The following is a 114,552-nucleotide window of genomic DNA, read 5'->3' on the forward strand; positions in this document are numbered from 1 at the left end:
GGCTCGTTCGGCGCCCCGGGCGCCGCGGCCTCGTGGGCCGTGGTGTCCGTGCCCGGGGGCGACGGCGCCTTGCTCGTCTGCTCGAGCAGCGTGAGCCAGGTGTACGCGGGGAGCGCTCGGCTCACCTCGTCGAGGATGTGCGCCCAGTTGTAGCGGTTGTCATCGATGGTGCGGATGATCTGCAACTGGCGGTACACGGAATCGCGTTCGGCAGTGAGGCGACGGCGCGCCTCGAGCACCTTGGCGTAGCGCGTGGAATCCTTCACGGCGATGTCGAGGCGCGACTCGATCTCGTTCGCGCGCGCACTCTGCGACGTGAAGAGGAGCCCGACGCTCGCGACGGCGATCACGACCGACGCCGCGGCGGCGATGAGCCACGGGTCCTTCGCGCCGCCGAGGGCACTGAACTTGGAGAAATCGACGCCACCCTTCTTGGCCGAACCCTTCCGGCCATTGGGCAGCAGGTTGATCTGCAGCATCATGGGGACGGATTCCTCAGGCCGCGGCGCGGAGTGCGAGGCCGACCGGCAGCATGAGCAGCGGGGCGACTTCGTCGATGGACAGGAATTCCAGCGCGCCGTCCTGCACGGCGAGCTTGGCGAGGGCGTTGGCCGGCTGCACCGTCACGCCGAGTCGCTGGGAGAGCCACGGGAGGAGACCCGGCACGCGCGAGCCGCCGCCGCAGGCGTAGGCCGTGCGGATGGCGCTGAAGCTGCGCGAGGACGTGGCGAGGAAGGTCGCCGCGCGCTCGATCCCGATGGCGAGCTCTTCGCCGCGCATGGCGACGGTGCTGTCGAGCATCGGATGCTCATCGACCGCGCGGATGAGCTCTTCGGCCTCATCGGCGGTGATGCCGTGCTCGCGCTGCAGATCTTCACGGAAGCGGCGGGTGCCCACCGCGAAGTCGCGCGTGAGGATCGGCACGCCGTCGTCGAGGATGTTCAGGTTGGTGGACTCGTTCCCGATGTTGAGGAGCGCCACCGTGCCGCTCATGGCGTCGGGGTAGTTCGCCTCGAACGCGTTGTGGAGGGCGAAGGCGTCGACGTCCATGACCGACGCAGCCGCGCCGGCTTCGGTGAGGAGGCTCTGCTTGGCCTCCACCAGCTCGCGCTTGGCGGCGACGAGCAGAACGTTCATGTCGAGGCCATCAGCGTCGGGGTCGAGCACCTGGAAGTCGATCTCGACCGAGTCGATATCGAAGGGCACGTGCTGCTCCGCTTCCCAGCGCATCAGCTCGCGCGCCTGCTGTTCCTTCACGCGCTCCATGGAGATCTTCTTGACGATGACGTCGCGCCCTCCGACCGCGGAGACGATCTGCTTCGTCTTCGTGCCCGTGGCGGCGACGGTCTGGCGAATGGCGTCGACCACGAGTTCGTGGTCCATCACCTCACCTTCGACAATGGCCGTGTCGTTGAGCGGCGTGATGATGACCTTCGCCAGCGCCGGCGTCTCACCGGAGTGATCGATGACGACGGCCTTCACGAGCCCGGATCCGACATCGAGTCCGACGGTGAATTTCTTTCGGCTGAAGAGCGCCATGGAGGGATTCTCTGCTTGCACGACCTGGCGCCTCAGCAATCACCGGGGGCCAGCCGTGCGACACAATGGATGGACACTCCCTCATGTGAGGGTGTGTCACTGATAGAACGACCTTCGTGCCGGTTGGTAACGCCGTCTCCTCTAACACACCGGGGACCGGGGCCATACTTCGTGACACTCGGGGCCCAGGCCCTGCGGGCCTCATAAAGCCCCGCAGGCGGAACGCTTGGTGCCGGTGGTGTGACGCCGCGGCGCGTGCGCCCGTGAATGCGCGCTAGGGCGTCAGCCCCACCCAGGCGTGAAAGGGCGCCGCGCGGGGCGTCGCGATCGTGGCCAGGGCCATGGCCACATCACAGCGATTCCACTGCACGACGGCCGGCCCGAGTCGCGAGACGCGGGCTGCGGGATCATCCACGAGCGCGGCGCCTGACAGGGTGAGTTGCGCCGCGGTGGCGTCGAGCGTGCCGCGTACGACCAGCAGTCCGCGGCCATCGAATCGCCCGATGAGCCGAAGTGGCCCCTCGTGCAGCAGGAGTCCCTGCCACGTTCGAGGGCCGATCAGCACGGAGTCGCGTGTCGGAATGACGTGCACGCGCCACCGGGCATCGGCGGCCACCGCGGCTGGCCACGGTCTGGCCCGGTCCAGCGCCTGGCTCCAGCTGTTCGCCCACGCCGCGCGCAGGCTGTCGGCCGGCACCGTGCGCACCGCCGGGACGGCCCCGTGCGCCTCGCCCAGGCAGTCGGTGACATCGGGAGCGAGCGCGCCGACGATGGTTGCCGCGGTGGTGTCAACGAGCACGGTCGTGCTGACTGCGGCGCGCACCGGCCAGGATGGCGGTGCCAACCGTTCGGCGCGCGTGCGGACCACGCGGACCGCCGACGGCTCGCCTCCGCCGCCCTCGCTTGCCTCCGCCGACACCCAGAAGACAAACGGTGCCGTCCGCAGCGCCACACGCTGAAGCGTGAACCCCTCGGCGTCGACCTCCCGAGCGCGCAGCGTATCGGCCAGCGGTCGTTCGCGCAGCGAGTCGGCGAGCCACCCACTCACCGCGTCCGCAACTCCGCGTTCGGCGGCCATGTCCGCGCGTGCCGCCAAGGCCGCACGTCGAGCGCCGCGGTAGGCGCGCCAGGTCGTGCTGGCGGAGGCCAGCACCAGCAGCAGTGCGGATGCCGCGACCGCGAGCACCAGGGGCAGCGCGAAGCCGCGCGGCGGCGTGGGCGAGTGGTGCGTCACGGCGCCCCCCGGGACCAGGATTCGCTGCGGAGCGGCAGTTCACTGGTCAGGGAATCGGCGGGGAGCACCAGGCGACGTGGCGACGCCGATGGCGCCGACCGCATCACCGGGAGCGAGCGGAGGGTGATGGCGAGCGCCGCGATCGAGTCGGCGGCGCGCGTCGGGGCATGCGCCGCAGTGAGGCCAACCATGGCGAGGCCGCGGCGCGCTGGCGACTCGAGCGGGCCGGCGATCGGCTGCACGGTTTCCCAGGCGGCGCCGTCGCGGGCGCGACGCCCGAGCCACCATTGGCCATTGCTCCGGTAATGGACGTACTGCACCTCGCGCTGCACCACGAGCGGCGCTCCGCGGGCGAGCGGACGCCCGTTCGCTACCACCCCACCGTGGGTGAGGCGCCATCGCCGAGTGATCGCGCGTCCGCAGGGGCCCACACCGAGTCGGCGGGCCGGCGCCGCGAGCGCGGTCACGATGGGGCGCGGCGGGTCCTCGAGGGCGTCGGAGGACGCGAAGCCGAGCACGGGGTCACCCGCGCGCAGGGCGTCGAGCCACGCCGAGGACGCACCGAGGGCGGGCGCGACGTCCACGGTGAGGGAGTCGCTCGTGCAGACGGTGACGATGCCCTGCTGGCTGAGCACGGCGAGGAGCGTGTCGGTGACCGTGAGCAGTTCGCGCGCGCGCAGCGGTGCGAGCTCCGCCGCGAGCACGGCCCGGGCGTGGCGGAGTTCGCGAACGCCGGTGTGCGCGGCCTGGTGTGCCCGCCGATCGGCGGCGGCCTGCACGAGCAGGAGGAGCGCGCAGCCGGTGGCGACCGCCATGAGCGGCAGGGCGGTCAGCAGTTCGACCAGCGAGGAGCCGCGCCGAGCGTGCGGCGAGCGGAGGCTGGTAAGGTGGCGGCTGCGGGCGCGACGGCTACTCACAGCGCACCCCAATCTGCGCCACCAGGGCAACGGAATCGTGGCGGCCGACGCCGACCGCGTGCCAGAACTCGATGAGGCGCACCGTGGCGACGGCGCCGGCTGCGCGCTGCCGGTCAACGATGTGGCGTGCCGACCAGTGTACGCGCTCGTGGCCGGCGACGAGCCGACATGGCGCACGGAGGGCTTCGGCGGCGCTCTGCTCAGCGCTGCGGGCGGCGAGGTCGAACTGCACCGCCGCATCGCTCATGGCCAGCGCGCTGTTGGTCACGCCGGCGAGGGCACTGAGCACGGCGGCCGACACCACGAGGGCGACGAGCGCTTCAACCAGGAGACGCCCGTGGCGGGCGCGCGAGCACGTGGGGGGATGGCACATGGGCGCACCGTATCACCGGGGCGCCCGTCATGTGTCATCGAATCAACGGGCGTTGGGTTGTTTCAACGCGACCCGTGCCGCCGTGCTACCCGACCGTTGGCGACACGCCTCCCGGGGGCGTGATCGGATGCTCGTACGTCACCGCGCGCATGCCGGTCGTGTGGAGCGGCAGCAGAATCACGAACGCCGCACCGCCTTCGCGCGCGCGCTGCACCCAGATGGTGCCGCCCAGATTCTCGATGGTGCTCGACACGATCGCGAGCCCGAGCCCGGTCCCCTTCCCCGGCTGCTTCGTGGAGAAGAACGGCTCGAAGATCCGCTCTTCGTCTTCCGGGGCGACGCCGGTGCCCGAGTCGGCCAGCACGATCTGCAGGAAGTGCGACGGCGCGTCAGGGCGTGCCAGCCAGGCGAGCGCGCGCTTGCTCGGCCGGTGCGACCAGCGTTGCGGCAGCGGGTCGGTCCGGCGCTTTTCGATGCTCTCGGTAAAGGCGGCGGCGTCATTCACCCGCGACCGGATGACGATGTCGCCCTCGCGGTCCATCGCGTCCACCGCATTCAACAGCAGGTTCACGAACACCTGCTCCAGATCATGCCGTTCGGCGTACACAATCCCGTCCGGGGCCTCGAGCTCCCGCGAGATGGTGAACCGGCGCGTGATCCCCTGATCCTCGAGCAGGCGGAGCACCTCGGTGATGATCTCGTCGACCACGATCGGCTTGGGCGTGAGCCGACGTGGGCGCGCGTAATCGAGCAGCCCCCGCATGATCCGATCGATGCGGGTGATCTCCCGCTCGAGCGCGTCCAGCGGTTCGGTCGTGCCCGGCACCTCGGCGGTGCGCATGCGCAGCAGATGCGCGTAGTTGGCGATGGCGGAGACCGGGTTGCCGATCTCGTGCGAGATGCCCGCGGCGATGCGGCCCATGGTGGCCAGCTTCTCCACCCGCATCCGCGACTGGTTCGCGGCCATCATCTGCTCGGTCATGCGATTGATACTCGACGCGAGCTGATGGAACTCGACCGTGTCGCCCGGGGGCACCAGGCGGGAGTTCTCACCGCCGGCGATCGCTTCGGCCGCTTCGACGCAATCGGCCAGGGGGCGCTCGACGAGCTCCGCGACCTGGCGGCGCAACACGCTGGCGAAGACCAGTGACACCAGGCAGACGAGCAGCGCCACGAGCGGCCAGCGCGTCGCGGGGGGCAGCTGCTCGGTGATCCACATCGTCACGATAATGGCGCCGATGGCAGAGCCACTGGCGACGATCAGGACATTCCGAAGGCGATCATGGATTCGCTGCAGCACGGATTCAGGCACGGGTGGAGGATGCCTGCCGACCACGGAATGAGCAACTCTGGCGCGTCGCTCGGCAAAAAAGAACGGGGGTCAGGCTGGATCCTGACCCCCGTCACTACCCCCGAATTGGTCCAGCTACCTGCGACTTACTTGCAGTTCGCGCCGCCTGGCTGGCCTTCGGCGAGACCGCCCGGGGTCGCCGTGCCGACACCGATGACGCAGGTCGCGCCCGCCGCGTTGGCGTGCGTGGCCGAGGCCGCCCAACCCGCGGCGGTCGACGCCGTGAGGGTCAGCGTGACACCCGACGAACCCGTCGGCGCCACGTAGCCCGCGTACGTGTTGTTGTCCGAGAAGTAGGCCTCAGCGGCCGAGACCATGTTCTTCAGGTCGGACTTCATGGCCGTCACATAGGCCTTCCGCTTCGTGTCGGCGAACTTCGGGATCGCGATCGCGGCCAGGATGCCGATGATGACGACGACGATCAGGAGTTCGATGAGGGTGAAGCCCTTACGAGTACGCGACATTGATGATGCTCCGAGAGAAGAGAAAGTGGAGGGACGCAGCGGGTGAGTGAGTCCCGCCGACGCCATGGCAGAGGGCAATGCGCGTACCACCCCGTCCAACGCTCGTAGTGCACTGAAAACAAAGGACTTCCCATATGCGGCATGTGAAATACCCGACATGGGCGGCTGACTTTCCGCCAAAGCTCTTGCAGAGTGCAAATCGTTCCGATAGCCCGTATCGGGTAAGCAAGATCACAGAAACGGCAAAGGGGCCGAGCTTTCGCCCGACCCCTTCCCCCCAGCGTTGGCCGACCGTCCGAAGACGGTCGGCGTTATGCGAGGAGTGCGATTACTTGCAGTTCGCGCCGCCCGGCTGGCCTTCGGCGAGACCCGCGGGGGTCTGCGCGCCGACGCCGATCACACACGAGGCACCCGCCGCATTCGCATGCGTGGCCGTGGCCGTCCAGCCCGTGGCATCCGCCGCGCCGAGCGTGAGCGTCACACCCGACGAGCCGGCCGGAGCCGCGTAGCCCGCGTACGTGTTGTTGTCCGAGAAGTAGGCCTCAGCGGCCGAGACCATGTTCTTCAGGTCGGACTTCATGGCCGTCACGTAGGCCTTCCGCTTCGTGTCAGCGAACTTCGGGATCGCGATCGCGGCCAGGATGCCGATGATCACGACGACGATGAGCAGTTCGATGAGGGTGAAACCCTTGCGAGTGCGCTTCATTGTAATTCTCCAGTGGGGGTAGATCGACGGGGGGCCGGACTGGCGATCCCCGCGACACCCTGGCAAATGGCAAAGCCTTTGCCACGGCGGAGCGATCAATAAAAGCCATTGCCTTGCAATCACTTACATCATTCTGTCGAGCATTTCATCATTCTGTTTCATGCCGTCTCTTGCAAGGATCCTTGCAGGGTGCAACGGCCGTTTTCCGGAGACTGGCCAGCCATGCAACGGGGCGTCGATTTCTGTGACGGTGCCCGCTGGCACGCCGGTCGGCGCGCATTAAGGCGCCGCGAAGATCAGCGGCAGTCGGGCTCGGAGCTGCTCCCGGCGCCATTCCCCAGCGAGCACGTCATCCCCGGCACGCTGGCATGGGTCGCCGTCGCCGACCATGACGACGCCGTGCCCGTGAAGGTGAGCGTGACACCGTCCGATCCCTGGGGAGCCACCACGTTCGCGTACGAGTTGTCGGACGTGAACTGGGCCTCGGCAATGGACGCCAGATTCCGAAGATCGGTCTTCATGGCGGTGAGGTAGGCACGCCGCTTGGAATCGCCGAACTTCGTGATGGCGATGCTGGCGAGGATGCCGATGATGAGCACCACGCACAACAATTCAATCAACGTAAAGCCGCGACGCCGCATCGCGTCCGGAGCCATTCGGGTCATGATCAGGCCTCGCCGTATCGCGCCAGTTTGCGATACAGGGTGGAAGGGTCAATGCCGAGCATGTCGGCTGCGCGGCTCTTGTTGCCGCCTTCGTTCTGCAGCACCCACTGGATGTAGGCCCGCTCGATCGCTTCGAGCGTGGGCGTCACCGGCGCCCGTTCGCTCACCAGCGGCTCGGCACGCCGGGCCGTCACGCGCTCGGGGAGCGCGTCGGCATGGATCGTGTCGCCGGTGGTGAGGATCACCGCCCGTTCGAGCGCGTTCTCCAGCTCACGCACGTTGCCGGGCCAGCTGTAGGCCATCAACGCGTCGAGAGCGTCTTCGGCCAGCACCTTGGCCTCTTCATTCCGCGCGCTGGCCGATCCGCGCAGGAAACTCTCGGCCAGCACCGGAATGTCGTCCGTGCGCTGCCGCAGGGGCGGCAGATGCAACGCGATGACATTGAGGCGATAGAAGAGGTCGGCGCGGAAGCTGCCGCGCTTGATCTCTTCCTCGAGATCGCGATTGGTAGCCGCCAGCACGCGCGTATCCACCGCCACCGACTCGGTGGCACCCACCGGAATGACTTCGCGCTGCTGCAGCACACGCAGGAGCTTGACCTGCGTGGAGGGCGTCGTCTCGCCGATTTCGTCGAGGAAGAACGTTCCCTTGTTCGCCGCCGTGAAGAGACCGGACTTGTCCTTGACCGCGCCCGTGAACGAGCCCTTCACGTGACCGAACAGTTCGCTCTCCAGGAGCGACTCCGGGAGCGCGCCGCAGTTGATGGAGAGGAAGCTGGCGTCGGAGCGCGCGCTCAGGTCGTGGATGTAGCGCGCAATGACTTCCTTACCGGTGCCGGACTCGCCGGTGATGAGCACGGTCGAATCGGTCGGCGCCACCGTTTCGGCGAGCCGCAGCACCTCGAGCCAGGACTTGCTCCGGCCAATCGGCCGATTCGTCGCCGACGCATCGCGGCGCCGGATTTCCTGCTTGAGAACGTGGTTCTCCACCCGCAGGCGCCGATGCTCGGCGGCGCGACGGAGGATCGCCACCAGCTCGTCGTTTCGGAACGGCTTCTGGATGTAGTAGAACGCCCCTTCGTTGACCGCCTGCATCGCCGACTGCAACGTCGCCTGCGCCGTCATGAGGATCACCGGCATATCCGGGTCCACCTGACGCGCCGAGCTGAGTACCTGCACGCCGCTCACATCGGGCATGCGGACATCCGTGAGCACGATATCCGGGCGCAGATCGGTGAGCTTCTCGATCCCCGCCTTGCCGCCGTGCGCGGTGTGCGGCTCGAACCCTTCCGTCTTGAGCAGAATGCGCAGTGAGTCGAGGATGCCGCTCTCGTCATCAACCACGAGCACGCGCGGGGCATCAGCGGACAGGCCGTACGTCATGAGGCAGCTCCAGTCAGCGTGACCACGTCCGACCCGGACGTGGCGCCAACGGATGGATCGATGGGGGTGAGCATCGGCGACGCCTCGACAGGCGCCGTCACGGTCATGCTGTCCGTGTCGGACGACACCGGCAGCAGAATGCTGAAGCGAGTGCCGCGCGCCAGCGAATCGACGAGAATGGTGCCGCGATGGGCTTCGACGGCGCGGTGGACGACCGGCAACCCAAGGCCACTGCCGCCTGCCTTGCCGGTGACGAACGGTTCGAAGAGCCGCGACCGCAGCTCCTCGGGAATGCCGCCGCCATCGTCGGTGACCGTGATCGCCAGCAGTTCACCCGTAATGGGCGTGGCGGGCGTGGCCCCCGAGGCCGTCTGATGGCGGTGCACGTCCACGAAGACGTGGCCATCCGGGCCCACCGCCTGCAGCGCATTGAGCACGAGGTTGAACACGGCCCGATGCAAGAGGTCTTCATCTCCGAGTACTGGCGGCAGCGCGGCCGCAATGTTGACCTGCACATCCACGCCCGGCTTCCGGTCGGGGTGTGACGCGGCCAGCATGGTGGCGGTGTGCACGAGCGCGCCAAGATCGAGCGACTGCACGCGCGTGAGACGCGCGCGGGCAAAGTCGAGGAAGTCGGCGAGGAGGCGGCTCAGGCGATCCGCCTCGCGCACGACGAGTCCATGCAGCACCCGCTCGTCGTCATCCTGCACCGCTGCGCGGGCGGCGCTGAAGCGCGCGAGCTGCTCGGTCGCACTGCGGATGCTGGCCAGGGGATTCCGAATCTCGTGCGCGAGCGATGCACTCAACTCGGCGACGGCCTGCAGGCGTTCTGCGCGAATGTGCAGCGATTGCAACCGCTTGGTGTCGGAGATGTCCTGGAAGATGGCCGTGGCGGACACCGCCGATTCCGGACGTGTCCCTTCGGCCACCGTCGTGGTCACGCCAATTTCGATATCGCCCTCGGCGCGATGAATCACGCCCTCGGCGCGCGTGGTGCGCACGCGCTCACGCGCCGAACGCTCGAGGAGTTCGGCGAGCTGCGGCGCATTGGCCTGCAACGACGTGAGGACGGGGCGGCCGGTGAAGGCGCGCAGATCCACGCCCAGCAGCTCCGAGGCCGCCGGATTGGCGTAGAGCAGACGTCCGTGCGCATCGACCGTCATGATGCCCGAACGGATGGTCCGGAGGATGTCGGCTGCTTCGAGCTGCACCTTCACCAGCTGCGCGGCCAGCGCGTCGCGCCCCATGCCGGCTTGCCGCAGCCGCGAGGCGATGAAGCCCGAGCCGGTGGCCACCACCGCGAACACCGCGAGCTGCACCCCGACGCCGAGGTACGGCGTGCCCGGGCGCAACCAGAGGACATCCAACGCATAGAGGGCGCAGGCGCCAACCGCCACCGCGAGCCCACCACGGAGGGGCAGCAGCAGCGCACTGCTCGCGATCACCAGGATATAGAGGGCGGCGAAGTTCGAGCTCCAGCCGCCCGTGATGTGCACGATCGCCGTGACCAGCAGCAGATCGATCGCGCACTGAATACCGTAATAAATGGGGCCGAGCGTGCGGCGCTCGATCTCCCCGTACATCGCCGATCCGACCGTGACGAGGATCGTGATGGCGAAGGTGAGCGTGGCCACCAGCGTATCGACCGGCGCGGCGTCGTTCCAGACGAACACCGCCGCCACCAGAATGGCACAGGCCAACACCAAACGGCCGAGCCAGACCCACCGGAGCATTCGCCGGGGGTCGAGCATCTCTTGGATCGGCTCGTGTTGAAGGGCTGGTGTGTAGCGCACGCGGACGACGTGAGGGGCCGGCGAGCACGCGACACGCCGGACGGGGTCCGGCGCCGGACGTGTTCGTGCAGATTGCAAGAGGCGCGGATTGCCATCCGGTCTTGCAGATTGCACTACCCTGACGAATCAGCTCGCAGGTCGTTTCCTTCTCCTCATGTTTGTCGAATCTCCGGTGTCTCCCGAATCCACCCTCTCCGTGGGGTCGGTCTCGGGTCGCTTGCTGCTGGTCCTGCTGCTCGTGCTGCTCAACGCCTTCTTCGTGGCGGCCGAGTTTGCACTGGTGGCTGTCCGCCGGAGCCGCATCGATCAGATGGCTGCCGATGGCGACCGGAGTGCGCAGGTCGTCCAGCGCGCGCTCGGTCAACTTGACCGATATATCTCAGGGACGCAGCTGGGGATCACCCTGGCCTCCCTCGCGCTCGGCTGGATCGGCGAACCCGCCGTGGCCGTGCTGGTGGACCGGGCGCTCGCCGTCGTTGGGATCGCGCCGGCTCCGGGCGCGCTCCACACCGGCGCCGGCATCGCGACCGCATTTCTGGTCATCACCTTCCTGCACATCGTGCTCGGCGAGCTGGCCCCCAAGTCCATTGCCCTCGCCCGGCCGGAAGGGGTGAGCCGGGTGGTGGTCCGGCCGCTAATGCTCTTCTCCCAGAGCATGTCCCCCTTCATCGGGCTCCTGAACGGCACGGCCAACAAGCTCCTCGGCCTGCTGGGCATCGAACCGGCCTCGGAAGAGGGGCACGTGCACACCCCCGAGGAGCTGCGTCTGCTCGTGATGCAGGCGCGCGCCCACGGCGTGCTGGAGGAGTCCGACTCGGCGATGCTGGCCGGCGTCTTTGACTTTCACAACAAGCGGGCGCTCGACGTGATGCGCCCGCGCACCGATATGGTGGCGATTGCCGAAGACGTGGGGCGCGAGGAACTGGTGGAGATCCTGCGCCGCGAGCGGTACTCGCGCTATCCGGTCTATCGCGAAACCCCGGATGACATCGTCGGAGTGTTTCTCGCCAAGGACTTCTGGCTGGCCGACGAGCCCGACGCGTTCGAGCTCACCGCGCACCTGCGGGAACCGCTGTTCGTGCCGGCCACGCGTGCCGCCGAGCGGGTGCTGGACGACCTGCGCCGCACGCGCGCGCACCTTGCCGTGGTCCTCGATGAGTATGGCGGCACGGCCGGCATCGTGACCATGGAAGATCTGGTCGAGGAAGTGATCGGGGACATCGCCGATGAATACGATCCGCTCTCGCGCGATGCGCTGCTGTACGACGGCGTGCTCGAACTGGCGGGATCGATGTCACTCGTGGATGTCCGCTCCGATCACAAACTGGCGATTCCCGAAGGCGACTGGAGTACGCTGGGGGGCTATGCCTTTGCCCGTCTGGGGCGCTTGCCAAAGGTCGGCGATCGCGTGGACTACCCGGATGGCGAACTGGAAGTGGTGGCGATGGACGGTCGGCGCGTGGCAGCGCTGCGCGTGCATCGCCGCGCTGACGTCGTAACCGAGCCGCGCTCATGACCCGTGTGTTTGTGGCCCGCCTGACGGCGGGCGTTCTGGCCGGCGCGAGTCTCGCGCTGGCGTGTGGTGCGCGCGCGGAACGCGTGCGGGTCGCCACTGGCGAAACCGCCGTGGCGGTCGGTCAGGACACCATCGGACCGCTCGCGCCGCCGGGCGCCCCCGCAAAGGCGTTTCCCGCCCCGTCGCGTCCGGTGGCCGATATCGTGGCGCCGCGCTGGACGGCCGAAGATGACCGCGATGGCGTGGGCGAGTTCACGCGCGTGGCGCTGCTCGCCGGCATCGCCTCGGGCCAGCAGGTGGCCGACATCGGTGCCGGTGATGGCTACTACGTGACCCGCCTGTCGCCGCTCGTTGGCCCCAGTGGCGTGGTGTACGGGCAGGACATCATTCCTGACTATCTCGCGCTCCTGCAGCAGCGGGTGCGGCGCGAACAGCTGCGCAACGTGCGTGTGGTGCTGGGCGATCCGCACGACCCGCGGCTGCCGTCGGCGTCGCTCGACGTGGCGATCATGATTCACATGTATCACGAGATCGAACAGCCGTTCGGCGTGCTGTACAATCTCGCCACGGCGTTCAAGCCGGGCGGGCGCCTCGTCATTCTCGATCTCGATCGTCCGACGTTCGGGCACGGCACGCCACCGTCGCTGCTCCGCTGTGAGCTGCGCGCCGTGGGCTACCGCGAGCGACGCTTCACGCGTACGACCGACGAAGAGTATGTCGCGGTGTTCGAGGCGCCGAGCGCCACGCAGCGCCCCACGCCGGAGGCGATCACGGCGGCACTCACGCGCAGCCCCTGCCGCGCGCCATGAGTCCGTCGATGCCGTCCGAATCCGACGCCCTCGAGATCACGCCACAGGTGCGGATCCCGATGACGGAGATCGTCCTGACCGCGATCTCCGGCGGTGGCCCCGGCGGGCAGCATGTGAACAAGAGCGCGACGCGCATCGCGTTGCAGTGGAACGTGCGGACCTCACTCGCCCTGCGCGAGGAGCAGCGGGAACGGCTGCTGCAGCAGCTCGCCTCGCGTCTCGATACCGAGGGGCAGCTGCGGATCGTGGCGGGCGAGTATCGCAGCCAGCAGCAGAACCGCCGGGCCGCGCTGGAGCGTCTGCAGCAACTGGTTGCGCGGGCCCTCGTGGTGCCGCGTGTGCGGCGGGCTACCAAGCCCTCGCGCGGTGCGGTGCAGGAGCGACTCACCGACAAGCGCAAGCGCGCCGAGACCAAGCGCCAGCGCCGGCGGGATCACGATGACTGACGCGCGGGCCGCGCGCCGCGACACGACCTTCGTCCCGAAGCTCTTCAGCACGCTCTCGGGTTACACGCGCGCGCAGCTTGTACACGACCTCACCGCCGGGGTCATCGTGGCGGTCGTGGCCCTGCCCCTCTCGATCGCCTTTGGCATTGCGAGTGGCGTCACCCCTGATCGGGGGCTCGTCACGGCCATCGTGGCCGGCTTCCTGATTTCCGCACTCGGCGGCTCGCGCGTGCAGATTGGCGGGCCCACCGGCGCGTTCGTCGTGATCGTCTCGGGGATCGTTGCCAAGCATGGTGTGGACGGGCTGATCGTGGCCACGATGCTCGCCGGCGCGTTGCTGGTGCTGATGGGCGCGATGAAGCTCGGCGGGGTGATCAAGTTCGTCCCGCAACCGGTGGTGATCGGGTTCACCAGCGGCATCGCGTTGATCATCTTCAGCGGCCAGGTGAAAGACGCGCTGGGCCTCACGATGGCCAGTGTACCGGCGGACTTCGTTCCCAAATGGGAAGCCTATGCGGGCGCCATCGGGAGCGTCTCGCCGACCGCCGTGGCGATCACCGCGAGTACGCTCCTGATCCTGCACTTCTGGCCCCGCATCTCCGTGAAGGTGCCGGCGCCGTTCGTCGCGCTCGTGGCCACAACGGCGGTGGTGAGCGCACTGCAGCTGCCGGTGGAAACGATTGGCTCGCGCTTTGGCGCCGTCGGCGGTGGGCTGCCCGCCCCGCATTGGCCGACCGTCACCTTCGACACGGCGCGTGCGCTTGCCGGCCCGGCGTTCACGATTGCCCTGCTGGCGGCGATCGAGTCGCTGCTGTCGGCGGTGGTGGCCGATGGCATGATCGGCGGGCGGCACCGCTCCAACATGGAGCTGGTGGCACAGGGCGTGGCGAACATCGCCTCGCCGCTCTTCGGGGGCATCCCGGCCACCGGAGCCATCGCGCGCACCGCGACCAACGTGAAGAGTGGCGGACGCACCCCCATTGCCGGCATGACGCACGCGGTGGTGCTGCTCCTCATCACGCTCTTCGTAGGCAAGCTCGCGGCCCGCATTCCGATGGCGACGCTCGCCGGCATCCTGACGATGGTGGCCTACCATATGTCGGAGTGGCGCAACTTCCTGCGCCAGCTCAAGGCGCCGCGGTCCGATGTCGTCGTGCTGCTCACGACGTTCCTGCTCACGGTGGTCGTCGATCTCACCGTGGCGCTGCAGGTGGGCATGGTGCTCGCCGCGTTCCTTTTCATGAAGCGCATGGCGGAAGTCACCAACGTGCAGTCGATCACCAGTCAGATCGACGACGGCACCGAGGAGGATGGCGACGGGTCCATCCGCACGCGCGTCGTCCCGCGTGGCGTCGAAGTCTACGAGATCGACGGGCCGTTCTTCTTTGGCGCGGCGGAGCGCTTCAAGGAGGCGCTGGGCGAAGTGGGCCGGCGCCCGAAGGTGCTGGTGCTGCGCCTGCGCAAAGTGCCGGCGATCGACGCGACCGGGATCTCCCTGTTGCACGAGCTCCTGCACCGGTCGCGTCGCCAGGGAACGCAGCTGGTGCTCTCCGGCGTGCAGGCGCAGCCCCGCGCCGCCCTCGAGCGGGCGGGGCTGCTGGACGACATCGGCGCGAGTCGCGTGGTGGGAGACATCGACGAAGCGCTCGGCGTGGCCGCGATGCTGGCGCACCAGATGCCCACACCAGCGCACGGCTCACCGACTACCACGCGATGAGGTTCGCCCCGAGGTAGTAGGTCACGAAGTCCGCCCGGCCACGCACGGGGATGGGCGTCGCGTTGTTGTTGAAAGCGTCGCGCACCCGCTGGTCATTGAGGTAGCGCACATCGTCATGGCGGAGAAAGCGCGCCCCCAGGTCGAGCCGAACCGGCACACGCCCCTTGGTCAGACGGATGTAGGCGCCGGCCGCGCCCCCGTAGGCCCACACGGCATCGCTCGAGTTGGTCGTGCTCGCGAACGGCGTGTTGTCGTTGTTGGACCCCTCGACGGTGCTGGACGTCCAGAACACCGAGAAGCCGCCCAGTGCCGTCGCGTAGGGCGTGAAGACGCCCGTGGGCCCGAGCAGCTGCGGGCCGACGAGCACCGACGCGATGTTGCTGGTCGTGTTCAGATCGAGCTGGATCAATCCGCCCGTGTTCGACAGCGGGACGCGCCGGCGGCTGGACGCGTAGTTCAGAAACGAGAGATCCGCGCGGAAGTTCAGAATGCTGTTGCGGTCCATCCGGGCCAGCACGTAGCCGCCGGCCCCGAACCCGTTGTCGGTATTCCGGGCGAAGTCGCCCTTGGGTTCAGAGACCTGCAGGTGGAACCCGACCGAGCCGCGGCCGGTGGGGGCGGTCGGCTGGGCCGCCAGCGAGGCCACCGGGAGGCTGAGGGCAAGGCCGAGCGACGCGCGAACGGCGCGGGGGACGGCGAAACGGCGCACAGGGAAGCGCATACGAAAGGATTCGGAGAGAGGAAGACAGACCCGCTCGCTCCTCAGTACGCCCGATCGTCATGAAGGTGTCACGAATCGGCCAAACCGGCCGAATACACCCTGGGTGCCTTGAATCCCGATCTGGTCCCTCGTATTTACCATCTCTCATGATGCGCTCGCTTCGTCCCTGGATCCTCCAATTGCTGGTGGCCAGCCTTGCCCTGCTTGGGGGAAGGCCTGCCGCGGCATTGGTGCAGGCGAGCGAGCCGGTGGCGGGTCTCGTGGCCCACACGCCGGCGGCGACCATCGCCGAGGCGATCGCGCCGGCGCTGGTGTCGGCCGATGCCACGCATCCGAGCAGCGCCCGGGCCAGCCGGCCCGCCCCTGCTCCGCGCCAGCTATGGCACCGCGCGAGCGCGCGGCGCCTGGGCCGCGAGTTCGCGGCCGCGCTCCCCGCGCCGGGTGCGTCGGGAAGCATTTCGGCCGCCTCGGCATTGAAGTGCCAGGCGAGCCGCTGTCAGGGGCGTCTCCTGCCCTGCCAGAGTCTGACGGACCGTCGTCCGTCAGCGCCGCGCGCGCCGCCGTCGCAGGCCTGATTTCGCGCTGATCTCCCGCCTCTGGACCGATTTCACGGCTCCGGAAGCGCCCGGTGTGCCGTATGCTCTGCGCACGCCTTCCCGTGAGTGTTTCTGCGTTTTCCTCTCGCCCGCATAGTGCATGTCGGCTCAGGCGTCCCGCGTCAATCAACTCGTTGCTGACGGACTTGGTCTCGAAGTCGACCAAGCGCGTTGGCGTGCTCTTGCCCGTCAGGTCTCGCCACAGGACCCCCTCGCCGGCCGCCTGCGCTCGGTGGGCGGTGCCGTGGACATCGGCTTCCTCGACCGGCAGCTCTCCGCGGAGGACCTCCGCCGCGCCATTGCCGAACGGCAGGTGCCGCTGGTGCTGCTCGACGAGGCGCGCGATGAAGCCATCGTGCTCACACGCGCCGCGGATGCGCGCGTGCAGGCTCGCCTGATCGCACGCGAAGGCGCCGAGGAAACGCTCGATGGGTCACCGGAGGCGTTGGCCGCGGCCATCGTCCGCCGCGTGGGCACATCGCCCATCCCGGCGATGGCCCCGATGGGGCTGCGCCCGGCGGTCGCCGAGCGCGGCGACCACGCCCCGCATGCCGCCATCGGCGCGGACGGGCATCATGGCGAAACGCATCGCACGCCGCTGCAGCGCACGTTTGCGATGCTCGAGCGTGAACGGCGCGAAGTCCTGACGATCTTCTTCTACGCCACGCTGGCCGGCGCCCTGAGCCTCATTCTGCCGCTCGCGGTCGGTGGCATCGTCCAGCTCGTGCAGGGCCGCCTCTTCCTGCAGCCGGTCGTCGTGCTGATCGCCTTCGTGATCCTGGGGACGATCGTGGCCGGCGTGCTGCAGATCGGCATTCTCAAGGTGGTGGAACGCATTCAGCAGCGCGTCTTCGCCCGCATGGCGCTCGAGTTCGCGTTCCGTGTCCCGCGCCTCAAGTACGCGTCGTCGCTGGAATCGAACCTGCCGGAGCAGATGAACCGGCTGTTCGAAGCGGTGGCGATCCAGAAGGGCGTGCAGAAGCTGCTGGTGGATGTGCCCACGGCGCTGCTGACCGTGGCGTTCAGCCTCATCCTGCTGACGCTGTACAGCCCGTGGTTCTCGATCTTTGCGGTGGTCGTGGTGGCGCTCCTCGTGCTGATCATCCGCGTGACTGGTCCGGAGGGGCTCGAGACGTCCATCGCCGAGTCCAAGTACAAGTACAAAGCCGTGCACTGGCTCGAGGAGCTGGCGCGCGCCTTTCACGCGTTCAAGTTCGCCGGCGATTCCACCCTGCCGGTGGAGCGCATGGACGATGTCATCACCGGCTACCTCAAGTACCGGCGCAAGCACTTCGCGGTCCTCGTCAAGCAGACGATCGCGCTGATCGGCTTCAAGACGTTCATCACCGCCGCCGTGCTCATTCTCGGCGCCACGCTCGTCCAGACCAACCGGTTGCTCCTCGGCCAGTTCGTCGCCGCCGAAGTCGTGATCGTGACCGTGCTGGCCGGCGTGGAAAAGCTGATCAGCAGCCTGGCGACGGTGTATGACGTGCTGACCTCGGTGGACAAGGCTGGCCATGTGGCCGACCTGCCGCTGGAAGCGCGTGGGGGCCTCGCCCCGATCCATGCCGCCGGTGTTGGCATCGCGGTGGAAACGAAGGATCTGCGCTATCGCTATCCGAACGCGCGGCAGGCGTCGGTGGACGGGGTCTCGGTGCGCATCGCGCCGGGCGAGCGCGTCGCCATCATGGGCGTGGACGGCTCCGGGCGCAGCACGCTGCTCAAGCTCCTGGGTGGGCTCATCGACGACTACGACGGCACCATCCGGTTTGATGGCATCACGCTGCGCGATCTCGACCGGCCCGCGCTGCGGGCGCGGATTGGGCAGATGCTGTCCTGGACGGATCTCTTCGACGGTACCGTGGAAGAGAACATCGCCGTGGGGCGCGCGCACATCACGCCACTCGACGTCCGTCAGGCGCTCGACGACCTCCAGCTCACCGACGAGATCCAACAGCTCCCGCAGGGCATCCAGACCGAACTCACGAACGGCGGGCGCACGCTGCCGGCGCATCTGGCCAACAAGCTGCTGGTGGCCCAGGGGATCGTGGGGACGCCGCGGCTCGTGGTGCTCGACGACTTCTTCCAGAATCTCGAGGCGGCGTCGCGCTCCCTGATCATTCGCCTGCTCACCGACCGGGCGCGGCCGTGGACGGTGATTGCGGTGTCGCACGACCCGCAGTTGCTGGCGGCCTTCGACCGCGTCCTGGTGGTCCACGACGGGAAGGTGGTGCGCGATGGCTCGTTCGCCACGCTGCGCACCGATCCCGTGTGCCAGATGTTGCTGCATGACGATCGCGCCGCTCTGGTCGCGTCGTTTGACCGTCCGTCTGCCGGAGCCTGACCCATGGCCACGTCCGATCTCGATATCGAACGCGAGCTGAAGCACCTGCCCCTGGAAACGACCGCGCTGCTCGGCGAGGCCGACACCGGGCGCATCGTATCGCGTTGGCTCCTCGGTATTCTGCTCACGCTCGTCGTCGTCCTCTTCCTGCCCTGGCAGCAGAGCGTGAGTGGCAATGGCCGCGTCACGGCCCTGAGCCCGTCCGACCGCCCGCAGCAGCTGCAGACCCGCATCGACGGGCGCATCGAAGCGTGGTTCGTGCAGGAAGGTCAGTACGTGAAGAAGGGCGACTCCATCGTCCGGATCTCGGAAATCAAGGACGATTACCTGAACCCGAATGTGCTGCCGCTCACGCGGCTGCAGCAGACGGCCAAGGAAGGCGCCATCGCCGAGAAGCTGAACAAGGCCGCCGCGTTGGCGGTGCAGATCACGCAGCTCGAGCAGCAGCGAGACTTCAAGCTGCAGCAGACGGCGGCCAAGGTGCAGCAGTATCGCGCCGAGGTGAGGCAGGCGACGCTCGAGGACTCGGTGGCGCGGGATCAGCTGCGGCGCCGTGAGCGGCTCTTCCGCGACACGCTGGGGCTGGTCTCGGTGAACGACCTGCAGACGTTCCAGATCCGCGTGCAGGCGGCCGCCGCGAAGCTGGTGGAGAAGCAGCAGATGCTCGCCATCACCGAGACCGAGCTCGCGAGTGTGCCGGTGGAGTACGGTGAGAAGATTGCCAAGGCGCGTTCCGACCGGGCGGCCACGCTGGCCGACGTGAACGAAAGCCGGTCCGACGTGGCGAAGCTGCGCGACAAGGTGGGGTCGCTGGCGATGCGCAATGCGTTCTACGTCATCGAAGCGCCCCAGGATGGCTACGTCGTGCGCGCCACGCGGGCGGGTCAGGGTGAAATCGTAAAGGCCGGCGAGCCGATCGCGTCGGTGCAGCCGGCGCATCCGCGCAAGGCGGTGGAGCTGTACGTGAAGCCGATGGATGTGGCGCTGCTCAAGCCGGGGCGCCACGTACGCGTGTTCTTCGACGGTTGGCCGGCGCTGCAGATCTCCGGCTGGCCGCAGGTGGCCGTGGGCACCTTTGGTGCGACCGTCGAAGTCATCGACCAGTTCCCGAGCACGGACGGGCGCTTCCGGGTGTTGCTCGTACAGGACACCACCCGCGACGAACCATGGCCGGCGCAGCTGCGCCTCGGAACGGGCGTGGAAGGCTGGGCCATGCTCGACAACGTGACCGTGGGCTGGGAAATCTGGCGTCAGCTGAATGGCTTCCCGCTCTCCATCAAGGCGAGTGATGCCCTGCCGGGTGACGCGGTGGCCGGTGATGGCGTTGGCAAGGATGGCGCGAAGGGTGGAGGCAAGAAGTGACCGCCTGGCGCAGCCTTGCCGGTGCCATGCTGTTGCTGGCGACGGCACCGTCGCCGGTGGTCGCGCAGGGCGGCGGTGCCACCGGCGCGGGCACGGCGTCGCGCACCAGTGCGCTCGTGGGCGTCACGATCGACACCAGCGGCACGCCGTTCCCCTTCCCGGCGTTCGTGGATGTCGTGCTGGCCAACCATCCCGTCGCCCAGCAGGCGCGGCTGGTGGCGCAGCAGGCGCGTGCCGAATTGCGGCAGGCCTGGGGTGCTTTCGATCCGAAGGTGATGCTGGCGTGGGATCAGAAGCGCTTCGGCGGGTCGGAGTACTACAACTACTTCGATGCCGATGTGAAGATTCCGCTCCCCATTGGCGCCGACGTCACGGTGTCCTACGACCGCTCGCTTGGGCGCTACATCAATCCGGATCGGCGGACGGTTGGCGATGGCACGCTGTCGGCCGGGATTTCCATTCCTCTCGGCCAGCGCATCATCACCGACGAACGGCGCACCGCACTCGCGCAGGCCAAGGCGGCGCGCGACGCCAGCGACGCCGAGCGTAGCGCGCTGCTCAACAAGCTGCTCTTCAGTGCGTCCAAGGACTACGGGGCGTGGTACGAGTCCTGGCGGCGCCGGGCGATCGCACAAGAGGGCGAGGCGCTGGCGGAGTTCCGCCTGCGGGCGGTGCGCGGGCGCGTGGCGAACGGTGAGAGTGCGCCGATCGACACGATCGAAGCATTGCTTGAGTGGCAGCGCCGGCAGGTCACGCGTTACGAAGCCGAGGCGCAGTTCTACGTGGCCACGCTCAACGTGACGGCGTACCTGTGGAACGCGCGGGGTGAAGCGGCGCCATTGCCGACCAACGCGAAGCCTGTGCTCGACGGGCTCAGTGGGGCGGCGATCGATTCCACGCGCTTGGATGGTCTGCTGGCCACGGCTACCCGGCGGCACCCCGATCTGCTCAAGGTGCAGGCCAAGCTGCAGCAGGCGAATGCCGAACGGCTGCTGGCGTTGCAGGGGATCCTGCCGTTCGCGGAAGCGAAGGTGGCCGGACTGGCCCAGCGCGGCGGCGACGACGCGTTCTTCGATCGTGACCGCCTGTCGGACAACTACAAGGCGGCACTCTCGGTCAACACGCCCCTGCTCTTTCTCAAGGAGCGGGGAAAGTTTGGTGCGACCGATGCGAAGCAGGAGTTCCAGCAGTTCGAGCGCGACCGGGTGCGCCGGGATGTCGAGTTCGATGTCCGGGCGGCGATGTTCGAGCTGTCCAATCTGCTGCGCATCCTCGAACGGCAGGTAGCAAGCGTGCGCAACGCGCGGCTGCTGCGCGACGCCGAGCAGGTCCGGTTCGAGAACGGCGAAAGCACCCTGCTGGTGCTGAATATCCGCGAACGGCTGGTCCTCGACGAGGCGGCCAAACTGGCCGCGCTCGAAGGCAAGATCGCCTCGGCCCGAGGCGCGCTGGCCCTGGCCACCGGCGATCGGGAGCTGTTGCTGACTGGCCGCTGAGAGGGCAGGCATGTTGATTACACTCTTTCCTCCCTCCTCCGATGCACGACGACGACTTTCTTGATGACGATGCACTCCTCGACGAGGAGTTTCCGCTGGGCGACGGCACAGCCGACCTGGCCGGTGTCGTGCAGTGCCCGTACTGCGGCGAAGAGGTGGAGATCAGCCCCGACCCGGGCTCCGGGAACGAGCAGCAGTACGTCGAGGACTGCCAGGTGTGCTGCCGCCCGTGGCAGGTGTCGGTGAGCTACGACGAAGACGGCACGGCGCACGTGTTCGTCGATGCCAGCCAGGATTTCGACAGCGACGATGACTGAGCTGTCGGTGCTGCCGGCCGACGAGGTGCGCCGTCTCCTGCCCGACGCCTGTCAGCGTCCGGCGCCGGAGGGCGCCCGGCTGGTGGCCCGTCACTACCTCCAGCAGCTCCTGGAGGCGCGCGCCGGGTGGGCCGCGTCGCTCACCCCGGTCGCCGACGGGCCGAATGGCGATCCCGCCACCGTGGACCGCACCGCCCTGCTGCACGCGGCGCGCGTGGCACTGCGCCGCCTGCGCGCCACGCTCCGTGAGCATGAACGCGTGCTGGACGGCGTCGCCGACCGGCGGACGCTGCGGGCGCTCCGGGCACTGAGTCGTGCCACGAGTGCCCAACGGGATCGGGATGTGCAGCTGGCCTGGCTCGACGCGCAGGGCGATGCCCTGACGCCAGCGGCTCGGGTGGAGGCGCGCACCCTCCGCACCCGGTTGGCGCGCGCGGTGGGCCCCAATGGCCAGCGTGTGGAAGCGGCCTTTGCCCGATCGCTCGACCCGATTGTGGACACGCTCCTGGCGCGGCTGGACCGCTACGACCTGCCCCATCGCGTGGGGCATGATCCGGCGCCGGTGACCTTTGCGCGGCAGCTGTCCACGCGACTCACGCGTGGGGTGAGCCGGTTGCGACGCGATCTGGCCCATGTGCGCTCCGTGGCCGATCAGGACGCCATGCATGCGGTGCGCATTCGCCTCAAGCGCCAACGGGCGCTGCTGGCGCCGTTCGCCAAGACGCGTCCCGCGCTCGGCGCCTGGTTCGACTGCGCCACGCGCGGGCAGGATGTGATCGGGGCCCTGCGCGACGCGCATCTGCTCGCGGAACGCGCGCGCCGCGCCAAGCTCGAGGTGCTGGCGCGCGCACTCGATGATGTGGTGCTGGGTCACTACGTCGCGTTCCGGCACGATTGGATCGACGGCATGGAGACGACGTTCTCGCACGCCGAACGCGCGGCGGCGGTGTTGCGCGCCGAGGGGACGCCGGCGACCGCCGCGGGCGTTCCGATGGAGATCGAGCGGAAGTATCTGCTGCGGAGCTGTCCCGCCGAGGCGCGCGCCGTGGCGCCCGACCGCATCGAGCAGGGGTGGATTCCGGGCACGATGCTGCGCGAACGGCTCCGACGCCGGACGGCTCCCGACGGCACCGTGCAGTGCTGGCGGACGGTGAAGCTGGGCCCGGCCGAAGCGCGCATCGAGGTGGAAGAGACCACGAGCCGCGAGCTCTTTGACGCGATGTGGCCGCTCACCGCCAGCGCCCGTGTGCGCAAAGTGCGCCATGTGGTGCCGTGGGGCGCCCACCACTGGGAGATCGATGTGTTTCTCGATCGCGAACTCGTGCTCGCCGAGGTGGAGCTGGCGTCGCTCGATGAACCGGTCGTGCTCCCGCCCTGGCTGGCGGCGTGTGTCGAGCGGGAGGTCACCGGCGATCCCGCTTATTTCAACGCGGTGCTCGCCCGCCCCGATCCTGCGGCCCATGCGTGAGGACGCGTCGTGCTGATCTCGCTGCTACCGCTGCGTGACCGCCGCGAGCGGGTGGTGGGCTATGCGCTCACGGGCTATCCCGATGATGTGCGACGCCAGGGCACGCCCGATGAAGAAGCGCGCGAACTGCTGGAAGTCGCCCCCGCGATGGCGCGCATGGTGGGGCGTTCACTGGTCGTGCCCATCACGCCGACGCTCGTGCGCGAGGGCGCCATCACGCGCTTTGCGAGCATGGACGCGGTGTGGCTCATTGCCACCGAGGCGCTCGACGATCAGGCGACGCGCCGCGCCGTGGACCGCCTGATCGGCACGGGCTTTCACTTCGCCCTGCAGGGCTTTCCCGAGGGCGGGCCGCTGCTCCCATCGCTCGCGGGCAGTACGATCGTGCTCGACGCCGCGCGGACGCCGCCGGCCACCCTCGAGAGCCGCGTGCGCGTGCTGCTCGAGGCCGGGCTGCGCCCCCTCGTGCGCGGCGTGGACGATCGCGTGACGCGTCAACGAGTGCTGCAGGCGGGCGTGCCCCTCTACACCGGGCGGCAGCTCACGCGGGGCGCCGGCGTGGCGCCGGATCGGGCGGTCGAGGAGAGCCTGGTGCGCGCGATTGCGATTCTGGCGGCGTTTGCCGATGGGCGGCCGCCCGATGCGAACTTCGACAGCTTCCTGCGCGATGATCCGCACGTCGGCGCGGCGCTGCTCAAGTCGGTCACGAACGTACCGCTCGGCGTGCGTCCGCCACGGACGGTGGCCCAGGCGATGCTCCTGCTCGGCCGCGAGACGATCATCGATCGCTTCACCACGGTCGTGGCCCGACTCATTGGTGAGGCGGCGCATGACCCGGAGCTCGGCTTTGCCGCGCTCCGGCGTGCGCGCGTGTGCGAGCGCGTGGGCGCCGCCCTCGACACGGCGCCGCATCCGCGCGCGCGCATCGTGGCCGGCCTGCTGTCCACGTTGGAGTTTGCGCTGGGGATGCCCTCGGTGGAGCTCGCGCAGCGACTCGCGCTGCCGCCCACGCTCCGCGATGTGCTCACCGAGCGCGCCCTGCCGCTCGGACAGCTGCTCGATGTGCTCGACGGGATCGAGTTTGGCTGGTGGGAAGACATGAGTGCGCGGTCGTCGCGCCTGGGCATCCGCCCACGCGTGATCGGCGATGCGTGGCTCGAGGCATGGCGGATCGCGCGGGAAGACTTCGGGGTCCCGCGGAACGAACCGACGTAAGGAGAAGCAGATCGCATGGCACAGACCGCGCGCGAGTATCTCGCCGAACGATTTCAGGCTGACGCCACGGCGCTCCGCGAGCGCGTGGCGGCCATGGCCCGTGGCACGTCGATTCCCGGCCCCGATGCCGCGACGTCGCGGGCGATGGCCGACGCGTGTGAGCAGGTGGCGACCATGGTCTCGGCCGTCGTGCAGTCGCCCGACGCGACCGTCGCGCTTGATGCGCTCGCGGCCTTGATCCCGCTGTTGGAACAGCGCGCGGCCGCACAGAAGCAGCCGGCGGTGCGGGCCGTGTACGCCGGTGCCGCCACGCGCATTCGCGAGATTCAGGACGCGGAAGCGCGCGCCGCGGCGGCGCCGATGAACGCGACGGATGACGACGCCGACGACCACGACGACGCGCCCGATGATGGCGCGCGCTGAGCACGACGACGAGGAAGGCGTCCCCGCGGGCAAGGTGCGCCTCGACAAGTGGCTGTGGGCCGCCCGCTTCTTCAAGACGCGCGCGCTGGCCGCCGAGGCGATCGACGGCGGCAAGGTGGACGTCAACGGGGACCGCGCGAAGCGCTCCAAACTGATTCAGGCCGGTGACCGGGTGAGCCTGCGACAGGGACCGGTGGAGTGGTGCCTGGAGGTCCGCGATGTGATGGCGCGCCGCGGTCCGGCGGAGGTCGCTCGCACGCTCTACGAAGAGACCGCCGACGGACGAGCTCGGCGGGAACGCGTGCAGGAACAGCTCCGCCAGATGCCCACCGCGTTCTCGCACGGTGACAGTAAACCGGGCAAGCGCGATCGCCGGGCGCTTCGGCGTCTCAAAGGGGATGACGCGTAAGGAGTTAGCCCTGGGCAGTGCAGTTCATGAAGTTCACTTCAGTATAGCCCACAAGTCCCGCAGGCGCATTAAACTCTGCCTCGTGCATTCCGGTTGAGTCATGAGGAATGCTGCGACTGTAACGTTCTGTGGCATCGCGGTTGCGATGCCGCCGCCCACCTCTCCACGACGCGCATGCGGATTCTCGTGATCGAAGACGATCGGCTGGTCGCCGATCTGATGCGACAGGTGCTCATGGACGACGGCTATGCCGTCGATATCGCGGCTGAGGGTGCCTCGGGCAAGCAGCTGGCCAGCGAGACGTCGTACGATGCCATCGTGCTCGATCTCGAGCTGCCCGATCGCAACGGCCTGAGTGTCCTGCAAGACCTGCGTCGCGAAGGCTCCACGACGCCCATCGTGGTGGCGACGGCGCACGATACCACGCAGGATGTGGTGCGCGCCCTCGATGCCGGCGCTGACGACTACCTCCAGAAGCCCTTCGCGAACGAAGTGCTCGCGGCGCGTGTGCGCGCGGCCATCCGTCGCGGTGGCGCCCGCTCGATGGAGCGCGTGCAGGTCGGCGACCTGAGCCTGCACCGCGTGAATCACGAAGTGCAGTGCCAGGGAAAGCCGGTGAACCTCACGGCGCGTCAGTACGCGCTGCTCGAATTCCTCGCCATGCGGGCCGGCGAAACGGTGACGCGTCCGATTCTGCTCGAGCACGTGTGGCACCTGCAGTTCGACCCGGGCTCGAACGTCGTGGACGTGCACGTGGCGCAGCTGCGCAAGCGACTGCGTGATGCCGGGAGCTCGGTGGATATCCGGACGGTGCGCGGGGAAGGCTACGCGCTTGAGGTGACCTGAGCTCGGAGAGGCTCGGCCACTTCCCTGTTTGCTCAGCGCTCGCCTTCGGCGAGCGCTTTGCGTAGGTGGGTGAGGAGATCGGCGTGCGGGACGTCATCCGCGAGGGCGAGCGTGGCCACGGTCGCGTTCTGCGCCAGCGCGACGTCGTCGGGGTGATCGCGCTGGATGATCAGCGCGGCGGTGCCATCGGCTTGGGCTTTCGCCACTTCGGCGGGGCGCGTGGCGACGCGCACGCGGTAACCGGCGTGCTGCAGCGCGTCGTGCCACTGCCGGCGCGTGTCGCGATCGCTCACGGCGACGATGACGGTGGCGAGAATGCGCTCCCCCGGCTCCGGCTCAGCCGATGGCGGCAATCGCCGAGATCTCCACCTGAATGCCGCGCAGCTGCGCGCCGACCACGGCCCGCGTGGGATACGGCGGGGAAAAGACCGTGCGATAGAACGCGTCGAACTTTCCCCAGTCGTCTTCATTGGCGAGATAGACGGTCACACTCACCACATCGGCGAGCGTCGCGCCGCCGGCGCGCAGAATCCGCTCGAGGTTCTCCAGGGTGACCTTGGCCTGCTCTTCGAAGGTCTCGCCCACGATCTGCCCGGTGGCCGGATTGCGCGGCGTCTGGCCGGAGACGAAGAGCAGATTTGCGGTGCGTACGCCCGGAGAGTAGGCTCCCGCAGGCGGGGGAAGGTCCGGGAGGACCACCGGGGTCCAATGGCGAGCAGCCGTCGGCGACGCGTCAGACATCGTGCAGGGCGAGGAGGAGTGGCATGCCAACGTATCTCGAACAACTCGAGACACCGGTGCCGATCGTGGATCTCGATCGGCTCGCTCTCAATCTGGACCGGATGGCGGCGTACGCTACCCTCCATGGGCTCCGACTTCGGCCCCACGTCAAGACGCATAAGTCGCCGCGCATCGCCGCCGAGCAGCTGCGACTGGGCGCCGCGGGGCTGACCTGCGCCACGATGCGCGAAGCGGAAGTCATGGCCGAGGTCTGCGACGACCTGCTCGTGGCGTACCCGCCTGTTGGGGCGGCCCGACTGGAGCGGCTGGCGCGCCTGCCGGGCTCGGTGCAGGTCAGTGTCGCCGTCGATGATGGCCACGCCCTCGATGCCCTCGGGCTCGCGGCGCGATTGGGCGGCCGGATCATCAACGTGCTCGTCGAAATCGATCTCGGCATGCACCGCGTCGGCGTGAACACCCCCGAGAAGGCGGTCGCGATCGCGCGACAGATCGACCGACATCCGAACCTCCGCTTCACCGGCCTCCAGTTCTACCCGGGACACATTCGTCAGGCAGTGTCGGAGCAGGACGCCGCGCTCGCGCAGGTCGCGCAGGATCTCGGGCGGTACATCGAGGCGCTCACTGATGCCGGTCTGCCGCCGCGCGTCGTGAGCGGCGGCTCCACGCCGGCCGCGTGGCGGATGCACGAGATTGCCGGCGTGACCGAGGTACGTCCGGGCACCTACGTGTACAACGATCGTACGACCGCACAGATCGGCGCCTGCGATTGGGACGACTGCGCACTCACGGTACTCGCCACGGTGGTGAGTATCGCCGTGCCCGGCCAGGCGGTCATCGATGCCGGCACCAAGGCGCTCGGTCGCGAACCGCTCCGCGCCGATGGTGATGGCTATGGCGCGCTGCTCGATCGCCCCGAGGTGATCGTGTCCCGCATGTCAGAAGAGCACGGCATTCTCGATCTCTCCCGCACCGAGTGGCGGCCGCGCCTCGGCGATCAGGTGCGCATCGTGCCCAATCACGTCTGCATCGTGGTGCATCTCTTCGACGAAATCATCGGCATCCGTGGCACGGCCGTGGAAACGCGATGGCCGGTCGAAGCGCGCGGACGCGCGTCGAATCAGGAGATGGAGTCGGAGCCGAGCCGGCCGCGCGCGGTCTAGCGCCGAGCCGCTAACGCCTAGCGCGCGACCGCGGCAAAAACGCCGTTGGTGAGCGTGCGCAGGTCATCGGGCGCGAGGGCGATCTCGAGCCCGCGGCGACCGGCGCTCACGTGGATGCGATCGTAGAGCTGCGCGGTTTCGTCGATCACCGTGGGGAGTGCCTTCTTCTGCGCGAGGGGGCTGATGCCCCCCACGATGTAGCCCGTCGCGCGCTCGGCGGCGCCCTGGTCGGCCATCTTGGCCTTGCGCCCATGCACGGCGTCGGCGTGCGCCTTGAGATCGAGCAGGTTGGCCACGGGCACGACGGCACAGGTCAGCCCCACGCCCTCCACGTCCACCACCAGCGTCTTGAAGACGCTCCCCGGATCGAGCCCCAGCTTTTCGGCGGCCTCGAGCCCGTACGACTCGGCGGCCTGGTCGTGCGTGTAGCTCAGCACGTCGTGGGGGATGCCCGCCTTGCGGGCCAGCAGAATTGCCGGCGTCATGCGCGAAAGGTGCACAGGCGCCGGGGTTGCGGGGAGGACCCTGCGGAGCCCAGCGTCCAGCATGCTCACGACGGCCGCTCCCTCGCCCACACCGCGCCGCATCCTGCTGGTGGATGCCGACGCGTTCTTCGTGGCCGTGGCCCGGCAGGTGGATCCGGAGGGAGCGGGCAAGGCCACGCTGCTCATCGTGGGTGGGCGCCCGGGCTCTCGCGGCGTGGTGTGCAGCGCATCCTACGAGTGCCGCGCCTACGGGGTGCGATCGGCGATGTCGATCCAGCGCGCCCTCAAGCTCTGCCCCGAGGCGATGTGCGTGCCGGTGCCGCGCCAGGCGTGCAGCAGCCGCAGCAAGGCCATCGCGGCGGTGCTGGCGCGCTTTGCCCCGGTCGTGCAGGCCTCGAGCATCGACGAGTGGTACTGCGATCTGGCGGGCACCGAGGCGCTCTACGGGCACGAGCCGCTCGAGGCGACGGCGCAGCGCATCCGGGAGGCGGTTCGTGAGGCCACCGGGCTCTCGGTGTCCATTGGCGGCGGGACCTCGCGGCTGGTCGCGAAGATGGCCGTCGAGCTGGCCAAGCCCAAACCCGGCACCGGCGCCACCGGGGTCTACTGCGTGGCGCCCGGCCAGGAAGCCGCGTTTCTCGCGCCGCTCAAGCTCGCCGATCTGCCCATGGTGGGGCCGCGTTTTGCTCAGCGCCTCGAACGGATGGGGCTCGAGCGCATCGCCGATGCCCAGGGCTGGACGGAAGCGGCCCTGGTGAGCCGCCTCGGCGACCGCGCGGGGGCGTGGCTCTACCGGCGCATTCGCGGGCTGGATGACAGCATCGTGTCGCCGCGCGACCGGCAGAAGCAGGTGAGCCGCGAGGAGACCTTTGCCCGGGATCTGGACGACGACGACGTGATCGAGCGCGAGCTCCTCCGCCTCGCCGTGCGCGTCAGCACCGACCTGCGGCGTCAGGCCCTCCGGGCCCGCACGGTCACGGTCAAGCTGCGCGATCGCGACTTCACGACCCGCACCGCCCAGCGGACACTCGGCTCGTTCATCGAGTCGGAACGCTCCGTGGCCAAGGCCGCGCGCCAGCTGCTGCGGCAACTCCGGGGCAAGCGTCGCATCGGGGTCCGGCTGCTCGGGATCGCCCTGTCGCATTTCGACGACGAGCCGGCCGCGCACCGGAACCTCGTCGGGACGCAGCTTGGCCTCTTCGCCGCCCCGCCAACCCCGGCGTCGGCGCCCCCGACCGCGGCCGCCGAGGCCGACCCGACCGAGGGCGCGCGCGACCGGGCCCTAACCCGGGCACTGGACCGCATCCGGGATCGTTATGGCTCCGGCGCCATTCTTCCGGCCCGTTTGGTGGACCCTGTCGGGGACACCGGGCCGAGGGTGGAAGAATAGGACCAGTCCCGCTAGCTTCCCGTTCGCTTCGCCCGTTTCCGGGCCTTTGTCCGTGCCGGCCGTGTTCCGGCGCGTTTTCTCTCGGGGTTTTTCATGAGCGCAAACACGCAGTACGATCCGAACAAGCTGGGTTGGGGCGCGGCCCTCGTCACGTGCGTCTTTACGGCCGCACTGGGCTTTGGGGCCTACACGATCCACAAGAACACGTATCGGCATCCGCGCGACCCGATGAACGTGCAGGTGTATCACGCCGAGGACATGGCCAAGCACGAAGGTGGTGAGGCCAAGCACGAGGGCGGCGAGGCGAAGGCCGACGGCGAGCACGCCGCTGGCGCCGAGCAGGCGGCCCCGAAGGCTGAGGGCGCGGCGAAGCACTAAGCGCTGCCGCGCACCGCACGAAAGGCGACCCGCCGCGGTCGCCTTTTTTGCGTTCGTGAGAATCCATTGTTTCTCTGAATGTATTGCGATCAAACATTCAATTTGCCTTAGCAACCGGTCCCGGCTTGTATGCGACACAGCCTCCGCGCCGCGGAGGGAGCCCCTCAGCCCGACCGCCATGTTCGAAACGCTCAAGGCGAATCTGCTCTCGCCCATCCCGCTGGCTTTCGCCCTCGGCATCATCGCGCGCCTGGTGCGCAGCGAGTTGTCGCTGCCCAAGGATCTCTACACCTCGCTGTCGATCTACCTGCTCTTCGCGCTCGGTCTCAAGGGCGGCGTGGAGCTGTCGCACTCCACCTTCAACGCGATCGCCGCGCCGGCGGGGATGACGCTGCTGCTGGGGTGCATCACGCCGCTCTCGACCTATGCGGTGATGCGCTACCTCGGCCGCTTCTCCACCTCCGACGCCGCGGGCATGGCCGCCCACTACGGCTCCGTCAGCGCCGTGACGTTCATCGCGGCGCAGCAGTACATGGAGCGCGTCGGCGCCCCCGCCGAGGGCTTCATGCCGACGCTCCTGACGCTGCTCGAGAGCCCGGGCATTCATATCGCGCTGGCCATCGGCGCCATCGCCCGCGCCAAGCAGGTCGGTGCACAGGGCGGCCAGACGGCGAGCACCAAGGAAGTGCTGCATGAGGTGCTCACCGGTCGCACGATGATTCTGCTGGTCGGTGGCCTGCTGGTGGGCTTCCTGATGGCCGAGCCGGGCTGGAAGGTGGTGAGCCCCTTCTACGACGGCATGTTCCGCGGCGCCCTCATGCTCTTCCTGCTCGAGATGGGCATCCTGGCCGGCTCGCGCTTCGGCGATCTCAAGAAGGTGGGGCCCTTCCTGCTCGCCTTCGGCGTGCTGATGCCCCTCGTGCACGGCGCGCTCGGTGCCGCCCTTGGCACCTGGGCCGGCCTGTCGGTGGGTGGCGCCGCGGTGCTCGGGACCATGGCGGCGAGTGCGAGCTATATCGCCGCCCCGCCCGCCGTGCGCGTCACGCTGCCGGAGGCCAATCCCACCTATTTCCTCACGTCATCGCTCGCGATCACGTTCCCCTTCAACATCCTCGCCGGGATCCCGATCTACTTCCGGATCTCGCAGGCTCTCCACGGCTGATCATGACTGCCATGCTCTCGCACTCGTTCAAGCTCGTGACGATCATCGCCGAGCCCGTTCTCGAAGGAAGGATCACGCAGGAACTCCGGCAGCTGGGCGCCACCGGCTTCACCGTGCTCGAAGGGCGCGGCCAGGGCTCGCGCGCGATTCACGCCGCGGAGATTCCCGGCAACAACGTGCGCATCGAAACGATCGTCAGCGCGGACGTGGCCGACCGCATCATCGAACACGTCGCGGCTGCCTACTTCACCCAGTACGAAGTGATCGCCTACGTCGCCGATGTCCAGGTGATCCGCGGCGACAAGTATCGCTCCACCCCGAACGCCAAGGAGGTCCGCTGATGTGTCAGTCCATCAACTCCGCTGAGGCCACCGCGCTGAGCCGTCGCGGCTTTCTCGGCCACGCCGCCATGGCTGGTGCCGGCCTGATGGCCGCAGGCGCCTTCTCGCCGGCGGTGGCGGCGCCGCGGCCGGTCGTGGACACCCGCCGTCTGACGGAAGACCCGAACGCCGCCCTCGCCTCGCTGTACGAGGGGAACGCGCGCTTCGTGAAGGGGGAGATCATGGCCCCGCATCGCAACATGGCGCGTCTCAAGGAAGTGGCGGCGGGTCAGAAGCCCTTCGCGGCCGTGCTGGGCTGCGCCGACTCGCGTGTGCCGGTGGAGATCGTCTTCGACCAGGGGTTCGGCGACATCTTCGTGACGCGCATCGCCGGCAACGTGGCCGACCCCGCGATCATCGGCTCGCTGGAGTTCGGCACGGAAGTGCTCGGCGCGTCGGTCCTGTACGTCCTGGGCCACACGAAGTGCGGGGCGGTCTCGGCGACGATGACCAGCAGTGAGGTGCCGGGGCAGATCTCGACGCTCTATCAGCACATTCGGCGCGCAGCCAAGGAGTCGAATGGCGACGTGCAGAAGGCGATCGTGCGCAACGTGGAGATCCAGGCCGAGATCCTCAAGGAAGCGTCGCCGGTACTGGCCAAGCGCATCAAGGCCGGCACGCTGATCGTGGCTGGCGGTGTGTATGACCTCGACACCGGCAAGGTGTCGCCGGTCAAGGTCTGAGCGCACGCCGTGTAGTGGGCGGTGGCCAGGCGCGGTAGCTTATGCGCATGGCCACGCCGTCGCTCAACTCGCTCAACTATCAGCATCTGCTGTATTTCTGGGTGGTCGCCCGCGAAGGCAGTATCGCGCAGGCGACCACCGTGTTGCATCTGACGCAGCCCACGATCAGCACGCAGCTCAAGCAGCTCGAGGCGTCGATCGGTACCCCGCTCTTTGTGCGACGCGGGCGTGGCCTCGTGCTCACCGATACGGGCCAGCTGGTCTTTCAGTACGCCGACGAAATGTTCCGCGCGGGCCGCGAACTCACCGAAGCCCTCGCACGCGGCGAAGCGCGCCGCCCGACGCGCCTGGTGGTGGGCCTCTCCGACTCGCTGCCCAAGCTCACGACGGTGCGCCTGCTGCGGCCGGCCCTGGCGGCGGTGCCGGACCTGCAACTCATCCTGCGCATCGACAAGACCGACCGCCTCGTTGCGGAGCTCGCGGTGCACGCCGTGGACGTGGTGCTGACCGACGCGCCGGTGTCGCCGTCGCTGCACGTGACGATGTACACGCAGCTCCTGGGCGAATGCGGCGTGACGGTGTTCGGCACGCAGGCGCTGCAGGAGAAGTACCGGCGCAAGTTTCCGCAGTCGCTCACCGATGCGCCATTCATCATGCCGACCACCAACACGGCGGTGCGGCGCTCACTGGATGCGTGGTGCATTGCGCACGACATTCGCCCGCGCATCGTGTGTGAGTCCGAAGATGTGGCGCTCCTGCAGGTGTTCGGTCAGGATGGCCTGGGGCTCTTCGCCGCACCGACCGTGGTGGAAGCGCAGATCCGCGCCGCCTACAACGTGCGCGTGGTGGGGCGCCTGCCCGACGTACGCGAGCGCTTCTACGCGATGACCGCGGAGCGCAAACTGGCGCACCCGGCGGTGGTGGCGCTCACCACCGCCGCGCAACAGGGGCTCTTCCGATAGCGCGGCGGCCGATCAGGTGGGGATCGTGAACCAGAACTCGCTGCCCTTGCCGAGCTCACTGTCCACGCCGATCTCGCCGCCGTGGGCTTCCACGATGCCCTTCACGATGAAGAGCCCGAGCCCGGACCCGGCACGCAGCAAGCGCGGCGCCTGCCAGTAGCGTTCGAAGAGCCGAGGCACGTCTTCGGGCGCCACGCCGGGGCCGGTGTCATGGACCGCGATGCGGAGCATGGCATTCTCCACGCGCGACGACAGCGTGATCTCGCCGCCGTGCGGGGTGAAACGCACCGCATTCCCCAGCAAGTTGGAGAGCACCTGGAGCAGCCGCTGCTTGTCGGCGAGGATGATCGGTGCCGCATCGCAGTGGCGCACGAAGCGGAGCGCTGCATCGACCATCACCGGCTCGAACATATCCGCCGCTTCCTTGAGCAGCTCCGCCGCCGGGACCCGTCGGCGCTCCACGCGCAGACGGCCCGCCGAGATGCGCGAGACGTCCTGCAGATCCTGAATGAGCCCGTCGGCCTGCCGTGCGGCGGAGCGAATGGCCTCCACTTCGTCGCGGGGCATGAGGGGCGTACTGCCCTCCGACACGTCATCGCGATTGAGCACCGCCCCGGTGAGCATCACGATCGCGTTCACCGGATTGCGCAGGTCATGTGACACGATCGCCAGCATCTCATCGCGCTCGCGCACGGCCCGTCGTGATTCCTGATACAGCCGGGCATTCTCGAGCGCCAGCGCCGCCAGGCCGGCGAACTGATCGGCCACGTGGCCTTCTTCGAGCGAGTGCGAGGCCCCCGGGCGTGTCCGCACGAGATGCAGGGCGCCGATCGCTCGGCCACCGGCGCGCAGCGGGACCACCAACACGGAGCTCGCCCCCAGCGATTCGGCGCGCGCACGCGCGCCCGCGTCGGGGAAGTTGTCGATCAGCCACGCCGAGATGTCGGTGATGCGCTGCGCTTCCGCTTCGTGCGCGATGCGCGCGCCGCTGGTGGCTGCGGGCGAGGCTTCAAGGGCTTCCGCGGTGCGCGACACCAGCGCGGCGGTGTCTTCGTGCCGACGCGGATCCATGTGCGTCGCTGCCGCGCGACGGATATTGCCTTCGGGGGTGAGCAGTTCCAGCAGGCTCCACTCCCCGAGCAGAGGCACGGGGAGTTCGGCGATGGTGGCCATCGTGGACTCCACATCGAGCGATGCGGCGAGCACCCAGCCAGCGGTGGCCAGCAGCCGCTGCCGCTCTTCTGCACGGCGGCGTTCACTCACATCGCGCAGCGTCACCATGAAGGTGCGCTCGCCATCGAGCGTCACGCGCGCAATCGATGCTTCGGCGGGGAAGGTCTCCCCATTCTTGCGCAGCCCGGCAATCTGTCGGCGATCGGCCATCGTGCGGGCATCACTGCCACCTTCGGCGAAGGTGCGCATGTGCCCTCGATGCACCGCGCGCGCGGCCATGGGTAACAGGCGATCGAGCGGTTGCCCGAGCATCTCGCCTTCGGTCCAGCCGAAGATCTGCTCCGCCCCGCGATTGAAGCGGACGATGCGGAACGTGTCATCGAGGGCAATGATCGCGTCAGCCGCGATATCGACGATCGCGGCAAGTGCCGCGTGCGAATGCGTTTCAGCCATACGCGACAATATTGTTCCAGATCACAATTCGGCCAGTGTCCAGAGGAAATTCCCTGATTGCCATGGCTGTGAGATTTCGGCATTGGAGGAGGTCGCCGATGTCGACTGCTCACCATAATGTTTTTCTCATGCGTCGGTCCGAAATTCTGCGTTCGCTGCTCGCCGCGCCACTGCCGCTCCTAGCGCTGACGTTTCTGATGGCCGGTGCCACGGTCGGTTTCGCGGCACCGGTTGACCCGTGGCGAGATCGGGTGTGGCTGATCGGACTCGTCGTGACGGGGCTCCCCGTCGCGTGGAAGACGCTGCGCGGGATGTTGCGTGGCGAGTTTGCCGCCGACGTCGTGGCGATGTTGGCAATTATTGGCAGCTTGTTGCTCCAGCAACCGCTTGCCGGCCTCGTGGTCGTCCTGATGCAAACCGGCGGCGAGGCGCTCGACGCCTACGCGGTCGCGCGGGCGTCGAGTGCGGTGGAGTCGCTCGAAGCGGATGCCCCCCGTACCGCACATCGACTGCACGGCGGCGTGGTGCACGATATCGATGCCGATGCCATCGTGCCCGGTGACGAGTTGCTCGTGCGCCCCGGTGAGCTGGTGCCGTGCGATGGCGTGGTCCTCAGCGGCATGTCCCACATCGACACCTCGCGGCTCACGGGCGAGCCCGTGCCCGTGCGTGCCGCCGCCGGGCTGCGCCTGTCGTCGGGGTCGGTGAATCAGGAAGGCGCGCTCACGATTCGCGCCGAGCGAGCCTCCCGCGATTCGCAGTACGCACGCATCGTGGAGCTGGTGCGCAGCGCGCAGGCCTCCAAGAGCCCATTGCAGCGCACGGCCGATCGCTGGGCGGTGTGGTTCACCCCACTCACGCTCGGCGCGTGCCTCGTGGCGTGGCTGGTGTCGCACGAATGGACGCGCGTGCTCGCCGTGCTCGTGGTGGCGACGCCCTGCCCGCTCATTCTGGCGGCCCCGGTGGCGATCATCGGTGGGATCAATCGCGCGGCGAAGCGGGCGATCATCGTGCGCAATGGCACTGCCCTCGAGGCGCTGTCTCGGGTCACGGTGGCGGTGTTCGACAAGACCGGCACCCTGACGGTGGGCAAGCCACGGGTGCACGAGGTGGTGGTGGACGGTCAGGCGGATGTCACCCGGGTGCTGGCGCGCGCCGCGGCCGTGGAGCAGGGCTCCGGGCATCTGCTGGCGCGCGTGATCGTGGCGGAGGCGGAGGTGCGGCAGGTGCCGGTGGCGATCGCGACGGACCTGCTGGAGGCGCCCGGGCGCGGTGTCAGCGGCCAGGTGGATGGCGCCCGCGTCGCGGTGGGAGCGCACGGCTTCGTGCGCGAGTGGTGCGGTGTGGAGGTGCCGTCGCTGGTGGCGCGGCTGGATGCGCTGGAAGCGGGTGCCACCGGGCTCCGCGCCTATGTGGCGACCTCCGACGGCGAGTTGGGCCGGGTGGTCTTTGCCGACGAGCTGCGCCCCGAGCTGGCGCCGATGTTCCGGTCGCTCGAGGGGCTGGGCATTGTCGAGTCCCACCTGTTCTCGGGCGACAAGTCGGCGAACGTGGCGGCGGTCGCCGCGGCGGTGGGGATTCGCTCGCACGCCGGGGATCTCACCGCCGAGGACAAGGTGCAGCGCGTTGCCGCGCTGGAAGCGGCGGGCAAACGCGTGCTGATGGTCGGTGACGGGACGAACGACGCGCCGTCGCTGTCCACCGCCACCGTGGGCGTGGCGCTGGCCGGCCACGGCGGCGGCGTGGTGGCGGAGGCGGCCGACGTGGTGCTGCTGGTGGACGACCCGGGGCGGATCCCGGAGGCGGTGGAGATCGGCCGCCGTGCGCTGATGATCGCGCGTCAGTCCATCGGCGTGGGGCTCGGGCTCTCGCTGGTGGGGATGGTGTTCGCCGCACTCGGCCTGCTGACGCCGGTGGCGGGAGCGCTGATTCAGGAGGCCATTGATGTGGCGGTCATTCTGAACGCTTTGCGGGCGGCGCGGGGCTGAATCGAGGCCCGGGCGGCGGGAGTGGTGGACCTGCCCTGCGGAGGGGCGGCGGGGCGGCGGGGCGGGGCAACGGAGGTTGGCCATTCTTCTTAGCTCCGCTGCTTTCACACTCCGCCGCTCCGCACGGCAGGTCCAGCGATCCGGCGGAAGCGCCTCGGCGCGTAACGGCCCCTGAACGAAAAACCGCCCCGGCCGAAGCCGGGGCGGTTCGCGATGCAAACCTGCTGAGTCTCAGACCTGCGCGCTGCGGCGACGACGCGCGACGGCGAAGATGCCGAGGAGGCCGGCCGTCATGAGCGCGTAGGTCGACGGCTCGGGAACCGTGCTCGTCGTCGGCACGCACGTGCCGTTGGGGCCCGTGATGCACTGCTCGCCCGGGCCGCTGACACCCGTGTAAATGTTGATGTGCGAGATGTTCTGGGCGATGCCGTTCTGGTTGACGGCGGTACCGATCGTATTCCAGTTGATCGTCGTCGCGCCGCCCGACGGCCGGTTGTACAGATAGAGGCTGTAGTTGTCAGCCGCCTTGATGCCGAGCACGAAGAATCCCGTCAACGAGCTGACATTGACGGTACCCGAGCTGGCGCCATTACCGTTGGAGGTGGAGTTGAAAACCCACGTGCCTCCGAACGTGTTGGCGAGCATGGTGTTGTCGCCCGCGTTGCTCGAGCTGTTGATGTTGCCGTTGATCGCGCCGACGCAACGAACAAAGTACGAAACCGTCGGGCTCGTCATCGACGAGGCGCTGGTGCAGAGTTCGGTAGGCGTCACCGACGGCGGCGTGGCGAATGCCGGCGAGGCCATAAGGACGCTGAGCGACGCGGCGATAGCGAGCTTCTTGAACATAGGGGCTATGAAAGAGAGTCAATGAAGCGATCGACATACAGTAGCATCAATTCACATGCCCTTGGCAGCCATACTTATGTGAAATGTTATTCATGTTTATATGTTCATGCGAAGGAAGACTTTAGCCCTATGCGACAGATCGTTCGCTGACCGTTCGCCAGCCGATATTGCCCCGCGATGAACCGCCGTTGTGGCGCCTGGCCCACAATCACGCGGCGCCCGCTCTACGAACGCAAAACCGCCCCGGCCGAAGCCGGGGCGGTGCGAAGAACGCGGACCGATTGGAAATCAGACCTGGGCGGCGTTGCGACGACGGCGAGCGACGCCGAAGATGCCGAGGAGGCCGGCGGTCATGAGGGCATACGTCGACGGCTCAGGAACCACGTTCGTGATCGTCGGCGTCCCGCCGCACGTTGACTGCGTACCAACGAAGGAGCCACGCGTGGTCTCCGACCCGCCGCGTTCGTACACGGCCTTGTTCGACGAACCGCAATCCGCGTTGCCGTAGGGAGCACCCTGATCGTGGACGGCAATCTGAACACCGGCGAGATCCAGATCAGCCTTGCCCTTGTTCAGAGAGAACGAGAACTGAGCGATGCCATTGGAGGTCAAACCGTTGTTGCCGCCGGCATCGATGCCGAACACCGGCGCGTCGATTCCCGCGCCGCTCAGGCCGTTCGGGCCCGTAACGACAGTGCCGAAAGAATTGCTCGGCGACCCGGTTATGCTGACCGCGATCGGAAGCATCGAGTAGCCCGTCGTCGGATTCAACCCGGCAACGCCGATCTGGGTAAACACGCTGCCCGCGCTGCGGTTCTGAAGCCAAAGCTGGAAAGTCGTTGACGTGGCCGTGAACGACGTGATCTCGAGCTTCGCAGTAAAGCAGGACAGGAAGGTGCCGCCACCGCACACCGGCGACCCGGTCACGTCGATCAGGACCTGCGCCTGCGCTTGCTGTGTGGCCGCGGCCAGCGCGAGTGAACCAGCGAGAGCGAGTTTCTTCAACATTGTCGTGTGGGTCTGAGTTAGTTCGGTCCTTCGTTCCGGCTCCATGCAGTTCAAGTCACGTGCCGTGCGTGACGGGCCACACCAGCAAGATGAAGCTCGCAAAATCTTTCTAAGTCGTTGAAAGTGAATGATTTAGACACACCCATACATGAATACCGCATCATGTAGTTGCATTCATGCAATTGTGTGGTACACGAACCACACCACGTGTAAGCCCCCTGCACCACCCTCGAGCGCGACCCTCGCCCGGCCAAACCGCACAAGATCACAGACTTCCAGTATCCACAAAAGACCGAGGCCGATCGGCATGCGCCGATCGGCCTCGAGTGCATTGCGCCGCCTTCACTTCCACGGCTCAGGCCGGCACCAGCCCTTCCGCCACCACACAGCGGTCACGGCCGTTCTGCTTGGCCTTGTACAGCGCCTTGTCCGCACGGGCGACCCACTCCTCGACTTCCTCGTGGAATTCGAGCTGGGCCACGCCCACCGACGCGCCCACGGAGAACTCCATCGCGGGGTGCGGGGCCGGCAGCTGCGAGAGCTGCTCCTGGAGCCGGCGGCCGAGCGTCTGGGCCATCTTCCAGTCGGTGTTGTGCAGGATCGCCGCGAACTCGTCGCCGCCCAGGCGGCAGAGGACGTCGCTCTGGCGCAGGAACACCTTCGACAGCGCCTTCGACAGGTTGATGATCGCCTGGTCGCCCGCCTGATGCCCGTACATGTCGTTCACGAGCTTCAGTTTGTCGAGGTCGATCATGAGCAGCACCACCGGCTGACGCGACAGCGAGAACATCTGGATCGCGCGCGGGGCGGTCATGTCGAACAGCTTGCGGTTGCCGAGCCCGGTGAGCGGGTCGGTCGTGCTCTCGCGACGCGCTTCCTCGAGCTGCTTGCCGAGCCGATCGAGCTTGGTCGCGAGGCTCACATACTGTTCCTGCTGCTGCTCACGGCGCGTCTGGAGCGCCGACTCGATCGCCAGCACGGCGCCGAGGACTTCCTGCTTGATCGAGCCGGTCTGCATGCGCTTGAGCGCATTCTTCGCCCGCTCCATCTGCGACTCGGCCGTCGAATCCGTGACGTGGTCGACCTTCACGGCATTGTGGACGGTCTCGACGCAGGCCCACAACGCTTCTCGAAGCTCATTGATGGACGATTCGACATACCGGTGCTCGGTCATCCGCTGATCGGTCACCGCGCGGACCACGCCGCTCCAGTCACGCTCAGGGACGGCCAGTGCCTGCCCTTCCGCATGCTCATCGAGCGGAAGGCCCATGGTCGCGTGCCGCTGCCAGCGTCCGAGTTCCTTGCCCACTTCTTCAGCGGGCTTCTCGGGCGTGTCGAGCGGGAAGCGAGAGAGGGCCGTCAGGACGCCACCAAGGGCGTCGAGAACCAGACCGAGGGATTGATCGGCGTTTTGGAGCACAGGAGTGGCCACTGCGGAGGCCGTGCCGGAATTCGCCCGCACTTCTGAGCTGATCGCGCTGTCCGAACCGCTTCGCTCGGACGAGGGGCGAGGCTCTGCATAGAGCTTCTTGAAGAACATCGGTTGGGGTGAAGGTTGCTGTGCTTATCGGCACGTCCCACCCCACACTTAAGTAATGCCCGCTTCATCGTCACACGGCCGGCACAACACTCACGATTTCCGTACTGTGCCGGTGACAATTGTCACGAAGATCCGAAGCACCTTCCATTAGACGGCTGAGGGCCGGAAACGTCATCCATTCCCGGCCCTCCCGCGCCTTCCGACCTGCCGCGCTTAAAACTCGTCGACCGCCATGGCCATGATCGGCGCCGCGCCCGACTGGATGGCCGTGAGCAGTGTGGCCGTTTCCGGGAGCAACCGGCTGAAGTAGAACCGCGCGGTCTTGAGCTTGGCTTCGTGGAACCGCTTGTCTCCCGCGCCGGCCGCCAGCTTCTGTTGCGAGACCGTCGCCATGCGCAGCCACTGCCACCCCACCGCCACGTAGCCCATGAGGTGCAGATACTCCGTGGCCGCCGCGCCCGCTTCATCGGGGTTGGCGAAGCCGCGTTCGGCCAGCAGCATCGTGGCCTTCTGAAGCTGATAGAGGCTGGCGCCCAGCGCCTTGGCAAAATCCTCCAGGCCATCAACCGACGACGCCACCTCCACATCGCCCTTCACGAACTCGAAGAAGCGGCGCACCAGGCGGCCGCCTTCCATGGGCAGCTTGCGCCCCACGAGATCGAGCGCCTGCACGGCGTTCGTCCCCTCATAGATGGGCGCAATGCGCGCATCACGCACGTACTGCTCCATCCCGTATTCCTTGATGTAGCCGTGCCCGCCAAGCGTCTGCAGGGCGATGTTCGTGTTCTCGAACGCCTTGTCGGTGAGGAACGCTTTGATGACCGGCGTCATGAGCGCGACCATGTCCGACGCATCCTGTCGCGTCGCCGCGTCGGGGTGCCGGTGCTCGAGATCGATGCGGATGCCCACCCAGTAGGCGAGCGCGCGCATCCCTTCGTTGAACGCCTTGATGCGCAGCAGCCCCTTCCGCACGTCAGGGTGCACCACGATCGGATCGGCCGGCCCGTCGGGGTTCTTGGGGCCGGTGAGGGCGCGTCCCTGCAGGCGCTCCTTGGCATAGGCCAGTGCGTTCTGATAGGCGACTTCGCTGAGCCCCAGCCCCTGCAGGCCCACCGCCAGACGCGCGCCGTTCATCATGACGAACATCGCGCGCATCCCCTTGTGCGGCTTGCCCACCATCCAGCCGGTGGCGTTGTCGAAGTCGAGCACGCACGTCGCGGAGGCCTTGATGCCCATCTTGTGCTCGATGCTGCCGCACGTCACGCCGTTGCGCGTGCCCAGGCCGCCTTCTTCGGTAGGCAGATACTTGGGGACGAGGAAGAGCGAGATCCCCTTCGTGCCGCTGGGCGCATCGGGGAGCTTGGCCAGCACCAGATGCACGATGTTCTCGGTCAGATCGTGCTCGCCCGCCGAGATGAAGATCTTCTGCCCGGTGATCTTGTAGGCACCGTCGCCCGCCGGCACGGCCTTGGTATTGATGATGCCGAGGTCGGTGCCCGCGTGCGCCTCGGTCAGACACATCGTGCCGCCCCACGTACCGTCGATGAGCTTGGGGAGGAAACGCTGCTTGAGCTCTTCCGACCCGTGGCTCATCAGCGCGCTCACCGCGCCGTGCGACAGGCCGGGATACATGGAGAAGGAGAGATTCGCCGAGCAGAGCATCTCCTCCATGACGAAGCGCACCATCTCGGGGAGTCCCTGCCCGCCGTAGTTCGCGTCGGCACTGACGGCGGTCCAGCCGTCGGCGGCGTAGCGCGTGTACGCCTCCTTGAAGCCGCTGGGCGTCTTCACCTGCCCGTTCTCGAGCTTCACGCCTTCGGCGTCGCCCGTCTGGTTGAGCGGGAAGAGCACGTCCTCACAGAAGGCGGCGCCGCCGGCCAGGATCTCCTCGATCATCTCCGGCGTGGCGTCTTCGAAGCCCGGCAGCTGGCTGAGCTGGCCGATGTCGTGGACGTCGTTGAGGAGATAGCGGATGTCGTCGAGCGGGGCCTTGAAGGCGGGCATGGTGGGGGCGCGGCGGGAGGTGACCGGACGGACCGGGACGGGTAAGGCGCTCCCTTGATCATTGCACCCGGTTCCGGGGGCCGCAAGACCCAATGCGACGGTAGCGTCATGTTTTTAATGCCCGGGGGGATGACCCATCCCGGCCCCTCGCGTGTAGACTCCGGAGGTGCTGTTCGTCCCCTCCTGGAGACCTGGAATGAAGGCGTTTTTCACGGCGCTTGCCGCCAACCTGATCACCATTGCCATCTGTGTCGTGGCCGGTGTGCTGCTCCTCGCCGGCATCATTGCGTCGGCCGGGTCGAGCGCGGCGCCCGACGTGCCCGCCAACGCGGTGCTGGTGATCGATCTCGACCGCCCGCTCTCCGATCGCCCGGCCAAGCCCACCGAGACGGGCTTCCTGGACGACGCCTTTGCCCCCGGCACCCCGGCCATTCCGCTCCGCTCGGCGCTCACGGCCATCAAGAGCGCGGGCGATGATGATCGCATCAGCGGCATCCTGCTGCGGGGTACCGTCGCCAGCGACGGCACGATGTCCGGCTTTGCGGCGCTGCGCGAGCTGCGGGCGGCGCTGACCGCGTTCCGCACGACCAGCAAGAAGCCGGTGCACGCGTACCTCGTCACGCCCGACACGCGCACCTACTACGTGGCCTCGGCGGCCGGCACGATCACGCTCGATCCGTTCGGCTCGCTGCTCCTCCCCGGCCTCGCGTCGGAACAGACGTTTCTGTCCGGGCTCTTCGAACAGCTCGGTGTGGGTGTGCAGGTGAGCCGGGTGGGGCGCTTCAAGGCGGCGGTCGAGCCCTTCATTCGGAAGGACATGAGCCCCGAGAACCGCTTGCAGACGGCGAGCTATCTGGGCGATCTCTGGCACGAAGTGAAGCGCGGCATCGGCGAATCGCGCGGCGTGGATACGGTGGCGCTCCAGTCGCTGGTGGACAGCGCGGGGATCATCGACCCCGCGCTCGCCACGTCGAGCAAGCTGGTGGACCGCGTGGCGTACTTCGATGCGGTGCTGACCGATCTCGAGAAGATGACCGGGAGCAGCGACAGCACGAAGAGCACGAAGCAGAAGTCCGACATGGATGAACTGCTCGGCCGCCCCTCGCTGCCGCAGATCGCCTTGCAGACGTATGCGTCGATCGCCGCCGCGAAGGATCATGACTTCACGGCGAGCCAGGCGGTGGCCGTGGTGTATGCGGAAGGCGATATCGTGGATGGCGAAGGGAGCGACGGCAGCATCGGTGGCGATGCGCTGGCGCGTGAGCTCCGCAAGCTGCGCAAGGATGACAAGGTCAAGGCCGTCGTGCTGCGCGTGAACAGCCCCGGTGGCAGCGCGGTCGCGTCGGAAACGATGCACCGCGAGCTCACGCTACTCGGCGCCAAGAAGCCGCTAGTGGTGAGCATGGGCTCGCTGGCCGCGAGCGGCGGCTATTGGATCAGCACCGCCGGGCAGCGGGTATATGCCGAACCGAACACGATCACCGGGTCGATTGGCGTGTTCTCCATCGTGCCCAACGTGCAGGCGCTGGCGAACAAGCATGGCGTAACGTTCGACACGGTGAAGACCGGGCGCTACGCCGATCTGTTCACGCTCTCCCGCCCACGGACTGCCGATGAAATGGCGGTGCTGCAGCGCGGCACCGACATCGTGTACAAGGCGTTCCTCGAGCGCGTCGCCGCCGCGCGCAAGCTGCCGGTGGATTCGGTGGCGGCGATTGCCGAGGGGCGCGTCTGGTCGGGTGTGCAGGCGCAGCGGATTGGCCTGGTCGATTCGCTCGGCGGGCTCGACGCGGCGGTCAGTGGTGCGGCGAAGCTGGCCAAGATCACGGGGAGCTTTGATGTGCGCGAGTATCCCCGCACGAAGTCGGCGCGTGAGCGGCTGTCGGAATATTTCGAAGACAAGCCGGCGCCGGTGGCCTCACGCGCGGCGCAGGCGGTTGATGCGCTCGGGATGCGCGGCCCGGCGGCGCAGCTCGCGCGGGACATCACGCGCGAGCTGGCGGTCCTGCTGTCATACAACGATCCGCGCGGGACCTATGCGCGACTGCCGTACATCCTGCGGGTGCACTGACCCGTCGGGTGTACGGCAGCAACCGCGTGGCAACCGCGTGGCAACCGCGATGCGATCGCGACCCCCCGCGGGCCGCGATCGCCGGGCACTCAGTCGAGCAGCGAAACGGGTGACGCGCCGGGCGTGACCTTGCGGTAGGCTTCCTGCTGCTGCGTCTTCGCTTCCCACTCGGCATGCTCGGCGCGCGCGCGCGCGACATGCGCCCCCGCCTTGGCGATCGCGGCGTGCAGGCCGCGCTTCTGAACATCGGCCAGCGCCCATTCGGCCGCGGCGACGCGATTACGCGCAATCGCCAACTGCTCCACGCACCGCGTGGCGTGATAGCTGCTCCAGGCGAACACCGACCGATCGTCGTCGAAGCCGGCGAGCGCCCAGATCCCGTCATTCACGGGGATCGAGTCCAACAGAATCGCGTCGATATCGGTCGACGTCGCGAGCGTGATCTCTGCACTGTCCATGATGGCCACCCAGGGAGTGAACGTCTGTCGGGCACGGTCGGCCCGATACCATCTCAACCGCTGACGCCGCCACACGTTCCCACGGCCCCACTACATTGCGCGCATGCGTATGCGATTCTCCCGCCCCCGTGTGAGCGGTTCGGCCGTGTCCCTGCTGTGTGCCATTCCCGCTCTGGTCGGGGCGCAAACGGCCCAGACCAAGCAGCCGTCCCCCACGCCGACGAAGCCGCCGCAGGCGGAGCACGCCTATCCCACTGGCGGGACCTCCGCCGCCGCCCGCGCCCTGGCCGGCCGGCCGGCCCCGACGTGGCCCGTACCGGGGCCGCCACCGCTCCCGGGGAGTATCCTGCCGGCCAAGCGCATCGTGGCCTACTACGGCAATCCGTACTCCAAGCGGATGGGCGTGCTGGGCGAGTACCCCAAGGACGAGATGCTGCGCCGTCTCGATCGCGAAGTGGCGGCGTGGCAAAAGGTCGACCCGGCAACCCCGGTGCAACCGGCGCTGCATCTGATCACGACGGTGGCGCAGGGCGACGCCGGGAAAGATGGTCGCTATCGCATGCGGCACAGCGATGCGCTGACCGAGAAGGTGTACGGCTGGGCGAAGGAGCGTAACGCCCTGCTCTTCCTCGATGTGCAGGTCGGGCTCAGCACCATTCAGGAGGAGTATCCGCGGCTCGAGGCGTTTCTGGCGCGCCCCGATGTGCACCTCGGCATGGATCCCGAGTTCTCCATGAAGGACGGCACGCGCCCGGGCAAGAAGATCGGCACGTACGATGCGGCCGATGTGAACTGGGTCATCGACCGGCTCGCCAAGCTCGTGACCGAGAAGGGGCTGCCGCCCAAGATTCTCGTAGTGCATCGCTTCACCAGACCGATGCTGACGAACGCGTCGAAGATCAAGCGCGACCCGCGGGTGCAGGTCGTGATTCACATGGACGGGTGGGGCCCGCCGTCGCTCAAGAAGGACTCCTACGCGGCGTACGTGTACGCGGATCCCGTGCAGTTCACCGGGTTCAAGCTGTTCTACAAGAACGACACGCGTTACGGCGGCCCGATGATGACGGCGGCGCAGGTGTTCACCCTGACGCCGCGCCCGCTCTACATCCAGTATCAGTAACGCTTATCAGTAACGCTCAGGGCGCCGTAGCGGTGACGGTCACCGCCACCGCGCACTCATGAGGAACACCACGCGTCGCGGCAGTCCGGGCTCGAAGTAGCGATTGCGCGTGGCATTGAGGACGAGCGAACTCGCGTAGCGGCGATCAAAGAGATTCTCCACCGCCAGCGTGGGCTCGAGCGTCACGGCCCCGATTGCGGGCGACGCATAGCCCACGCGCCAATTCCACACGGTGTAGCCGGCGCCAAAGATCGTGGCCGCATCGTTGGCGCTCGCCCGCGCCGACGCGGTGACCTCGGCGGTGCTCCAGAGGCCGGCGCGGCGCACCGTGGTGAACGCCTGCGCATACTGGGCCGGCAGCCCCGGAATCGGCTTGCCGGCGTACGACACCGTACCCACGTCGTAGCGATCAAAGCGGTACGTGGCGTAGCTGTAGGCCACTCCGGTGCTCAGGTGGCTCCACTCGCCGCGCAGGCTGGCTTCCGCGCCACTGCGCGAGGTGCGCCCCGCGTTGCGAAAGGCGCGACGACCGGCCTGCCCGGGCACATCAAAGCCCACGAGTTCGTCGAGGACCTTGGCGCGGAAGAGTGCGAGATCGGCGCGGAGATGACCGGCGACGAGTGCCTGCGCACCGACTTCCACGGTGCGCGTCCGCTGCGGCCCGAGCGTGACATTGAGTCCCGCCGCGCCGTTCTCCTGATTCGTGAGTTCGGTGATGGTGGGCGTTTCGAAGGCCGTGGCGAGATTCGCGTAGGCGCTCCACGTGCGACGCGGCCGCCAGGCGAGCCCCAGCATCGGGCTGGTCGCGCGCAGTGTCCGGTCGCCCGAGTCGTTGAGATTGGTGGCCGTGATGAAGCGATCGGTGACCGTGAACTGCACGGCATCCCCCCGCAGCGCCGCGCTGACGAAGAGATGCGCCGGCGCCTCGACTTCGGCGCGCGCATAGGCGCCGGCGCCGCTCACGACCTCGCGCTGATCCAGGCGCACCGCGCCCCGCTCCCGGCCAGCCGTCGGACAGCGGGTGGTGACCGGAGCGGTGGGGAGTACGTCGGCGCAGTTCTCGTAGTTGGAGCGCTCATCGCGCTGCCGTTGGGCATCGGCGCCGGCACTCAGGCGGAGTGGCCAGGGGAGCGCGGTGACGCGCCACGCGCCATGCACGCCCCCACCCACGACGCGCCGGTCCACCGCCACGATCGCGAACGGCAAGGGGTTGTCGAGCGTGCGCGTCCCCGTGAAGAGCGACCCGCGCACCGTGCCACTGCCGACCGTGCGCTCCGCGAGCAGCGCGACCTGCGACTGCTGCACCGCCTTGCGACTGCGCTTGGTGATGTTGAGCGAATCGGGCAGCGCGGGATCGCGCGCGAGTTCCGCCGCCGTGAGCGCGCCGGGATTCTCGGCGCGCGGCGCGTCGTAGCGGGTGCCCTGGAGTTCGAATCGCGTGCCGGCGATGGTGGCGCTCGTGCGCGCAAAGACGCTCGAGGCATCGAGGCGCGACCAGGCCCGCTGGCCGTCGCCGCGCGTGCGCGTGAAGGACGCCAGCCACTGCGGGGCCTGCAGCACACCGAGCGGCGCGGCGGCAGATCCCGAGGCGGTCACATTGGCGCGCTGCACGCCACCACCGTCCCACACCCGCGTCGCGAGCGACGCCGGCGCCGCGGAGGGCGCGCGCGAGGTCATCGCCACAACGCCGCCGGCCGCGTTGCCGTAGAGCGCCGCCGCCGTGCCGCGCACGACATCGACCTGGCCGATCGTTTCGAGATCCAGCCAGTCGAGTGGGGTCTGCCCGTCGGGCAGCGAGAGGGGCACGCCATCGCGCAGGATGCGCACGCCGCGCACACCGAACGCGCTGCGGGCCCCGAAACCGCGCAGGGTCACGCGCGGGTCCTGCGAGGGATTGGCGCGGTCCTGCACCTGCACCCCAGGCACACCGAGCAACAGATCGCCCACGCCGCTCCGCCGCTGGGCCGGTCGTTCGGTCAGGGCGGTGCTGGTGGTGGCAAAGGGCAACTCGAAGGGCGATCGCGCCTGATCGCGGGTCACCGTAATGCGCACCGCGCCGAGCGCCTGCGCGCTCGAATCGCGACGCGTGGTGGTGTCGCGCCCTTGCGCTGCGAGTGGGTGGGACGCGGCGAGGCCCATGGCCGCGCCGGTCGCGAGGCCCATGGCCGCGCGCCTCGCTGAATTCCGAGAGTTTCTGAGCACCCTCCGATCTATCGCGCCACGGCGTCTGGCGGGAGGGTCCGCGCGGAGAGGTCGCGCCGATGGCCGGCGACGCGTGTTACGGCGTGCTGCAGCTCGGGTTGCGGTTCAGCGGGTTGTCATCGAACAGCTCACCCGTGCGGGAGCAGATGATGCCGGTACCGGTGTCGCGGAGCGACAGGAACCAGTGCGACGATGACGCATTGCTCTTCACGACCCGCTGGTCGGGGCCGAGCCGGGCGCCGCGCCCCTCGAGTTCGCGCCAGGTGGCGAAGCGGCCATTGAGCAGCCGGTAGGTGCCCTGCAGCTCGAAGACCTTCACGAAGGTCGCGCTCATCGCCTGCTTGCTGCGATCGAGCTGCATGCTGCCGCGCATCTGGACGGCGGCAATGGACACCGCGACAAAGACGAAGGCGACGATCAGGCTGGTCACCAGGGTCCGTTCGCGTTCGGCGGCAGCAATGCGGCGCTGTGTTTCGCGGGTTGGTCCCGCCGGCGTTTCGGCCGGCCGTTCGGCGACCGGCTTCGCCGCCCCGCGCACGGTGGTCGCATAGGGCGTGGGCACCGGCGCGACCGGGCGTGTGCGCATGGGCACCGACGGGACCAGGCGCGCCGGGACGGCGGGCGCGTTGGCCACGGAGCTCCGGCCAACGCCCATCATGGGGCCTGCCTCGCGTCGTCCGGCCGGTGGCGCCGCGCCAATCCCCCGCTGGGCCGCCTCGAACTGCCGGGCTGCGAGCGTCGACGGACGACGTGGAGGTGACGTGGACATGGCCGCATGGTATCTCACGGACGATCGGGAGGGCATAGCGGCATCGGCATCCCTATCACAGAAGTGGAACGCGCTGCAACTTTCCTGTGACCAACCGCAGCAACTCCACGAAATTCGTCGTCCATGTTCTTTCGACAGCTCTACGACACGGCCCTGGCGCAAGCGAGCTATGTGATCGGCTGCCAGGCCACCGGCGAGGCGATCGTCATTGATCCCCTGCGGGACCCGGCCCCCTATCTCGCGGTCGCCAAGGCCGAGGGGCTCCGCATCACCCACATCACCGAGACGCACATTCACGCCGACTTCGTCTCGGGGGCGCGCGAACTCCGGGCCGCCTGTGGGGCGCAGCTCTACCTGTCGGCGGAGGGTGGCAGCGACTGGCAGTACGCGTATGCGGCCACCGATGGCGCGACGCTGCTGCATGACGGCGACCGCATCGTCGTGGGCAACATCCATCTCGACGTGATGCACACGCCCGGGCATACGCCGGAGCATCTGAGCTTCATCGTGACCGACACGCCGCGGGCCGCCGGTCCCATGGGCGTGCTGACCGGTGACTTTGTGTTTGTGGGCGATGTCGGGCGGCCGGACCTGCTCGAGCGCGCGGCCAAGATCGCGAACACCATGGAAGCCGGAGCGCGCACCCTCTTTCATTCGCTCGAACGCTTCCGCGCGCTGCCCGATCACCTGCAGGTGTGGCCGGGCCATGGCGCCGGGTCGGCGTGCGGCAAGGCGCTGGGCGCGGTCCCCTCGAGTACCGTGGGCTACGAAAAGATGGCCAACTGGGGCGTGGGCACGACGGACGAGGCCACCTTCGTGCAGATGGTGCTCGACGGGCAGCCGGAACCCCCGCGATACTTCGCCGAGATGAAGCGGCTCAACCGCGACGGCCCGCCGGTACTTGGCGCGCGCGCCCCACTCCCGCGCCTCGAGGCGGCGGACGTGCTCGCACTAGGCGCCGATCACTGGGTGATCGACCTGCGCTCGGCGGCGGCCGCGGCTGACGGATACGTGTCGGGCACGCTCAACGTCCCGCTCTCGAAGTCGTTCAGTACCTATGTCGGGTCATTGCTGCCGATCACGGCCCCGGTGGTGCTGCTGGCGAGTGAATCGCCCAACAGTCCGGAGCGCACAACCGATACGGCGCCCGACTCGGTGACCAGCACGCGCGAGGTCCTGGCCCACGTCGGCTTCGATCAGGTGATTGGCTGGGCGTTCGCGGACCCCGTGCTCGCGCAGGCGACCGCCGCGGGACGCGTGGCCAGCATGCCCCAGGTGGCCCCGGCACAGTTGCAGTCGATGGCGGAGATTCCGGTCATCGATGTGCGCGGGCGCAGCGAATGGGATGGTGGTCATCTCCCCGGCGCGCGGCATCTGCCGCTGGGGAGCCTGCCAGAAGAGGCGGCGGCGTTGGCGTCGGCGCCGCTGGTGGTGCAGTGCCAGTCGGGCGGGCGGTCGGCGATCGCGGCGAGCCTGATCGCCCGGGCGGCGTACTTCGCGGGTCACACGCCCCTGGTGCGCAACCTCGCCGGCGGGTATCTGGCGTGGCGAGGGGCGGGGTTACCCGTGACCAGTGGTGATTGAGCGCCCGTTTCCGTGGGACGAGCCGGGTGACGCTCAAATGACGCGCTGATACTAAAGAGCGGGACCGGGTTTCCGGTCCCGCTCTTTGTGTATGGGCGGACACTGCGCTTACTGCCGTTGTCTGCGGTCCTGTGCTGTCGTCCCTGCTGGCGAGTGAGTGAACGGCAGTAATGCGGGTCAGCTCTTCGCCGTGGCGATCTGCTGCCGGAGCAATTCCGACGCCGCGCTCCGCTGCGCCGGCGTGCCCACACGCAGGGCGTCCACGCAGGCGAGCATCGCGTGCAGCCGCGCGTCCTTCGCGACCACCTTGGTCAGGCCGTTGAACAGCGGCACCAGCGTTTCACCACGCACGGTGCCGGCCTCCGTTGGCCAGATGAGCGGCCGCAGCGGCTCGGCACCGGTCACCGCCGCCGCAACCTCCGGATGCGCCCCGGCCGTCGGCAGCCCGACGCGTTCCGGGCCGTGCACCGGCGGAAAGGCGTAGCGAACGCCGTGCACCAGGAACTCATGGAGCGCCTCCTCCCGCACCGTGCGCGAACCGGGGCCACAGATCCCGGCGTGCTGCAGGCGCGCCACCGAGCGATGCACCGCGCTGGTGCTGGTGGCCAGCGCGCCGGCGAGCGGCTCATACCGATCTTCGGGCACCAGCACGAGCCGAAGCGCGACGGCAATGTCGAACGGGCGAAGCGAAGGCTGAGAGGGCACCGGAGCGGTAGGCAGAGAGTGGAGGGGTGGGGACCAGACGCGGCAGTGTAGTGAAATATTCCGGGAAACGACATACCGAGCCGCGCATACATCGTCCCGGAAATTTCACTTTTTATCACCAATGGAATCGTTTTACAGCGAAAATACACCCCTCGAACCCGTTACATTAAACAGGACTTAATGTACGGTTCGTCCCTCCCGCTGCGCCGCCTAGGGCTGCCGAGTGGGAGAGCCCCACCGGTTGTTCTTGCGATCGACGTCGAGCAGGCGCTGCTCGGGGTCGAGTTCGATCCCCACGAGCTGCTTCCCCACGAAGCGGAACTCGCGCACATAGCGCCGCGTGTTGGTGCTCCACACCTCCGCGGGATAGTGCACGTCCATCGTGCTGCCGTCGCTGAAGGAGAAACGCGCACGAATGGGCAGCACGCCCCGCTCGCGGTTGCCGAACACCACCGCCACCTGATTCGTGTCACCGCGCGTGCGGGTCACGACGGTGTCGACCGCCTGATCGAAGCGCGCGTTTTCGATGAACCACTCCCGCCAGAACCAGTCGAGCCGACGGCCCGCGACGTTCTCCATGGTCCGGAAGAAATCGGCCGGCGTGGGATGCTTGAAGGCCCAGCGCGCGGTGTACGTCTTGAACGCCTCATCGAACGCCTGCGGCCCGAGGATCTCCTGCCGCAACAGCTGGAGCCCCACACTCGGCTTCACGTAGGCGGTCACCCCGAGCATGTCGGGGGCGATGCGGTCGGGGTTGATGTCAATGGGCTTGTCCATGCCCGCCGTCATCACCTGCTCCACCAGGCGACGCTCCTCCGCCGCGCGCGCCATCTGATCGCCCTTCTCCGGATAGCGGCGGCCTTCCGAGAAGGTATTGATGAAGGTGTTGAAGCCTTCGTCCTGCCACATGTAGACGCGTTCGTTGCTCCCGACAATCATCGGGAACCACATATGTCCGATCTCGTGCGTGACGACGTTGTACAGGTCGTACACATCGGCACTTTTGTTCTCCATCGCGATCATGGGGTACTCCATGCCGCTGATGGGGCCTTCGATGGCCGAGATCTGCGGCCAGGGGTACATGAACCAGCGCTCGGAGTACTCCATGATCGACATGCGCGACTGGTCGGCGGCGTCGTGCCAGTTCACCGCGGCGCTGGGGCGGTAGTAGGCGTAGGCCATGATCCCCTTCCAGCTGGTCGCATCCCACTGAAAGTCGGGTGAGGCCGCCCACACCGCGTCGCGCACATTCTTGGCGACGAAGTGCCACGTCATCGTGCCGCTCGTGCGCGGGCGCGCCTTGCCGCTCGCGAGTTCGTCGGCCGTGATGAGGCGCACCACGGTATCGCTCTTGGCCGCGATCGCGTGGCGTGCGAGGGTGGTGGGGGTGAGGACCTGGGCGGCGTTCTGGAGCGCCCCCGTTGCCGCCACGATGTAGCCCGCCGGCACGGTCACGCTCAGATCGTAGTCGCCGTACTCGAGATAGAACTCGCCCTGCCCCAGATACGGTTCGATGTTCCAGCCACGCACATCATCGTACACGGCGACGCGCGGATACCACTGGGCGATCTCGTAGAGCGCGCCCTCGCGCCCCATGCGGTCGGCGCCATGCTCGGGCACGGGGAACGACCACGCCATGTCGATGGTGGCCGTCTTTCCCGGCGCGAGCGGCTCGGCGAGATCCACCTTCATGACGGTTTCTTCCACGCGGCGCGTGAGCTCCACGCTCTTGGTCGCGCCGCCGGCAGGGCCCAGCGTCTGCGCGAGCTTCGTGAACGTGTACCCGCCGTTGAAGCCACGCGAACCAAAGCGCCCGTCTTCCTCGAAGATGTACGAGTTGAGCGACTTGTCCCGGAAGGCGTTCTGCTCCGTCTGCATCCAGAGGAAGCGCAGCGTGTCCGGCGTGCGATTGGTATAGCGCAGCGTCATACTCCCGCTGACGCTCTTCTTGGCCGTATCGAGCGTGGCCTTGAGCACGTAGTCGGCGCGATTCTGCCAGTAGCGGGCGCCGGGGGCTCCGCTGCCGGCGCGCATCTCGTTGGCCGTGGGAAGTACGAGCGGCGCGAAGATGGAAGTATCGGCCACCGATCGCGGCGCGGGGCGTTCGGGGCGCGGCGCCTGAGCCGGCGCGCGCGTGGCCGACGCGGCCGCGAGGGCGAGGGCGGCCACCGCGCGATGGCCGCTGACGCGACCGCGCGGCAGGGAACGAAGGATGTCTGGCAGTGTCAGCATCAGAGCAGGATCCGGTGCGCAGGAATGGGCGGGAGCGTGAGAAAGATACCCCTGAGCGAGCCGAGGGGTCATCGACGCAATGCGGCTGCTTGTGAGGGACCCGCAGGCGGGCGAGTTTAGACGGATGTCCGAGCCCTCCCTCTTTCATGCCACGCCGGTGTTCCCGCGCGGCTTTCATTGCGCCAGCCGCAATGTGGGCCTCAAGCCCAGCGCGCGTGATCTGACGCTCTTCGCGAGCGACGTCGACGCGGCCGCCGCCGCGGTGTTCACGCGCAATCACTTCCCCGGCGCGCCGATCATTCTGGGGCGTGAGACCATCCGGGGCGGCACGTTGCGCGCGATCATCGCCAACAGCAAGGTGAGCAACGTGGCCACCGGCGCGACGGGCGTGGAGAATGCGCGGCGCATGGCGCGCGCGGCGGCCGCCGAACTCGGCACCGACCCGGGGCGGGTGCTGGTGAGCTCCACCGGCGTGATTGGCGTGCAGCTCCCGATCGAGAAGATCGAACGGGGCGTGGTGGGGATGGCTGCCGATCTGCAGGGCGACCCGATGGTCGGCGCGGAAGGAATCATGACCACCGACACGCACCCCAAGGCGCTGTCGGCCAGTGTGGGCAACGCCACGATCACGTGGGTGGCGAAGGGCTCAGGGATGATCGAGCCGAACATGGCCACCATGCTGAGCTACATCTTCACGGATGCGGCGTTCGATGCGCCCACGCTCGACCGCCTGCTGCGCGCGGCGGTGGCGCCGACGTTCAACATGCTCAGCGTGGACACCGATACGAGCACGTCGGACACGTGCGCGATTCTCGCCAACGGACTGGCGGGCGCGGTGGACGAAGCCGAATTCCTGCGCGTCCTGCGCGCGGGGTGCACGCGCATGACGGAGATCCTCGCGCGCGATGGCGAGGGGGCGGAGCATCTGGTCCGCGTGACGGTGCGCGGCGCCCTGAATGCCACCGAAGCGCACGTCGTGGCGAAGAGCATCGTGAACTCGCCGCTCGTGAAGACGATGGTGCACGGCGCCGATCCGAATGTCGGCCGCTTGCTGATGGCGGTGGGCAAGTGCTTCACCTGCACCATTCGGCCAGCCACGACCGATGCCTGGATCAACGGCTATCAGGTCGTGGGCAACGGCGAGCGCCTCGCGTTCGATGATGCCATCGTGCGCGAGACGCTCTCCCGGGAAGTGGTTGACCTCGAGGTGTGCCTCGGGGTGGGCGATGGGGAGGCCACGGCGTACGGCTGTGACCTCACGAAGGGGTACGTGGACGAGAACGCGGCGTACTACAGCTCCTGAGGAACCCACAACCCAGCACCAAAAACCCGAGACCCTAAACCGATCAGTTTAGGGTCTCGGGTTTTTAGTGCTGGGTTGTGGGTGCCTTACTCCCCTGGCACGTCCGGCAGTCCCGCCACCCCCATCGCGTGCACCTGCTCCGCCCACTGGGTGAGCCGTTCGAGGCGCAGCACGGTGCCGGTGATATCGAAGTGCTGCACCAGCGCGCCGCGCGGGCCGGCATTCGAGAGCGGCGTGGCCGACAGCCGGAAGAAGCGCTTCTGCGTGGGGGAGTGGCAGGGGTACTCCACCTCGAAGCGCTCGCGGCGGCCGGCGAGCAGATCCCGCAGCCCACGCCCGACCGTTTGCGCCATCGGATCGTTCGGCGCGGCCATGCACGTCGCGACGTAGTTGAGCCCCACGCCGGAAATGAGCGGCGGCGGCGCCTCGTTCGCCGAGGCAAAGCGCGACCATTCGGCGTTCGTCTGCACGATGGTGCCGTCGGGTCCGAGCACCGCGAGTGACGACGGGATCGAGTCGAGGATGTTCTGCAGGCGCTCCTCGCCCTGCTTCACTTCCGTCACATCGATCACGCTCACGATGACGCCATGCACCCCCACGTCGCCGGTGAGATACGGGAGCACCTTCACATGGAGATGGGTGCCATCGCTGGCGACCAGATCGTGGGACTCCGCGCCCTGCCCCTGCATGACCCGGCGGCACATCCCCACCAGATCCACGCCGGGCACCTTGGCGGCGATATGCTCGAGCGGGCGGCCGATGTCCTGCGGCATGACGTTGAGCAGGCGCAGCGCCGCATCGGTGAACTTGCGGATGCGCAGCCCTTCGTCCACGAACAGGGTGCCGACCCCGGTGGTACGCAGGAGGTTCTCGATGTCGTTGTTGAGCGAAATGAGCTCGGCGATCTTTTCCTGATACTCGGCGTTGACCGTCTGCAGCTCTTCGTTCACCGACTGGAGCTCTTCGTTGGTGCTCTGCAGCTCCTCGTTCGACGCCAGCAGCTCCTCGTTGGTGGCCTGCAGCTCCTCGTTCGAGGTTTCGAGCTCCTCGATCGTGGCCTGCAGGTTTTCCTTCGTGTACTGCAGTTCGTGTTCGAGCTGCGTGAGGCGGAGCGCGGTGCTTTCGTCGGCGGCGAGCGTATCGGCCGTCTTGCCGGTGAGCGGCACGGGGCCGCTCTGGAAGAAGATCACGTAGGCGCGCGTGCGATCGGGGCCCACGTCGAGCGGGCGCACGTGCAGCGTGACCGTGGGCTCGTTCGACTGGAGCTCGATGCCTTCGTAGATGATCTCGCGATGTTCCTTCGCGATGCGCCCCAGGGCGGCGCGCAGGGCCGCGCTCAGCGGGCGCGGCAAGAGCTTGAAGATCTCGAGCGTCGAACGGCCGGCCGGCACCTTGAGCAGCGTGGAGACATCACCGAACGTGTGCAGCAGCTGGAACTCGGCGTCGAGCACGACGCATCGCAGCTTGAGGAGATCGGTGAGCTCCTGGAAGACGTGCTCGAGCAGCCCATCTTCAGCGGCGCTGCGCGTGGCCTGCCCGCGCGTGGACAGCACCGCGGCCTCGGCGCCGGTCGTGACGCCATAGGTCTGCATGAGCGAGCGGCGCGGGCGCGATGGCAGTGCCTCGGCCAGCGTATGCCGCCCGGGCTGCAGCGCCTGATAGAGCTTCCACTTCGCATCGACCACGTCGAACAGCGTGGACAGGGCGCCGACCGTTTCGCTGGACCCCAGCAGCAGATAGCCACGTGCGCGGAGCGCATAGGCGAGCAACGCGATAACGCGACGCTGCAGATCCGCGCCGAGGTAGATCAGCATGTTGCGGCAGGACACCATGTCCATGCGCGTCAACGGCGGATCCTTGAGCAGATTGTGTCGGGCGAAGATCACGCGATCGCGCAGGGCGCGGCTGACGCGATAGCCATCGCCATCGGCCACAAACCAGCGCGCCAGTCGATCCGGGGAGATGTCGGCGGCGATGGAATCGCCGTAGCGACCGGCGGCGGCGAACTCCACGGCATCCTGATCCACGTCGGTAGCAAAGACGCGCACGTTGCGCGTGAGCTTGAGCTCCTCGAGCGTCTCCAGCAGCAGGATGACAATCGAGTAGGCTTCTTCACCGGTGGAGCAGGCGGGCACCCAGACGCGCAGTTCGCCATCGGGGGGCGCATCCTGCACGAGCTGCGGGAGGACGCGCTGCTGCAGAAGGCGGAAGGCCTCCTCGTCACGGAAGAAGCGGGTGACGTTGATGAGCAGATCGCGATGCAGCGCCACCAACTCGGTGCGCGAATCCTCGAGGAGGCGCACATAGTCATCCCAGCCGAGGCCGGGGTGCATGAGCACGCGGCGCTCGATGCGGCGAATGATGGTATTCGGCTTGTAGCCGGCGAAGTCCGTGCCGAGGCGATCGCGCAGCAGACCGAGGACGCGCGTGACCTGCTGCGCGGTGCCGGCGCTCTGCTCGGGGGCGGTCATGGCGCGCACGCCGCCCCGCCGCTGGAAGAACTGCAGGATCGTGGCGGGCATCTCGCCCACCGGCAGGACCTGATCGGCGAGGCCGGTCGCGACGACGCTCCGCGGCATGCCGTCGAACTGCGCCTCGGTCGGTTCCTGCACCAGCACGAGGCCACCCTCGGCCTTCAGTTCACGCGCGCCACGCGTGCCATCGCTGCCGGTGCCCGAGAGCACCACGCCCACGGCGAACTCGCCCTGGGCCTGCGCGAGGGACGCGAAAAAGCTGTCGATCGGCAGGTGCAACCCGGAGCCACTCGGCGCCTCGACGAGATGTAGTTCGCCCTCACTGATCGTGAGGTTCGTCTTGGGCGGATTGAGATACACCGTGTTGGGCATGATGCGCATGCCTTCTTCGGCGCGAACGACCTTGAGCGGTGTGTGACGCCGCAGGAGCTCGACCATGAGCGACTTGTGGTCGGGCGACAGGTGCTGCACGACGACATAGGCGATGCCGGTATTGGCATCGGTGCTGTCGAAGAAGAGCTGCAGCGCCTCGAGCCCGCCGGCGCTGGCGCCGATGGCGCAGATCCCCAACAGGGGCTCCTGCTCGTCGGTGGTGGCCGCGGTCGGCTCGAGACTCTGGGGGGTGGTCATGCGGAGTGGGCGTCGGACTGGTACGAGGGGAGTGGGGTGGGCGGGCCGTCCAGCGCGTCACGCACGCCGGCCAGCAATCCAGCCACGGACCATGGCTTCTGGATTATGGGGGCCGCGCACGGCGCCCGCACCTCTGCGTCGTCGAATTCTGCGCCGGGGTAGCCGGTCATCCAGATCAGGCGGACACCGGCGCCAAAGCGGATCACCCCGTCGAGCACCCGGGCCCCACCGCCCCGGGGCATCACGATATCGGAGAGGACCACGTCGATCGGCCCGTGGAGGGCGTGCGAGCGACTGGCGAGGACATCCCAGGCATGGTCGCCGTGGTGGGCCTCGAGTACCCGATACCCCGCCTTCTCCAACAGGCGAACTGCCAACGCGCGGATCCCGGGGTCGTCCTCGACCACGAGGACGGTCTCGCCATGGACGGCGCGGTGCGCCTTGGCCGGCGTGGGGAGCGCCTGCGCGATCCAGGCGCTGTCGGCCACGGCGAAGTGCAGGGTGACCGTGGTGCCCTGCTGGCGCGCCGACCGCACCTCCACGCGCCCCCGCATCTGCTCCATGAGCCCTTGGACCATCGGCATCCCCAGCCCGGTCCCCTGCCCCGGCGGCTTGGTGGTGAAGAAGGGTTCGAAGAGGTTGGCGAGCGTGCTGCTGTCCATCCCGACCCCGGTATCCTGCACCCGCACCACGACGTGATGGAGCGGCTGCACCAGGGCCCGGGCGGCATCCGCGGCCTGACGGGCGGCCCCCGATTCGGCGCGTACGGTAATGGTGAGGTTCCCACCGTCCGGCATCGCATCGCGGGCATTGGTGGCCAGGTTCAGCAGGATCTCCTGCACGGCGTTCGCATCGGCGCAGGCCAGCGGCAGCTCGCCCTCGATCCGCACCTGGGTGTTGATCGTCTCCGGGAGAATGCGACGCAGAATGGTGGCCGCTTCCTCGATGCCGGCGCCGATGTCGCAGGCGGTGAGGCGCAGCGGTTCCTGACGGCCGAGCGCCATGAGCTTGCGCACCATTTCGGCGCCCCGCCGCGCCGCGGCGAGCACCTCCTGCAGCGACTGCCGATCGGCGTCGCTCACCGCATCCGGATCACCGGCGAGGATCTCGGCGTGCGCGACGATGACCGTGAGCAGGTTATTGAAGTCGTGGGCAATGCCGCCGGTGACCCGGCCGATCGCTTCCATGCGCTGCGCCGTGCGCAGCTGGCGCTCCATGCTGTTCATGGCGGAGCGATCGCGCAGCATCGTCACGTGCCGCCCGGGCACGACGTTCGCGCGACTGGCGAACTCGACGTCCACCAGCTTGCCACCGGCGCCCATGTACTGCGAAAAGCCGCGCCCCTCCCCCATGGCGAGGAGGGCTTCGTGCTGCTCGTAGAGGGTATTCAGCGACTCGGGTGCGACGAACTCGCAGAGGGGACGCCCCTCGAGCGCATCGCGCGAGCGCCCAAGCGTCTGCTCGGCCGCGGCATTCACCGCCAGGACCTGCATGGCATCGTCGAACAGCAGGATGGGATCCAAGGCCATTTCGAAGACGCCACGGAAGTGGGCCGTTGCCGACGCTTCGGCGAGCAGGGCCTCGCGCAAGGCCGTGGTCTCGAGATGCTGCACGACCGCGCCCTCGGTGGCCCCCAGCGCGGACACGGTGACGTGATACCAGACGGGATTCGCCGGATTGCGGCAGTGCACGTCCTCTTCAAACGCGAGGCGCCGCCGATCGAGGACCTGGCGCACGCCATCGGCGAGCCGCTGCATGGCCGGATCACCACGAGCGGCCAGCGCGTCGCACTCGTCGGCATAATTGGCGCCGAGCCGCGACCCGACGGATCCTGCCTCGCCGGTGTTGGCCTGAATGTGCCAGCGCGCATTGGCGGCGATGATGTGGCCGGTGGCATCGAGCAACAGCACCGCCGCAGGCAGCGCGTCGATCACATCCTGCGCCGCATCCGCGAGGTGCCGCTGGGCGAGCGCTTCGTGCCGCTCGCCCGTGATGTCGAGGAGGCGCACCAGTCGGGCGGGGGCGCCCTGCCACTTGCCGTCGGTGGTCGCCACCGAGAACCAGCGTCGCCCGAGGATGGTGTCGGCGACAATCTCGGTGGGGGCCACACGGGCCATCGCCAACTGCCGCAGCACTGGCGCATCGTTGAGAATCGCGGCGTCAACGCGACTATCCGCGCGCACCACGAGGCCGTCCGCATCCAGGATCAGATGCGGATCGCATAGCGCGTCGAGCGGTAGGGTCTCGAGAGCGACCGCGAACATCACGGCTCCAGCAACGTGCAGAGCGCGCGCGACCGTCTTCGGTCGTGTCACCGCCGATCAGGCTGGCGGACTCCGGTGGGTTCCGCTCAGAGTATCGTTCGTCCCACCGGCTAGCTACAGTAAAAACCTGACAGGCGAAATCGGATAACCTGATGGGGTTGTGCGGTATCAGGGCAGGGCCGACGTCAGTCGCGGCGCGCGCCAGATGTGGATGAGCTGTTCGTAATCATACGCGAGCCTGATCAGACGCGGTTCATCAAACGCGCGACCGAAAAACGTCATGCCGGCCGGAAGTCGATGGTCGCGCGTGAAGCCCATCGGCACGGTGATCGCTGGGAAGCCGGTCGACGGAGAGAACAGCTGGCTGTTGTCGCCGTGCGGCGTGTTGAGATCACCAATCAGGCGCGGCGGATTGCTCCACGTGGGATACACGAGGGCATCGAGCTTGAGGGAATCCATAAGCTGCGTCACGGCGACGCGCAGGGCGCTGCGCACCTTCTCACGGGAGACGCACCCCGGCGCCGTTTCGGGGGGCTCGGTGGCGGTGGCGGCGTCGCGCAGCCGTTGCTCGACGGTGGGGTGATACTTCCGGCTGCGCAGCACCTCGTCGATGGTGTGCACCGGCGCGTTCGGCGCACGGGCCGCGAGATACCGCTCGAGATCGGCCTTGAAGCGATTGCACCCGCCTTGCTGGCGGCGCTGAATGACATCGAGTGAATCGACCGTGGCGGGATCGACGATGATCGCCCCGGCGCGACGCAGATCATCCACGGCCTTCTCGAAGACCGCTTTGACTTCCGGATCGAGCGTGGGGCGATCGTAGGCCTGGTGCAGCACGCCGATGCGCGCGCCCTTGAGCCCGCCGCGGACGAGCGCCTCGGTGTAGCGCGCGGCGCGCTTCGCATCGGCTGGCGCGGTGACGGTATCCTCCGGATCACTGTGCGCGATGACGTCGAACACGGTGACGGCGTCGGCCACGCTGCGCGCCATCGGGCCGGCAATATCGGCGACCGCATTGAGGGGCACGACGCCCGCGCGGGAGGTGAGCCCCATGGTGGAGCGGATACCCACGAGCAGCTGATGGGCCGACGGACCACGGATGGAGTTGCCGGTGTCGCTGCCCAGCCGCACGGCGCCGAAGCCGGCCGCGACGGCCGCCGCGGTGCCGCCACTGGAGCCGGCGGTGACGCGATCGAGCGCGTACGGATTGCGGGTGTACCCGGGCAGGATCGAACTCACCGTTTCGTACGGCGTGAAGGCCCACTCGGCGAGGTTGCTCTTGGCGAGCACGATGGCGCCGGCCTGCTTGACGAGGCGGACCATCGTGGCGTCCTGCCGCGGCTGCCACCCTTCGAGGGCGAGCGAGCCGGCGGTGGTCTGCAGCCCCACGGTCTCGAAGTTGTCCTTCACGATCATCGGCACGCAGTGGAGCGGGCCGACTGGTCCGCCCTTCGCGTAGCGCGCGTCAAGCGAGTCGGCCACGGCCCGCGCGGCCGGGTTGGTCAGAATGATCGCATTGATCGCCGGCCCCTTCTTGTCGAGCGAGTCGATGCGCGCCAGGTACGCGTCGACCAGCTGGCGGCAGGTCAGCGTACGGGCCTTGAAGGCGGCGTGGATGGTGGCGATCGACGCCGTGTCGATGGGGAAGCGGCGCGCCGGACGCGCGGCGGGCCGTTGGGCATCGAGGGACGAGGCGGCCACCATCGTGGCGGCCAGCAGGGCGGAGGCGAGGGGTCGGCGCATGCGGTAGAATATGGCGTCGGTCGAGTGACCGCGATGCAATGACCTTTTTGGAGCGATGCCATGCGTGCGAAGACCCTGACACTGACCGTGCTCCTGGCGAGCGGCCTGCCTCACCTGAGCGCCGCGCAGACGGTGACCCCAAAATTCGCCTGGCCCGCGGGGGCGACTGCCACGGTCGTGAACGAGGTGCGCACGACCGTCTCCGGTGCAGCCGCCGGGATGAGCATGAATGACTCGTCGGTCACGCGCACCACCTCCACGTTGGCCGTCCGCGCGCATCCGGAGGGGCTTGAGATCACCCAGAGCCGTGGCGTCGTGGAGAAGCTCGTGGCCAGCCGCCAGCCGCAGGAGACGGACCCGACGGCGATCGCCGCCATGGGGGGACAGTACATCGTGTCCCGCGACGGCCAGTTCGTCCGCCTCAGCAATGTGGCGGAGATGAAGCGCCTGATGGACTCCTTGATGGCGCCCACCATGGACCGGATCCGGCAGATGGCCCCGGGCATGGTGGCGACGCTGGAGCAGATGTCGTCGCCGGCGGCAATCGAACGACTGACCGCCAACGCCCATCGCGACAATTACCTGAGCATGTACGGACGCTCGTGGACGCCGGGCGATTCGGTGATCACCGCCACGTCGATGCCCTCGCCGCTCAATCCGGCGTCGTCGATCTCGATTCCGCGGGTGGTACGGTTTGACGGCGTGGTGCCCTGCGCCGATCCGACCCGCCGCGTCTGCTGGCAGTTCAGCACGCGCACGACGATCTCCCGCGAAACGCTGCGCCCCTCACTGCTCGAGATGCTCAAGCAGATGGGGATGAGCGAATCGATGGTGGATCAGATGCCGATCCCCGAAACGAACTCCGTCGCGCTCTCCCAGGTGGATGCCGCGACGATGCTGCCGCTCCGTCTGGAGTTGCGGACCACCGGTGGCGGCACCGGTGGCCCCGTCTCCGTGTTGACGGCGAGCTCCAACATCACGACGTACACCTGGAAGTAGCGGCAGGCGGCTGGTGGGCGTCGGCGCGTTACGCGGCCTGCGCTGCGCGCCCGATGCGCGCCTCCAGATAATCGACAAACGTCGCGAACGGGTCGAATCCGATGACGTTCACCGCATCGGCCACGAAGTTCGACAGCGCGTTGATGTCGTAGAAGTAGTGCTGCCCGTCGCGGTCGTCCACGAGGTACTCGATGCCGCCCACATCGATCTTCGCCGCCCGGGAGACGGCCTCCACCTGCGCGATAATGTGCGCCGGCGGATCGGCGCGCTCGACCCGCATGCCGCTCTTGGGCGCGTCCACCGCACAGGCGCCGCGCACCAGCTCGGCGCCGCTGGTCGTCTGACAGGCATCGGCCGGGCAGAGGTCGAAGGAGCCCACCGCCGGATAGACGTTGATGGCGTAGAGATACTTGCCGTTCAGCGTTTCCACCCGCGTGATGTGGCCATTGCGGAGCGGCGCGGCTTCCTGCACCAGCGCGGTGTGGTCGACGCCGAGATCCACCGTGCCGGCATCGACCGCGGCGGCCAGGGCCTCGCGGGAGTCGTACTTCACAATGCCGGCACCGCTGCCGCCGACATTGGCTTTCACGAGGACCGGGAACCGAAAACCCGCACTCGCGGCGAGCGCCTGCGAGGGATGGTTGATGGCGCGCGCGCGCGGATACGGCAGGCCGAGGGAGCGCAGCAGGTCCAGCTGATTCGCCTTCGACAGTTCCAGTGCGTAGGCGTCGGCGCCATTCACCACGGGGGTGCCGAGCCGCGCGAGATGGCGCAGCCAGTGGAGCGTGTAGAAGGTCGTCTGCCCGTGGCCCCGGAGGTACGCCGACGGGCTCGCGCGATTCACGACGAGCGACCAGGGCGCCTGAGTCTCCGAGGGATCGAACTGATGCGCGACGGCATCGAGCCGCTCGTAGGGAATCCCGCGACGGTCGAGCTCCGCGAAAAGCGGGCGGAACCAGTCGGGGTGTTCGTGATAGATCGCGATCGGACGGATGGTGGACATGAGCACTCCTCCTCCAGTGACGCCGGCCCACAAACGAAAAGCCCGGGCAGCAGCGCCGCCCGGGCATTCGCGTTTTAGCTCGTTGTTTTACGTGGCGGCAATAGGCGGCAAAGGACCACGAGTCGGTTGTCCCTTGAGCCTATTGAACGCCCCTGATTTAGTCAACTACTGAGAGTCTCAATAATCGATTATCGGAAAATCTACGTCCTGTTCAGGCGGCCTGCCGCCGACGGGCATTCAGCGACAGCCGGTCGGCCGGGCGGTTCTCCCAGTCGCGCGTCTTGAAGCCCTTCACCGCTTCGGCGAGCTGGGTCGCCTGGGCGGTCAGCTCTTCCGACGACGCCGCGGCTTCTTCGGCATTGGCCGCCACCTGCTGCGTGATTTCGCTCATGAGCGCGACGCCGTTGCCGATCTCACGCATGCCGGTGGCCTGATGGCTCGCGGCGGTCACGATCTCGTCGATCGTGATCGCCATCCGCTCGACATACTGACGCGCCGCGGTGAGCTGTTCCCGCACCGCCTCCTCGCGCTTCACGCCGCCGTCCACGTTCTGGATCTCTTCCTCGATCAGCGCCGCCGTCTGCTTGGCGGCTTCCGCCGAGCGAATGGCGAGCGCGCGCACTTCCTCGGCTACCACCGCGAAGCCACGGCCGGCATCACCGGCACGCGCCGCTTCGACGGCCGCATTGAGCGCAAGCAGGTTGGTCTGGAAGGCGATCTCGTCGATCGTCTTCACGATGCGCTGCGTGGCATCGGCCGACTGCTTGATGCGATGCATGTCGGCATTGAGCGCGACCATGGCCTCGCTCCCCTTCTGCACACTCGCCTTCGCGAGCTCCGCACTCGCCTTCACCTCGCTCGCCTGCTCCACCGAGCGCGCGGCAACGCTGGAGAGTTCGGTGAGCGACGCGCTGATCTCCTCGGCGCTCGACGCCTGCTCCGACGCGCCGTTGGCCAGCTGCTGCGAGCCCGACGAGAGCTGCACCGCAGCGTCATCGACCTGGAACGCCGCCTGGCGCACCTGCCCGACCGTCACGCGCAGCTGGTTGACTGCGGTGTTGAGGGCGGTCTGCATGCGAGCGAACTCGCCGCTGAATTCGCCGTCCATCTTCACTTCGAGATTGCGATCGGCCACCTGCTCGAGCGCCCGGCGCGCCTCGAGGAGCGGCGTGTTGACGGCCGAGAGGACGCCTTCCACACCCCGGAGCACGTCGACGTATCGCCCCTGCACCGGCCCCACATCCGCGTGGCCATCGAGGACGCCATCGCGCACCTGGCCTGCCAGCCGCTCGATCTCCTGCACGGTATGCCCCACGGCCGTCTGGGCCTTGAAGCAGGCCTCGATGGACAGATCGCACTGGTCGGCCATCTGATTGACGGCCACGCTGACGGCACCGAGTTCGTCGGTGGACGTATCGTCGGAGCGCGTGAGCGTATGGCGTTCGAGCGCCACGGCCTCGCCGCGCGCGAGGGCGCTGAGCGCCTCGCTCACCCGCTGGACACCATGCTCCTGCAGTTCGCGGATCTGCGCCGCGATGGCGGCCATGCGATCGCCGAGCGACTGCGCGATGACCCAGGCGAAGCCGAGACCGGCCGCGAAGAAGAGGGCGAAGCAGCCCCAGATGATGTACGTCGCGCGGGAGAACTGCTTGGTCGTGGACGCCTGCGTGGTGCGCGCGTCGGCCTGGATCTGATCGCCGAAGCGCTCCATCAGGTCCTCGACCGCCGTGAACTGCGCCGAGAACCGCTCGAAGCGCGTTTGCGCCTCGACCGGATTGGCGAGCACGACGTCCTGAACTGCCTTCGCATCGGCCGCGTACGTCTCGACCTCCTTGCGAAGCGCGGGCATGCCGTTCTTGATCGCCGGGTCCGTCACCATCTGGTCGGCCTTGTTGAGCGACTCGATGAAGCGCGCCGAGTGCTCGCCGAGCGACGCGACGGCCGAGGCGACGCCCGCGCTGTCGTGCCGCTGCGCCGCGAACAGCGACGCGACCACGTCCGCCCGCATGGCGTCGTGCATCATGTCGCTATCCATCTGGTAGCGCTGCGCCTCGTTGACCGAGACGAGTTCGGCGGTGGTACCACGTGCGAGATGCAACGCGGCCTGACCCGCGGTGGCGACCGCGAGAATGCCGACTGCGCCAACCAGTGCAACAGCACGCAACCGCGCGCGCAGGGTGGTGAAGGCAAAGACGGACACGGGACTATTACAGAAGAAAACGGCATTGAGGTGGCCAGCGTCGTCGCCAGCCGTATGCCCGCACGGTTTTCCCGTTAGCGGCACTTCATTGAGATATCGGATTGGGATGAATCCGACTTTAGCGTGAGGTTCGGACCGGCCACGTAACGAACAACCCGGGCGTTTCGGCCCGGGCTGTTCTGTCACACGGCTGGCACACGGCGCTCATCCGCCGGCTATTTGCTCCAGCTGTTGTCCTGCGTGTTCTTGTCCGGGAAGCGGCGATCGGGATCGAGTGTGATCTTCTCGATCGCGCGCCCGCCAAAGACCAGATCCAGCGTGTGCTGGCGGCTCCCGTCGAACCATACGTCCACCGGCACGGTCACGCGGGCGGTGGTCGCGTCCTTCATCACGGCGTTCTTCATGGGGCGAATCGCCGGCCCCTGTTCGGCGAACTTCACCTCGAGCACGATGGGCGCTGGCATGTCGCCATCCTGCGCGACGGTCACGGACGTGCGGATGCCCTGCACCTTCACACTGGCGATGCGCCCGTCCACACTGCCCGTCGTGAACAACCACGCGTTCCAGAACCACCCGAGGTCGCGCCCCAGCGCCTTGTTCATGAAGAACATGTAGTCCCAGGGCGAGGGATGCTTGAACATCCACGCGGTGGCCCACTCCCGGTGCGCGCGCTGTACGGCCGTGTCGCCCACGATGCCGCCGAGCATGGAGAGCATGAGCGGCGTCTTAGAGTAGGTGGTGAAGCCGTAGAAGCCGGGACCCGCGTAATTCGCGTTCCACATCATCGGCGGTTCGGCTTCATTGCCGCTGGTGCGGCCGTAGCTCTGGCCAAGCCCGTCGAAGACCGGCGGCTTCTTCGCGGCGTCGGCGTCGGAGAGAATGTTCATATACTGATTGAAGCCCTCATCCATCCAGCCGTACCACGTTTCGTTGTTGCTCACGACCATGGGCCACCACTGATGCCCGGTTTCGTGGTCGGCCGCGCCCTGGTTGGAGTTGATGACCATCGGATACTCCATACCGGCGCTCGGCCCGTCCTGCAGCGTGAGCTGCGGGAACTGATACGGGAACCAGAGCCCCGAGTAGTACTCGAGGGCGTGGCGGGCGATCTCGCCGGCGCGCGCATACAGATTGGCACGGCCCGGCAGGAAGAGCATATGAATGGGCACCACGCCCTTGCCGGGGATCGTGGCGCGGGTGGCCTGCCAGACATACTTCTTGGCCGTGGCCCACGCGAAGTCGTTCACCGTGTCGGCGTGAAAGCGCCAGGTGAGGCGCCCGGTGCTGCTGGTCGCGGTGGCCTGCCCCGGCCCCACCTCATCCGGGCCGACAATGGTCGTGATGGCGTCGCTCTGGGTTACCTTGGCGAGTTGCTCGCGCGCCTTGGCGGTGAGCACCTCCTGCGGGTTCTGCAGGATGCCGGTGCCGCTCACGATCCAGCCGGCGGGCACATCGATGTTCACATCGAACGTGCCGAAGTTGTTGTAGAACTCCGACGGGCCGAGGTAGAGTTCGCTGTCCCAGCCGCGGAGATCGTCGTAGACCGCGACACGCGGGAACCATTGCGTGGGCTGGAAGAGCGAATCGGCCCACCGCTGCGTCATGCGGTGCCCCGTGCCGGGGCCCCCCGCAAGCTTGTGCGTCCAGTCGATCTCGAGCCGGGCCGTGGCGCCCGCCGCAATCGGGCTCGCGAGACGGACGCGCGCGTTGGTGGACCGACCGGCGAGCAGTGTGTTGCCACCGGCGGCGTTGGCGGCATTCTGCTGCGCCGTCTGAATGGCACGGGCGCCGTCGGGACCGGCGGTCGTGACGGGCGCGTTCGACGCGATGTTCACCGGCTGCCCATCGATGGTCATGCGCGAAATGAGCATGCCGTCGGTCACTTCGGCGATCGTCCACGTCGCGGCGTGCGGCGCGTTGCCCAGAAAGATGTTCGGGTCGAGCCGCAACCCGACCTCGCGCAACGACTCCGGGCTGGTGTTGCGGATCGTGATCCGCGCCTTGCCGGTGAGCTTCTGCGTCGCCGGATCGAGCGACACGTCGATGGCGTAGTCGGTGCGCAGCTGCCAGTACTTGGCGCCCGGGCGACCGGTTGAGTCGCGGGTCCCGGCGGCCATCGCCTTGCGAATCGCGTTGGTGAGCGGGATGTCGCGGCGCACGGCGCGGGGTGGGATGGTGCCCTGCGCGGCGAGCGACGTCGCGGCCACGGCGGCGGCGACGGAGGTGCAAAGAAGAATGCGGAGCATCGGCATCAGGAAAGGGTCGGATAAGCGACCCTTGATGCTAGCCTGATCAGCTCCGCGAGGCGAACTGGGACAGGAGCCCGTGGATTTCCGACGGGAGCACCGGCTTGACCAGATGGTGGTCGAAGCCGGCGGCTTCGGAGCGCTTCCGGTCTTCGGGGTGCCCCCAGCCGGTCAGCGCGATCAGGAGGAGCGGCGCCTCACCCTGCTGGGCGCGCATCTGGCGGGCGGTCTCGTAGCCGTCCATGACGGGGAGCCCGATATCCATGACCACGGCATCGGGACGACGTTCGAGAAAGCGCTCCAAGGCGCTGCGCCCGTCGTAGGCCACCAGCACCTGCACCCCGACGCGCTCGAGGAGGAGGGCGAGGGAATCGGTCGCGTCGACATTGTCATCGACGATCAGGACGGTCGAGATCGCAGGCGGATACCCCACGGCACTGGTCATTGGGAGAGTGTACCGGGGCCATGGCGCGCCGGCAATGCAGCCGTTGGGCGGCAGCGCCCAGCCTGCCTTACGGCGTCAGCGACGCCCCCTGCGCCTGCTGCACCGCCCGTTCCAGCGCCGCGGCAGTAATGCGCCGGTGCGAGGCATGCCAGAGCACGCGGCCGCCACGTACCACCAGCGCCTGCGGCGACTCATGACGGACCTGCGTCACCTGTTCCAAGGCATTGGACAACGGGCGCTCGGTCTGCACCACGACCACGCGGGTGGCCACGTCGGGATTGGCGGCCACGAAGGCATCGTACTGCTGCTTCACGTGGATGGAGATCGAGCACGTCGCGCTGTGCTTGAAGACCACCAGGGGCTCGGCGGCCTGAACCAGTTGCTCGGCCTCGCTCACGGCGGCCGACGGTGCCGGACGGGGCGCGGCCACACGGGCCGCGGTGGGGAGTTCACCGGTCGCGCGCAGCGCGAGCTGCGCCTGCAGCCGCGTGGCCAGGGTGCCGAACGACTGCGCCCCCGAGAAGCGCTCCACCAGGGTGCCACGATCAAAGAGCAGCAGCGTGGGGAGGGCGCGCACGTCGAACCGGGTGACCGTTTCGAGGTTGGCATCGGCGTCGAGCTTGGCGATGCGCGCCTGTCCGTCGAACTGCTCGGCGAGGCGCTGCATCACCGGGTCGAGGGCCTTGCAGGGCGCGCACCACGCGGCCCACACGTCGATCAGCACGGGTTCGGACGCGCGCAGGACGTCGGCGTCGAAGGAGGCGTCGGTGAGTTCCAGAACGGGCATGCTGAAAGCTAACGGGGGCGCGAACCCCCTCCGCCGCACGCCGAACGGTGCCGGGACGCACAGCGCCGCCGCACCGGGACCGAGGCCCCCGCACAGCGGCGCACCAGCGTGTGCGTCCGAGCTATTGTGCCCAGCTGAGCGTCGCGAGCGCGATGCGATACTCCTTCGCCTGCGCATCGTACACAATGCGATAGCGCGCGGGATACCATCCGGCCTTGCCGAAATTGCCGGGCGCCGCCGCATTGGGCACCGGTGGCACGACCTGCTCAAAGGATCCAATCACGGCCGTCTTGAGCGACAGCAGGTACTCGCGGGTGATCATCGGTTCCAGGAACGTCCACCGGCCGTTCCACGACCCGTAAATGAACGTCTTGTCGAACTTGGGGAGGAGCGCCCACGCTGGATTGTTGAAGCGGGCGAGTTCGGGCGCGCAGCCGCAGAGCCAGTGCGTGCCCATCATGGGGACTGGCGGGCCGGAAAAGTACCCGGCGGGGGCGTTCTGCGGCGGAATGAATGCCGCCGCCGGCGGGGGCCCAACCCACGGCGCGATGCTCATCACCTCGGCTTCCGGCACCGTGTAGAAGTGGAAGTCGAAATGCGGCTCGTCGTACACGTGTGGCGGCTCGTGTCCCTGCGGATTCCAATCGAGCATCATGAACGTGTAGGGCGCCGGCGCTTTGCCCGGGAAGGGCAGATGCAACATCTGCATGTCCGTGCCCAGTCCATCCAGGACGGTCTCATCGAACGCGATGCCGATTTCCAACGGCGTTTTCCCATCCTTCGTATCGGTTACGACGTACGCACGCGCCTTGCCCTTCCCCAGCGACAGCGGCGTGCCGTATTGGCGATTCACGCCTGGCGTGTCGTAACCCGCTCGGGCGAAGGCGGCATCGCCGGTCGGCGCGATTGCGCTGGAGTCGGTGCAACTCGCGAGCAGCACCGCGCTGCCGGACATGGCCCCGAGGGCCGCACGTACTCTGGAGCGACGAGACAACATGGCATCCTCATAGTCGACGTGATCGCCAACGCCGATCGGGGTTGGCGCACGGCGACCATAGCCTCGCGAACACCCACGTGCGAGCAAGCACAGCGGTAGCTACAATATTCGGCGACAAGATGTCGGCCTCTTCATCCTTCTGACCCCAGACTCATGCGGCGGTTTGCTTCGATCCTGAGTGCGTGCGTGCTGAGTGCGGCGCCGCTCCTCGCCCAACGCCCGCTGACGATGGCCGGCCGCTCACCGGTGTACGCGCCGCGCGGCATCGTAGCCACCAGCCAGCCGCTCGCGTCGGCGGCGGGGCTCGAGGTGCTGCAGCACGGCGGTAACGCCATCGATGCGGCCGTGACCGCGGCGGCCGTGCTGAGTGTGACCGAACCGATGATGACCGGGATCGGCGGCGATCTGTTCGCGCTGATCTGGATCGCCAAGGAACAGAAGCTCGTGGCGCTCAACGCGAGCGGGCGCGCGGGTGCGCTCATGACGCGCGATGAACTGCTCAAGCGCGGACGGACGCGCAGCATCCCGCGTGGCGTCGAAACGATCACCGTGCCGGGCGCGCTCGCCGGATGGCAGACGCTGCTCACGACGTACGGCTCGAAGAAGCTCGCCGACGTACTGCAGCCGGCCATTCGCTACGCGCAGGATGGCTTTCCGCTCACGCCGGTGATCGCCGAGGATTGGGTCGGCCAGGAGACGTTCCTCAAGCGCGACAGCGGCGCGGTGGCGACGTTCCTGCCGGGCGGGCGCTCACCGAAGGCCGGTGAGTGGTTCCGCAATCCGGACTACGCCAGCACGCTCCGCACGATCGCGCGCGATGGCATCGGCACCTTCTATGGCGGCCCGCTCGGGCAGAAGCTCGTGGCGCGCGTGCAGCAGCTCGGCGGTTTTCTCACGCTCGACGATCTGAAGAAGAACCAGCCGACGTGGGTGACGCCGATGTCGGTGCCATTCAAGGGCTATCGCCTGTGGGAATTGCCGCCCAACAATCAGGGCGTCGCCGCGCTCGAGATGCTCCGCATCCTCGAGCCGTATGATCTCAAGGCGATGGGGCACAACTCGGCGGCGTACCTGCATCATCTCATCGAAGCGAAGAAGCTCGCCTACGCGGACCTCACGCGGTTCGTGGGCGACGCCGATCATCTGGACATGCCGGCCGACCGCATGCTGAGCGAGGCGTTCATCGCCGAACGCCGCAGCCATCTGGATGCGACGAAGGCCATGACGCGGGTCGATCCCGGCCCGCTGCGCACGTCCAGCGAAACGATCTATCTCACCGTGGCCGACAGCGCCGGCAACATGGTGAGCTTCATCAATTCGCTGTACGACGAATTCGGCTCGGGGATCGTGGTGCCCGGGACCGGCTTTGCGTTGCACGATCGCGGCGCAGGGTTCACCCTGGAGCCGAACCTGCCGAATACCGTGGCGCCGGGGAAGCGCCCGTTTCACACGCTCATCCCGGCGTTCCTCACCCGCACCGAAGGTGGCAAGGAACGGCCGTTCATGAGCTTCGGCGTAATGGGTGGCGCCATGCAGGCCCAGGGGCACGTGCAGGTGGTGCTGAACATGCTGGTGTTCGGCATGGACGTGCAGCAGGCGATCGATGCCGCGCGCTTCCGCCATCTCAACGGCATGAACGTGGCGCTCGAGGCGCCCATCACGGACGGCGTGCGCAATGCGCTGCGCGCGATGGGCCATGTCATCACCGACGAGCGCCAGACGCAGTTCGGCGGGGCCCAGGCGATCGTGCGGCTGCCTCGCGGGTGGGTCGGCGGGAGCGATCCGCGCAAGGACGGGATGGCCGTGGGCTACTGAAGCCCGAGCTCGAATACCGGTGGCAGAGGCTTGATCTCGCACGGAGGCACGGCGACGCGCTCCTTACATCACGATACGCACGTCGATCCCGCCGATCGGGAGCGTGCAGTACCACGCCTTCTCAACCGTTACTGACTCGACGGGATAGAGTCGCCCGCCCTGCGCGAGTACGTCAGCGACGGTGATCTCCACTTCAACCCGGGCTTCGGGGTGCGCCCCGGTGATGCCCTTCATCGCGCGGAGCTCCATCGTCTCCTGCCAGTTGGGCGTGGGCGTCTGCGCGAAGGCGAGCCCCTTGCCGAGTGATTCGGCCTGCACGAGATGACCGGCCCCATACACATCGACCACCGATTCCACCGGATGCGGATTGGCGTGCAACCGGAAGGAGTCGGATGTCCCCGCTGGCGCGAGCGACATGAAGACCGCCTCGCGATAGAGCCGGGTCTCGGGGGTGAGGCCGTTCTCGGCGAGGACGCGGAGGACCGCGTCGGGCGTGTGCGCAGCAGACATGCGTCGAGGCTGAAGGACTAGGGGCGCGAGCTGACGGCCACCGGCACATGCGTGAAGCGCTGCGCGATCGGCTGGCTGAGCCCCATGACAAACAGGGTCGCCACCAGCATAGCGGGATAGACGCGATCGCGCACGCCCGCCCGGCGATCAGACCAGATCAGACACCCCAGCCAGACGGCTCCGGCCGCCAAGGCAAAGTACGATCCCGCGATCGGGTCTACCTGAAACAGGCGCATGCACCACCGTCCAAGCCCCGGCGCCAAACCGATCAGCGAGGTGGCGGCCATCGCGCGTGCGTGGATCGCGGGGCGACGGACGTTCGCCACGGCCGTTGCGAATAGGCTGAGGAACAGGAGCAGCAGGCCGCTGTCCATGATCAGGAGGAACCACCCAATCTGACCCCCGCGCGGATCGGCCACGGCGCGCGCACCGGTGACCTGCAGCATGGGGAGGGCTGTGACGGTCATGGCCATCGCGAAGAGCACCCCCCAGAGCGCGAGTTGGCGGTGCGATTCGCGCCGGCGGCGCCGGATCAACTCGGCCTGGACGATGAGCACCACCAGCCAGCCGAGTGAGGCAACGCCGTGCACCGCGTGCGCGACGTCCAGTGTTCCAAGCCGGCTGGTGATGGTGCGCTGGAAGCCGAGGAGCGTGGTCAACAGCACGACCGAGAGCCAGATCGTGGCGCGGTCATGGAGCGTACGCGCCCTGCGCCGGGTCGTGGAGTGTTCGGTGATGAGCGCGGGCGCCACGGCGGGAGCGGTCACGGACGATCCTCGGGACCCATGGGTGGGCCCATGGTGGTCAGGCCAAACTCAGCGTCGAGGCTCAGCAACTGCTCCATCGAGGGCAGCCCACCCGGCGGCGTGACAGCGTCCATCGCTTCGAAGAAGCGGTCGAGTCCGGAGGGCGTCACGGCAATGAGCAGGCGTGCGTCGCGGTCGGTGAAGTTCTGATAGCGATGCGGCAAGCCGCGGCGCAGGTAGACCGAACCGCCGGCGGTGACGACGTGCCTAATACCATCAACCTCGAAGACCAACTCGCCGTCGAGCACATAGAACCATTCGTCTTCGCGACTGTGCACGTGCAGCGGTGGGCCGCTCATGGGCGGTGCATTGAGGTGAAAGACGGCGAGTTGGCTCGCACTGTCGGCACTGTTCACCAGGACGTGGGTGAGTTCGCCGACGATGTTGAGCGGGGCTCTGGTGCGCGTGGCGCCATGGGGGACGATGATGGGGGTGCTGCTGAGATGGTGAGACATGAGGAACCCCTCAGGGGTCAGGGGGAGGGTTACAGGGAGTAGGCGTCAGGACTGCTTGGGGCGTTTGCTCGGCTTCGCCTTCGCGTCGGCCTTGGCGGCCGTGAGCACGGCGGTCATGGCGTGCACGGCGGCTTCGGCGGCGGCGGGGGCGCTGAGCTGGCCGCGATCGCGGAGCATCTGCCAGAAGGGGGCGCTGTAGATGGCGACGCACTGCGCGATGAGCTGATCCTGCTGACCCGGCGTACGGTGCACGAGCAGTGGGGCGAGGGCCTCGCGAAAGGCGGCGCGCCCTTCGGCGGATCCGTGCTGCGAATAGTTCGCGCGGGGCGCGGCGGCGAGCATGGCGCGCGTGAGCGCATTGTTGCGCTCGAACTGCGCGAAGAGCCCGCGCAGCTCCGGGATGATGGTCTCGAGCGTGCGGGGCCAGGTGGTGCCAGTGCGGTCGCGCAGCTGCTGCCATACGCCGCGCACGAGATCGCTCTGCGTGGGAAAGTGGCGATAGACGGTGCGCGCCGACACGCCGGCCCGTTCGGCCACGATTTCGTGGGAGAAGGGCGCCTCCGGCTCATCACGCAGCCGCTCGAAGGCGGCGGCGAGAATGCGCTCGACGGTATCGGCGCGGAGGCGGCTTTGGGGGGTGTCGGCGGCGCTCATGTCAGCAAACTGACATGGTGTCAGTTTACTGTCAATACGCTACCCACCGCACCACCGCGAACGCCGTGGCCCAACCATTGCCCATGTCGGGTTCGACCCTCACGCGGACCCGACCATGACACTGACCACCGACCAGCTCGCGCACCTCGAACGGCGTCTCCGCGAGGAGCGCGAGTTGCTGCTCACGCCGCTGCGCGAGTTTGCCAAGACCGACGCCGCCCGGGATGCCGACGAACCGGCCGGCGACGCCTCCACGATGCCGCAGCACATGGCGGATATCGGGACGGACACGCAGCAGGAGGAATTGGACGCGACCCTCGCCACGCGGCGCTCGGCCGAAATCGGACAGATCGATGACGCGCTCGACCGCCTTGCACGCGCGCCAGAGGCCTTTGGCATCGACGAGCAGACGGGAGCACCGATTCCCTTCGAGCGTCTCGATGTCATCCCCTGGACGCGCGCCAATGTCCCGCCGGCTGCACCGCCGGAATCGATGCGTTGACGCGCGGCAGCGCACCGGCGATGCTTCGAGTGGGGATCCGCGAGTCGCGTGCCCGCTCTCATTACCAGGATGCGCATGTCGCCGGCCCATCTGCCGTCATCGTCGCCCACCGCCAAGCCCGTCTGGCGCGGCCGGCTGCACCAGTGGGCCGCGATCTATGCCCTCGGCGCCGGCACGGCGCTCATCGCGCTGGCCCCGAACGCCACGGCGCGATTGGCCGGCGCGATCTACGCGCTGAGCCTGGCGCTGCTCTTCACGGTGAGCGCCACCTATCATCGCCTCGAGTGGCGCCCGGCGGTGCGGGCGTGGTGGCGACGGGCGGACCACGCCTCGATCTTCGTGCTGATCGGCGGGACCTACACGCCCATCGCGCTGCTCGGTGTTGGCGGCACGACCGGGACGCACCTGCTGGTCGCGGTGTGGATCGGCGTGGCGATCGGCGCGTCGCTCACCCTGTTCGTCCCCGGCGCGCCCAAGTGGCTGCGGGCGTTGGTGGCGCTCGCGGTGGGGTGGATTGCGGTGCCCTATCTGGGCGATGTGTATCGCGCGCTCTCGGCCACGCAGCTGACCCTCATCGTACTGGGCGGCCTCGCGTACTCGGTGGGAGCCATTGTGTACGCCACGCGGCGCCCGAATCCGAATCCGCAGGTGTTCGGGTACCACGAGGTCTTTCACGCGCTGACGCTCGTGGGCGCGGGGCTGCACTTCGTGGCGGTGGCGTTTGTGCTGCGGGTGAGCGGGACGGCCTGAGCGGACGGTGCGCGTTGATCCGGCGTTAGTTGAGTCGGACAGTGCGTTGTACCTGCCTTGCGGAGAGGCGGAGGAGCGGGGCAACGGAGAGGGGCGGCGCCGATGGGGCGCTTGCCCCGTTTCTGTTTGGGGTTCCTCCGTTGCCCCGCTCCCCCGCCCCTCCGCAAGGCAGTCACGCCGATCTCAGCGAACCGCACGGGGCCGTCTGGGCCCGCCCCGTGCCTCAGCGCTTGACCTGCAGCCGTGTGCTGAGCCCCATCATCGCCACCATCACGCCCGCGGCGGCGCCGTAGGCGACCTGCAGCCCGTGCAGCCCACCGCCGGTGCGATCGGCGAGGAAGCTCAACACGGCGACCACCATCAGGTTGCCGATCGCAATGCCGATGTTGACCAGGGCCTGGGCGGCGCTGCGTTCCTTGGCGCTTACCTCGTCGAGTACGACTGTGCGAAGCGTACCGCCCACCACGATGCCGACGCCGGCGCCGATGAACAGCGTGGCGAGCATGAAGATCCAGAACACGTCGGCACCGGCGGCGACCAGGGCGGAGCCGACCAGCAGCGTGCCGAAGCCGCAGAGCATCACGTTGCGCGCGCCGAGCCGGTTCTGAATGCGCCCGAACACGGCACTCGCGGCCGCTGAGCACAACACCAGCGGCAGGAGGAGCAGCCCGGCCTTGCGCGACGGCGTGTTGAACGCGGCCACGGCCACGCTCGAAATGAAGATCACGCTCCCCATGCCGAAGCCGGCGCCCACACAGAGCACCCATGTGGTGCGCAGCTGTCGCGACACGAAGAGCGTCATCGGCACGATGGGCTGGGCGGCGCGGCGTTCGATCAGCATGAGCACCGGCACGCCCACGGCGGCCATGGTGAGCAGGTACGGCCATGCGTGGATATTGAGCGTGATATCCACGGCGCGATTGATGCCCAGCGTGAGGCCGGCGAGGAGCAACGCGAGCACCGTGATCCCCGCGTAGTCGAAGGGCGGATGCTCGATGACCTGCGTGCGCCGCGGCAGCGCGCGCCAGCTCATGGCAAACACAATCGCCGCGACCGGCAGGTTGATCAGGAAGATCCACTGCCAGCTGGCCCAGACGAGCAGGGCCGACGCGACGACCGGGCCCACCAGAAAGGCCATGCCGAAGGTGGCGCCGATGAGCCCGAGCACGCGGCCCCGCTGATCGGGTGGGAAGGTGTCACCGACCACCGAGCTGGCGGTGGGGGTGATGCCACCGGCGCTCAGCCCCTGAATGGCCCGCCCGAGCAGCAGCATGCCGAAGGTGGTGGAGCGCGCGATGAGCAGCGACCCCAGCGCAAAGCCGGCGATGTCCATCAGGTAGATGCTACGACGGCCGAACCGGTCACTCAGGTTCGCCATCAGCGCGGTGCTCGTGAGCGAGCAGAGGCTGAAGACAATGGTCACCAGCCCGATCTGGCGATTGTCCACGCCAAAAGCGGCGCGGAGCGCCGGGATGGCCGGCGCGATGACGGCGGCGTCGAGGGCGGCCATGAACACGCCCACAAACAGCACCGTGAGAATGCGCTTGCGGGCGGCCGCTTCGGCGTCGGTCAGCGGGGGCGCCGCCGGCTGGAGTACGTCGGGTGCGGTCATGCGCCAAACGTAGCCGACCCCGCCGGAGCAATGCAAAAGGGGCCCCGTCCGAAGACGGGGCCCCCAAGTGCTCCAACGTGATCGATTACTTGTGGCGGAAGGTGATCCGGCCGCGGCTCAAATCATACGGTGAGACTTCCACCGTGACCCGGTCGCCGGCCAGGATGCGAATGCGGAATTTCCGCATCTTTCCCGCCATGGTGGCAAGCACGTTGTGGCCGTTCTCGAGGGTGACGCGGAACATCGCACTGGGCAGCACGTCGTTCACTACCCCCTCGAATTCGATCATGTCGTCCTTCATCGGGACTCCGGATCGAAGGACAGCTTAGCGGCCCATCTTGACGACGTTCTCAGCGGCCGGACCCTTCTGGCCCTGCACGATGTCGAATTCCACCTGCTCACCTTCGGCCAGCGACTTGAAGCCGCTGCCCTGGATGGCCGAATGATGCACGAAGCAATCCTTCTGGCCGTTCGACGGCGTGATGAAACCGAAACCCTTCGCGTCGTTGAACCACTTCACAGTGCCGGTCGTACGCATACGATGCTGCTCCTCTTCTGAAAACCTGGTATCAGTCGGAGCACCATTGCGATGCAAAAGCTACCGACTCCACCTGCTCGTGATCGTCCCTCACGATGGGTCGCCATCACCTGATGGCTTGCGTTGCAACAAAAAAGGGCCCGCTCGCTGGCAGGCCCGGTCTGTCGGAACATGTCCACGCCCCTTGGGACGCGCTTCGCTGTAATGAACCCTAGCGGGGTGCCCACCGGGGCACAATGCGCAATCTAAAGTTTCTCGGAAGAACTTTTGGCCCGGAAACTGGCCGCGCTGCCGGGGGCGACCGCCCGGGCCTCCCGCTCGTACCAGCTCTGATACCCCGACCATCGGCGAGCGGTGGCCTGGTCGATCCAGTCCAGCGGCATCAGCCCGTCCAGCACCAGGAATCGCCCCAGGTGCCGGACCGGGCCGCCCCGGGCGGCCAACCAGTCGGACAGCGGCCCCCCGAGCAAGATGAGGTCGCGGGAGCGCTGGGCCAGATGGACCGCCTCATGGGTCAGGGTGGCGTGGCGCTCGGCGGGGCTCCGGCCGGTGGCATAGGCAATCGTCCCGAGATTGGCGTTCCCGGCCCGGAGGCAGGCCACCCCGGGCGGGCAGTTCACCCCGACGCTGAAGCGCGGGCTCCCGGTGCGAAAAACCGGCGCACCCGTGGTCCCACTGGCTGCCCAATCCAGCTGCAGCCCCTCGCGCGACACCCCCCGCTCAACGAGCCCCCAGAGTGCCCCGCCCGACACGCGGACCCGCCACCCGCCGTTTCCTGTCGTGTCGTGCTGGTGTTCCAGCAGCAGCGGGGAGAGCGGCAGCGTGACGTCGCCCAACAGCGGCGTGCCGCGACCGGCGTTGCGGGCCATGCTCGCCCCGATCGCGACCACCTGTGCGGTCGCGAGTCGCGCCGCGTCCGCCGACCAGGTGCTCACCGCGAAGCCACCGGCCATCACCGCGCCACCGAGGGCACCGCGCCACACGGCCGGGCGGATTGGACGGCCGTCGTGCCAGGCGTGCACCCCGGCGACCCCGGCACCCAGCGCGACGTTGAGGCCGACCACGGCGCCCATGGGGAGGCCACTCGTGTTTGCGCCCACGGAGTTGGCGGGAACCAGCGTTGCCTGCGCGCACGCGACGGACGCGTCCCTGATGAGCATCATCAGCGACAGGGCACCGAAGGCGAGACGGATACGGACACGGAGGCGCATTTCCCGGACGACGGCCACGCCGGGCCCGTCGTCACGAGGGTTTTCCTCACACGCGGGCGATGGCCGCGCGTCAGGGGCGCCAGCGCACCACGGTCACGGAGAGTGGCGGCAACTCGATGGACGCCCCGCGTTGCACACGCTGCGCGGGCGGGGTGTTTCGCACCGTCCGCCCGCCCGCCGGCGCGGTCCGCCACGCGTACTGCGCCGGGCCGTACTGCGTGATTGTCGCCTCCCGATCGCCGAGGGCGGGGACGCGCACGGTGAAGGTGCTCGCCGTGTCATGATGCGTGAGGAGCAGCCGCATTTCACCAGAGGATCGCCGCAGGGTATACGCCGCCGCGCGCTCAGGCTCAACTGCGCCCTGCCCCACCGTGGTCGCGAGCAGCACCGCCGAGTCACCCGCCGCCGGCAACCACTCGCGCTGCAGCAGGCGCACCGCCTGTAACATGGCCGTTGAATCGCGCAGCACGAGATCGTCGGTGACGAGGTGCATCGCGTTGATCCCGAGCGTACCGCACCGCGGCGCCGGCTGCAGGCTGGCCGGCTCCCAGCGGTACACGTAGCCGCGCGTGAGTCCATGTTCGAGCCCGCGGCCGATCACATCGGCAAAGAGCACGGCGGCAGCGAGCGTCACTTCGCTCTCGCCGGCGAAGGCGGAGTACCCGATCTCGGTGAGCATCCACGGCAGATCGGTGAGCGGCGGTGTGAGACGCGCCAACGCCCGCTCGTACACGCCGCGGTGCCGCGCGAGTTGCGGACCCGCCGGGTCACAGGTCGCGTCGAACGGATACCACTCGAAGGTGATGGCCTGCAGCAGGTCGGCCGCGCCCTGCTCCACCAGATGCGCCCGAAAACGCTGCAGCCAGGTGGTGGTCATGGCGGTGTCGGGCCAGAAGCGCACGTCGAGCTGCGTGCTCTGCAGCGACGGGCCCACGAGGGTGAGCGCCGGGTCCACGGCGCGCAGCGCGCGGCCGACCTGTCGATAGAGCGCGCCAAAGTCTTCCGCGCGCACGTACTGACCGTCTGGCTCTTCGCCGATCTCCACCTGCGACACGCGATGACCGCGGGCGCGCAGATAGCGCACGAGCGCCGCCGCATTCTCCGGCGTGTCGTATAGCGCGCCCACCGACCACATGATCGCGCTATCGGCGACCAGTCCGCTCTGGAGCACGCGATCGATCCCGGGATGCTCGAGATCGGGCGAGCGATCCCGCGCGCGATGCCAGGGATCGGTGGACGACGTCCACGTGGCGCTCTGGCGCTGCGACGGGCGATGGCGCACCAGATCGGTGAAGTGCCCCGCGGCATCGACGCGGCCGGCGTACAGCTCGCGAATGGCAAAGCCCAGCGAATCGCGGGGATCCCGACTCCCCGGCAGCGCGGTGTGCGAACTGGTCAGGAGCCGGATGCGCAGCCACCGCGTGGTAAGCGGCGACGCGCTCAGGCGATGCTGCACCGTGCCTCCGCGACCGTGCTGCACGGTGCCCTGCGGAAAGGCCGTCCACTGCCCGGCCGGCCGCGCATCGGCGGGGAGCGCGTTGTCGCCGACCCAGCGCTCCACGATATAGGTCGTCGCCCACGGCGCGGCCCAGGCGATCTGCAGCGCGTTGACCGGCTGCGGGCGACCCAGGTCGAGCACCACCAGCTGCTCGTGCTGCGCCTCCGGCTCACCGGTGTAGCGCGCCGCGAGATACGGGTTGCTCTTCCAGAAGGTGGCGGTGCGTCCATCGGTGAGCCGCGACCAATCGTGCTGCCCCGCCTGATCGAAGGTGTTCCCACGACGCGGGAGGTCGTAGCCGGGCGATGCCAGAATGGGCGCGCCCGGCTGGTCGTCGGACACCCAGTACCCCTGCGCCCGCGCCGCGTCGCTCCAGCGGCCGCGCGGATTCCAGTGCCAGGCCGCGACCGACAGCTCGGTGCGTAACCGATACGACAGCTGGGTGAGCCCGACGCTGCGCATGGCGGTGAGCGCCGCCGGATTCCAGAGGGCATCCACGATGCCGGTATCGTGCGCATCGATGGCGCCACCGAGCAGCGGGGCCGGCCCGACCTGCCGCACGATGCGGGTGGTGTCGATCGTGACCGTCGTCTGCGCTGCCGCGCGGACGCCCACGGCGCTCAGCAGCAGCGCGATGGTCAGCAGCGGCCAGCACGTGGGTCTCACCGGGGACGCGGACATGCGGCGCAAGCTAATCGTTCGCCGGGCCTGTCCCCAACGCGACGCGGGGCCCGTCCGGATGGACGGGCCCCGCGGGCGGATCGTGATGCGCCGGGTTGGGTTACGGGTGCGCCTTGAGCCAATCGATGGAGGCCTGCAGGACCTGCAGCGCGTACACGGGGTTGTGCACACCCATCGAGAGTTCGCTGTTGATGTAGCCGTAGTTATACGCGGCGCCCAGTTCGCCCATCTTCCACGGGCGGCCGATGCGGTCGGCCCACGCGGCGTCGGTGCCCATCGTGATCGTGTTGTTGTAGAGCACCAGCCCCGTCGTCGGCGACACCGTGTTCGCTGCGACCAGCGCGGTGCCGTACTTGTTGGTGCTCGCCGTGTTCAGGAACAGGCGGCCGTAGAAGTCGTGCGTTTGGATGGCGGAGTAGCTCGCCACACCGGTCGTGGCGTTCACCGTCTTCTTGAAGACCTTGCGGGCCGCGAGCAGTTCGGCGAGTTCGATGCGCTTCGCATCAATCTTGGCCTGCGTCGGCGCGATCTTGTCGGACGTGTGGCAGCTCTCGCAGATCGCTTCGTTCGGCTTGAGCGTGTGGCCACCGACCTTGTTGACCGGGTCGTACGTGTTCATGTGGCAGGACGTGCAGTTCCAGTCGCTGTGCTTCCAGGTGCGCGTGTAGCTGACGCCCGTGTACTCGTAGGCGTTCCGGCCCGTGAAGAGGTTCGACTGGTTGCCATCGTGCACCGAGAAGCTCTGGCCGACCTGGTAGTTCACATTCGCGTTGTCGTCCTTGGTGGGCGAGAACGGGAAGAACGCGAGCTGCACATAGGTCTTGGTCGCGCCGAGCGAGTCGGTGTAGGTGTTGGACGTGGTGCCACGGATCTGGTGGCAGTTCACGCACATGTTGTTCATCTCCCCGAAGTCGGTCGTCTTCAGGTTCTGGTCATAGTAGAGCGCGACCGGCGCGGTGGTCTGCAGAATGGCCGTGTTGGTATCGACGGCGAAATCGAAGCCCGAGTGCTTGTGGCAGGTGGAGCAGCCGATGCGCGTCGCGTTCGGAATGTCGTTGGCCACGGTGAACTTGTTGGCGCTCAACTTCTCGAGGAAGCCTTCACTGGTGTGGCAGCCGGCGCACCACTTGGTGTTGCGCGCGCTGGTCGTGCCGGTGAAGTGCTTGGACTGGGCATACTGATCCCCCATCGCCGTCATGTTGGCGGTGGAGTGGCAGGAGAGGCAGGCGCTGTTGGCGTCCTTGCCGTTGGTCCCGTTGGTGCCGTTCGTGCCATTCGTGCCGTTCGTTCCCGCAGGGCCGGCGGGCCCCATGGGGCCTTCGCAGGCCACGGCCAGCAGGGCGCTGGCGAGCAGAAGGGCAATGCGATGGGTGTTCATATGTCAGGCCCGCTCCCGGGGCTGTTCTGCGGTGCGTGCGATAACGCGAGGGGGAGTGCACGTGTGATGAAGTTTCGGAAGCGGCCGCACTTCTACGATCAGCGGATCGCGTGATTTACGTAGGAAAACGTGAAGGGCGCCGTCAGCATTCGGCGCCCTCATTTCGCATCACCACGTCACGCTTGCGAGCACGGTGGCCCCGCCGGATGACGCGGGCGGCGGTGGAACCTCGGCGGCATTCAGCAGCAGTACCATGGCCTCGGGCGACTCGCCGCGTTCACGCACATCGGCCTCCAGCTCCGCCGTCAGCTGCGCCATCGCTGCGGCAGATGCCGCTTCGAGCGTCTCGGCCATCACCAGCACACTGCCCTGCACCGGCACCGTGCCGCCTTCGCGCAGAAACGCGACGAGGAACATCGGTCGGGCGGGAGCGGCCGGCGCGGCCGGCGCGAGCGTGGGCACGGGTTGCGCCGCGTCGGGATCGAGCTCGAGGCAGGCCGCGCGGATGGTGTACTCCCGTCCGACGTCGTAGCCACACCCGGCGGGCGCCTGGCGGATCCGGAGCCGATAGGGCAGCCCCTGCGGCATGGCCTGACGCGCCTGCGCATCGAGCCCCACGACCACCGCGCGCACCGGACCCGCCGGCACGTGAAACTGCACGGCGGCGTCGGCCACGAACGTCGGATGCGGCCCCGCCGCACGCAGTGCACGAACCAACTGTATCGCTGCCGAAGGTGCCATCTGGGAAAGCATCGGGCCCACACGGGCAAAAGGAACGGATCGCCGTCACGCCATCGATGACCGCGACCCGTACATCGGGGCGACGACCGTCGAACCGCCGGGGCAACGTTTCGTGTGGGGCGACACGCCACTTCGCGCCCCATCCCGGGGGCATCGGGTCGAATCTCCCCGCGAGATGCGAGTAGCCCGATCGTCAGCGACTGAGGTCGAGGCGCAGCAGGCGGGCGGAGTAGCGCAGGCGCGCGTCAAAGGGCACGATCTCCGGGCGCCCCGACATCCCGGCGTAGACGTGCTCCGCCAACCAGGCGCGCTCGGCCTCGATGTCGTCCTGCAGTACGTCGCGGAACCAGGCTTTCGTGGTGCCGTCTTCACCCGCGCTCCACCGGTACCCGCGGGCCTTCAGGCGGTCCTTGGTGTCGAAGTGGCTGTTCATCGCCCAGACGCGCGCCTCGCGCTTGCGGGCATTGCGCAGCAAGGCCTGGAACGCGAGCTCGCCTGACGGGAGCGCCGTGGTGAGCAGGTGCACCGCAATCCCACAGTCGATGTCGGCGCGGTGGGCCTCGTAAAACAGACCGCAGTGCTTGTAGGCCAGCCACTCGAGTCGCGCGGACTGCAGCCCCTCCTCCACCCACGGCACGTCGCGCTGGCTGCACGCCCAGGCCGCGCTGGCGAACAGCGGCAGGCGCGCTTCCAGGAAGCCCCGGTCGAAGCTCGCATTGTGGGCAATCACCAGGACGCTGTGGGCCAGCAGCGCGGCCACCGCGTCCTCATCGATACGCTGGCCGGCGACATCGGCGTCGGTGATGCCGGTCAGCCGCGTCACCTCGGGCGGGATCGGCACCCCCGGGTCTTCGTACCACGACACGCAGGGGGACACCTCGAAGATGCGCCCGCTCTCGCGATCGAAGGTGAAGGGGACGATCGCGAGCTGAATGATGGCATCGCGACCGGCCACAAGACCCGTCGTTTCGACGTCGAGAAACAACGCCGTGCGCAGGGGCCGCCCGTCGGCGGCATGGTACGCGGCTCGCGGCTCGAAGCGCTCGACCACGCGATACCGCTCACTCGACTCCAGGGCCGCGCGGATGTCTTCCCACCGGTCGGCGTCGATGCCCAGATGGGCAAGCGGATTGTCGGAAGCCATAGGGGGTCGGAACCGGACGGCGAGGAGCAGGCTTAGATTGAAACGCGGTACCTCACCCCTAAGCTAGCACCTTCCTCGGAGGATTCGTGGCATCTCGTATCATTGCCGTCTTTGGCGCCACCGGCGCGCAGGGCGGTGGGCTGGTGCGCGCCATCGCGGCCGATCCGGCCAGCGGCTTTGTCGCTCGCGCCATCACGCGCAACCCGAACTCGGACAAGGCCAAGGCCCTGGCCGCGCTGGGCGTGGAGGTCGTGGCCGCCGATGCGGACCAGCCCGAGACGCTGGCCCCGGCGCTCGCCGGTGCCTATGGCGCCTTCTGCGTCACGAACTTCTGGGAGCACTTCTCGGCACCGCGCGAAGAGGCGCAGGCCGCGGCGATGGCACGCGCGACCAAGGCGGCGGGCATCCAGCACGTCGTGTGGTCCACGCTCGAGGACACGCGGAAGTGGATTCCGCTCAGCGATTCGCGCCTCCCCACGCTCGCCGATCAGTACAAGGTGCCACACTTTGACGGCAAGGGCGCCGTGGATCATGTCTTCGCGAACGAAGGCGCGCCCACGACGTACATGATGGCCGCCTTCTACTGGGATAATCTCATTCACTTCGGCATGGGGCCGCGCGCCAACGAGCAGGGCGACGCCGTCTTTGCGATGCCGCTGGGTGGTGTGAAGCTGCCGGGTATCGCCGCCGGCGACATCGGCGCCTGCGCCTACGGCATCTTCAAGGAGGGCACGGGACTCGTGGGTCAGCGCATCGGCATCGCGGGCGAGTCGCTCACGGGCGAGGAACTGGCCGCGAAGCTCGGTCGGGCGCTCGGTCGCCCCGTGCAGTTCGTGGACGTGCCGTTCGATGTCTATCGCGGGCTGGGGTTCCCGGGCGCTGAAGACCTCGGGAACATGTTCCAGTTTCAGGCGATCCTGGGCGACGAGTTTCAGGGGTACCGGGATGCCGCCCGGTCGCGGGCGCTCTATCCGGCGCTGCTGGACTTTGACGCGTGGCTGGCGAAGAACGCCGGTGCCATTACGGTCGCCTGAGGGCGTCCATGCTTCGTTGAGACGCGGGGCCGGTCAGCTGACCGGCCCCGTTGTCGTTGGGGGCGCGACCGGGCGTGTCATACGGCCGCCACACCCCTGTTAGGGACGTGTAAGGCTGAATTCGCATCTTCCGTGACGAATTCCGCCATTGGCCTGCACGCGAGTAGCTGCGTGCGCGCACGGTTTGCCATCTCACGTCCCGCATCCATGAAGCTTGTGCTGGGCCTTTCCGCCCTGACGGTCCTCCAGGCGTGCAAGAAGCCGCCCCAGGCTGAGGAAGCCGCCGCGAAGTACGTGGCCACCCGGCCGATCGTGATGGATACGTCGTACGAGAAGCAGTACGTCGCTCAGATCCGCTCCTTCCGCAACATCGAGATTCGCGCGCAGGAGAAGGGCTTCCTCGATCAGATGCCGGTGGATGAAGGGCGCTCGGTGCAGGCGGGGCAGCTGCTCTTCAAGATCATGCCCAAGGTCTACGAGGCGGAGCTGCAGAAGGCCGAGGCGGAGGTGCGCGCTGCGGAGATCGAGCTCGAGAACGCCACGACGCTGGCGGCCAAGAAGATCATCTCCAAGAACGAGCAGGCACTCGCGCAGGCCAAGCTGGATGGCGCCAAGGCCGAAGCCGCGGCCGCGCGCCTGCATCTCTCCTTCACCGACATCCGCGCGCCCTTTGACGGCGTGCTCGATCGCATCCCGAAAAAGCTCGGCAGCCTGATCGAGGAGGGCGAGCTGCTCACGACGCTGTCCGACAACAGCCGGATGTTCGCCTACTTCAATGTCGCAGAGCCGGAGTACCTCGATTACCAGGCGAATCGGGCGGGCAAGGGGAAGCAGACCGTCTCGCTGATGCTTGCGAACAATTCGCGCTTCCCGCACGAGGGGACCATCGAGACGGTCGAGGGGGAGTTCGATAACGAGACGGGCAACATCGCCTTCCGCGCCATCTTCCCGAACCCCGACCGCCTGCTGCGCAACGGGGAAACCGGCAAGGTGCTGCTGCGCGTCCCGTATACGAACGCCCTGATCATCCCACAGAAGGCCACCTACGAGATCCAGGACAAGACGTACGTCTTCGTGATCGACAAGGCCAACAAGGTGCACGCCACGCTCATCACCGTGGCCGGGCGCCTGCCGGACCTGTTCATCGTGGGCAGCGGGATCACCAAGGACGATATGATCCTGCTCGAGGGCGTACAGAAGGTGAAGGACGACGACGTCATCACGTTCGACGTCAAGGACATGAAGGACGTCCTGAAGACGCTGCGCCTGCGCGCGGAATAAGCCGCCATGTGGAATCGGTTCATTCAGCGGCCGATCTTATCGATCGTCCTGTCGCTTCTCGTGCTCTTCGTGGGTGGGCTGGCGCTGTCGCAGCTGCCGGTCACGCAGTATCCGAGCATCTCGCCGCCCAAGGTCACTGTCGTGGCCGACTATCCGGGCGCCAATAACGAACTGCTCATCAAGGCCGTGGTCATCCCCCTCGAGCGCGCCATCAACGGGGCGCCGGGGCTCAAGTACATCGCCTCTGACGCCGGCAACGACGGCGAAGCGAACATCCAGGCGGTGTTCAACCTCGGCACGGACCCCAATCAGGCCACGCTCGCGGTCCAGAACCGCGTGGCATCGGTGGTGAACAAGCTGCCGCCGATCGTGGTGCGTGAAGGCGTGAAGATCACGCGCGAGGAGCCGAACATGCTCCTCTACATCAACGTCTACTCGGACGATCCGACCGCCGACCAGAAGTTCCTCTTCAACTTCGCCGACATCAACCTGCTGTCGGAGCTCAAGCGGGTCGATGGCGTGGGCTTTGCCGACATCCTCGGCAACCGCGAGTATGCGATGCGTATCTGGCTCAAGCCGGAACGCCTCACCGCGTTCAAGGTCTCGGCGGACGAAGTGATGGAAGCGCTGAGCGCGCAGAGCCTCGAAGCCTCGCCGGGCAAGACCGGCGAAAGTTCGGGCAAGCGCTCGCAGGCATTCGAGTACGTCATCAAGTACCCGGGCCGCTATACGACCAAGGAGGAATACGAGAAAGTCGTGATCCGGGCCCTCCCCAACGGCGAGATCCTGCACCTCAAGGATGTCGCCGACGTGGAGTTCGGCAGCTCGATGTACGACATCTACTCCACGATCAACGGCAAGCCGTCGGCCGCCATCGTCCTCAAGCAGTCGTACGGCAGCAATGCCAACCAGGTCATCGCCGACGTCAAGACGCGCCTCGAGGAGATCGCGACGTCCACCTTCCCCAAGGGGATGCACTACGAGATCAGCTACGACGTCTCGAAGTTCCTCGACGCCTCCATCGAGAAGGTGATCCACACCCTGATCGAGGCGTTCATCCTCGTCGGGCTGGTGGTGTTCATCTTCCTGGGCGACTGGCGCTCCACGATCATCCCGGCGATCGCCGTGCCGGTCTCGCTGATCGGCACCTTTGCGTTCATGCAGCTGTTCGGCATCACGCTCAACCTCATCACGCTGTTCGCGCTGGTGCTGGCGATCGGCATCGTGGTCGACAACGCCATCGTGATCATCGAGGGCGTGCACGCCATCATGGAGCAGGAGCATCTGGGGCCGCTGCCCGCCACGCGCAAGGCGGTGGACCAGCTGGCGGGCGCCATCATCGCCATCACGCTGGTCATGGCGGCGGTGTTCGTGCCGGTCGGCTTTCTGTCCGGCCCGGTCGGCATCTTCTACCGCCAGTTCTCGATCACGATGGCCACGGCCATCGTCCTGTCCGGCTTCGTGGCGCTCACGCTCACTCCGGCGCTCTGCGCCATGTTGCTCAGGCCGCACGTGCAGCATGGCGAACGACGCACGCCGATTGGCCGCTTCCTCGACGCGTTCAATCGCATCTTCGGTCGCGTCACCGATCGGTACGTGGGGCTGCTCAAGGTGATTGCCTCGCGCCGCGTGATCACCTACGGCGTGCTGCTGCTTCTCTGCGGCGCCACCTGGTTCACCTCGCGGACCGTGCAGAGCGGCTTCATTCCCAACGAAGACCAGGGGATGTTCTACGCCATCGTGCAGACGCCACCGGGCTCCACCCTGGAGCGCACGAACGACATCGTGCGCCGCCTGCAGAAGGTGGCTGAAGACGTGGATGGCGTGAAGTCGGTGTCGTCGCTCGCCGGCTACGAGATCCTGACCGAAGGCACGGGCGCCAACACCGGCACCTGCCTCATCAACCTCAAGGATTGGAGCGAGCGCGAGCACTCGGCGCAGGAGATCATCACCGAGATGGAAGAGAAGGTGAAGGACATAACGGGCGCCAACATCGAATTCTTCCTGCCCCCTGCCCTGCCGGGCTACGGGGCGGCCGGCGGCTTTGAACTGCGCCTGCTCGACAAGGCCGGCTCCGGCGACTATAAGCGCATGGAGCAGATCAATACCGACTTCGTGGCGGCACTCAACAAGCGGAAAGAGCTGAACAGCGTCTTCAGCTTCTACAGCGCCAGCTTCCCGCAGTACATGCTGCGCATCGACAACGAGCTGGCCCAACAGAAGGGCGTGAGCGTGGACAACGCCCTCAATACGCTCTCCACGCTGCTCGGGTCGAACTACGAGATCTCGTTCATCAAGTTTGACCGCCAGTACAAGGTCATCGTGCAGGCGGCACCGGAGTACCGCGCCCAGCCGGAGGACATCCTCAAGCTGTCGGTGAAGAACAGCCGCGATGAAATGGTCCCGTACTCCGCCTTCATGCACATGGACAAGGTGTACGGCCTGTCGGAGATCACGCGGCACAACATGTCGAATGCGTCGGAAATCTCCGGGGCGGCGTCTCCGGGCTACAGCAGCGGCGACGCCATTCGGGTCGTGACGGAGGTGGCCAAGCAGGCGCTCCCGCGCGGCTTCGACATCGACTGGGCCGGTATCTCGCTCGACGAAGTCCGCCAGGGCAATCAGGCGATCTACATCTTCATCGTGTCGCTGGTGTTCGTGTACCTGATCCTGTCGGCGCAGTACGAGAGCTTCATTCTGCCGCTGGCGGTGATTCTCTCGCTCCCGGCCGGTGTCTTCGGGGCCTTCGCCTTCCTGCTGCTGACGGGGCTCGAGAACAACATCTACGCGCAGATCGCGATGGTGATGCTCATCGGTCTCCTGGGCAAGAACGCCGTGCTCATCGTGGAGTTCGCCTCGCAGCGCCACGCCGAAGGGTGGTCGGTCCGTGAGGCCATGATCGAAGGCGCCCGCGCCCGATTCCGCCCCATTCTCATGACCTCGTTCGCGTTCATCGCCGGCCTGGTGCCGCTGATGTTCGCGACCGGCCCCGGCAAGCTGGGGAACCGGACGATCGGCACGGCCGCCTTCGGCGGCATGCTCATGGGCACGCTCCTTGGCGTCATCCTGATTCCTGGTCTGTACTACGCCTTTGCTCGCCGGTCGGAGAAGCATCCGTTCCACGCGACCGAAGACGAGCGTCCGCTGACGGAGGTCTGACCCATGCGCTTCTCCAAGACGTTTCGCGTGGGCGCGCCGGCCATCGCCGCGGTGCTGGCCGGGTGTGTGGCGCCCAAGCTGCCCCCCGAGCCGGTCGCGCCGTCTGTTCCCACGACCTACGGCGTGCCGGGCGAGGGTACGCGCCAGAGCGACACGATTTCCGTCGCCGACATGGGGTGGCGGCAGTTCTTCGCCGACACCACGCTGCTGGGGCTCATCGATACCGCCGTCCGCAACAACCCCGAGCTGCTCTCCACCTTGCAGGAGGTGGAGATGTCGCGTGCCGAGCTGCGCGGCGTGCGCGGGCAGCTGTTCCCGCGTGTCTCGCTCGGCGGCGGGCTGGGGATCGACAAGGCGGCGCGCTACACGGCGGAGGGGGCGGGCAACGCCTCGACGGATATCACCGAGGGGAAGCGGGTGCCCGACCCGATCGGCGACCTGAGTCTTGGCTTCACCGCCGCGTGGGAGGCCGACGTGCGCGGCAAGATCCGCAACCAGAAGGGTGCGGCGCTGCAGCGGTACCTCGGCTCCATCGAAGGCAGCCGCTACGTTCTGACGGGGCTCGTCGCCGAGGTGGCGAACACCTACTACGAGCTCACCGCGCTCGACGCCAAGCTCGCCATCGTGCGGCAGGCGATCGCCCTGCAGCGCAACGAACTCGACGTCGTGCGGGCCCAGCGCGAGGCGGCGGGGGTCACGGAGCTTGCGGTGAAGCAGTTCGAGGCGCTGCTCCTCAACGCGCAAACGATCGAGGTGAAGCTGCAGCAGCAGATCCGCGAGACGGAGAATCGCCTGAACCTGCTGCTGGGTCGTTATCCGCAGCCGGTGGCGCGTCCGTCGGCGTTGCCGAGCGGGCTGGGCATGCGCACGCTGGCGCAGGGGCTCCCGTCGCAGCTGCTGCGGAATCGCCCCGACATCCGCGCGGCGGAGCTTGAGCTCAAGGCGTCGCGCTTCGATGTGAAGGCCGCGCGGGCGGAGTTCCTGCCGGAGGTCAATCTCACGGCCGGTCTGGGCGTGCGGGCGTTTACGGCCAATTATCTGTTCCAGACACCCGAGTCGATGGCGTATGGACTTGCCGGGGACTTGATGGCGCCGCTGATCAATCGCATCGGGCTCAAGGCCGAGTTCCAGCGGGCGAGTGCGGCGCAGCAGAAGGCACTGCTCGGCTATCGGCAGTCCATCCTCTCCGGGGTCACCGAGGTCTCGACACTGGTGACTGCGCTGGACACATATGAGCGGGGGCTGCAGCTCAAGACGCAGCAGGCCGCGGCGCTCGACAGCGCGGTCAGCGTGGCGGGCGACCTCTTCAATGCGGCGCGCGCGAACTATCTCGAGGTGCTCACGGCCCAGCGCGAGGCGATCGACGTGAAGCTCGAGCTGGTGGAGGCGCAGCTGCGGCAGCGGGTGACGCTGACGAATCTGTACCGGGCACTGGGCGGCGGGTGGAAGTAGGGCGGACGGCCCTGGGGTGCTGGTCGTAGCACCCCACGCTGGCGCGTCCAATGCGCCTTTGCCACGGCTCCTGGTGCTACACGGACTAGCGAAGTCGGGTGTCCGCGCGGTATCGTCAGACATCTGCTTCGAGGTCGTCTGCAATGCCGTTGGTGATTGTCGCGTTGATTGCCCTGCTGATCCCGGCGCGCCTCTCGGCGCAGGTGTACCACTTCGGGCCGCGCTTTCTGTACGATGAGCGCGTCGAACTCCGCGAGGATACGGCCCTCGTACGGAGCTTTACGCCAGTCGCGCCGTGGGGCGATCTCCCACAGACCTGCGCTGCGTTCAGCCCGCCCAATGTGCTGGACTTTCCGGACTACGGGCTGCACGCGCCCCGGCGGGATGGGTGGCACGCCATGATGTTCGTCTGGTTCACGGCGAACGGCCGTGATGTGTCGCGGGCGCAGATTGTGCGCACGGCCGCCACGCTGCCCCTCTATCGTGACGGCAACGTTCCCATCGTCGATCCGCTCACTCCGCTGACGGACCAGACCATCATCAGCATAGACTTTGCCGACAGTTCCCTCACGGCGTACAATCGCGTGCAGTCACGTCCGCTCCCCGGCGTACGGCTCAGTCTGAGAACGACTGGGGATCCGCCACCGTTCGTGGACGAAAGCCTTAAACAGATCGCGGCCGCCAAGCGTCTGTGTTTGGCCCGATCCAAAGCCTAGCCCAACGATGAAATACCTGATCTCCTTCCCCGCCGCCGCGATGCAGGTGCCTCCCGAGGAGCTGGTGTCGGTCGGTGAGGCAGCGCGTGCCGTCATTCGCGAGGCCAAGCAGGCTGGCGTGTATGTGTTCGGCGGCGGGATCAACAGCAGCGTGGCGCCGGTGCTGGTCGCGGGTGATGGCACCGTCTCGCGCGAGACGTATCCGCAGACGCGTGCGTTTGACGGTGGCTACTGCGTGCTCGAGCTCCCGTCGCGTGAGGCCGCCATCGAGTGGGCGGCCAAGATCGCTGCGGCCTGCCGATGTGCGCAGGAGCTGCGTGAGTTCGGGTACGACCCTGAGAGCTGATTCGCCTCGACTGGCCGCATTGGCTGCCCACCGTCCAGACCAATGACCGAACGCCAATATTTCTTCCGCGCCCTGCTGTTTCCGCTGGTACTGCCCCTCGCTGCGTGGGGGCTTGTGCTGCTCATGCAGCAGTCGGGACACGCGTATCGGACACCGACCGACGCGATCTACAAGAGCGCGTCCCTCCTTGCCTTCACGGGCGCGTTCTCCACGATCCCCTATCTGCTCTACCTCGGCCCCGCGATCTGGTGGGCGCGCACACGACCCAGCGCCAATCTCCGTCGCGTGGCGTGGTGGGCTCCGGCGCTGATCGCGGTGGGCGTCTGCACGCTGAACGCCGGCGACCTGCTCTGGCGCGGGCAGACCACCTCCGTCGCGATCGAGTCCGCCATCTACGGGGGCGCTGCGCTCGTGGTCGGCTACGCCTACGTGCTGCTCGTGTTCGCGTCGCTCACGCTGCTGCGCGCCGCGGGGCTTGTCCACACGACGGATCACCGGACAACGCCAGTGCCGTCAACGTCAGTTTGATCCTCCCGCGCCTCCTGGCATGCTCCTCTCCGCCCTACTCATCGCCAGCACGCTGCTGATGCCCCTGGCTTCATCGCGATGCTCGCCGGTCATCCGGCATTTCAACAAACCGGCGCATCATCTCACGCTCTGGGCGCGTACCGGGCGCGACTCCGTATTTGTGGGCAAGGAGTACGGTCAGGTGTTCGATCTCGTGCGTGTCGATGGCGCCACGACGCCGGCGGTTGGCGCTGCCCCACGCGTAGTGCTCGTGTGGTGGGGACTCACCGCCAGCTGCGAACGCGTTCGCGATACCGCGTGGACGCCGGTTCCCACGGGAGAGGCGCTCGTTGTAGCGCAGCCGCGACCGGAGGGACAGTGGATCCAGGGGATGCCGACGTTCGACATCCTCCTGAATGAGCTGTATATCCCGGCCCGCGCCCAGCAGCAGTTTCCCCGCTCAACACCACTTGGCATCGGCGAGTACTGGCCACTGTTCGCGATGGTGCCAGCGGCGGAGCTGTCTCCCGCGGACGCCCGCCCGTACTGGGAACGCGTGCTCGCTTGGGGCCGCGCGAATCCAACTCGCGCGTCCCGTACCCCAGCCCGCCAGCTGCTGTGCCATGCGAAAGATCGTCTGGAGCTGCTGCGACGCGGGGTGGACACCTCGCAGTACCTCTTCGAGGAGCGATGCTAGTTGTTCCCGCCATGCCGCTTCGTCGCGGGACGAGTCCGGCGCTTCTCGCGTGACTCTCCCGCCGGCTCAGTACCCAGCCGTCAGATCCACGGGATAGCGCAGCGGTTCATCCGCCAGATAGCGCTGCAGATTCTCGACGTACAGCGCCGTGATCAGATCCCAGTGCTGCGCATTGAACCCCGACACGTGCGGCGTCAGGATCACGTTCGCCATGTCCCAGTACGGATGATCGGGCGCCAGCGGCTCCTCGAGAAAGACATCGAGCACCGCCCCGCCCACCGCACCACTCCGCAGCGCGCTCAGGAGTGCCGGCTCATCCACGATCGATGCGCGCGCCACATTCACCACCACCGCGCCCGGATTGAGCAACGCCAGCTCGCGCGCGCCGATCAGCCGCTCGGTGGCGCTGCCACTCGGCGCGGCCAGCACCAGTACATCGGCGCCGGTGATGGCGTCGTGCAACTGGTCGGGCCCGTACACCTGCGACACGCAGGACGGTGTGGGCTGCGCCGGGTTCCGACGCACGCCCACCACGGTCATCTCGAAGGCGTGCGCGCGCTGCGCGATCGCGAGGCCGATGTCCCCCAGTCCGATGATCGCCATCCGCTTGCCGCGCTGCACCGTGGGGAGTTCATCGAACAACGCGTTCTGAATCCAGGCGTGCTGGCGCTGCGCAGCCAACATGCGGTCAAAGCGCCGCCCTAGCACGAGCAGCCCGCCCATCACCGTTTCGGCGATGGGCACCCCCTGAATGCCGCGCGAGTTGCTGACTTGGATGCCGCGCGCCGCCAGTTCGGCGATGGGCAGGAGCCCCAGCACATTGACCGCCGTCGAGTGGACCCAGCGCAGCTTCGGTGCGGCCGCGACCATCTCCGGCGTCAGACGCGACGACAGCGCTGCGTCGGCATCCACGATACCCGCCAGCGCCTCCTCGGGGGTGTGCGCATGCACGAACGTGATGTCCGGAAAGCGCGCCCGCAGCGCATTGACCGCACGGTCGGGGAGCGTCCACTGCTTCACCCCGAACGAGACGTAGCAGAGGATCCGCATGGCGCTTACCGCCCGCCCTTCTTCTCGACGTGCGCCTCCCACTCGTGGAACGGTCCGTCGTAGTCCTTGAGCTGCGAGCCCTCGAAGTACCACACACGCGTCGCCACCTCGCGCAGGAAGGCGCGGTCGTGGCTCACGAGCAGCACCGTGCCCTCGTACTCCTCGAGCGCATCTTCCAGCACTTCGATGTTCTCGACGTCCAGGTGATTGGTGGGCTCGTCGAGCACGAGCAGGTTCGCGCCGGAGAGCGTCATGATCGCCATCGCCATGCGCGCGCGCTCGCCACCGCTCAGGCTCGTGATGGGGCGCTGCACTTCGTCGCCCGAAAAACCGAACGCACCGAGGCAGTTCTGCACCTGGCCACGATTCCAGAGCGGGCGGAGGTCCTGAATGGCGTCGTACATCGACTTGTTGAGCGGCAGGTCACTCAGGTCCTGCCGGAACCACGCCGGCGTGACCGACGCGCCCACCTTGGCTTCCCCACGCGCGGGCGCGCGGTCGCCGAGGATGGTGTGAATGAAGCTCGACTTGCCGGCGCCGTTGGGCCCCACAAGCGCCACGAAGTCGTTGCGGCGGAGCACGGCCGTGAAGTCTTCCACGAGCACGCGCCCGGGCACTTCCACGCGCAGGTCCTTGATGGCGATGACCTGATCGCCGCCCCGTTCGTTCACGGTGAACTCGAGCGTCATCGCAGCCGGATCACCCGGCGGCGGCGCGAGGCGCGGCAGGCGCTCGAGGCGCTTGCGCTTGCCCTTGGCCTGAAAGGAGTTCACGCCGGCGATGTTCCGACGGATGTACTCCTCCTCCTTCTTCACGTAGGCGCGCTGCTTTTCGAGCTCGCGTTCCCGCGTGAGGCGCCGTTCGGCGCGCTGCGGCACGAACTGGCTGTAGTTCCCCTTGTACCACTCGCTGGTCTTGGCTTCGATGTGCAGGATGTGCGTGCAGATCGCGTCGAGGAAGGCACGGTCGTGCGAGACGACCAGCACGGTTTCGTCGCAGTCCTTGAGCCACTCCTCGAGCCAGTTGATGGTTTCGAGGTCGAGGTGGTTGGTGGGCTCGTCGAGCATGAGCAGATCGGCCGGTGCAATGAGCTGCGCCGCGAGCCCCACGCGCCCGCGCTCACCACCCGATAAGGTGCTCACGAGCCGCGTCTTGCTCTCCTCGGCGTCAAAGCCCAGGCCCTGGAGCACGGCGTCCACGCGCGAATGGTAGATGTAGCCACCGAGATCGCCGAAGCGCTCCTGCAGGTGCCCGAATTCCTCGAGCATCGCCTCGGTGACCTTGTCGCCGAGTTCCCCGAGCTGCATGGCCTGCTCCGCGATCTTCTGCTCGAGGGCAATGACCTCGCGCCACGCCGCCGCGCCGGCCTGCCACACGGTGGTGGCGCCTTCGAAGGCGCGATGCTGGTCGAGGAGCGCGTGGCGCATGCCCGGCTTGCGGGCCACACTGCCGACGTTCGCCGGCCGATCGCCGGTGATGACGCTGAAGATCGACGTCTTCCCCGCCCCGTTGCGCCCGATGATCCCCCACCGTTCGCCCTCGGCGACGGTGAAGGTGATGTCCTTGAGCAGCTCGGTGGCGCCGAAGGAAATGCCGATGTTGGAGCAGGAGAGAAGCGTCACGCGAGCCGACCGGGAGAACGAGAATGGGGGAACCCCGAAAAGTAGCGACCTCAGCCCCTCCATTGCCCCCCGGGTCATTTGACCTCAAACCACCCGGCCAGCGCCCCCCGTCCAATCGGGCATGATCACCTTCCACGTCTCCCGCGCCTCCCGCCGCCGCCCGATCGCCGCGGCGTGTACCCTCCTTACGGCGACCCTGCTCCTCGGGGCGCTCCCGGCCCACGCGCAGGTCAACCGCGACCCCGAGCGTGCCCGCTTCGTCACCGACGACATCACGCACTTCTGGGCAGCCTTCGACGCCCGAGGCGCGCTGGGGACGGCGGCGGCCATGGATTCGCTGTACTTCGCCCCTGCCACCGCCGGCCTGCAGGACTTCCGGCGCCTGCGGCTCCAGGACCCGGCGATCTTCGCGCGCACGGTGGATGCCGCGTCGCGCTACTACGCCTCCACCCGCGAAAGCACGCTGCGCATTGCGGGCTTCGAGCCACAGCTCCGTCAGGTCCTCCGCACGCTCGCCGCGCAGCTGCCCGACGCCGTGTTTCCGGACGTGTACTTCGTGATGTGGCGTCTCAGCACCGGTGGCACCACCGGCCCCGCGGGGCTGCTGATCGGCGCCGAGATGTACGGGCGCACTGCCGACAGCCTGCTCGGGAAGCCACTCAACGACTGGCATCGCGCCGTGCTGCGCCGGGTGGACGACCTGCCGGGGATCGTGTCGCATGAGCTGGTGCACTACCAGCAGCGACCGGATGGGCCGACGCTGCTCGAGAAGGCCTTGCGCGAAGGCATCGCCGATTTCGTCGGCGAGCGGATCAGCGGCATGAACATCAATGCGCCGGCCGTCGCGTGGGCGACCTCGCACGAAGCCGAGCTGTGGGCGGAATTCCAGGGGGCCATGCTCGGCACGGACTACTCACGCTGGCTCTTCAACGGCAGCAGCAGCATCGATCGGCCGGCCGATCTCGGCTACGTGATGGGGTATCGCATCGCGCAGGCGTGGTTCGCACGGCATGGCGGCGAGCGGGGCGCGCTGCGGCGCATGCTGAACGTGGAGGGGCTCGCGTCGGCGCAGCGATTCCTTGCCGAGAGCGGGTATGCGCCCGGGGGCGGCCCACGCCCGCCCTGACCAACGGTGCCACCCGCATGCAAGTTGAGAGCACATGCTCTCCTTCGGCACGCTCAGCTTTCTGCTCACCCTCGGCGCCCTGAACGGACTGGGCGTCGCAGTGCTGTTGCTGAATACGCGCGGCAACCGCGTGGCGAATCGCTTTCTGGCGGCGTTGCTGTTCGTGCTGGCGATGCGCCTGGTGCCGTACATCATCGGCTATGCCGGTGCGTACGACCGGTGGCCCTGGCTGTCGTTTGCCCCGTTCGACATGCCCCTGGCGATCGGGCCGCTGCTGTTCCTGTACGTCGCGCGCCTGACGAGCGGAGAGATGCCCCGCCGCTGGTGGCTGCATCTACTACCAGCCGCGACGCATTTCACGGTCTACTTCGCGTTGTTCGCGTTTGTCTCGCTGGAAACGCGTCACGCCCTGGTGGGCCGCTGGATCGATCCAGTCGTGGCGCCGGCCATCACCGCCGGTGCGTTGGGGGGCCTCGCGTGGTATGGGTGGCTCGCGCTGGGCCGGTTGCGCCAGTACCAGCAGTGGCTCGACGACCATCTCTCGAACCGCGAGGAATACCGGCTCACGTGGCTGCGCGTGTTGCTCACGGTGATGGCGCTGCTGGCGGTGGTATGGGGTGGCTATGCCATCACCGATGCGCTGATCCACCCGCTCAGCTATTTCGACGAATTCCCCTTCTACCTCGCGCAGTCGGCGGCCGCGTGGGTGCTCGGCCTGCTCGCGTGGCGCGCGGCCGCGCTCCGCTACCCGACGCCGGCGGATCTGGCCGCGGAGACCACCACACCATCGCCGGCCACCGTACCGACCGATTCGGCGGACTCGGCCGTACGCGCGCGCGGGCAGGACTGGCCGGCGCTCGGCGCCGAGTATCTGGCCGCCTTGCGAAGGCATGAGTGGTGGCGGGATCCGCAGCTGACGCTCGACAAGCTGGCCCAGCAGCTCGCGACGAACAGCTCCTATGTGTCGAAGGCCCTCAATCAGGGGCTCGGTCAGGGGTTCAATGAATGCGTGAACCGGTTGCGGGTGGAGGCGGTGGCCGCCGATCTGCGCGCGGGCAGCGCCCTCGATCTCGTGCAGATCGGGTTCGACAACGGCTTCAACTCCAAAGCCTCGTTCCAGCGCGCGTTCGTGCTGTACATGGGGCAGACGCCCAGCGCCTACCGTGACGCGGTCCGGAAAGGACAGGTCTCACCCGTCGGCTCGCCGGCTGAGACGTCTCAAAATCCGTGAAGTCGTTGTCGCGCCAACGATTGCGACCTGGCGGGGGGCCGCGATGGGTAGGGTTGGCCGTCCACCTTCACGGAGCCTGCCTTGCCCGCTGTCCACTTCGCTCGCCGCCGACTCGCCCTGATTCCCTCGGCGATCACCATCCTGTCGCTCGCGGCGTCGCCCGTGCTCGCCTCGCCCCCCGTCGTGCCGCCGGCCGCCATCACGGCGGACTCCACGGCGGCGCTGCGCAACACCCTGATCCCGTCGGCCGCGCTCCAGGGGGATCTCGCCCAGCTCGATGCGGCCTTTCGGCGGCTCCACCCGGCGCTCTTCCGGTATCACACGGAGGCCAGCTGGACGCGCGCGTTGGACTCGGTGCAACGCTGGGCGTCGGTCCCGCGGTCGCGCGGTGAGACGTTCGTCGCCTTCTCGCGGCTGGTCGCGTCGCTCCGCTGCGGGCACACCTACCTGAGTTTCTGGAATCAGCCCCGCGCGGTGCATCAGTGGCTCACGGATGGCGCCGACAAGCTGCCCTTCGAGTACGATCTGGTTGCGGGCGACCAGTGGGTCGTGAACCGCTCGGCGACGTTTCTGGCCGGTGACTCCCTCGCGATTCTCCCCGGCGATACCATCGTGGCCGTGAATGGCGTCGCCGTGCCGGCGCTCGTGCGCGAACTGCTGCCGCTGATTCGCGCCGACGGGGACAACGATGGGAAGCGCCGCGCCCTTCTCGATTTCCGGCATCGCAAGGAATTCGAAGCGATCGACGTGTTTCTCCCGTTGCTGCATCCGCCGGTCAACGGACAGTACGCCATCACGCTCCGGCGTGGGCGTGAGACGCGTGTCGTGCAGGTGGCCTCGATGCCGGCGGCGGTGCGACGCGTGCAGGCCGTTCCCGTCGTGATGGCAAAGCCGATGCACGAGGTCACGCGCCTGCCGGGGCGTGCGGCCCTGCTCCGCGTGGATGCGTTCGACTACGGTCGCGATGCCGACAAGTGGGAACCCTTTGTGAAGGCCACGTTTCGCGTGCTGCGACGCGACACCGTGCAGACGCTGATCGTGGACCTGCGCGAGAACGAGGGTGGCTCCGATGAAGGCGCCGAATTCCTGCTGCGCCACCTCATTCGGACGCCATTGACGCTGCCGCCGCTGCAGCTGCTCGTGGCCTACGACACCGTGCCGGCCGCGCTCCGCCCGCTGCTCAGCACGTGGGACCGCAGCTTCTACGACCGGCGCGGACACGTCACCGCGCGCGGCGACGGGCGCTTCACACTCGACGAATCGGCTGCGTGGCCGCAGCGGATTCCGGTCGCGCCGGATGCGTTCACGGGTCGCGTGATTGTGTTGACCAGCTATGTGAACAGCTCCGCGTCGCACATCGTGCTGCGTCTGCTCGCGCGGCAGCCGGGCGTGACGCTGGTGGGCGATACCACCGGCGGCAGTTTGCGGGCGCACACCGGCGGCAACCTGTTCTTCGCCACCTTTCCCGGCACCGGCTTCGAGGTCGATCTCCCGCTCATCGCCTACGAGTGGGGCGTGAACAATCCCACCGGTGGGGTGGCACCGGACATTGCCGTGCCGGCACGCGAGGCGCTCGATCGGGCGCGGCGGCTCATCGCCGAGCCTGCGCGTACGTCCCGGTAGGCCCGTTGCCCGACGCGCGTCGCCTCTCTCGGGCGACGCGCCCGTCGCGCTTCTTGGCCTGAGTTTAGTTCCCCACCGGATTCATCGACCGCAACACCGGGTAGTACGCCGGCGCCGGCGTGAGTCCGAGGACCGGGTCCAGAATGTTCCACCACATGAACCCATCGTCGGAGCGCGGATCCATGAGGATGAACAGCAGGCGCGCCAGCGGCTGATCCATCGGGACCACGACCGAGCCGGCCGGGAGCGTCTGCGAGGTGGTCTCCCACGCCCCGGTGAGCGTGCGCGCCTTGTGCGTACCCTGATACTCTCGCGTTACGATCACATTCGTGGCGATCTTGAAGCGCTCGCCGATGAATGCCGTTTCCCTGGTGGTCACCGTGTAGCGAATGCCGTGCGCTTCGAGGCGATCGATCACGCTGGCGATCATGCGCTGCGTCGGGGTGCCGCCCGGACCGCGCCCGCCGAAGCCACCGGGGACGATCTGCCCGGGCACGCCGCCACGGCCGCCACCGCCCGCGCCGCCCGCACCGGGTGCTGCCGGCGCCGGAGCGCTGGGCGCCGCGTCGGCGGAATTCGGGATGACCCACACCCGCGGCGCGAGGCTCGTTTCGGTGGGTTCGGTGGTGCCGTAGAACGGCAGCATCTCCGAGGTGACCTCCGTGTTGCCGTCGGGGCGCAGGCGATACGGCCGATCGGGCACGTATGGATTGCGCACGCTGATCGTCGGCGCAAACACAATACGCTTGAGGTCGGGCGCCTTCACCAGCACCTGCCGCACCGCAAGCTGCTGCCCGATGACCGATTCCGCATTGGCCGCGGCCACGACGCTCTGCACCTTGGCGCTGTTGGCGTTCACGAAGCCGAGCGTTTCCTCGAGGAACCAGTACGTCTCGAAGATGCGCTGCTTGAAGCTCGCGTACGAGTACGTCTCCGAGAGCAGTCCCAGGATGTTGCGCACGCCAAAGAGCGTGGAGGTGTAGCGCGGCCGCGCGAGATCGGCGTCGGAACGCCACGCGCGATCGGCGCCGGTGCCTGAGACGCCACCGTAGTACCACCAGTCGGAGCCGTGCTTGGCCTTGATGGTCTTGGTGACCTCCGGCAGCATGACCTCGCGCAGCAGGCTCATCTCCCCCTTGGCGTTGTTGGGGTTGAGCGAGGTTTCGTACGTCATGTTGAAGCCGCTGTTGCTGCTGCCGTCGGTCGTGTGCAGGTCCATCGCCACATGCGGCGCGTACTGCGTCAGCAGGCGCACCATCGAGCGCGCTTCGGCGGTCTCCAGCTTGGTGCCGTCACGATTGAGGTCGAGCCCCTGCGCGTTCTCGCGCGTCCCCATGCCACCCACGGGACCGGCCTGGCTGCCGCGGTTGGTCACGTTCACGCGCTCATTGCCATCGGCGTTGTAGATGGGGTTGATGAGCAGCACCATGTTCTTGAACCACGCGTTACGTTCCCCCTTGGCGATGGAGCGCAACAGCCAGAGCACCGCCTCCTTCCCCTCCACTTCGCCGGCGTGGATGTTGCCCTGGATGTAGACGCGGGTCTTCTTGGTCGCGAGCACCTGCTCCGGGCTGGTGCCGGGCGCGCCAATCACGGCGAGCGGCATGGGGCGCCCTTCGTAGGTGTAGCCGTAGGTCGTGAGGTGAATGGCCGGATTGAGCGCGGCCATCTGCTTCATGTACGCGATGACGTCGTCGTAACGGCTGGTTTCGGCGTAGTCGGTGCGCTCGGGGCGCGTGAGGTACGCGCCGGCGGTGCCGGCTGACTTGGGTGCCTGGGCGGCAAGTGAGCGACCACCGAGCAGCGCGGCCACGGTGGAAAGCGCCAACAGGGCACGCCGACGGCGTGCGACTCCCTTCTGCGACATCAACGACGGGGTCATCGAGGAGCTCCGAGTAGGTACGACCGCAGGTCGTGCTCGTTGTGATCCTGCACGGTTCTGAGTTCACGCAGCGGGGGCGTGACGCCGCCGCGGGCGTAGATGCTGATGGCGATGTTGGTCTTGCCGCGAGTCAGCGCCTGCGGCACCAATACGTCCACGGTACGGGGAGTGGCCGCTGGCGCGAGCTCCGGCGTGGCAATCACACTGTCCTCCACCACCAGCGCAAAGCGACGGGCGCCGTTCGCCGAGGGGTCGGCGGCGAAGGTGCAGGAGACGGTCACTTCGGTGTCGTCGAAGGTGGTGAGGGCGTAGCGCACCCACCCGGTCGCCTCGCGATAGGCGGTCCCACCCGCGGTATCGGCCCGCGCCTCGACCCCCACGTAGCCGTGCAGCGCCTCGCTCCGGGCGTCGCCGGCATGAACGGTATCCACGATCCGGCGGTCGCGCACCGCGCGCAGCGCGGACGACGCGACCAGCACAGCCAACGGCAGGGAGCGCCCGAACCAGAAGGTACGGCTGATCACGACCGGGCGAACGCGGGGGGCGGTGTCATGGTGTGAGTATACGCCGCCAGCGGGGGGCGTGCTGAACGGCGCGCCGGCTGGCGCGCGCCGCCGCCGTGCCCCATTGTCACGAGTTTCCGAAGACGCCGGCTGGGAGGGAGGCGGAAGCCCTGAGTCCCGCCGCGTTTCTCACGTGGTGGGGGCAGGCGCAGCATCCGCACGATCTCGTGGACGGGGCCTCGCCCTGGAACGACACGATCCTGGAACGTCGGGAGGTGATCGGCAGCGTCGCGATCCTGCCGGACACCGTGGCGGTCGTCGCGCGACCAACCGAGATCGTCTGTCTCGATACGCTCGGCGTGTGCATGATCGCCGCGCTTGGCGACAATCAGGGCGGCTGGGGGTTCGATGCGTCGTGCGGGTGGCTGGGACTCGCCGATCGGTACTTCTGAGGGCCCCATGAAGGTCGGCGCAGCGCAGCGCACGTCCGCACAAACAACGCGGGGCCGGTCGTTCGACCGGCCCCGCGGTTTTTCAGGCGACTGCCGCCGTGTGGTGGCGCAAGTGGTTTGGAGGAACGGAGCGCGCTATTTGGATGTGCGCCTTTGCTAGTGCTCGCGACCTCTCCCCTCGAGTTGCCCTTCGGTATCATCTGTAAGCTGGAGCCTTAGGTGCCGTAGTGCACAACTGCAAGCCGAACACTGGACATGGGAATTCTCTGAAGTGATGGTGGAACGGGTGAGTCGCGGGGCGCGCATCGGTCCATGCACGCGACGAGCGCCGGAGCAAGCGGATGCGCGCCGCGACTGCTGACCGACTACGCGCGGCCGGCAAGCCGCGCGGGAATCGGCTTCAGGGACCACACCGCACAGTAGAAAACGTCTGCTTGGCACTGGTCGTAGCAGACGTTCTGCACTTCGCGGATGAGGCCGTCCTTGACGGTGTAGTACAGCACCCGGTTGCTGTCGCACTTGGCACCCTTGGCTTCGCCCCAACGGCGATGTACGTCGATGGCGTGCACGTCCTCGCCCGCGAGATAGCTGATCTCCGCCTCGAAGTTGCCCTGCCGAAGCACGTCGAAGTACGCCACAACTTCATCGCGCCCGACCTTCGTCCCGGATAGCGGGTGATGGCCCGGGAGGGCCGGCTTGACCCAACCCCGATTTTGTCCCACCTTCGTGCGCACCTAGCTACTGCCGCGACACTCCGTCGAGCTATGGATTTGATTTCGGCGCATTGGGTGATGTTCAATGGGGGATTTATGACGCGTCATCAGACGTTAGGTGCAATCGCGATTGCTTGCACGATTTTCGGGGGCGTAGTGAGTGGATGCGCAGACACGGCTCGCATGACCGGTTCAGCTAGGGATGAGGTTCGAGAGTCGCTGGCGACCCTTCAGCCCGGCACAGCCCGACAGACCGTCTGGGAATATCAGGCGGGCGGTCGATTGGTCTTGCGGTCAGCCGTGAAGAGTATGATCGGGTCATCTCCGCAGTCGACGCCTCGCGGTCAGAGTCCACAGGCGCTCCAGGTTTCGGCTGACGACGCAGGTCGGATTCGCGCGTCCGTTGGCGGCATCGGCCTGTTGCAGGCACTCGCGCGTGGCGCAAAGAAGGGCACGCGTGTTCGACTGGAGCTTCCTGGCGCAGAGGAGCTGCTCGCATCCTCGATCGGGCGCCACGGACTGAAAGTCGCGCAGACGGTCGACGATCATGGCGTGCGATACACCACTGCGTTAGTGGAACAGGCCGGCGCCACCCGAGCGATTCGCACCGAAGTTGCTCGCCAAATTGGGACGGACTTTGTGCCGATCCGTGTGCAAACGGCCGTGCTGGACTCCACCGGTACTGCTACCGCAATTGTCGTCAGCGAGTTCTCTTGGGGGACGGGCATCTCGATGGGGACGCTTCAGTTCAAAGGACATCGCTTGGGGGCCGTGGCGGCCGACATTATCGCGTCCGTCGTACTTCCGGAAACGTTGGAGGCAGCCACACTGCGAGCCTGCGAGAGCGAGTCCACCAATCTCGATGTGAAGACGGCAGAATGGATCTTCGCACTTGGTGCTTTGGTCTCGCTTCAGCAAAGCTGCAGCTTCGCACCAGAAGTGTGCGCGTTTCTCATTGACGGAGCGAACGCGGCCGTATCGTACGCGGACTTGGAGTTGGCCGTCGCACTCAACACGTACAACAACTGCATGAACAGGATTCGGATGCAGCCAATGGGGTCCGTGTGGATCAACAATGAGCTCTGTACCACCTATTACATCTTCTACACGAACGACGGAGGTGACACTTGGAGATTCCGCGAAGACACCGTTTCCTGCGTCGGGAGAGATTATGAGCTTTGAGCCGCAAAGCGTGGGGGCACTACTCTTCGCACTGCTCGCCGCGCGCATGGCGTACCGAATTCACCGCGAGTCCGCGTGGCATTACTGGACATGGGTCTGGTGGGGACTCGCCGTCTCGTCGCTCCTCTTTGCCGGCGTGTCGTGGCTCAATCGGCCAGCCCTCACGAGTCATGCGCTCTCACTCGTGCTCGCCGTCCTCTGTGCCGGCGCACTGGCTACCGGCATTGGACGGGTGAGGAGCGGACCCACCGGGTAGCTTCCGCTGGCGGCGGACGTCGCATTGGAGGAGGAACCAGAACGCCCTCGTGTGCCGGCAATCGGCGCGCGAGGGCGTTCTGCACAACCCTCTCAATATGAGCGGCCTCTGCGGTCACAGCTAGAGAGATTCCCGCTGTGCAACGATGCCCCGGCGCGCGTAGCGCTCGTGCGCGACCAGACGAGGCGCACCCGGCAGCGCGGTTCTTCGGCGTATGTCCGACTTGGATTGAAGTTTTCCGATCTACTGGGAAACTGACTTTCCTTCACCATGGCGACAGCACGACACGAGGTGAGCCCCGGAGATCTCTCCGGGGCTCACTTCGTTGCTGCGGCGCCGGCGCCGACTCTAGGCCCGCGCGACTACTCGCGCCGCTTCCGTGGCTTCTGCGCCCGCGCAGTCGCCCCGCCGTGCCCCCGGCGCGGCGCTGGTGCTGGTGCTGCCCCCGCTCCTCTACCTCGTCTATTCCGTCGGTCGAGGTGAGCCGGTTAAGGAGGTTTAGGAGGTTTAGGAAGGCCATCCTAAACTCTCCACAACTTGCTGCAAGTGCTCTCTGCGCTCCCCGCGTGCTACCCCACCGCTGCCGGGAGGAGCCCGCCGCCGATCAGCCGCGCCGCCTCGGTCGCGGTCCTGCGCGCCTCTGCACTCTTCGCCCCTTGGATCACGCGGAGCACGGTGCCAGTCAGCCGCGCACGATCCGCCTGGCAGAGCACGAGTGACAGCAGATAGGCCGCGGTGTCCATCTCGTCGGCGGGGTCGGGCACCGCCTCCTCATAGCTGACCTCTTCGCCAAGCAGCGCGAGCGCAAGGATCAACGGGCGTCGACCATCCGACCGCGCGAGGGGGATCGCCGACAAGCACGCGCGGATCAGCGGCGCATCGCGAAGCACGTGCCCCAGCAGTACCCGAGCGCCATGCAGAAGGCTGATCGCCCGCGGCGGGCTGACGGCGTCCATGATCCCCGCCATCGCGTCCACACGGTCGACCAGCAGCCAACCCAGGCCTTCGCGCTCGGCGGGGATGAGCGAGCCGTTCTGGCGGTTCTGCGCCCATCGCGCATCTGGATTCGGTACGCGGCGCGCGCGGCTGTAGAACATCCGCAAGCTCTCCTCCCCGGCGTACGCGCGTCCGAGCAGCCGCGGCACCGCCGCCGCATACGGGTGCAGCTGTCGATGGGAGACCACGGCCGCCTCGCCGACGATCCGCACACTCGGACGCTCACCGGGGGCGGCGACGCTGATCGTGCGCAGAGCGCTGAGTTCGCGGTTCAGTTCCGCCATGGGCGCGAGCTTACCACTTCGGGCGTTCACGTGAGCCTGACCTGCCCACTGCATCAAGACGGCGTTACTTCGCTGGAGCAGCCCGATGGCCTCCTCGAGAACGTCAGACTGCGCGACCGGCCGAAGGAGCGCCGACAACAACACCTCCCGCGTCGCGATCAGCTGATGAAGCTCTGGCAAGCCGAGACGCATCGCGATGCTGCGCGCGACCACGAGGGTTTCCAGCTCGGCGGACGGGCGAAGCAGCCGAAGACGATCCTCAAGCGCCATCGCTTCGTGCATCACGTTTGAGACCTCACCGAGCGTGTATCGCTCGGGCGCCCCACCGGGTACGGTGTGGGGGTTGCGCAGAACACGCCACGTACCGCGCCCCTGCACCAGGCGCGATGTGCGCTGTGTACTCAACTGCTCCAAGCCGCGGCCGAGGCAGCCGGTCGTGCGGACAAACGCTGCGGCCGGTGCACTGGTGGCATGCGTGGCCACCCAGAGCGCGGTCTCCACGCGCGAGACCGGCCGCCCCAGCGCCGCCTCGGTTCGGCGTACGGCCTCCATGACGCCCTCGGCCTGGCTGACGGGCATCCGTTGATCCGGCGCCGGTGCGGCCGCCGGGCGCCAGAGCGTGCGTCGGCGTCCGTCGAGCGTGGTGACGGCGCGCGCAGCCAGCCGCGGCGCGCGCCAGGCTGGCGCGCCACGGGTGGAGGGGCGCGTGAGCGCGTCAAGGATCAAGCGATAGTTGCGCGGGTCGGGCAGCTGTACGCCGAGCGCGCGCATGCCCTCGGTGATGAGCGAGGTTGGCGCCTCCGTACCCGTCTCGGTCCAGTGGCGTTCGACGACCGCCACTGCGGCTGCCATCGGTTCGCCCGGCGGTACGGCATCGACGGGGTGCTCCCGGTGCGCGTATCGTCCATGCGGCGGGCGGCCGTAGACGTACAGGAGCACCCCGCTCGTGCAGAGTTGTGCGACGACGAGCGCCACGTCGAACGGGGATTCGTCCGGGTATCGCCGACGGAGTTCCTCTTCCACCTCCGACGGGTGCACGGCCACGCCACGTGAACGGGTCAGTTCCAACACGAGGGTGGCCACACGCGACCGGCGGCTCACCGTCCCACTGGCCACTCCCGGCATTACGCCGCCGCGCCGTCAGCCGGTCGATGCCACAGACGCTCGAACAGCTGCGCCGAGAACGGCGCCTCCGTCCGCGGCACCCGCGGGCCCATGCCGCGCACCGCTTCCAGGTACAGCTGCGCGTGGCGGATCAGGCGGCCGACGGGCAACGGCTGTCCGCCCGTGACGACGGTGTCGATGTAGAGGCGCCAGCGCGGCATAGTCAACACATCGACGTGCTCCTTCCATCGCGGGAACCACGTGAGATAGATGTCGGGCGCCAGCGCGGGCGGCACGAGCCCGATCTCCTCGATCAGGGGCCACCGGTGTCCGCGTTCGGCATGCTGATCCACGATCCGACGGAACGAGGGGGCTCCAACGGCGAGCACGCCGACGCCGCGCTCCATTCCACCGGCCTCGGTCCCTCCTTTCCGCCGATCCGCGAGTGCGGCTTCGGTGATGACATCGCGAATGACGGTCATACCGGCATCGGTGATGTACTCCCCCTCCTCGACGAGCAGCGCCACCACGTTCTGCTCGAGGCAGGTGGAGACGATCTCGCTCAGCAGTTGCGCGTCCGTCTTGCGCCCACCACGCATGCGCATGTGCGGGGGCGCACCACGCAGCGCCGTCAGGATTGCGATCAGACAGTCGCGTTCACTGTGCGCCTTCAGTCGCCCGACGAGCACGATGCGCTGGGGCACGTGTCCCGGGGTCGCGAGTTGCTGCTGGAGCTGCTCTGCATCCCATTCGTCGATGACGCGCTCCAAGCTGAACGTCTTGCCGGCGCTCTTCTGGGCCACCACCGCAATCGCGGCACGGCTGGAGATCGCGAGTTCCAACATCTTCCGCATGAGGGTCTTCGCGTCCACCGCCGGGATGATCGGGAAGCCGCCGTCCCGTTCGGTGTCTTCGTTCAGAGTAGGCATCGTCGTTGTCATGGGGGTGCTCGGGTTCGGGGGTTCAGGGGTTCAGGGGGTCAGGTGCTGCAGGGCATGGCGATCATCCAGACCGACGCTGCTCCAGGTCCTCGATGGGCAGCGCCGGGCTCGGATACGGGACCGCGGGTGGCGTGGTTGCCGCACTGAGGCCTGCGAGCCAGAAGGAGCCGCCCTCGACGGCATCGGCGCGCGGGGGTGCGGCCGCTGCCCCGTCACCGGGGATCAGCGCGAGCAGTGAGGCGAAGGCGGGCGTCGGCGCACTCACCGTGGTGGTCGCCTGCCGCAGTGCTTCGTCCAAGAGGGGCGTCAGCTGCGCCCCGGACACGTACATCGATTCCGGGATCGCGTCAGCGGCGCGCACCGCCGCCGCGGGGGGATCGCCGTCCCGTGTGTCGCGCGCGGGGCGCGCTCCCAGCCACACGTCCTCTGGCCGCAGTGGTGTCGTGACCGCGGCGGCGATGAGCGATGTCAGATCAACGGTCCCGGCGACGCCCTCAGGGCTGGGCGCTCGCCGAGCGGCTGGATCAGCGGCGATGTTCTGGTCCGCGGCGGCTCGCGTCTCGGCCGCCCGTTCAACCCCCAGACGTTGGTCCATCAGCGCGTGGATCGCGCGCTGGGCCCGTTCGCTCAGGCCGCCGGTCATCTCGGCGCGGGCGCGGGCGATGTAGTGCCCGTCGCGGCTGGCTGACGCGTCTCGAAGACCGGGGACGTGCACCAGCGCTCGTCCGCTATCCTCGACCGCCCACAGACAGGTGGCCAGCGGGTGTACATGGGCGGTCACCGTGGCCCCCACGGGCACGATGCGCCCACGGATCCGATGGTCGAAGGCGACCAACCGGTTGTCGCGCTGCATCTGCAGGCTCCCCTTGGTCGATGTCAGCGTGACCACCGGCAGGGCCCGGAGCAATGCGTCGCTCGGCGTGAGCAGGCTGGCGCGCGGCCGCTGCGCCATGAAGGCGTCATACGGCGTGGTGCCGTGCGCGGAGTGTCGCCGCTCGAAGTTGTAGTGCTCGATGAGCTTCGGAAGGATGATGCGGTCGACGTCCTCCACCCGGGGGAGATCCTCCGGGAGAATCTCGATCTTTCGAGCGGGCCGGTCCGTCGTGGCGGCCGCCTCGACACGCGCCTCGTGGGGGTTCTGGCGGAGGCGATCCGTGGGGATGTGCGTCTGCACGTGACCGGGAATTCCCGCGAAGAAGGCGTCGAATTCCTCCTTCACCGTGAAGCCGCAGCGCTCCTGGCTGCCGTTTCGATAAGGTCGGTACGCCGACAGGATGTGGATGGCGGACGGGATGTGGGGCTGGACCGCCTTCGACCACGCCCGGTGGGTGACGTGACCATCCAACCGAATGTGCTTCGGCAGAAACCCGGTAAAGGGGCGCATGAAGGCGGGCGCGATGTCGGGTTGCGACGCGCGCAGGAAGACCGTCGCGACGTCATGCTCGTCGAACCCGGTGACGACCACTTCGCCCTGCGCCCCGCGTCGACGCCGTGGATCGCACACCTGCCACGCGAGGATCGCTCGGCTGACGTAGTCGAGAACCAAGGCGACGTAGAGCAGCGTGGAGACCCACCGACGCTGCTGCTCGTGCCAGAGCCCCACCCAGAGCGGGAACACCAGTTCGTCCTCTGTCCAGCAGTCGTGGGGTCGGTCGTACGGCAGCGTGTCGTGCGGCACCGCGTCGACCTCGGCCGCCCGGCGACCGTGGCCCCCCGCCGAACGCCCCAAGACGCCGCCTCGCGCCTCTTCGATGATTCGGCGCAACGCCCACTCTCCGGGGAGATCGACGGCACAGCGCACGGCCGCCTGCGCCAGCAGCTTGATCGCTTTGCCGGTCTCGAGACGCGGATTGACGGCCAAGGCGTCGTCGAGGACGTCCATCAGAGCATCGTCCAGCTTCGCGCGTGGACGGCCACCGCCGTGCTGGATCAGGTAGTAGGCGGGGTCCGTGCGCGCCTGGTCCGGCCCATTGCGATAGATCTCGGCGAGGGCGCAGATCGTCGGCCGGGTGGGCACCCAGCCGTCCAAGGTGGCGTGGATCTTTCGCACCGCACGCACCATGTCGCACGGCCGAGGGCCGGCTTCGGCGGCGACCCGCGCGACCTCAAACCGGCGACGCGCGGTCAGCGACCGCTGCACCTCAGCGGAGGCGAGCCGTTTCCGATGACTCGGCGGGGTGCGCGCCTCAGGTTTTGCTGGACGGTCGTGGAACTGGGACATGGCTCGTTCACTCGCGGCGCCCGCGATTCACCTGCAGGCGAGCAGGCTTCACCGGGCTTCTGAGCCGCAGCGTAGAGCGTGATGGGCACGCGCCAAGGGCAGCCTGCCCTAGTTTTGGCGCGCGAGAAGGCGCCTGCGCGGCACGGCGGAATCGAGAGCGGGCGGACACGGGCAACCTCGGGGGGGGAGGCCAAACGCGGTCACTCGGCGCGACCAACGTGAACGTCGACCAACACGGTTCGCTCACCGTCCCCTCGAGACCCACCACCCCGGCCGGACCAGAGCCCGGCAGGCGCCCGCGAACGGACGCCCGCGCGTGGGCCGACCTCGGGGGGGCAGCCCAGCGTGGATCACGGTGTCGTGGCCCCGACACCGCCGTTGCTGGCGGCGCGGCAAACGAGCACGCGGTTCGGGTGGACATACCCGAACAGAAGCCGAAGTACGCCAGCCCGGAGACGGCCGTCAAGCGGACTCTTCGGTGCGCGTTCGGTGTTGGGAGAGCGGGGGTGCCGCGAGGTTTCTCGCGTGACCCTGCACGCTTCGGCCGCGATCCTATGAGCGGCTCGCCTCGAAAGCACCTGCGCCGGGCCGATGAGGCGCTCCGGCAGGCGCTGGACACGGCCTCGCGCTACCCGGAGGCCCGCGCGGAGCTCGTCGCCCAGCTTGGCGAGGAGCGCCTCGCGCAGCTGGAGCGGGCGGCCGCCATCGTGCGGGCGGCGGTGGACGCGCTGGAGGGCCCGGCGGACGGGAGCCGCGACCGCTGAGCCTCCGTGGCCAGCGGTACCAGGGGCCTACTCGTCGGCGTCGCCGATGGCCGCGCGCACGGCGCGGACGCGTTGGGTCTCACGCGGACTTCTGAGCGAGGCCCGCAGCCGACCGTTCCGGGCGTCCTCCCGTTCGGCGGCGAGCTGCGTTGCCGTGACGCCCTGCCGCGTTCTGGCCCGCTGGACGTCGCGCACCACCGCGTCCATCCCATTCCGCTCCTCGGCGGTCGGCGGTCCCACGATCAGGCTGGCGTCGACCTCGAGGCCGGCGGCGATGTGGTGCGCCTCGAAGATGGTGAGCGCGCGATTGCCCCGCTCAATCTTCGCCAGCCAGCTCTGGCTGAAGCCCAACCGCCTCGCCAGCTCCAGCTGGGAGAACTGCTGCGGGCTCTCGGGCGCACGCGCGCGGCCCGTCGGCACGAACGCGAGGCTGGCGGCGCGCGCACGCTCTCGCCGCGCCTCTCGCAGCGCCTGAATGCGGCGACCGACCAACCAGTCCCAGGCCTTGGCCTCGTCCGCCAGCTTGAGCCACTGCACGACGCGACGGACCTCGTTCGGGTCCGGCCCCGCCCGCGCCCCCTTGCCCACGCGAGTCCTCCGTTGAGGGATCGTGGGGAGGATCGAGTCGATTTTGGACTATTCCGAATTGGACTTGCCGACGTCCTCGGCGCCGCGGTGGGCGACGATGGCGAGCAGCGGCGACTACTTTGCTTGTTGATCCAATCTCCGTTGAGCGACGTTTCTGACTTTCATCTTTGCTGCGCATGATTGCCCTCGGTCTTCGTGCCCACCCCAAGCACGTCACCTTCGCGGTCGTTGCCAACCCCGAGGCGCCTGTGCTGCAGGCGCTGTCCACGGTGATCCTTCCCGCCGCCCTGCACGCCCCCGAACAGCTGTTCTTCGTGCGCACGACGCTCCTCGATCTCATCCGGGAGTACCACGTGACCAGCGCCGGGGTGCGGACGACCGAGCCGATGGCGAAGAGTCCCAACCTCCTGCGGCTGAACATCGAAGGCGTAGTCCAAGAGCTGCTCGGCGCGGGCGCCGTCCCGCGCTACTTCGCCGGTCCGCTCGCCACCATCGGCCGCTACCTCGGTGTGTCCACCAAGGAGGCGAAGCGCTTCGCCACCGGCGAGGCGCGCGTCGACAGCGTGGAGGGGTGGGCGGAGCGGTATGACGACGAGCAGCGCGAGGCGATTTTGGCGGCCCTGGCCGCCCTGCGTATCCCACGCTCGCGACTGTCAATGATGACCGATGATGCGCCGGTCGCTTTGTCGGCAGGTCCTGCCGATCTCGAGGTTCCGCATGCTGATTGAGACGGCCGTTCGGTTCGAGCGCCTCCAGAACCTCGACCTGCAAGGCGCCAATTCGCAGGTCTTCCTGGCCCGGGACCATCAACTGCAGGCGACGCTCGTCGTCAAGGAGATCGAGAAGGCGAAGATCGACGCGGCGCGCTACTTCGACGAGGCGGCGAAACTCTACGCCGCGCGGCACCCCAATGTGGTCGACGTGCTTTACGCATCGTCCACGGACACGCATGTGTACATCGCGATGCCGCAGTACGCGTGCTCGATTGAGGCGCTGCTGCGCGACCGCCCGCTGACCGTCCGCGAGGTGGTGCGCGTGGGGATCGGATTCTTGACCGGCCTGCACCACATCCACGTCAAGAAGCTGGTGCATTTCGACATCAAGCCGTCGAACGTGCTGCTCGACACGGCCGGAAACGCGTCGTTGTCCGACTTTGGCCTGTGCCAGGCGGTCGACGCGGCGGGATTGGCCACCCCGGCGCAGGTGTACGAGTCCCACGTCGCGCCGGAGTACCTGGTAGCGTCGACCAGCCTGTCGACGGCCGCCGACATCTACCAAGCCGGACTGACCCTCTACCGGATGTGCACCGGCACGGCGCTCTGGCAGGCCCACCTCAACCAGGTAATCGCTGCGCTGGGGGCGGATCGGTGGCTGGAGGCGGTGGCTCTCGGGGCATTTCCGTCACGCGACCTGATTCCCCCGCACATCCCGAATCGGCTGCGGGCGGTCATCATGCGCGCGATCCAGCCCAACCCCGACGACCGCTTCGGGAGCGTGTTGGAGATGATGAACGAGTTGGCCCAGGTCGACGAGGCGCTCGACTGGCAGTTCACGCCGATGGCGGAGGACCTCCGGTGGGAGTTGACCACCGACGCACAACGGTGGACGGTCGAACTCAAGGGGAACGGTCCCCTTGCCGACATCATTGCGAGACGGGAGAATCTGGCCACCGGCAAAGTGACAGACTTTCCTTCCCTGAGTCACGCCGGCGTGAAGGGCGCCAAGGTGGTCAAGTATGTGCAGGCGGCGATCCGGGAGTTCACGCCCAGTTCCTGATCCGCCCGCAGTCGGTTGACTTTGTCCGTACAAACACCGAAGATCGAGGTGGCGCCG

102 protein-coding genes are annotated in these 114,552 nt (G+C 67.8%); 47 read left to right on the forward strand and 55 right to left on the reverse strand.

All coding sequences use genetic code 11. The annotated features are described in order from the left end of the window. From K2R93_15525 to K2R93_15575, 11 genes are all read right to left on the reverse strand, one after another. Positions 1-482: hypothetical protein (locus K2R93_15525; protein MBY0491252.1), on the reverse strand; the 482-nt coding region annotated here is incomplete at its 3' end. A 13-nt stretch (positions 483-495) separates the two neighbouring features. After that, the gene (locus tag K2R93_15530) at positions 496-1,539 is read right to left on the reverse strand and encodes a pilus assembly protein PilM (GenBank protein MBY0491253.1); all 1,044 of its coding nucleotides are present in this window, start codon (positions 1,537-1,539) and stop codon (positions 496-498) included. 274 nt (positions 1,540-1,813) lie between these two features. Further along, positions 1,814-2,773: a hypothetical protein gene (locus tag K2R93_15535; GenBank protein MBY0491254.1), complete on the reverse strand. Its 960-nt coding sequence runs from the start codon at positions 2,771-2,773 to the stop codon at positions 1,814-1,816. Further along, on the reverse strand, positions 2,770-3,690 hold the full coding sequence (locus tag K2R93_15540) for a hypothetical protein (protein ID MBY0491255.1): 921 nt from the start codon (positions 3,688-3,690) through the stop codon (positions 2,770-2,772). The genes K2R93_15535 and K2R93_15540 overlap by 4 nt, the downstream gene beginning before the upstream one ends. Further along, complete coding sequence (locus K2R93_15545) at positions 3,683-4,063, reverse strand: hypothetical protein (protein MBY0491256.1); 381 nt, start codon at positions 4,061-4,063, stop codon at positions 3,683-3,685. Before K2R93_15545 ends, K2R93_15540 begins: the two co-directional genes overlap by 8 nt. Positions 4,064-4,148: 85 nt before the next feature. After that, positions 4,149-5,375 (reverse strand): HAMP domain-containing protein, encoded by a 1,227-nt coding sequence (locus K2R93_15550; GenBank protein MBY0491257.1) that lies wholly within the window; start codon positions 5,373-5,375, stop codon positions 4,149-4,151. A gap of 125 nt (positions 5,376-5,500) precedes the next feature. Beyond that, on the reverse strand, positions 5,501-5,878 hold the full coding sequence (locus K2R93_15555) for a prepilin-type N-terminal cleavage/methylation domain-containing protein (GenBank protein MBY0491258.1): 378 nt from the start codon (positions 5,876-5,878) through the stop codon (positions 5,501-5,503). A 328-nt stretch (positions 5,879-6,206) separates the two neighbouring features. After that, positions 6,207-6,584 carry a prepilin-type N-terminal cleavage/methylation domain-containing protein gene (locus tag K2R93_15560; GenBank protein MBY0491259.1) on the reverse strand — a complete coding sequence of 126 codons (378 nt, stop codon included), beginning with the start codon at positions 6,582-6,584 and terminating at the stop codon, positions 6,207-6,209. A gap of 296 nt (positions 6,585-6,880) precedes the next feature. After that, positions 6,881-7,240, reverse strand: a complete 360-nt coding sequence (locus K2R93_15565; protein MBY0491260.1) for a prepilin-type N-terminal cleavage/methylation domain-containing protein — start codon at positions 7,238-7,240, stop codon at positions 6,881-6,883. An 11-nt stretch (positions 7,241-7,251) separates the two neighbouring features. Next, a complete protein-coding gene (locus tag K2R93_15570; protein MBY0491261.1) occupies positions 7,252-8,631 on the reverse strand; it encodes a sigma-54 dependent transcriptional regulator in 1,380 nt (459 codons plus the stop codon). Further along, positions 8,628-10,382: a PAS domain S-box protein gene (locus K2R93_15575; protein ID MBY0491262.1), complete on the reverse strand. Its 1,755-nt coding sequence runs from the start codon at positions 10,380-10,382 to the stop codon at positions 8,628-8,630. Before K2R93_15575 ends, K2R93_15570 begins: the two co-directional genes overlap by 4 nt. A gap of 196 nt (positions 10,383-10,578) precedes the next feature. Here K2R93_15575 and K2R93_15580 point away from each other — a divergent pair, with 196 nt between their 5' ends. From K2R93_15580 to K2R93_15595, 4 genes are read left to right on the forward strand one after another with little or no spacing between them, the layout of a single operon-like run. Then, entirely contained in the window at positions 10,579-11,940 is a 1,362-nt protein-coding gene (locus K2R93_15580; GenBank protein ID MBY0491263.1) for a hemolysin family protein, read from the forward strand. Then, complete coding sequence (locus tag K2R93_15585; GenBank protein MBY0491264.1) at positions 11,937-12,749, forward strand: methyltransferase domain-containing protein; 813 nt, start codon at positions 11,937-11,939, stop codon at positions 12,747-12,749. Before K2R93_15580 ends, K2R93_15585 begins: the two co-directional genes overlap by 4 nt. A gap of 8 nt (positions 12,750-12,757) precedes the next feature. Further along, positions 12,758-13,195 carry an aminoacyl-tRNA hydrolase gene (gene arfB / locus K2R93_15590; GenBank protein ID MBY0491265.1) on the forward strand — a complete coding sequence of 146 codons (438 nt, stop codon included), beginning with the start codon at positions 12,758-12,760 and terminating at the stop codon, positions 13,193-13,195. Then, a complete protein-coding gene (locus K2R93_15595) occupies positions 13,188-14,912 on the forward strand; it encodes an STAS domain-containing protein (protein MBY0491266.1) in 1,725 nt (574 codons plus the stop codon). Before arfB ends, K2R93_15595 begins: the two co-directional genes overlap by 8 nt. On the opposite strand, the gene K2R93_15600 is transcribed toward K2R93_15595, so the two are convergent. Further along, positions 14,899-15,633 (reverse strand): outer membrane beta-barrel protein, encoded by a 735-nt coding sequence (locus K2R93_15600; GenBank protein MBY0491267.1) that lies wholly within the window; start codon positions 15,631-15,633, stop codon positions 14,899-14,901. The two genes, K2R93_15595 and K2R93_15600, sit on opposite strands and share 14 nt — an antisense overlap. 185 nt (positions 15,634-15,818) lie before the next feature. On the opposite strand from K2R93_15600, the gene K2R93_15605 reads away from it, so the two are divergent. From K2R93_15605 to K2R93_15650, 10 genes are all read left to right on the forward strand, one after another. Then, positions 15,819-16,208 carry a hypothetical protein gene (locus K2R93_15605; GenBank protein ID MBY0491268.1) on the forward strand — a complete coding sequence of 130 codons (390 nt, stop codon included), beginning with the start codon at positions 15,819-15,821 and terminating at the stop codon, positions 16,206-16,208. A 121-nt stretch (positions 16,209-16,329) separates the two neighbouring features. Next, complete coding sequence (locus tag K2R93_15610; GenBank protein ID MBY0491269.1) at positions 16,330-18,573, forward strand: ABC transporter ATP-binding protein/permease; 2,244 nt, start codon at positions 16,330-16,332, stop codon at positions 18,571-18,573. A 3-nt stretch (positions 18,574-18,576) separates the two neighbouring features. Then, complete coding sequence (locus tag K2R93_15615; GenBank protein ID MBY0491270.1) at positions 18,577-19,935, forward strand: HlyD family secretion protein; 1,359 nt, start codon at positions 18,577-18,579, stop codon at positions 19,933-19,935. After that, positions 19,932-21,431 carry a TolC family protein gene (locus K2R93_15620; protein ID MBY0491271.1) on the forward strand — a complete coding sequence of 500 codons (1,500 nt, stop codon included), beginning with the start codon at positions 19,932-19,934 and terminating at the stop codon, positions 21,429-21,431. Before K2R93_15615 ends, K2R93_15620 begins: the two co-directional genes overlap by 4 nt. Before the next feature lie 41 nt (positions 21,432-21,472). Next, positions 21,473-21,748 carry a CPXCG motif-containing cysteine-rich protein gene (locus K2R93_15625; GenBank protein ID MBY0491272.1) on the forward strand — a complete coding sequence of 92 codons (276 nt, stop codon included), beginning with the start codon at positions 21,473-21,475 and terminating at the stop codon, positions 21,746-21,748. Continuing rightward, positions 21,741-23,216 (forward strand): CHAD domain-containing protein, encoded by a 1,476-nt coding sequence (locus K2R93_15630; protein ID MBY0491273.1) that lies wholly within the window; start codon positions 21,741-21,743, stop codon positions 23,214-23,216. The genes K2R93_15625 and K2R93_15630 overlap by 8 nt, the downstream gene beginning before the upstream one ends. Positions 23,217-23,225: 9 nt before the next feature. Then, positions 23,226-24,431, forward strand: a complete 1,206-nt coding sequence (locus K2R93_15635; GenBank protein MBY0491274.1) for a hypothetical protein — start codon at positions 23,226-23,228, stop codon at positions 24,429-24,431. A gap of 15 nt (positions 24,432-24,446) precedes the next feature. Next, positions 24,447-24,854 carry a hypothetical protein gene (locus tag K2R93_15640; protein ID MBY0491275.1) on the forward strand — a complete coding sequence of 136 codons (408 nt, stop codon included), beginning with the start codon at positions 24,447-24,449 and terminating at the stop codon, positions 24,852-24,854. Further along, positions 24,805-25,263, forward strand: coding sequence for a hypothetical protein (locus tag K2R93_15645; protein ID MBY0491276.1), 459 nt, complete (start codon positions 24,805-24,807; stop codon positions 25,261-25,263). The genes K2R93_15640 and K2R93_15645 overlap by 50 nt, the downstream gene beginning before the upstream one ends. Before the next feature lie 174 nt (positions 25,264-25,437). Further along, positions 25,438-26,109 carry a response regulator transcription factor gene (locus tag K2R93_15650; protein ID MBY0491277.1) on the forward strand — a complete coding sequence of 224 codons (672 nt, stop codon included), beginning with the start codon at positions 25,438-25,440 and terminating at the stop codon, positions 26,107-26,109. Positions 26,110-26,141: 32 nt separating this feature from the next. Here K2R93_15650 and K2R93_15655 read toward each other — a convergent pair whose 3' ends face one another. Beyond that, positions 26,142-26,462 carry a hypothetical protein gene (locus K2R93_15655; protein MBY0491278.1) on the reverse strand — a complete coding sequence of 107 codons (321 nt, stop codon included), beginning with the start codon at positions 26,460-26,462 and terminating at the stop codon, positions 26,142-26,144. Then, positions 26,446-26,850: a RidA family protein gene (locus K2R93_15660; GenBank protein ID MBY0491279.1), complete on the reverse strand. Its 405-nt coding sequence runs from the start codon at positions 26,848-26,850 to the stop codon at positions 26,446-26,448. Before K2R93_15660 ends, K2R93_15655 begins: the two co-directional genes overlap by 17 nt. A 23-nt stretch (positions 26,851-26,873) precedes the next feature. Between K2R93_15660 and K2R93_15665 the strand changes: the two genes are divergently transcribed. Next, entirely contained in the window at positions 26,874-28,010 is a 1,137-nt protein-coding gene (locus K2R93_15665) for a D-TA family PLP-dependent enzyme (protein MBY0491280.1), read from the forward strand. Between the two features lie 17 nt (positions 28,011-28,027). Here K2R93_15665 and ybaK read toward each other — a convergent pair whose 3' ends face one another. Further along, positions 28,028-28,495, reverse strand: a complete 468-nt coding sequence (ybaK, locus tag K2R93_15670) for a Cys-tRNA(Pro) deacylase (protein ID MBY0491281.1) — start codon at positions 28,493-28,495, stop codon at positions 28,028-28,030. Between the two features lie 61 nt (positions 28,496-28,556). On the opposite strand from ybaK, the gene K2R93_15675 reads away from it, so the two are divergent. The 6 genes from K2R93_15675 to K2R93_15700 all read left to right on the forward strand — a co-directional run bounded on the left by K2R93_15675 (position 28,557) and on the right by K2R93_15700 (position 33,450). Continuing rightward, positions 28,557-29,885 (forward strand): DNA polymerase IV, encoded by a 1,329-nt coding sequence (locus K2R93_15675; protein ID MBY0491282.1) that lies wholly within the window; start codon positions 28,557-28,559, stop codon positions 29,883-29,885. Positions 29,886-29,978: 93 nt separating this feature from the next. Next, positions 29,979-30,263, forward strand: a complete 285-nt coding sequence (locus K2R93_15680; GenBank protein ID MBY0491283.1) for a hypothetical protein — start codon at positions 29,979-29,981, stop codon at positions 30,261-30,263. A gap of 178 nt (positions 30,264-30,441) precedes the next feature. Then, entirely contained in the window at positions 30,442-31,425 is a 984-nt protein-coding gene (locus K2R93_15685; protein ID MBY0491284.1) for a sodium-dependent bicarbonate transport family permease, read from the forward strand. Positions 31,426-31,427: 2 nt separating this feature from the next. Continuing rightward, positions 31,428-31,766, forward strand: a complete 339-nt coding sequence (locus K2R93_15690) for a hypothetical protein (GenBank protein ID MBY0491285.1) — start codon at positions 31,428-31,430, stop codon at positions 31,764-31,766. Beyond that, positions 31,766-32,488: a carbonic anhydrase gene (locus K2R93_15695; GenBank protein ID MBY0491286.1), complete on the forward strand. Its 723-nt coding sequence runs from the start codon at positions 31,766-31,768 to the stop codon at positions 32,486-32,488. Before K2R93_15690 ends, K2R93_15695 begins: the two co-directional genes overlap by 1 nt. A gap of 47 nt (positions 32,489-32,535) precedes the next feature. Next, positions 32,536-33,450, forward strand: coding sequence for a LysR family transcriptional regulator (locus K2R93_15700; protein MBY0491287.1), 915 nt, complete (start codon positions 32,536-32,538; stop codon positions 33,448-33,450). 12 nt (positions 33,451-33,462) lie between these two features. Here K2R93_15700 and K2R93_15705 read toward each other — a convergent pair whose 3' ends face one another. Beyond that, on the reverse strand, positions 33,463-35,076 hold the full coding sequence (locus tag K2R93_15705; GenBank protein ID MBY0491288.1) for a PAS domain S-box protein: 1,614 nt from the start codon (positions 35,074-35,076) through the stop codon (positions 33,463-33,465). 128 nt (positions 35,077-35,204) lie between these two features. On the opposite strand from K2R93_15705, the gene K2R93_15710 reads away from it, so the two are divergent. After that, positions 35,205-37,064 (forward strand): heavy metal translocating P-type ATPase, encoded by a 1,860-nt coding sequence (locus tag K2R93_15710; protein MBY0491289.1) that lies wholly within the window; start codon positions 35,205-35,207, stop codon positions 37,062-37,064. Positions 37,065-37,295: 231 nt separating this feature from the next. Here K2R93_15710 and K2R93_15715 read toward each other — a convergent pair whose 3' ends face one another. From K2R93_15715 to K2R93_15730, 4 genes are all read right to left on the reverse strand, one after another. After that, entirely contained in the window at positions 37,296-37,910 is a 615-nt protein-coding gene (locus tag K2R93_15715) for a PEP-CTERM sorting domain-containing protein (protein ID MBY0491290.1), read from the reverse strand. A 288-nt stretch (positions 37,911-38,198) separates the two neighbouring features. Continuing rightward, positions 38,199-38,918 carry a PEP-CTERM sorting domain-containing protein gene (locus K2R93_15720; GenBank protein MBY0491291.1) on the reverse strand — a complete coding sequence of 240 codons (720 nt, stop codon included), beginning with the start codon at positions 38,916-38,918 and terminating at the stop codon, positions 38,199-38,201. A 355-nt stretch (positions 38,919-39,273) separates the two neighbouring features. Beyond that, a complete protein-coding gene (locus tag K2R93_15725; protein MBY0491292.1) occupies positions 39,274-40,350 on the reverse strand; it encodes a GGDEF domain-containing protein in 1,077 nt (358 codons plus the stop codon). Between the two features lie 321 nt (positions 40,351-40,671). Beyond that, positions 40,672-42,462 (reverse strand): acyl-CoA dehydrogenase C-terminal domain-containing protein, encoded by a 1,791-nt coding sequence (locus tag K2R93_15730; protein MBY0491293.1) that lies wholly within the window; start codon positions 42,460-42,462, stop codon positions 40,672-40,674. Between the two features lie 196 nt (positions 42,463-42,658). Between K2R93_15730 and sppA the strand changes: the two genes are divergently transcribed. After that, a complete protein-coding gene (gene sppA / locus K2R93_15735; GenBank protein MBY0491294.1) occupies positions 42,659-44,533 on the forward strand; it encodes a signal peptide peptidase SppA in 1,875 nt (624 codons plus the stop codon). An 89-nt stretch (positions 44,534-44,622) separates the two neighbouring features. Here sppA and K2R93_15740 read toward each other — a convergent pair whose 3' ends face one another. Further along, on the reverse strand, positions 44,623-44,991 hold the full coding sequence (locus K2R93_15740) for a hypothetical protein (GenBank protein MBY0491295.1): 369 nt from the start codon (positions 44,989-44,991) through the stop codon (positions 44,623-44,625). A 103-nt stretch (positions 44,992-45,094) separates the two neighbouring features. Here K2R93_15740 and K2R93_15745 point away from each other — a divergent pair, with 103 nt between their 5' ends. After that, a complete protein-coding gene (locus tag K2R93_15745) occupies positions 45,095-46,111 on the forward strand; it encodes a hypothetical protein (protein ID MBY0491296.1) in 1,017 nt (338 codons plus the stop codon). A gap of 39 nt (positions 46,112-46,150) precedes the next feature. Here K2R93_15745 and K2R93_15750 read toward each other — a convergent pair whose 3' ends face one another. Further along, positions 46,151-48,274: a TonB-dependent receptor gene (locus K2R93_15750; protein ID MBY0491297.1), complete on the reverse strand. Its 2,124-nt coding sequence runs from the start codon at positions 48,272-48,274 to the stop codon at positions 46,151-46,153. A 115-nt stretch (positions 48,275-48,389) separates the two neighbouring features. Next, entirely contained in the window at positions 48,390-49,082 is a 693-nt protein-coding gene (locus K2R93_15755; protein MBY0491298.1) for a hypothetical protein, read from the reverse strand. A 123-nt stretch (positions 49,083-49,205) separates the two neighbouring features. Here K2R93_15755 and K2R93_15760 point away from each other — a divergent pair, with 123 nt between their 5' ends. Next, positions 49,206-50,666, forward strand: a complete 1,461-nt coding sequence (locus K2R93_15760) for an MBL fold metallo-hydrolase (GenBank protein ID MBY0491299.1) — start codon at positions 49,206-49,208, stop codon at positions 50,664-50,666. A 177-nt stretch (positions 50,667-50,843) separates the two neighbouring features. On the opposite strand, the gene K2R93_15765 is transcribed toward K2R93_15760, so the two are convergent. Both K2R93_15765 and K2R93_15770 read right to left on the reverse strand, forming a co-directional pair. Further along, complete coding sequence (locus tag K2R93_15765; protein MBY0491300.1) at positions 50,844-51,371, reverse strand: hypothetical protein; 528 nt, start codon at positions 51,369-51,371, stop codon at positions 50,844-50,846. 210 nt (positions 51,372-51,581) lie between these two features. After that, on the reverse strand, positions 51,582-53,603 hold the full coding sequence (locus K2R93_15770; protein MBY0491301.1) for a M1 family metallopeptidase: 2,022 nt from the start codon (positions 53,601-53,603) through the stop codon (positions 51,582-51,584). A gap of 124 nt (positions 53,604-53,727) precedes the next feature. Here K2R93_15770 and argJ point away from each other — a divergent pair, with 124 nt between their 5' ends. Continuing rightward, positions 53,728-54,906: a bifunctional glutamate N-acetyltransferase/amino-acid acetyltransferase ArgJ gene (gene argJ, locus K2R93_15775; protein ID MBY0491302.1), complete on the forward strand. Its 1,179-nt coding sequence runs from the start codon at positions 53,728-53,730 to the stop codon at positions 54,904-54,906. 86 nt (positions 54,907-54,992) lie between these two features. On the opposite strand, the gene K2R93_15780 is transcribed toward argJ, so the two are convergent. The 3 genes from K2R93_15780 to K2R93_15790 form a co-directional block, all read right to left on the reverse strand. Next, positions 54,993-58,010: a PAS domain-containing protein gene (locus K2R93_15780; protein MBY0491303.1), complete on the reverse strand. Its 3,018-nt coding sequence runs from the start codon at positions 58,008-58,010 to the stop codon at positions 54,993-54,995. Further along, a complete protein-coding gene (locus K2R93_15785; protein MBY0491304.1) occupies positions 58,007-60,274 on the reverse strand; it encodes a PAS domain-containing protein in 2,268 nt (755 codons plus the stop codon). The genes K2R93_15780 and K2R93_15785 overlap by 4 nt, the downstream gene beginning before the upstream one ends. A gap of 168 nt (positions 60,275-60,442) precedes the next feature. Continuing rightward, the gene (locus tag K2R93_15790) at positions 60,443-61,978 is read right to left on the reverse strand and encodes an amidase (GenBank protein MBY0491305.1); all 1,536 of its coding nucleotides are present in this window, start codon (positions 61,976-61,978) and stop codon (positions 60,443-60,445) included. Positions 61,979-62,077: 99 nt separating this feature from the next. Between K2R93_15790 and K2R93_15795 the strand changes: the two genes are divergently transcribed. Then, positions 62,078-63,016, forward strand: a complete 939-nt coding sequence (locus tag K2R93_15795; protein ID MBY0491306.1) for a hypothetical protein — start codon at positions 62,078-62,080, stop codon at positions 63,014-63,016. A 28-nt stretch (positions 63,017-63,044) separates the two neighbouring features. Here the strand turns inward: K2R93_15795 and K2R93_15800 are convergent, their stop codons facing one another. The 6 genes from K2R93_15800 to K2R93_15825 form a co-directional block, all read right to left on the reverse strand. Continuing rightward, positions 63,045-64,019: a hypothetical protein gene (locus K2R93_15800; GenBank protein MBY0491307.1), complete on the reverse strand. Its 975-nt coding sequence runs from the start codon at positions 64,017-64,019 to the stop codon at positions 63,045-63,047. A gap of 211 nt (positions 64,020-64,230) precedes the next feature. Then, complete coding sequence (locus K2R93_15805; protein MBY0491308.1) at positions 64,231-66,219, reverse strand: HAMP domain-containing protein; 1,989 nt, start codon at positions 66,217-66,219, stop codon at positions 64,231-64,233. Positions 66,220-66,434: 215 nt separating this feature from the next. Then, complete coding sequence (locus K2R93_15810; protein ID MBY0491309.1) at positions 66,435-68,471, reverse strand: M1 family metallopeptidase; 2,037 nt, start codon at positions 68,469-68,471, stop codon at positions 66,435-66,437. A gap of 40 nt (positions 68,472-68,511) precedes the next feature. Beyond that, the gene (locus K2R93_15815; protein ID MBY0491310.1) at positions 68,512-68,910 is read right to left on the reverse strand and encodes a response regulator; all 399 of its coding nucleotides are present in this window, start codon (positions 68,908-68,910) and stop codon (positions 68,512-68,514) included. A gap of 67 nt (positions 68,911-68,977) precedes the next feature. Then, the gene (ytxJ, locus tag K2R93_15820; GenBank protein MBY0491311.1) at positions 68,978-69,697 is read right to left on the reverse strand and encodes a bacillithiol system redox-active protein YtxJ; all 720 of its coding nucleotides are present in this window, start codon (positions 69,695-69,697) and stop codon (positions 68,978-68,980) included. Positions 69,698-69,818: 121 nt separating this feature from the next. Next, positions 69,819-70,652 carry a DUF5602 domain-containing protein gene (locus K2R93_15825; protein MBY0491312.1) on the reverse strand — a complete coding sequence of 278 codons (834 nt, stop codon included), beginning with the start codon at positions 70,650-70,652 and terminating at the stop codon, positions 69,819-69,821. A 195-nt stretch (positions 70,653-70,847) separates the two neighbouring features. Here K2R93_15825 and ggt point away from each other — a divergent pair, with 195 nt between their 5' ends. After that, entirely contained in the window at positions 70,848-72,509 is a 1,662-nt protein-coding gene (gene ggt, locus K2R93_15830; GenBank protein ID MBY0491313.1) for a gamma-glutamyltransferase, read from the forward strand. A 63-nt stretch (positions 72,510-72,572) separates the two neighbouring features. Here the strand turns inward: ggt and K2R93_15835 are convergent, their stop codons facing one another. Genes K2R93_15835 through K2R93_15850 form a run of 4 tightly spaced genes read right to left on the reverse strand, consistent with a single transcriptional unit; the run spans position 72,573 to position 74,934 of the window. Continuing rightward, positions 72,573-73,019 carry a hypothetical protein gene (locus K2R93_15835; GenBank protein MBY0491314.1) on the reverse strand — a complete coding sequence of 149 codons (447 nt, stop codon included), beginning with the start codon at positions 73,017-73,019 and terminating at the stop codon, positions 72,573-72,575. Between the two features lie 17 nt (positions 73,020-73,036). Beyond that, positions 73,037-73,786, reverse strand: a complete 750-nt coding sequence (locus K2R93_15840; GenBank protein MBY0491315.1) for a hypothetical protein — start codon at positions 73,784-73,786, stop codon at positions 73,037-73,039. After that, positions 73,783-74,280, reverse strand: coding sequence for a cupin domain-containing protein (locus tag K2R93_15845; protein ID MBY0491316.1), 498 nt, complete (start codon positions 74,278-74,280; stop codon positions 73,783-73,785). The genes K2R93_15840 and K2R93_15845 overlap by 4 nt, the downstream gene beginning before the upstream one ends. A 45-nt stretch (positions 74,281-74,325) precedes the next feature. Next, on the reverse strand, positions 74,326-74,934 hold the full coding sequence (locus K2R93_15850) for a TetR/AcrR family transcriptional regulator (protein ID MBY0491317.1): 609 nt from the start codon (positions 74,932-74,934) through the stop codon (positions 74,326-74,328). Between the two features lie 115 nt (positions 74,935-75,049). Here K2R93_15850 and K2R93_15855 point away from each other — a divergent pair, with 115 nt between their 5' ends. Both K2R93_15855 and K2R93_15860 read left to right on the forward strand, forming a co-directional pair. Then, positions 75,050-75,436, forward strand: coding sequence for a hypothetical protein (locus tag K2R93_15855; protein ID MBY0491318.1), 387 nt, complete (start codon positions 75,050-75,052; stop codon positions 75,434-75,436). 69 nt (positions 75,437-75,505) lie between these two features. After that, the gene (locus K2R93_15860; GenBank protein ID MBY0491319.1) at positions 75,506-76,186 is read left to right on the forward strand and encodes a hemolysin III family protein; all 681 of its coding nucleotides are present in this window, start codon (positions 75,506-75,508) and stop codon (positions 76,184-76,186) included. A 223-nt stretch (positions 76,187-76,409) separates the two neighbouring features. Here the strand turns inward: K2R93_15860 and K2R93_15865 are convergent, their stop codons facing one another. The 8 genes from K2R93_15865 to K2R93_15900 all read right to left on the reverse strand — a co-directional run bounded on the left by K2R93_15865 (position 76,410) and on the right by K2R93_15900 (position 84,989). Continuing rightward, the gene (locus K2R93_15865) at positions 76,410-77,798 is read right to left on the reverse strand and encodes an MFS transporter (GenBank protein ID MBY0491320.1); all 1,389 of its coding nucleotides are present in this window, start codon (positions 77,796-77,798) and stop codon (positions 76,410-76,412) included. Positions 77,799-77,883: 85 nt separating this feature from the next. Beyond that, positions 77,884-78,099, reverse strand: coding sequence for a translation initiation factor IF-1 (infA, locus tag K2R93_15870; GenBank protein MBY0491321.1), 216 nt, complete (start codon positions 78,097-78,099; stop codon positions 77,884-77,886). A gap of 24 nt (positions 78,100-78,123) precedes the next feature. Beyond that, positions 78,124-78,336: a cold-shock protein gene (locus K2R93_15875; protein MBY0491322.1), complete on the reverse strand. Its 213-nt coding sequence runs from the start codon at positions 78,334-78,336 to the stop codon at positions 78,124-78,126. Between the two features lie 245 nt (positions 78,337-78,581). Further along, positions 78,582-79,547 carry a hypothetical protein gene (locus tag K2R93_15880; GenBank protein ID MBY0491323.1) on the reverse strand — a complete coding sequence of 322 codons (966 nt, stop codon included), beginning with the start codon at positions 79,545-79,547 and terminating at the stop codon, positions 78,582-78,584. A 70-nt stretch (positions 79,548-79,617) separates the two neighbouring features. Next, positions 79,618-81,726, reverse strand: coding sequence for a discoidin domain-containing protein (locus K2R93_15885; protein ID MBY0491324.1), 2,109 nt, complete (start codon positions 81,724-81,726; stop codon positions 79,618-79,620). A gap of 100 nt (positions 81,727-81,826) precedes the next feature. Then, a complete protein-coding gene (locus K2R93_15890) occupies positions 81,827-83,104 on the reverse strand; it encodes a NapC/NirT family cytochrome c (GenBank protein ID MBY0491325.1) in 1,278 nt (425 codons plus the stop codon). Between the two features lie 168 nt (positions 83,105-83,272). After that, the gene (locus K2R93_15895) at positions 83,273-83,821 is read right to left on the reverse strand and encodes a hypothetical protein (protein MBY0491326.1); all 549 of its coding nucleotides are present in this window, start codon (positions 83,819-83,821) and stop codon (positions 83,273-83,275) included. Between the two features lie 217 nt (positions 83,822-84,038). Continuing rightward, positions 84,039-84,989, reverse strand: a complete 951-nt coding sequence (locus K2R93_15900; GenBank protein ID MBY0491327.1) for a hypothetical protein — start codon at positions 84,987-84,989, stop codon at positions 84,039-84,041. Positions 84,990-85,075: 86 nt separating this feature from the next. Here K2R93_15900 and K2R93_15905 point away from each other — a divergent pair, with 86 nt between their 5' ends. The 8 genes from K2R93_15905 to K2R93_15940 all read left to right on the forward strand — a co-directional run bounded on the left by K2R93_15905 (position 85,076) and on the right by K2R93_15940 (position 94,181). Then, positions 85,076-86,023 carry an NmrA/HSCARG family protein gene (locus tag K2R93_15905; GenBank protein MBY0491328.1) on the forward strand — a complete coding sequence of 316 codons (948 nt, stop codon included), beginning with the start codon at positions 85,076-85,078 and terminating at the stop codon, positions 86,021-86,023. 207 nt (positions 86,024-86,230) lie between these two features. Continuing rightward, a complete protein-coding gene (locus K2R93_15910) occupies positions 86,231-87,304 on the forward strand; it encodes an efflux RND transporter periplasmic adaptor subunit (GenBank protein MBY0491329.1) in 1,074 nt (357 codons plus the stop codon). A 6-nt stretch (positions 87,305-87,310) separates the two neighbouring features. Further along, positions 87,311-90,463, forward strand: coding sequence for an efflux RND transporter permease subunit (locus tag K2R93_15915; protein MBY0491330.1), 3,153 nt, complete (start codon positions 87,311-87,313; stop codon positions 90,461-90,463). A gap of 3 nt (positions 90,464-90,466) precedes the next feature. Next, complete coding sequence (locus K2R93_15920) at positions 90,467-91,915, forward strand: efflux transporter outer membrane subunit (protein ID MBY0491331.1); 1,449 nt, start codon at positions 90,467-90,469, stop codon at positions 91,913-91,915. Positions 91,916-92,058: 143 nt separating this feature from the next. After that, on the forward strand, positions 92,059-92,631 hold the full coding sequence (locus K2R93_15925) for a hypothetical protein (protein ID MBY0491332.1): 573 nt from the start codon (positions 92,059-92,061) through the stop codon (positions 92,629-92,631). A gap of 7 nt (positions 92,632-92,638) precedes the next feature. Next, the gene (locus K2R93_15930) at positions 92,639-92,977 is read left to right on the forward strand and encodes a YciI family protein (GenBank protein ID MBY0491333.1); all 339 of its coding nucleotides are present in this window, start codon (positions 92,639-92,641) and stop codon (positions 92,975-92,977) included. A 42-nt stretch (positions 92,978-93,019) separates the two neighbouring features. Next, entirely contained in the window at positions 93,020-93,505 is a 486-nt protein-coding gene (locus K2R93_15935) for a hypothetical protein (GenBank protein MBY0491334.1), read from the forward strand. Between the two features lie 19 nt (positions 93,506-93,524). Next, entirely contained in the window at positions 93,525-94,181 is a 657-nt protein-coding gene (locus K2R93_15940; GenBank protein MBY0491335.1) for a hypothetical protein, read from the forward strand. A 66-nt stretch (positions 94,182-94,247) separates the two neighbouring features. Here K2R93_15940 and K2R93_15945 read toward each other — a convergent pair whose 3' ends face one another. Both K2R93_15945 and K2R93_15950 read right to left on the reverse strand, forming a co-directional pair. Continuing rightward, the gene (locus K2R93_15945; protein MBY0491336.1) at positions 94,248-95,231 is read right to left on the reverse strand and encodes a D-2-hydroxyacid dehydrogenase; all 984 of its coding nucleotides are present in this window, start codon (positions 95,229-95,231) and stop codon (positions 94,248-94,250) included. Between the two features lie 5 nt (positions 95,232-95,236). Continuing rightward, the gene (locus tag K2R93_15950; protein MBY0491337.1) at positions 95,237-96,853 is read right to left on the reverse strand and encodes an ATP-binding cassette domain-containing protein; all 1,617 of its coding nucleotides are present in this window, start codon (positions 96,851-96,853) and stop codon (positions 95,237-95,239) included. Between the two features lie 121 nt (positions 96,854-96,974). Between K2R93_15950 and K2R93_15955 the strand changes: the two genes are divergently transcribed. The 3 genes from K2R93_15955 (at position 96,975) to K2R93_15965 (ending at position 100,833) form a co-directional block, all read left to right on the forward strand. Continuing rightward, positions 96,975-97,979 carry a hypothetical protein gene (locus tag K2R93_15955; GenBank protein MBY0491338.1) on the forward strand — a complete coding sequence of 335 codons (1,005 nt, stop codon included), beginning with the start codon at positions 96,975-96,977 and terminating at the stop codon, positions 97,977-97,979. A 34-nt stretch (positions 97,980-98,013) separates the two neighbouring features. Continuing rightward, positions 98,014-99,210, forward strand: a complete 1,197-nt coding sequence (locus tag K2R93_15960; GenBank protein MBY0491339.1) for an AraC family transcriptional regulator — start codon at positions 98,014-98,016, stop codon at positions 99,208-99,210. An 81-nt stretch (positions 99,211-99,291) separates the two neighbouring features. Next, the gene (locus tag K2R93_15965; protein MBY0491340.1) at positions 99,292-100,833 is read left to right on the forward strand and encodes a hypothetical protein; all 1,542 of its coding nucleotides are present in this window, start codon (positions 99,292-99,294) and stop codon (positions 100,831-100,833) included. A gap of 64 nt (positions 100,834-100,897) precedes the next feature. On the opposite strand, the gene K2R93_15970 is transcribed toward K2R93_15965, so the two are convergent. Both K2R93_15970 and K2R93_15975 read right to left on the reverse strand, forming a co-directional pair. Further along, entirely contained in the window at positions 100,898-102,715 is a 1,818-nt protein-coding gene (locus K2R93_15970; protein ID MBY0491341.1) for a hypothetical protein, read from the reverse strand. Then, positions 102,712-103,239, reverse strand: a complete 528-nt coding sequence (locus K2R93_15975; GenBank protein MBY0491342.1) for a hypothetical protein — start codon at positions 103,237-103,239, stop codon at positions 102,712-102,714. The genes K2R93_15970 and K2R93_15975 overlap by 4 nt, the downstream gene beginning before the upstream one ends. 95 nt (positions 103,240-103,334) lie before the next feature. Here K2R93_15975 and K2R93_15980 point away from each other — a divergent pair, with 95 nt between their 5' ends. Then, on the forward strand, positions 103,335-103,670 hold the full coding sequence (locus tag K2R93_15980; protein MBY0491343.1) for a hypothetical protein: 336 nt from the start codon (positions 103,335-103,337) through the stop codon (positions 103,668-103,670). 365 nt (positions 103,671-104,035) lie between these two features. On the opposite strand, the gene K2R93_15985 is transcribed toward K2R93_15980, so the two are convergent. Beyond that, positions 104,036-104,404 carry a hypothetical protein gene (locus K2R93_15985; GenBank protein ID MBY0491344.1) on the reverse strand — a complete coding sequence of 123 codons (369 nt, stop codon included), beginning with the start codon at positions 104,402-104,404 and terminating at the stop codon, positions 104,036-104,038. 30 nt (positions 104,405-104,434) lie between these two features. On the opposite strand from K2R93_15985, the gene K2R93_15990 reads away from it, so the two are divergent. Both K2R93_15990 and K2R93_15995 read left to right on the forward strand, forming a co-directional pair. Then, positions 104,435-105,565, forward strand: a complete 1,131-nt coding sequence (locus K2R93_15990) for a hypothetical protein (GenBank protein ID MBY0491345.1) — start codon at positions 104,435-104,437, stop codon at positions 105,563-105,565. Then, a complete protein-coding gene (locus K2R93_15995; protein MBY0491346.1) occupies positions 105,555-105,821 on the forward strand; it encodes a hypothetical protein in 267 nt (88 codons plus the stop codon). The genes K2R93_15990 and K2R93_15995 overlap by 11 nt, the downstream gene beginning before the upstream one ends. A gap of 569 nt (positions 105,822-106,390) precedes the next feature. Here K2R93_15995 and K2R93_16000 read toward each other — a convergent pair. The 3 genes from K2R93_16000 to K2R93_16010 all read right to left on the reverse strand — a co-directional run bounded on the left by K2R93_16000 (position 106,391) and on the right by K2R93_16010 (position 111,367). Then, a complete protein-coding gene (locus tag K2R93_16000; GenBank protein MBY0491347.1) occupies positions 106,391-108,184 on the reverse strand; it encodes a hypothetical protein in 1,794 nt (597 codons plus the stop codon). 41 nt (positions 108,185-108,225) lie between these two features. Further along, positions 108,226-109,134, reverse strand: a complete 909-nt coding sequence (locus tag K2R93_16005; GenBank protein MBY0491348.1) for a hypothetical protein — start codon at positions 109,132-109,134, stop codon at positions 108,226-108,228. 73 nt (positions 109,135-109,207) lie between these two features. Continuing rightward, positions 109,208-111,367: a hypothetical protein gene (locus K2R93_16010; protein MBY0491349.1), complete on the reverse strand. Its 2,160-nt coding sequence runs from the start codon at positions 111,365-111,367 to the stop codon at positions 109,208-109,210. Between the two features lie 554 nt (positions 111,368-111,921). Between K2R93_16010 and K2R93_16015 the strand changes: the two genes are divergently transcribed. Beyond that, positions 111,922-112,131, forward strand: coding sequence for a hypothetical protein (locus K2R93_16015; protein ID MBY0491350.1), 210 nt, complete (start codon positions 111,922-111,924; stop codon positions 112,129-112,131). Between the two features lie 27 nt (positions 112,132-112,158). Here K2R93_16015 and K2R93_16020 read toward each other — a convergent pair whose 3' ends face one another. After that, entirely contained in the window at positions 112,159-112,719 is a 561-nt protein-coding gene (locus K2R93_16020) for a helix-turn-helix transcriptional regulator (GenBank protein ID MBY0491351.1), read from the reverse strand. 176 nt (positions 112,720-112,895) lie between these two features. Here K2R93_16020 and K2R93_16025 point away from each other — a divergent pair, with 176 nt between their 5' ends. Together K2R93_16025 and K2R93_16030 are read left to right on the forward strand one after the other, a co-directional pair. Next, a complete protein-coding gene (locus K2R93_16025; GenBank protein ID MBY0491352.1) occupies positions 112,896-113,447 on the forward strand; it encodes a hypothetical protein in 552 nt (183 codons plus the stop codon). Beyond that, positions 113,437-114,495: a serine/threonine protein kinase gene (locus tag K2R93_16030; protein ID MBY0491353.1), complete on the forward strand. Its 1,059-nt coding sequence runs from the start codon at positions 113,437-113,439 to the stop codon at positions 114,493-114,495. Before K2R93_16025 ends, K2R93_16030 begins: the two co-directional genes overlap by 11 nt. Positions 114,496-114,552: the final 57 nt, after the last annotated feature.

The organism is Gemmatimonadaceae bacterium, from assembly GCA_019752115.1.
Classification (GTDB): domain Bacteria; phylum Gemmatimonadota; class Gemmatimonadetes; order Gemmatimonadales; family Gemmatimonadaceae; genus Gemmatimonas.

What these genes read in the sequence shown, in the direction of transcription:
- K2R93_15825 (MBY0491312.1), bottom strand. Translation starts at nt 70,652, where the DNA reads ATGTCCGGCAGCGCGGTGCTGCTCGCGAGTTGCACCGACTCCAGCGCA.
- K2R93_15785 (MBY0491304.1), bottom strand. Translation starts at nt 60,274, where the DNA reads ATGTTCGCGGTCGCTCTCGAGACCCTACCGCTCGACGCGCTATGCGAT.
- K2R93_15930 (MBY0491333.1), top strand. Translation starts at nt 92,639, where the DNA reads ATGAAATACCTGATCTCCTTCCCCGCCGCCGCGATGCAGGTGCCTCCC.
- K2R93_15995 (MBY0491346.1), top strand. Translation starts at nt 105,555, where the DNA reads ATGAGCTTTGAGCCGCAAAGCGTGGGGGCACTACTCTTCGCACTGCTC.
- K2R93_15730 (MBY0491293.1), bottom strand. Translation starts at nt 42,462, where the DNA reads ATGCCCGCCTTCAAGGCCCCGCTCGACGACATCCGCTATCTCCTCAAC.
- K2R93_15885 (MBY0491324.1), bottom strand. Translation starts at nt 81,726, where the DNA reads ATGTCCGCGTCCCCGGTGAGACCCACGTGCTGGCCGCTGCTGACCATC.
- K2R93_15690 (MBY0491285.1), top strand. Translation starts at nt 31,428, where the DNA reads ATGACTGCCATGCTCTCGCACTCGTTCAAGCTCGTGACGATCATCGCC.
- K2R93_15660 (MBY0491279.1), bottom strand. Translation starts at nt 26,850, where the DNA reads ATGTCTGACGCGTCGCCGACGGCTGCTCGCCATTGGACCCCGGTGGTC.
- K2R93_15570 (MBY0491261.1), bottom strand. Translation starts at nt 8,631, where the DNA reads ATGACGTACGGCCTGTCCGCTGATGCCCCGCGCGTGCTCGTGGTTGAT.
- K2R93_15865 (MBY0491320.1), bottom strand. Translation starts at nt 77,798, where the DNA reads ATGACCGCACCCGACGTACTCCAGCCGGCGGCGCCCCCGCTGACCGAC.
- K2R93_15900 (MBY0491327.1), bottom strand. Translation starts at nt 84,989, where the DNA reads ATGGCTTCCGACAATCCGCTTGCCCATCTGGGCATCGACGCCGACCGG.
- K2R93_15715 (MBY0491290.1), bottom strand. Translation starts at nt 37,910, where the DNA reads ATGTTCAAGAAGCTCGCTATCGCCGCGTCGCTCAGCGTCCTTATGGCC.
- K2R93_15745 (MBY0491296.1), top strand. Translation starts at nt 45,095, where the DNA reads ATGCGTATGCGATTCTCCCGCCCCCGTGTGAGCGGTTCGGCCGTGTCC.
- K2R93_15645 (MBY0491276.1), top strand. Translation starts at nt 24,805, where the DNA reads ATGACGACGCCGACGACCACGACGACGCGCCCGATGATGGCGCGCGCT.
- K2R93_15610 (MBY0491269.1), top strand. Translation starts at nt 16,330, where the DNA reads ATGTCGGCTCAGGCGTCCCGCGTCAATCAACTCGTTGCTGACGGACTT.
- K2R93_15685 (MBY0491284.1), top strand. Translation starts at nt 30,442, where the DNA reads ATGTTCGAAACGCTCAAGGCGAATCTGCTCTCGCCCATCCCGCTGGCT.
- K2R93_15890 (MBY0491325.1), bottom strand. Translation starts at nt 83,104, where the DNA reads ATGAACACCCATCGCATTGCCCTTCTGCTCGCCAGCGCCCTGCTGGCC.
- arfB (MBY0491265.1), top strand. Translation starts at nt 12,758, where the DNA reads ATGCCGTCCGAATCCGACGCCCTCGAGATCACGCCACAGGTGCGGATC.
- K2R93_15835 (MBY0491314.1), bottom strand. Translation starts at nt 73,019, where the DNA reads ATGTCTGCTGCGCACACGCCCGACGCGGTCCTCCGCGTCCTCGCCGAG.
- K2R93_15810 (MBY0491309.1), bottom strand. Translation starts at nt 68,471, where the DNA reads ATGCCGATGCTCCGCATTCTTCTTTGCACCTCCGTCGCCGCCGCCGTG.
- K2R93_15720 (MBY0491291.1), bottom strand. Translation starts at nt 38,918, where the DNA reads ATGTTGAAGAAACTCGCTCTCGCTGGTTCACTCGCGCTGGCCGCGGCC.
- K2R93_16025 (MBY0491352.1), top strand. Translation starts at nt 112,896, where the DNA reads ATGATTGCCCTCGGTCTTCGTGCCCACCCCAAGCACGTCACCTTCGCG.
- K2R93_15800 (MBY0491307.1), bottom strand. Translation starts at nt 64,019, where the DNA reads ATGTCCACCATCCGTCCGATCGCGATCTATCACGAACACCCCGACTGG.
- K2R93_15665 (MBY0491280.1), top strand. Translation starts at nt 26,874, where the DNA reads ATGCCAACGTATCTCGAACAACTCGAGACACCGGTGCCGATCGTGGAT.
- K2R93_16010 (MBY0491349.1), bottom strand. Translation starts at nt 111,367, where the DNA reads ATGTCCCAGTTCCACGACCGTCCAGCAAAACCTGAGGCGCGCACCCCG.
- K2R93_15770 (MBY0491301.1), bottom strand. Translation starts at nt 53,603, where the DNA reads ATGCTGACACTGCCAGACATCCTTCGTTCCCTGCCGCGCGGTCGCGTC.
- K2R93_15555 (MBY0491258.1), bottom strand. Translation starts at nt 5,878, where the DNA reads ATGTCGCGTACTCGTAAGGGCTTCACCCTCATCGAACTCCTGATCGTC.
- K2R93_15580 (MBY0491263.1), top strand. Translation starts at nt 10,579, where the DNA reads ATGTTTGTCGAATCTCCGGTGTCTCCCGAATCCACCCTCTCCGTGGGG.
- K2R93_15845 (MBY0491316.1), bottom strand. Translation starts at nt 74,280, where the DNA reads ATGTCTCACCATCTCAGCAGCACCCCCATCATCGTCCCCCATGGCGCC.
- K2R93_16005 (MBY0491348.1), bottom strand. Translation starts at nt 109,134, where the DNA reads ATGCCTACTCTGAACGAAGACACCGAACGGGACGGCGGCTTCCCGATC.
- K2R93_15650 (MBY0491277.1), top strand. Translation starts at nt 25,438, where the DNA reads ATGCGGATTCTCGTGATCGAAGACGATCGGCTGGTCGCCGATCTGATG.
- K2R93_15935 (MBY0491334.1), top strand. Translation starts at nt 93,020, where the DNA reads ATGACCGAACGCCAATATTTCTTCCGCGCCCTGCTGTTTCCGCTGGTA.
- ggt (MBY0491313.1), top strand. Translation starts at nt 70,848, where the DNA reads ATGCGGCGGTTTGCTTCGATCCTGAGTGCGTGCGTGCTGAGTGCGGCG.
- K2R93_15790 (MBY0491305.1), bottom strand. Translation starts at nt 61,978, where the DNA reads ATGGTGGCCGCCTCGTCCCTCGATGCCCAACGGCCCGCCGCGCGTCCG.
- K2R93_15760 (MBY0491299.1), top strand. Translation starts at nt 49,206, where the DNA reads ATGTTCTTTCGACAGCTCTACGACACGGCCCTGGCGCAAGCGAGCTAT.
- K2R93_15880 (MBY0491323.1), bottom strand. Translation starts at nt 79,547, where the DNA reads ATGCGCCTCCGTGTCCGTATCCGTCTCGCCTTCGGTGCCCTGTCGCTG.
- K2R93_15915 (MBY0491330.1), top strand. Translation starts at nt 87,311, where the DNA reads ATGTGGAATCGGTTCATTCAGCGGCCGATCTTATCGATCGTCCTGTCG.
- sppA (MBY0491294.1), top strand. Translation starts at nt 42,659, where the DNA reads ATGAAGGCGTTTTTCACGGCGCTTGCCGCCAACCTGATCACCATTGCC.
- K2R93_15755 (MBY0491298.1), bottom strand. Translation starts at nt 49,082, where the DNA reads ATGTCCACGTCACCTCCACGTCGTCCGTCGACGCTCGCAGCCCGGCAG.
- K2R93_15640 (MBY0491275.1), top strand. Translation starts at nt 24,447, where the DNA reads ATGGCACAGACCGCGCGCGAGTATCTCGCCGAACGATTTCAGGCTGAC.
- ybaK (MBY0491281.1), bottom strand. Translation starts at nt 28,495, where the DNA reads ATGACGCCGGCAATTCTGCTGGCCCGCAAGGCGGGCATCCCCCACGAC.
- K2R93_15710 (MBY0491289.1), top strand. Translation starts at nt 35,205, where the DNA reads ATGCGTCGGTCCGAAATTCTGCGTTCGCTGCTCGCCGCGCCACTGCCG.
- K2R93_15630 (MBY0491273.1), top strand. Translation starts at nt 21,741, where the DNA reads ATGACTGAGCTGTCGGTGCTGCCGGCCGACGAGGTGCGCCGTCTCCTG.
- K2R93_16015 (MBY0491350.1), top strand. Translation starts at nt 111,922, where the DNA reads ATGAGCGGCTCGCCTCGAAAGCACCTGCGCCGGGCCGATGAGGCGCTC.
- K2R93_15530 (MBY0491253.1), bottom strand. Translation starts at nt 1,539, where the DNA reads ATGGCGCTCTTCAGCCGAAAGAAATTCACCGTCGGACTCGATGTCGGA.
- K2R93_15780 (MBY0491303.1), bottom strand. Translation starts at nt 58,010, where the DNA reads ATGACCACCCCCCAGAGTCTCGAGCCGACCGCGGCCACCACCGACGAG.
- K2R93_15675 (MBY0491282.1), top strand. Translation starts at nt 28,557, where the DNA reads ATGCTCACGACGGCCGCTCCCTCGCCCACACCGCGCCGCATCCTGCTG.
- K2R93_15585 (MBY0491264.1), top strand. Translation starts at nt 11,937, where the DNA reads ATGACCCGTGTGTTTGTGGCCCGCCTGACGGCGGGCGTTCTGGCCGGC.
- K2R93_15970 (MBY0491341.1), bottom strand. Translation starts at nt 102,715, where the DNA reads ATGACCCCGTCGTTGATGTCGCAGAAGGGAGTCGCACGCCGTCGGCGT.
- K2R93_15700 (MBY0491287.1), top strand. Translation starts at nt 32,536, where the DNA reads ATGGCCACGCCGTCGCTCAACTCGCTCAACTATCAGCATCTGCTGTAT.
- K2R93_15960 (MBY0491339.1), top strand. Translation starts at nt 98,014, where the DNA reads ATGCTCTCCTTCGGCACGCTCAGCTTTCTGCTCACCCTCGGCGCCCTG.
- K2R93_15600 (MBY0491267.1), bottom strand. Translation starts at nt 15,633, where the DNA reads ATGCGCTTCCCTGTGCGCCGTTTCGCCGTCCCCCGCGCCGTTCGCGCG.
- K2R93_15565 (MBY0491260.1), bottom strand. Translation starts at nt 7,240, where the DNA reads ATGGCTCCGGACGCGATGCGGCGTCGCGGCTTTACGTTGATTGAATTG.
- K2R93_15855 (MBY0491318.1), top strand. Translation starts at nt 75,050, where the DNA reads ATGACACTGACCACCGACCAGCTCGCGCACCTCGAACGGCGTCTCCGC.
- K2R93_15850 (MBY0491317.1), bottom strand. Translation starts at nt 74,934, where the DNA reads ATGAGCGCCGCCGACACCCCCCAAAGCCGCCTCCGCGCCGATACCGTC.
- K2R93_16030 (MBY0491353.1), top strand. Translation starts at nt 113,437, where the DNA reads ATGCTGATTGAGACGGCCGTTCGGTTCGAGCGCCTCCAGAACCTCGAC.
- ytxJ (MBY0491311.1), bottom strand. Translation starts at nt 69,697, where the DNA reads ATGCCCGTTCTGGAACTCACCGACGCCTCCTTCGACGCCGACGTCCTG.
- infA (MBY0491321.1), bottom strand. Translation starts at nt 78,099, where the DNA reads ATGAAGGACGACATGATCGAATTCGAGGGGGTAGTGAACGACGTGCTG.
- K2R93_15920 (MBY0491331.1), top strand. Translation starts at nt 90,467, where the DNA reads ATGCGCTTCTCCAAGACGTTTCGCGTGGGCGCGCCGGCCATCGCCGCG.
- K2R93_15860 (MBY0491319.1), top strand. Translation starts at nt 75,506, where the DNA reads ATGCGCATGTCGCCGGCCCATCTGCCGTCATCGTCGCCCACCGCCAAG.
- K2R93_15705 (MBY0491288.1), bottom strand. Translation starts at nt 35,076, where the DNA reads ATGGCTGAAACGCATTCGCACGCGGCACTTGCCGCGATCGTCGATATC.
- K2R93_15545 (MBY0491256.1), bottom strand. Translation starts at nt 4,063, where the DNA reads ATGTGCCATCCCCCCACGTGCTCGCGCGCCCGCCACGGGCGTCTCCTG.
- K2R93_15795 (MBY0491306.1), top strand. Translation starts at nt 62,078, where the DNA reads ATGCGTGCGAAGACCCTGACACTGACCGTGCTCCTGGCGAGCGGCCTG.
- K2R93_15990 (MBY0491345.1), top strand. Translation starts at nt 104,435, where the DNA reads ATGGATTTGATTTCGGCGCATTGGGTGATGTTCAATGGGGGATTTATG.
- K2R93_15910 (MBY0491329.1), top strand. Translation starts at nt 86,231, where the DNA reads ATGAAGCTTGTGCTGGGCCTTTCCGCCCTGACGGTCCTCCAGGCGTGC.
- K2R93_15955 (MBY0491338.1), top strand. Translation starts at nt 96,975, where the DNA reads ATGATCACCTTCCACGTCTCCCGCGCCTCCCGCCGCCGCCCGATCGCC.
- K2R93_15575 (MBY0491262.1), bottom strand. Translation starts at nt 10,382, where the DNA reads ATGCTCGACCCCCGGCGAATGCTCCGGTGGGTCTGGCTCGGCCGTTTG.
- K2R93_15945 (MBY0491336.1), bottom strand. Translation starts at nt 95,231, where the DNA reads ATGCGGATCCTCTGCTACGTCTCGTTCGGGGTGAAGCAGTGGACGCTC.
- K2R93_15940 (MBY0491335.1), top strand. Translation starts at nt 93,525, where the DNA reads ATGCTCCTCTCCGCCCTACTCATCGCCAGCACGCTGCTGATGCCCCTG.
- K2R93_15740 (MBY0491295.1), bottom strand. Translation starts at nt 44,991, where the DNA reads ATGGACAGTGCAGAGATCACGCTCGCGACGTCGACCGATATCGACGCG.
- K2R93_15615 (MBY0491270.1), top strand. Translation starts at nt 18,577, where the DNA reads ATGGCCACGTCCGATCTCGATATCGAACGCGAGCTGAAGCACCTGCCC.
- K2R93_15815 (MBY0491310.1), bottom strand. Translation starts at nt 68,910, where the DNA reads ATGACCAGTGCCGTGGGGTATCCGCCTGCGATCTCGACCGTCCTGATC.
- K2R93_15625 (MBY0491272.1), top strand. Translation starts at nt 21,473, where the DNA reads ATGCACGACGACGACTTTCTTGATGACGATGCACTCCTCGACGAGGAG.
- K2R93_15925 (MBY0491332.1), top strand. Translation starts at nt 92,059, where the DNA reads ATGCCGTTGGTGATTGTCGCGTTGATTGCCCTGCTGATCCCGGCGCGC.
- K2R93_15595 (MBY0491266.1), top strand. Translation starts at nt 13,188, where the DNA reads ATGACTGACGCGCGGGCCGCGCGCCGCGACACGACCTTCGTCCCGAAG.
- K2R93_15875 (MBY0491322.1), bottom strand. Translation starts at nt 78,336, where the DNA reads ATGCGTACGACCGGCACTGTGAAGTGGTTCAACGACGCGAAGGGTTTC.
- argJ (MBY0491302.1), top strand. Translation starts at nt 53,728, where the DNA reads ATGTCCGAGCCCTCCCTCTTTCATGCCACGCCGGTGTTCCCGCGCGGC.
- K2R93_15560 (MBY0491259.1), bottom strand. Translation starts at nt 6,584, where the DNA reads ATGAAGCGCACTCGCAAGGGTTTCACCCTCATCGAACTGCTCATCGTC.
- K2R93_15680 (MBY0491283.1), top strand. Translation starts at nt 29,979, where the DNA reads ATGAGCGCAAACACGCAGTACGATCCGAACAAGCTGGGTTGGGGCGCG.
- K2R93_15695 (MBY0491286.1), top strand. Translation starts at nt 31,766, where the DNA reads ATGTGTCAGTCCATCAACTCCGCTGAGGCCACCGCGCTGAGCCGTCGC.
- K2R93_15750 (MBY0491297.1), bottom strand. Translation starts at nt 48,274, where the DNA reads ATGGGCCTCGCGACCGGCGCGGCCATGGGCCTCGCCGCGTCCCACCCA.